Genomic DNA, 115,343 nt, shown 5'->3' on the forward strand with positions numbered 1-115,343 from the left:
TATCGAAAGTAAATTTGAAGATGTGGAAGTAGAAGTCCATAAAGGGGAGCAGCCTCTTTATTCCTACATTTTTTCAATCGAATAAGCAGGAAAGAATAGAAGGGCGATCCCCTTCTATTTCTTATGTCCAAATTCGGGTTGCAATTTTGGTGATGATTCCGTTTTCTTAAGCTGTGTTTATCTGATAAACTATGAAGGAAACACACAGCAAGCATGAGACAACAGGCTATGCATGTTCAGGGGGGAGCATATGAAATACAGAAGTGTTTTTGATATAATCGGACCGATTATGATTGGTCCTTCAAGTTCCCATACAGCAGGGGCTGCAAGAATCGGGAGAGTAGCAAGAAGCTTATTTGGAAGAGAACCTAAATGGGCAGCCATTTCATTCTATGGGTCATTTGCAAAAACCTATAAGGGCCATGGAACGGATGTAGCCATCATCGGCGGCCTGCTTGATTTTGACACATTTGATGAGCGGATTAAAACGTCGCTTGACATTGCATCTGATAAAGGGATGAAAGTGACATTTACCGAAGAAGAAGCGATTACAGATCATCCAAATACAGCCCGTGTGATTATTGGAGATGACCACGGCCAGCTTGAGCTTGTCGGCATTTCCATCGGCGGAGGGAAGATTGAAATTACAGAGCTGAACGGTTTTGAGCTGAAGCTCTCAGGCAACCATCCTGCCATTCTTGTGGTTCATAATGACCGTTTTGGTGCGATTGCAGCTGTAGCGAATGTGCTTGCAAAATACGCGATTAATATCGGACATATGAATGTTGCCCGCAAGGAAAAAGGGAAGCTTGCGCTAATGACCATTGAAGTTGACCAGAATATTGACAAATCAGTGCTTGATGAGCTGAAAACACTGCCGAATATTCTTCAGGTGACAAAAATAGCAGATTAACCGTGATGCGATTGGGGGTAAAAAAATGTTTCGCAATGTAGCAGAACTAGTCGAACTTGCAGAAAGCAAAGGCGTTAAAATAGCGGAAATTATGATTCAGCAGGAAATGGAGATGACCGGAAGATCCCGGGAGCAGATCCTTCAAATGATGGACCAGAACTTGACGGTCATGGAACAGGCGGTTGAAAAGGGGCTCGCAGGAGTCAAATCCCATTCAGGACTTACGGGCGGCGATGCTGTTCTAATGAAGGCATACATCGAGAAAGGAAATTTTCTCTCAGGGGAATACATTCTTGATGCTGTCAGCAAGGCGGTCGCAACGAACGAGGTCAATGCAGCAATGGGAACGATATGCGCCACGCCTACAGCAGGATCTGCCGGTGTTGTTCCGGGGACTCTTTTTGCTGTAAAAAATAAATTAAACCCGAGCAGGCAGGAAATGATTGAATTCCTGTTTACATCAGGTGCTTTTGGATTCGTTGTGGCAAACAATGCATCCATTTCAGGTGCAGCAGGAGGATGCCAGGCAGAGGTTGGCTCAGCTTCAGGCATGGCCGCTGCTGCGATAACTGAGCTCGCCGGAGGGACTCCAAGCCAGGCTGCAGAAGCAATGGCTATTACCCTCAAAAATATGCTCGGGCTTGTGTGTGATCCTGTTGCGGGACTGGTTGAAGTCCCTTGCGTAAAACGAAATGCAATGGGTGCTGCCAATGCCATGATTGCCGCCGATATGGCGCTTGCAGGCATTACAAGCCGTATACCTTGCGATGAAGTCATCGACGCGATGTTCAGAATCGGACAATCCATGCCGACAGCTCTTAAAGAAACTGCACAGGGAGGTCTTGCCGCTACGCCGACAGGACGGGAGCTTGAAGCAAAAATCTTTGGGATATCACTTGATGAACGCAGTTAATCCGCTGCTGCAGCCTGTCAGTGCAGTCAAAGGAGTAGGTCCTGAATCTGCAGAGGTTCTGGGCAGCATGGGCATTCTGACGGTCATGGATCTAATTGAATATTTGCCATATCGTTATGAAGATTATCGCCTGAAAGACTTAGCGGACGTACAGCATGATGAGCGGGTGACAGTCGAAGGGAAGGTTCACAGCGAACCTTCTCTTGCCTTTTTCAGCAAAAAGAAATCACGGCTTACTGTAAGAATTCTAGTCGGAAATTACCTGATCAGCGCTGTCTTTTTTAACCAGCCTTATTATAAAAAGAAGCTTGAACTCGGTTCTGTCGTCACGGTTACAGGAAAATGGGACAAACACCGCCAGACGATTACGGCCAACCAAATCGTCTTTGGCCCTCATGCAAAAGAACATGAGATCGAGCCGGTTTACTCCGTGAAAGAAAATATAACGGTAAAAACCATGAGGAAACTGATTAATCACGCCCTCACCCAATACGGCCCGGAGATTCGCAATGTCATTCCTGAACAGCTGATGGAGGCATACAGGCTTCCCGCAAAAAAAGAAGCCATCCTGACCATGCATCACCCTCTTAAACATGAAGATCTGAAACATGCAAGGCGGTATTTTGTGTATGAAGAGTTTCTCTTGTTTCAGCTGAAAATGCAGGCTCTGAGAAAATTTCAGCGTGAACAGTCAAAGGGAGTTTCCCACGAAATTCACAGGGAAAGACTGGAAGAATTTATCGGGTCTCTTCCGTTTCCTTTGACGAATGCACAGGAGCGGGTAATCGGCGAAATTCTGACGGATATGAAATCTGCTTACAGAATGAACCGTCTTCTCCAGGGAGATGTAGGTTCAGGCAAAACCGTCGTTGCGGCGATTGCGATGTATGCTGCCTATTTATCCGGCTATCAGGCAGCCCTCATGGTTCCGACCGAGATTCTTGCCGAACAGCATGCCGAATCATTAACCGCGATTTTTGCAGGCTTCCCCGTTACGGCAGCCCTTCTTACAAGCTCTGTAAAAGGTAAAAAAAGACGGGAATTGCTTGCACGGGTGGAGTCAGGAGAAATACAGTTTCTTGTAGGTACGCACGCTCTGATCCAGGAGGATGTTCACTTTTCAAAGCTTGGTCTTGTGATAACAGATGAACAGCACCGGTTTGGGGTCGGCCAGCGGAAGGTGCTCCGCGAAAAAGGCGAAAATCCGGACGTGCTCTTTATGACGGCCACACCGATTCCAAGGACGCTGGCGATTACGGCCTTTGGCGAAATGGATGTATCTGTCATTGATGAACTTCCTGCAGGACGTAAAAAAATTGAAACTTACTGGGTCAAGCATGAGATGCTTGACCGTATCCTTAAGTTTATTGATAAAGAGCTCATGGAAGGCAGGCAAGCTTATGTAATCTGTCCGCTTATTGAAGAATCGGATAAGCTTGATGTGCAGAATGCCATAGATGTCCATAGCACACTTGTACACTATTACGGAGACAGGTGGAAGCTAGGGCTTATGCACGGAAGACTTTCAAGTGCAGAAAAAGATGAAGTGATGAGAGAATTCAGTGAGAATGCGGTTCAAATTCTCGTCTCCACAACAGTAGTTGAAGTTGGCGTAAACGTGCCAAATGCAACCGTGATGGTCATTTATGATGCAGAACGTTTTGGCCTGTCCCAGCTTCACCAGCTGAGAGGCCGGGTTGGCCGCGGAAGCGCCCAGTCCTATTGCATCCTGCTAGCAGATCCGAAATCTGAAACCGGCAAAGAAAGAATGCGGGTCATGACAGAAACAGCGGACGGCTTTGAACTGTCTGAAAAGGACCTTGAACTGAGAGGCCCCGGCGACTTTTTCGGAAGAAAACAAAGCGGAATGCCGGAATTTAAAGTGGCGGACATGGTCCATGATTACAGGGCTTTAGAAACGGCGAGAAACGATGCGGCTAAGCTTGTGCAGTCAGAAGCCTTCTGGAAATCTGATGACTACAGGGAGCTTCGTGACTATGTATACGCATCAGGCATCATAAGCGGCGGAAAATTAGATTAAGAGATTTTGAGACAGAAGCAGATTGCAATCAGTCCTTGCAATCTGCTTTATTTGCTTATATACTACTATTAGTACCTAGTCTTAAGAGTGCGGACGGTGTTAGTGCAATGAGAAAATCCAAAAAAGAACGGCAGTCTCTGCTGAAGCAGACAATAAATGACACACCCTTTATTACCGACGAGGAACTGGCTGATAAATTCCAGGTCAGTATCCAGACGGTCAGGCTTGACCGCCTTGAACTCTCCATTCCTGAGCTAAGAGAACGGATAAAGCATGTGGCAGTAAAGCAGCTCGATGATGAAGTGAAATCTCTGCCCTTAGAAGAAGTGATCGGGGAGATTATTGATCTAGAGCTTGATTCTTCTGCGATATCGATTTTCGAAGTGAAAAAAGAGCATGTTTTCAGCCGCAATCAGATTGCCCGCGGGCATCACTTATTCGCCCAGGCCAATTCGCTTGCAGTGGCGGTCATTGATGACGAGCTTGCTCTTACAGCAAAGGCAAATATCCGTTTCACAAGGCAAGTAAAGGAAAAAGAAAGAGTTGTCGCAAAGGCAAAAGTCATCCATACAGATGAAGAAAAAGGCAGAACGACGGTAGAAGTCACAAGCTATGTAGGCAGTGAGCTTGTCTTTTCAGGAGAATTTGACATGTACCGTTCAAAAACAACAAAAAAGGCAGGTTTCAGCAATGAAGATCGCAATTGATGCAATGGGAGGAGACAACGCTCCTAAAGCAATCGTAGAAGGCGCAATGAAAGCTGTCACACTTTTCAGCGATATTGAAATAACACTTTACGGCAAAGAGCCTTTAATAAAAGAATATCTGACAAATCAAGAACGAATTTCGATCGTACATACAGATACGGTAATCGAAGCAACGGATGAGCCTGTAAGAGCCGTCCGCAGAAAGAAAGATGCCTCAATGGTGCTGATGGCGAACGCGGTCAAAGAAGGGGAGGCGGATGCATGCATTTCCGCCGGAAACACCGGCGCTCTAATGACTGCCGGGCTCTTCGTTGTAGGACGGATTGAGGGGATTGAAAGGCCTGCACTTGCTCCGACGCTGCCAACCATTGAAGGAAACGGGTTTTTAATGCTTGATGTCGGTGCCAACGCTGATGCCAAACCTGAGCAGCTTTTGCAATATGCCATGATGGGTTCCATTTATGCAAACAAAGTAAGAGGAATTGAAAAGCCGCGTGTCGGCCTGCTGAATGTCGGCACGGAAGAAAAGAAAGGAAATGAGTTAACGAAAGCAGCATACCAGCTGCTGAAAGGCTCAGATCTGCATTTCATCGGCAATGTGGAGGCAAGGGATTTGCTTGACGGCATCGCGGATGTTGTAGTCACAGACGGTTTCACCGGAAATGTTGCCCTTAAAACCATTGAGGGGACGGCACTTTCTGTGTTCAAAATGCTGAAAACAGCTCTGACAAGCAATCTTCAGTCAAAGCTTGCCGCAGCTGTTCTGAAACCAAAGCTTAAAGTCATTAAAGGGAAATTGGATTATTCCGAATATGGCGGTGCGGGGCTGTTCGGTTTAAAAGCGCCGGTCATCAAAGCACACGGCTCATCAGATCCGAACGCCGTCTATAACGCCATCCGCCAGGCGCGGGAAATGGTCAGCAATGAAGTAACAGGCACGATTAGACGTTCAGTTGAGAAATCGGCCGATAACTAAATGCATGAGGGGAGATTATCATGAGTAAATTGGCGTTTATTTTTCCCGGTCAGGGTTCGCAGTCAGTCGGTATGGGGAAAGATGTGCATGATCAGTCAGAAACGGCACGGTCCATTTTTGAAGCGGCAGATGAAAAACTCGGCATGAAACTTTCAGAGATTATGTTTGAAGGGCCGCAGGAAACACTGACACTCACTTACAATGCTCAGCCGGCACTTCTGACGGCAAGTACAGCGATTCTCTCGAAATTCAGAGAAAACGGTATTTCGCCTGATTATGCAGCCGGGCACAGTCTCGGAGAGTATTCAGCTTTGGTTGCAAGCGGCGTGCTGTCCTTTGAGGATGCCGTTTACGCTGTAAGAAAGCGCGGAGAGTATATGAATGAAGCCGTGCCTGCAGGCATAGGAGCTATGGCTGCAATCATGGGCATGGATGCGGATGCATTGAAAAGCGTAACAGAAGAGGTAACAGCATCAGGATTTTCTGTCCAGCTTGCGAATTTAAACTGCCCGGGCCAGATTGTGATCTCCGGGACAGCAGAAGGCGTTGAAAAGGCATCGGCACTTGCAAAAGAAAAAGGTGCCAAACGCGCTATTGCGCTTGATGTAAGCGGTCCGTTTCATTCGGAACTGATGAAGCCTGCTGCTGAAAAATTTGCAGCGGTCCTGGAGGAACTTGAGGTAAACGATGCGGCCATTCCTGCTGTTGCCAATGTAACCGCCAAGCCTGTTGCAGATAAAAATGAGATTAAGCGTTTATTAGTTGAACAATTATATTCACCTGTAAGATGGGAAGAATCAGTGAGAGAAATGATTGATCAGGGTGTAACAGTATTTGTTGAAATCGGCCCTGGAAAGGTTCTTTCCGGACTTGTGAAAAAAATTGACCGGAGTGCAGAAGTGATAGCTGTTTCAGATATGGCATCATTTGAAGCAGCTGTTCAAAAACTGAAGGAGGTTCAGTTATGACAGAGAGTAAAACAGCGCTCGTTACCGGTGCATCAAGAGGCATCGGCCGGGCCATCGCACTTGAACTTGCACGGAATGGGATAAATGTAGCGGTCAACTATGCCGGAAGCGAAGCTAAGGCAAATGAGGTCGTTGACGAAATTAAAGCTCTTGGAAGAGAAGCGTTTGCTGTACAGGCAGATGTCAGTGACAGTGAATCAGTATCAGCGATGGTAAAAGAAACGGTTGAGCGTTTCGGCAGACTGGATATTTTAATCAATAATGCCGGCATCACAAAAGATAACCTTCTGATGAGAATGAAAGACTCCGAGTGGGATGATGTCATCAACATTAATCTAAAAGGGGTTTTCCTCACAACAAAAGCCGTTACCCGTCAAATGATGAAACAGCGTTACGGCAGAATCATCAACATCGCTTCAATTGTCGGCGTCAGCGGAAATCCGGGTCAGGCAAACTACGTAGCAGCAAAAGCTGGTGTAATCGGTCTTACAAAAACGGCTGCTAAAGAGCTGTCATCACGAAATATTACTGTGAATGCGATTGCTCCCGGGTTTATTACGACTGATATGACGGATAAACTGACAGAAGATGTGAAAAATGAAATGCTGAAACAGATCCCTCTTGCAAGATTCGGCGAAGCTTCAGACATCGCGCACACTGCCGTGTTTCTTGCTTCTGAAAAAAGCAGCTACATTACGGGGCAGACCATTCATGTAGACGGCGGCATGGTCATGTAAAAAAACATGTTCCACATGCTCTGCAATCATTGATTTCGGCTAGTTTTTTAAAAGGATATACACTATAATACTTTGAGGGGAGGTGAAATGTTATGGCAGAAGTACTTGAACGCGTAACGAAAATTATCGTTGACCGTCTTGGTGTTGATGAAGCAGAAGTGAAAATGGAAGCTTCTTTCAAGGACGATCTTGGCGCTGATTCCCTTGATGTTGTAGAACTTGTTATGGAACTTGAAGATGAGTTCGACATGGAAATTTCTGATGAAGATGCAGAAAAGATTGCAACGGTGGGCGACGCTGTGAACTACATACAAAGTCAACAGTAATGTTGCAAATAAAGCCCCGTTATAAGGCGGGGCTTTATCCCTTTTGAAAGATTACGTTAGATGCTGTTGTTTAAGTGATGGAGGTTATTATGCCGAAGATGAATTACAGAGAGAGAAGATCGTTTGTCAAAAAAGCAGAATTCAAACAATTTCAGGAGCAAATTGGCCATACGTTTCAAAATGAAAAATTATTGTACCAAGCCTTCACACATTCATCCTATGTGAATGAGCATCGCAAAAAGCCGTATGAAGACAATGAACGGCTGGAGTTTTTAGGAGACGCTGTACTTGAACTGACGATTTCCCAGTTCCTATTCAAGAAATATCCGACAATGAGCGAAGGAGACCTCACAAAGGTCAGAGCTGCAATCGTCTGTGAACCGTCCCTTGTCGCGTTTGCAAACGAGCTTTCATTCGGTAAGCTGGTGCTTCTTGGAAAAGGGGAAGAAATGACAGGCGGAAGAGCAAGACCTGCACTTCTTGCAGATGTTTTTGAAGCCTTTATCGGTGCACTGTATCTGGATTCAGGCCTTGAACCTGTGGTCCATTTCCTCGAAAAATGCGTTTTCCCTAAAATAAATGATGGTGCTTTTTCTCATGTGATGGATTTTAAAAGCCAGCTGCAGGAATTTGTCCAGCGGGACAGCAAAGGATCCCTTGAGTACAAAATTCTTCAGGAAAAAGGACCTGCCCACAACAGAGAGTTCGTTGCAACGGTTTCGTTAAACGGCGAGATCCTCGGAACAGGCAGCGGAAAATCAAAAAAAGCGGCCGAGCAGCACGCGGCACAGGAAGCCTTAACAAAACTGAAGCCGCTTTAATGGATAAACCCCCGAATACAAGGGGGTTCTCTTTATGTACAGCGATTTTCTGCCGGGCAAGTCCTTTTGCATATGTTTTTAAACCTGCCGGGCAGAAATTATGATAGAATATGGATGATTTTATAGAATAGTAGGGAGGATCCATAATGTTCCTCAAACGTTTGGATATTGTAGGATTTAAGTCATTCGCTGAACGTGTGAATGTCGATTTTGTAAAAGGTGTTACAGCTGTTGTCGGACCAAACGGCAGCGGGAAAAGCAATATCACGGATGCCATCAGATGGGTGCTTGGAGAACAGTCGGCCAAATCTCTCCGCGGAACGAAAATGGAAGATATCATTTTTGCCGGAAGCGACTCAAGAAAAGGCGTCAACATGGCGGAAGTCACACTGACTCTTGATAACGGGGATCAGTTTTTGCCGATCGACTATCACGAGGTTTCTGTTACGAGAAGAGTGTACAGATCCGGTGAAAGTGAGTTTTCAATAAACAATCAGACTTGCCGTCTGAAGGATATTGTCGACCTTTTTATGGATTCCGGGCTCGGAAAAGAAGCTTTTTCAATCATAAGCCAGGGAAAAGTAGAAGAAATTTTAAGCAGCAAAGCAGAAGAGCGCCGCAGCATCTTTGAAGAAGCAGCAGGCGTACTTAAATATAAAACGAGAAAGAAAAAAGCCGAATACAAATTGGCTGAAACGCAGGAAAACCTGAACCGCGTCCAGGATATTCTCCATGAGCTTGAAGGACAGGTAGAGCCTCTTAAAATCCAGGCTTCTATCGCGAAAGACTATTTGGAGAAAAAAGAGGAACTCGAGCAGTTTGAAGTAGCTTTGACCGTCTATGAAATTGAGGAACTTCATCAAAAATGGGAAGCTCTTTCAAAAGCAGTAGAAGACGGGAAATTGAAAGAAAGCAGTCTCTATGCCGCTGTTCAGAAAAAAGAAGCGGATATTGAACAGGTGAGAGACCGGACTCACGCGCTTGATGAATCCATCAATGATCTTCAGCAGGTGCTCCTTCTTGCAAGTGAAGACCTTGAAAAGCTGGAAGGCAGAAAAGAAGTTCTCAAAGAACGGAAAAAAAATGCAAGCCAGAACAAATCCCAGCTCCAGCATGCGGTAAAAGAAGCATCAGAACGCATCCATGCGCTCGAAAAGGAAAAAGAAGAACAGTCGCGAACACTTAAAGCTCTGCAGTCTGAAGTGGCAGACCTTAAAGAACAGCTTCAGCAGAAACAGTCTCTTCTGTCCTCCTTTGATCAGAACATGGAAGAAAAGATTGAATCGCTTAAAAGCGAATACTTTGATCTATTAAATGCAGAAGCCCAGGCGAAAAATGAAATCACATACATAAATGAGCAGATTGAGCAGCAGGCAAGAAAGACCGGCCGCCTGAAAGAAGCCAATCAAAAGTATTTGAGCGAGAGAAGCGAAACGGAAGAGAAAAAACGAAAGCTTGAGGCGAGACTTTCCCTTCTTGAAGCAGACCTGGATGAGCAAATTAAGACGTTCAGAACCGCCCAGACAAGCCTTGAGCATAAAAAAGCAGCCTACCAAAAGAGGGAAACAGCTCTTTACCAGGCTTATCAATATCTGCAGCAGACGAAATCGCGCAAGGAAATGCTCGAATCGATGCAGGAAGATTATGCAGGGTTCTTCCAGGGAGTAAAGGAGATCCTGAAACGCAGGAATGACCTTGAAGGAATTCACGGGGCCATTGCGGAGCTTATCTCAACGGATAAACTCTATGAAACGGCCATTGAAATTGCTCTCGGCGGGGCAGCCCAGCATGTTGTCGTAGAGAACGAACAGGCGGCAAGAACCGCTATCGCGTACTTAAAGAAGCATGCATTTGGACGGGCAACATTTCTTCCGCTCACTGTTATGAAGGAAAGGACCGTATCTGCTCAGGATCTGCAGACACTGCGCAGCCATCCGGCATTTAAAGGGATTGCCTCTGATTTGACTGAGTATGATCCTGTTTACCGGAAAGCTGTTTTAAATCTCCTTGGAACGGTCATTGTGACAGAAGATCTCAAGGGGGCAAATGAACTGGCGCGTCTTTTAAACTACCGTTTCAGGTTTGTGACCCTCGGCGGAGATGTTGTTAATCCTGGCGGATCGATGACAGGCGGCGCAGTAAAGCAAAAGAACAATTCTCTTCTCAGCAGAAGCCGCGAACTGGAAACGATCGACAAACAGTTCAGCGAAATGTCCGATAAGACAAATCAGCTTGAACAAGAGGTCAAATCACTGAAATTGTCGATCTCAGAGGGTGAAAAGAGCCTTGAATCTCTCAGGGAAAAAGGAGAACAGCTCCGTATGGATACAGGGGCTGTCAGGTCAGACCTGAAAGAACTTGAAATGATGGAGAAGAATGTGAACAGCCATCTTTCTCTTTATGATGCCGAAAAAGAATCATATCAGGAAGAAAAGGCCAGAATGGTAAAGCGCAAAGAAGAACTGACCGAGAGACTTGAAAAGGATGACAGCAAAAAAAGAGAGCTCGATCAGCTTATTGCTGAATTGAGCGCTAAAAAATCCAGTCAGCAAATGTCCAAGGAAGAAGTTCAGTCAGACATAACAGACGTAAAGGTCGTACTTGCCGGCAAAAAACAGGCGCTTGAAAATCAGCGCGGCCTTGCTGAACGGACAGAGCATGAATGGCTCGCGCAGCAGAAAAAATACCGCGAGGCAAAGGAAGACTTGGAATTTCTTCAGGATGAAATGAATTCTGATTTCTCCGGGGAAGAAAAACTCGAGCAAACAGCACAAGAGAAGCGGGAAGATAAAAATAAAACGATTGAACTGATCTCTGTGAGAAGAAGTCAGCGCCTGAAGCTTCAGGATCAGCTTGAAACAGCAGAAAAAGAAGTTAAAGAACTGAACAGGCAGTACAAACAGCTTTCAGAGCTGCAGAAGGATGAGGAAGTTAAGCTGAACCGTTACGATGTGGAGCTTGATAACAGGCTCAATCATCTTCGCGAAGAGTATCTTCTTTCGTTTGAAGCGGCAAAAGAAAAGTATGAGCTTCAGACAGATGCTGCAGAAGCGAGAAAACGAGTGAAGCTTATCAAGCTTGCGATTGAAGAACTGGGCACTGTCAACCTTGGCGCCATCGATGAATACGAGAGAGTGTCCGAACGCTATCATTTCCTGACAGACCAGCGCAACGATCTTCAGGAGGCCAAAGATACACTCCATCAGGTAATCGGTGAGATGGATGAAGAAATGAAGAAGAGATTCCACACGACCTTTACTCAAATCAGGTCACACTTTGAATCTGTTTTTCAGGCACTTTTTGGAGGGGGCCGGGCGGAGCTCAGGCTCACAAATCCGGACGATCTGCTGAACACCGGTGTGGATATTGTCGCTCAGCCTCCCGGCAAAAAGCTGCAGAACCTGGGCCTTCTGTCTGGCGGAGAGCGGGCTCTTACAGCCATCGCCCTTCTGTTCTCCATTTTAAAAGTGAGGCCGGTTCCATTCTGTGTGCTCGATGAAGTCGAAGCGGCCCTTGATGAGGCCAATGTGCACAGATTTTCGCAGTATCTTAAAAAATTCAGCCAGGATACACAGTTTATTGTTATTACACACAGAAAAGGCACTATGGAAGATGCAGATGTACTCTACGGCGTAACGATGCAGGAATCAGGCGTATCCAAGATGGTTTCAGTCCGCCTGGAGGAAACGAAAGAATTTGCCGAATCAAGATGAGAGGATGAAGCTTAAGTGAGTTTCTTTAAAAAGTTAAAAGATAAATTTACACAGCAGCAGGAGCCTGATGCTTCACCGGAAAAGTATAAAGAGGGGCTTGCGAAAACGAGAGTATCATTTTCTGAACGCGTCAATAATCTCGTTGCCCGCTACCGCAAAGTAGATGAAGAGTTTTTTGAAGAGCTTGAGGAAGTACTGATTGGCGCGGATGTAGGCGTAGCAACAGTGATGGACCTGATAGATGAGCTGAAGATGGAAGTAAAGCGGCGGAATATTCAGGACTCAAAAGATGTAAGATCAGTGATTTCCGAGAAGCTTGTTGAGATTTATGAAGGAGAAGATGAAGAGTCTCCAAAGCTTAACATTCGGGAAGGGCGCCTAAATGTGATTCTTTTTGTCGGCGTAAACGGAGTCGGCAAAACAACATCCATCGGCAAGCTTGCCCACAGGCTGAAGCAGGAAGGCAAATCAGTCCTCCTTGCAGCAGGAGATACTTTCCGTGCAGGCGCAATTGAGCAGCTGGAAGTCTGGGGAGAGCGTGCGGGAGTGGATGTAATTAAGCAGTCCGCAGGCTCAGACCCTGCAGCCGTCATGTTTGATGCAGTTCAGGCAGCAAAAGCAAGAAAAACGGACGTGCTGATCTGCGATACAGCAGGACGCCTGCAAAACAAGGTCAATCTCATGAACGAACTCGAAAAGGTAAAACGGGTCATCGAGCGCGAAATCCCGGGTGCTCCGCATGAGGTCCTTCTGGCTCTCGACGCGACCACGGGCCAGAACGCCATGGTGCAGGCAAAGCAGTTTTCCCAGGCGACAAATGTCACAGGCATCGTGCTTACAAAGCTTGACGGAACGGCAAAAGGCGGCATCGTCCTCGCCATCCGCAATGAACTGAGCATCCCTGTAAAACTTGTCGGCTTAGGCGAAAAAATGGACGACCTCCAGGAATTTGACGCAGAACAGTACGTCTACGGCTTGTTTGCGGATCTTGTAGAAGAAGCATAGGATAAATGAAAGCCGTTCCCTTTGTGAAAGAGGGGCGGTTTTTTTATGGAACAATGAAGATGACTGTTTTGGAAGGAAACTGGGAAATTTCAAGTTAACAGGGGATTTTGGCAAGTAAAGTGGCTGGTTTTTCAAGTGAAAAAGGAAGTTATTCAAGTATTCATTAAATAATGGCAAATAAATAAGAGTTTAGCGAACTAGGACGAAGCTGCAGAGCTGCACAGGTTGAATCAGATGCCCAAAAGCAAGTAGAGGGACAATAATTGGCAGGAATGCCGTATTCCTCACTTCTAAATTAGGAGGTAGCCGGGAAATTTCAAGTAAACACGGGATTTAAGCAAGTAATGGATCTGGATTTTCAAGTAAAGTAAGAAGAAATTCAAGTGTTTCTTCTAAAATGGCAAGTAAAATAAAATTCCGGTGCTCAGTTTAGAGACATGTTGGGGCGATTCAAGCTTTTCGCATTGTCCAGCTCCATCAGCCAGCTCCTCCGCCAGAACAAAATCCCCCAAAAAGTCAAACCCGGACTTTTCGGGGGATTTCTTTTTTGTCTGTCGGAGCTAAACGGCTGATTCCGCTTTTCTGGCAGTCAAGAAAAAAACTTGACATACATGTGACGAAAATGTAAACTAATGCTTGTAAAGGCAATTCCCTTAACAAAGGAGAGAAGCTTAGTGATGCTTGAAAAGACAACGAGAGTGAATTACTTGTTTGATTTTTATCAATCGTTGTTAACACCAAAGCAAAAGAGCTATATGTCGCTTTATTATCTGGATGATTACTCCTTGGGTGAAATTGCTGAAGAGTATGACATCAGCCGCCAGGCCGTCTATGATAATATTAAACGGACTGAGGCGATGCTCGAACAATATGAAGAAAAATTATTGCTTTTTGAAAAATTTCAAAAGCGGCAGCAGCTGATACAACAGCTGAAAACAGCAGTGGCGGATCTGGACGGGAACGGACAGGTTTTATCGCTTGTTGAATCGCTTGAGAAATTAGATTAGGAGGCGGCATGTATGGCATTTGAAGGATTAGCCGACCGACTGCAGAATACAATCGCAAAAATCCGCGGCAAAGGCAAAGTGTCGGAGTCTGATGTTAAAGAAATGATGCGCGAAGTGCGTCTTGCATTGCTTGAAGCGGACGTTAACTTCAAAGTCGTAAAAGATTTTGTTAAAAAAGTAAGCGAACGGTCTGTCGGGCAGGAAGTCATGACAAGCCTTACGCCCGGCCAGCAGGTCATTAAAGTTGTTAAAGAAGAACTGACTGCATTAATGGGCGGGGAGCAGAGCAAGATTGCTGTTGCTAACCGGCCGCCGACTGTCATTATGATGGTAGGTCTGCAGGGGGCAGGTAAAACGACGACAACCGGAAAGCTTGCCAACCTTCTGCGCAAAAAGCATAACCGCAAGCCATTGCTTGTTGCAGCGGATATTTACCGTCCTGCAGCAATCAAGCAGCTTGAAACGCTTGGGAAACAGCTGAGTATGCCTGTTTTCTCACTTGGGGATCAGGTAAGTCCTGTTGAGATTGCCAAACAGGCAATTGAACACGCCAAAAAAGAGCATCATGATTATGTTCTGATTGATACGGCGGGACGCCTGCACATTGACGAGACCTTAATGGACGAGCTTAAGCAGGTAAAAGAATTATCAAAACCTGATGAGATCTTCCTTGTGGTAGATGCCATGACAGGTCAGGATGCTGTCAATGTTGCCCAAAGCTTCAACGAGCAGCTTGGACTTACGGGTGTTGTTCTGACGAAGCTTGACGGCGATACGCGGGGCGGAGCGGCGCTTTCCATCCGTTCTGTCACTCAGACGCCAATCAAGTTTGTCGGTCTTGGAGAGAAGCTGGATGCGATCGAGGCATTTCATCCGGAGCGCATGGCTTCCCGTATTCTCGGTATGGGTGATGTGCTGACTCTTATTGAAAAGGCTCAGGCAAACGTAGATGAAACGAAAGCGAAAGAACTCGAGCAGAAAATGAGAACCGCTTCGTTTACATTTGACGATTTCCTTGAACAGCTTGGCCAGGTCCGCAGCATGGGACCGCTTGATGAGCTCCTCGGCATGCTTCCGGGAGCAAATAAAATCAAAGGCCTGAAAAATGCCCAAGTCGATGAAAAGCAGATCGGCTCTGTTGAGGCCATCATCCGTTCGATGACGAAGGAAGAAAAGCAGCATCCTGAAATCATCAACTCAGGCAGACGCAAGCGTATTGCCAAAGGAAGCGGGACAACCGTGCCTGAAGTAAACCGCCTGCTTAAGCAGTTTGAGGACATGAAAAAGATGATGAAGCAGATGACAAGCATGTCAAAAGGCAAGAAAAAAGGCGGAATGAAGTTTCCGTTCATGTAACAATTTTTAGGTGTTAAGAAAAAACACTTTACAAAGTGGTTTTTCACTGATATCATACTATCTTGTTGAAATATTTTCGGAGGTGCTATTTAAAATGGCAGTAAAAATTCGTTTAAAACGCATGGGAGCTAATAAATCTCCTTTCTATCGTATCGTAGTTGCAGACTCTCGTTCTCCTCGTGACGGACGTTTCATCGAAACAGTTGGAACGTACAACCCGGTTGCAAACCCTGCAATCGTTGAGATCAACGAAGAGCTTGCTCTTAAGTGGATGCAAAATGGTGCAAAACCATCTGACACAGTCCGCAACTTGTTCTCAAACCAAGGCATTATGGAAAAATTCCATAACGCTAAGCACAGCAAATAAGGGCTGCTACAATGATAGAGTTAATCGAGTCGATCGTTAAGCCGCTTGTTGACCATCCTGAAGATGTGTCTGTTGTAGAAAATGAACGTGAACATCAAATTGTCTACGAATTAACCTTACATCAAGATGATATCGGCAAGGTAATCGGAAAGCACGGACGGATAGCGAAAGCGATTCGGACTGTTGTTTATGCAGCAGGATCCAGCTCTAAAAAGAGAGTTCAGCTTGAAATTAATGATTAAGAAAAAAAGGGAGGATCAGCCTTCCTTTTTTTTGTACAATAAAAGAGAAGAATGGCTCAACAAAAGCTGACGGAGGAATGAAGATGGAGATCTTCCAGACGGTAACGGTCAAACAGATCCTGACAGCAGCAAGCAAAGAGCAGCTCATGAAAACATTCAAACAAACGAAACAGCAGCTTGAAAGGGAGATTGATCAGCTTTCCTTTCAATTAAAGAAAAAAGAAAAAACCATTCAGACAGAAGAGATGAGAAAACAGTATCAGCGCGAAATCTCAAGGAGGATGGACAAAATAAAAATAGCTGATTTTCAGCTGCAGCAGCTTGAAACTCTCCCGCTCGGAAGCGAAATGAAAGAAAAAGAAATGAACGCACTTGTCGATATTAACGTCGGCGACCGCTGGGATGAGCTTATGAAAGAAAGAACCATCGTGATAAAAGACGGCATTGTCGTCGAAATACGCTAGAGGTGAACATATGGCAGAGAAATGGTTTAATGTAGGAAAAATCGTCAATACTCATGGAGTAAAGGGAGAGGTCAGGGTACTCTCGACAACTGATTTCCCGGAAGAACGCTATAAGGCGGGAAATGTTCTCTACTTATTTAAAGAAGGTCAAACAGCGCCTGATGAGGTAACAGTCAAATCTCACCGGTTCCATAAAACGTTCAATTTGCTTACGTTTGAAGATCATCCCTCCATTAATGATGTCGAGAAATATAAAAATTCCGTCATCAAAGTGCCGGAAAGCCAGCTTGCAGATCTAGAAGAAGGCGAATATTATTTCCACGAGATTATCGGCTGCACCGTTTTAACGGATGAAGGTGCGGAAATAGGGACCGTTAAAGAAATTCTTGAAACAGGTGCAAATGATGTTTGGATCATCAAGCGGAAAGGAAAGAAGGATGCGCTGATCCCGTTTATTGATGATGTGGTTAAAGAAATTAATCCTGAAGAAAAGCGCATTGTGATTTCATTGATGGAAGGACTTATTGAAGAATGAAAATAGACTTTTTAACGCTTTTTCCTGAAATGTTCCACGGAGTCATAGGAAACTCCATTTTAAAAAAAGCGGAAGAAAAAGGCGCCGTCCAGTTTAATGTGACAAATTTCAGAGAGTACTCAGATCACAAGCATGCAACCGTTGATGATTATCCGTATGGCGGAGGTGCGGGCATGGTTTTAAAGCCGCAGCCGATTTTTGATGCGGTTGAAGCGATTAAACAGGAAAGCTCCGCCCCTAAAGTAATCCTTGTATGTCCGCAGGGTGAAACCTACTCCCAGAAGAAAGCAGAAGAGCTTGCAAAGGAAGATCATCTTGTCTTCATCTGCGGACATTATGAAGGCTATGACGAGCGGATAAGAGAACACCTTGTAACAGATGAAATCTCAATTGGAGATTTTATTCTGACGGGCGGGGAACTTGCTTCCATGGTGATCGCTGACAGTGTCGTCAGGCTTCTTCCTGACGTGCTTGGGAATGAAGACTCTCCAGTCCTTGATTCGTTCAGCACAGGCCTGCTTGAGCATCCTCACTACACGAGGCCTTCTGACTTCAGGGGACTGAAGGTGCCAGATGTGCTGATATCAGGCAATCATGCCAAAATTGAAGATTGGCGGGAAAAAGAATCCCTCCGAAGAACGTATGAGAGAAGACCGGATCTTCTTGAAACATACACTTTGTCAGATAAGCAGAAAAAGTGGATAGATGAATTTAAAAAACAATAATTGAAGTATTGCATGCGTCCGGGCAATATGATATGATGTTTCTTGTGATTTGGTTGCCTATAAAGGTTTTTTCCTTGATAGGTGCCGCGCACTAAAACGGTGTTCCGCTGCATGAAATGGTTTGTAATGAACATCTGTTGGAAGGAGTTGAAAACGATGCAAAAACTAATTGAAGATATCACTAAAGAACAATTAAGATCTGATCTTCCTGCGTTCCGTCCTGGAGACACTGTCCGTGTACACGTGAAAGTTGTTGAGGGAACTCGCGAGCGTATTCAGATTTTTGAAGGTGTTGTCATTAAGCGTCGTGGTGGCGGAATCAGCGAAACTTTCACAGTTCGCAAGATTTCTTACGGAGTAGGCGTTGAGCGTACATTCCCTGTTCACACACCGAAAATCGCACAGTTAGAAGTAATCCGTCGCGGTAAAGTACGCCGTGCGAAACTTTACTACCTGCGCGAACTACGCGGTAAAGCGGCTCGTATTAAAGAAATTCGATAATTGCACCAGAAAGGGCTTGTTTACTATGAACAAGCCCTTTTTTCATCATTAAAAAAATAATATGACTGCAAATAAAGCTGTCATCCTATACTATAAACAAACAAGCAGCCTACAATAAAGTGTATGAGAAGGTGAATTCAAAGCATGACTCGAAAAAAAAGCGAGTTGTTTGAATGGATTAAAGCACTTGCTATCGCCGTAATACTCGCAGCCGTTATCCGTTATTTCCTGTTTGCCCCGATTGTCGTTGACGGACTTTCCATGATGCCTACTCTTCATGATCAGGACCGGATGATCGTCAACAAAATCGGCTACAAAATTGGTGATCCAGAGCGGTTTGACATCGTTGTCTTTCACGCAACAGAAGAGAAGGATTACATCAAGAGAGTCATAGGACTTCCCGGTGACCGGATTGAATACAAAGATGATACACTTTATATTAATGGAAGGGCCTACGAAGAGCCTTACCTTGAAGAATACAAGAACACACTGATAGACGGACCGCTTACAGAGCCATTTACAGTGGAAAAGGTCCCTGAAGGACAGCTTTTTGTTATGGGCGATAACCGCCGCTACAGCAAAGACAGCCGACATATCGGACCGGTTTCAAAAGACGAGGTAATGGGTCAGACAAGCCTGATTTACTGGCCTCTGAACGATATCCGTTTTGTCAAGTAAGGAATAAGAGCAGGTGGTAAGAATGAACATACAATGGTTTCCCGGCCATATGGCCAAAGCAAGAAGACAGGTTACCGAAAAACTAAAATTAATCGATATTGTGTTTGAGCTTGTCGATGCAAGAATTCCGGTTTCATCAAGAAATCCGATGATTGATGAAATCATCTCGGCCAAACCACGGATTGTTCTGCTGAATAAAGCAGATATGGCAGATCCAAAAGCAACGCAGGAATGGCTTGCCTATTTTAAAGAGCAGGGCATTCACGCCCTCCCGATTGATGCCAAAACAGGGACAGGCATCAAGCAGATTGTCACGATGTCAAAAGAAGTGCTAAAGGAGAAGTTTGATAAACTCGCTGCAAAAGGCGTGAGGCCAAGAGCCATAAGAGCCCTGATCATCGGCATTCCGAATGTCGGAAAATCGACCCTCATCAACCGGCTGGCAAAAAAGAATATGGCTAAAACCGGAGACAGACCCGGTGTTACAACTGCACAGCAGTGGGTAAAAGTCGGAAAAGAACTGGAGCTGCTTGATACTCCGGGAATTCTCTGGCCTAAGTTTGAAGATCAGCTGGTGGGATTAAAGCTTGCAACGACGGGTGCGATTAAAGATGCCATTCTCAACTTGCAGGAAGTAGCTCTTTTTGCCCTCGAGTTTTTAAGCGCCCATTACCCGCACCGTCTTAAGGAAAGATTCGCCCTAGATGTGATCCCTGAAGACCGGATCGAGCTGTTTGATGCCGTCGCAAAGAAACGCGGATGCATGATGTCCGGAGGCTTTGTGGATTACGATAAAGCTGCAGAACTCATCGTCAGGGAAATACGTCAGGAAAAGCTTGGCAGGCTGAGCTTTGAAACAACTGAAGACATACACCAGGAAGACACGCTGCAATAGCGCGTCTTTATTTTGTTTGCCTGTTTAATGCTGCTTCAGAATGTATGATCATAAGACACCAGTGGACTGAAGCGGAAGGCACTTGACTCCTGCGGGATGAAGAGAACATGGGAGACCCCGCAAGCGAAGCGAGGAGGCTCCCGGGGCTCCCCGCGGAAAGCAAGTGACTGGAGCGCAAGGGAACGGGTATCAGAGAAAAACTTGCAACAACAATCATTCAATTTAAGAATACATAGAGAAATGGCAGTGAAACTATGAAAAAGCTGACAACGGAAGAAATCCGCTTAAAGCTTGCTGCGATAAGCAGCCCTGATGATCCGTTTTTAAACCAGTGCAGAAACGATGAGCGAAAAAGCGTGATAAAGCTTGCTGACAAGTGGGCGAGAGACTATGAACAGCAGCTTAAGAAAAAGCAGCAATTTGAAGAAATGATGATTTTCGAGAAGAAAGCAAGAGGAGAAGGCTATCACCTTCTTTGCGGGATCGATGAAGTTGGCCGAGGACCACTGGCAGGCCCGGTTGTCGCAGCTGCCGTTATCCTGCCGGAATCCTTTTACCTTCCCGGCCTGACAGATTCAAAAAAACTGACGGCCGCCAAAAGAGAATCCTTTTACGAATTTATCGTCAAGGAAGCGATTGCTTTCGGAATCGGAATCGTATCACCTGCTGACATCGACAGGCTGAATATCTACCAGGCAACAAAGGCGGCAATGGTGCAGGCCGTGAAAGAGCTCCCAGCGGCCCCTGAGTACCTTCTCATTGATGCGATGGAGCTTTCCCTTCCCATTCCCCAGGAATCGCTCATTAAGGGAGACGCACGCAGTGTGAGCATTGCAGCGGCATCTGTCCTGGCGAAAGTAACCAGGGACAGGATGATGATGCAGCTTGCCTCCGAGTATCCGCAATACGGGTTTGAGCAGAATATGGGGTATGGAACAAAGCAGCACCTTGAAGCTCTGAATTTGTACGGCGTGACAGAATGCCACAGAAGAAGTTTCTCTCCTGTGAAAGAGATGGCTGCAGAAGAAACGGTCAGCTGAAAGGACAAAGTCCGGCCTGCTCTCAAGGAATGAGTGGACGGACTTTTCAGGTTGATCACAAAATTTTATATTACTAGAAAAATAATTTTAGAGAAAAAATCAGAAAAAAATGAAGGATTCGACGAATTTCTGCAGAATAGTAGACAAGGAATCAACTATTTTATAAAATGAAAGCGCAGTCTATTTTTTTCGTACATAAGTTAGGAGGATGGGAAATGAATATCCATGAGTATCAAGGAAAAGAAATCCTTAGAAAATATGGAGTAGAAGTACCAAACGGCAAAGTGGCGTTTACAGTTGAAGAAGCTGTGGAAGCAGCAAAAGAACTGGGTACTGAAGTAACAGTAGTTAAAGCACAGATTCATGCAGGCGGCCGCGGCAAAGCAGGCGGGGTAAAAGTTGCAAAGAATATTGGCGAAGTAGAAACTTATGCGAAAGAAATTCTCGGAAAGACACTGGTGACACACCAGACAGGTCCTGAAGGAAAAGAAGTAAAACGCTTACTTATTGAAGAGGGCTGCGATATTAAGAAAGAATATTATATCGGCCTTGTTCTTGACCGCGCTACATCTCGCGTTGTCCTTATGGCATCTGAAGAAGGCGGCACAGAAATCGAGGAAGTGGCAGAAGCGACTCCTGAGAAAATTTTCAAAGAAGTGATTGATCCTGCTGTAGGACTGCAGGCATACCAGGCCCGCAGAATTGCTTTTAATATTAATATTCAAAAAGAATTAGTCGGACAGGCTGTTAAATTTATGATGAGCCTGTACAACGCATTTGTTGAGAAAGACTGCTCTATTGCTGAAATCAATCCGCTTGTAGTGACAGGGGACGGCAAAGTAATGGCGCTTGATGCAAAATTGAACTTTGATTCAAATGCTCTTTACCGCAGAAAAGATATCCTTGAATACCGCGATCTTGACGAAGAAGATGCAAAAGAAATCGAAGCATCCAAATATGACTTGAGCTATATTTCCCTTGATGGAAATATCGGCTGTATGGTAAACGGCGCCGGCCTTGCTATGGCAACTATGGATATTATTAAATATTACGGCGGCGAACCGGCGAACTTCCTGGATGTTGGGGGCGGCGCGACAGCTGAAAAAGTAACAGAAGCATTTAAAATTATCCTTTCCGATCAAAATGTAAAAGGAATTTTCGTCAACATTTTCGGCGGAATTATGAAATGCGACATCATTGCACAGGGTGTAGTTGAAGCGACGAAACAGGTCGGCCTGCAAATTCCATTGGTTGTCCGTTTGGAAGGAACAAATGTAGAAATCGGCAAGCAAATCTTGAATGAATCCGGTTTGAATATCACTTCTGCTGAATCTATGGCAGACGGCGCACAAAAAATCGTATCTTTAGTAGGGTAAGAAAGGCGGGGGACTGAAATGAGCGTATTTATTAACAAAGATACTAAGGTAATTGTACAGGGGATTACAGGATCTACGGCATTATTTCATACAAAGCAAATGCTTGAATACGGTACGAATATTGTAGGCGGGGTTACACCTGGCAAAGGAAACACTGAAGCTGAAGGAGTTCCTGTTTTTAACACCGTGGAAGATGCGGTAAAAGCAACAGGCGCAACGGCTTCTGTTATCTACGTGCCGGCACCGTTTGCTGCAGATGCCATCATGGAGGCGGTTGATGCTGAACTTGATCTTGCTATCTGCATCACTGAACATATTCCAGTTCTTGACATGGTGAAAGTTAAACGGTACATGGAAGGGAAGAAAACCCGTCTTGTCGGACCAAACTGCCCTGGTGTAATTACGCCTGATGAGTGTAAAATCGGCATTATGCCAGGCTACATTCATACAAAAGGCCACGTTGGCGTTGTATCCCGTTCAGGAACATTAACGTATGAAGCAGTACATCAGCTTACACAGGCAGGAATCGGCCAATCTACAGCGGTCGGCATCGGCGGAGACCCGGTAAACGGCACAAACTTCATCGATGTTTTGAAAGCATTCAATGAAGATGAAGACACATATGCTGTGATTATGATCGGCGAAATCGGAGGAACAGCAGAAGAGGAAGCTGCCCTCTGGATCAAAGAAAACATGACAAAGCCTGTAGTGGGCTTTATCGGCGGACAAACTGCACCTCCTGGCAAACGCATGGGACATGCCGGTGCCATCATTTCAGGCGGAAAAGGCACAGCCGCTGAAAAAATCAAAACAATGAATGAGTGCGGCATCAAAGTTGCTGATACACCTTCTGTTATGGGTGAAACACTTATTGAAGCTCTTAAAGAAAACAACTTGCTTGAAAAGTGCAAAACACATTAATAAATCTGTTGGGAACGGCGTTCATGCTGTTCCCTTCTTTAACATGTACCCCCGTTGCTTCTCCCACTCCTCCATTCGTCAAATCATGACAAAAACATTCATCATTAAAACTATATATAATAGTAGAAAGGGAACTAAAATGCACAAAAAAGAGAAAGAAGTTCTCCATTTATCCCACTGCAGAGGCATCACCCATATGGCGCTCTTGAAGTGGCTGAAACTTGACCCTCCTCTATCTGTCTACTCTCTTAACAGCACCGACCTGCAGCGGGTTTTCAGGCTGTCAGATGCTCTTATGCCGCATTTTCTCAATGACTTTTATTCTTTTGATCCGGATGCCGCCTTTTCGCGCTTGAAAGCGAGTAACATTAAAGCCATATCACTTTGCAATGAAAGCTACCCGCACCTTCTGAAGGAAATCCATGATCCCCCTCCCATTCTCTTCTGCAAAGGAAACACAGCCCTGCTTTCTTCCGGAAAAATGATCAGCATTGTCGGAACAAGAAACCCCACAAATTACGGCACCCATTCTATAAAACGAGTGACAGATCCCCTTATTTCTGCAGGGTGGACTGTCGTCAGCGGCCTCGCAAAAGGAATAGATGCTCTGGCCCACCAGAGAGCGATCGAGAGGCAGGCTCCAACGATAGGTGTAATTGGAGGGGGACTTCATCATTTCTATCCGAAAGAAAATCTGCCTCTTTTTAAAGAGATGGCTGAAAATCAATTAGTTCTCTCAGAGCATCCTCCGGACACCAAACCGCAAAAATGGCACTTTCCCATGCGCAACCGCATTATCAGCGGGCTGAGTCTTGGAACGGTTGTGATACAGGCGAAATCCAAAAGCGGATCACTCATAACAGCGGGCACCGCACTCGATCAGGGCAGGCAGGTGTTTGCTGTGCCGGGATCCATTTTTGATGCAGCATCTGCTGGCGCGAATCAGCTTATTAAGCAGGGAGCGTACCTGGCAGAAGACGGACTGGATGTCCTGAATGACCTCTCCGTCCAGGTTGCATGCGCTGAAAATTAAGCCATCAATCCAAATACTGTTTGACAAACCGCATCACTATATTTAATAATAGTGGAGATTTAACCTGTTTAAGCAAGATTTTGATTATGGCCGGTATAAGCGCAGGCTCTTTTGGGCAGAATCGTCCCTTGAACATATAAAATGACAATAGCGAAAAAAACCTTGATGATGAAACATGAAAATAAAGAGAGAGAATACCTCTTTTAGGAGGATGATGTATGTCGGATTTTTTAGTGATTGTTGAATCGCCTGCAAAAGCGAAGACAATCGAACGATATCTAGGGAAAAAATATAAGGTGAAGGCTTCAATGGGGCATGTCCGCGATCTGCCGAGAAGTCAGATCGGCGTTGACACTGAAGGGAATTTCGAACCGAAGTACATTACAATAAGGGGTAAAGGCCCGGTTTTGAAAGAACTTAAAACAGCAGCGAAAAAAGCAAAAAAAGTTTATCTCGCAGCTGACCCCGACCGTGAAGGGGAAGCCATTGCGTGGCACCTCGCACACAGTCTGGACGTGGATGTTCTTTCAGACTGCAGGGTTGTCTTTAATGAAATTACAAAAGATGCCATCAAGGAATCTTTTAAGCATCCCCGCCCGATTAACATGGATCTCGTAGATGCACAGCAGGCAAGAAGGATACTTGACCGCCTTGTCGGCTATAAAATCAGCCCTATTCTTTGGAAGAAAGTGAAAAAAGGACTGAGCGCAGGAAGAGTTCAATCTGTTGCAGTCCGTCTGATCATAGACCGCGAAAAAGAAATCAAAGCATTTATTCCGGAAGAGTACTGGACGATCGGCAGTCATTTCCTCAAAGGAAAAGACGAGTTCGAGGGAGCTTTTTACGGAATAAACGGCAAAAAGACAGAGCTGAATACTGAAGATGATGTAAAAGAAATTCAGAAAAAATTAAAGGGGAACGAATTCTCTGTCACAAATGTGACTAAGAAGGAGAGAAAGCGCAATCCAGCGGTACCGTTTACAACTTCCACTCTTCAGCAGGAAGCAGCACGCAAACTGAATTTCAGAGCTAAGAAGACGATGATGATCGCCCAGCAGCTTTATGAAGGAATGGACCTTGGAAAAGAAGGAACAGTCGGTCTGATTACATATATGCGTACAGATTCAACCCGCATATCTGAAACAGCCCAGCAGGAAGCCATGTCATACATTGAGCAAAAGTACGGCCCCGAGTACAACAATCCTGCAAAAAAAGCCGCTAAGAAAAAGGCAAACACGCAGGATGCACATGAAGCGATCCGTCCGACTTCAACGCTTAAAGATCCCGCATCCCTTAAAGAATTTTTAAGCCGCGATCAGCTCCGGTTATACAAACTCATCTGGGAGCGCTTTGTTTCAAGCCAGATGGCACCGGCTGTTCTTGATACGATGAGCGTGGATCTTACAAACAATGACGTCACGTTCAGAGCAAACGGAAGCAAAGTAAAGTTTCCCGGATTCATGAAGGTGTATGTGGAAGGAAATGATGACGGAGTCGAGGAGAAAGACCGCATGCTTCCTGATCTTCAAACAGGAGATACGGTTTATTCAAAAGATATCGAACCGGCTCAGCATTTCACTCAGCCGCCTCCAAGGTACACAGAAGCCCGGCTTGTTAAAACGCTTGAAGAACTGGGAATAGGTCGACCGTCGACCTATGCGCCGACGCTAGATACCATTCAAAAACGCGGATATGTAGCGCTGGATAACAAACGGTTTATACCGACTGAGCTCGGTGAAATCGTGCTTGAACTGATCATGGAGTTTTTCCCTGAAATCATTAATGTCGAGTTTACGGCCAAGATGGAGAACAGCCTGGATGAAATAGAAGACGGCCAGGTGCAATGGGTTAACATCATCGACGATTTTTATAAAGACTTTGCCAAACGGATCGAAGTCGCAGAAAACGAAATGGAAGAAATCGAAATTAAGGATGAGCCTGCAGGAATTGACTGTGAGGAATGCGGCAGTCCAATGGTCTTCAAAATGGGACGGTACGGTAAATTCATGGCATGTTCGAATTTCCCGGATTGCCGGAACACAAAGCCGATTGTGAAAGAGATTGGTGTTCCTTGTCCGAAATGCGAGAAAGGAAACATTGTGGAAAGAAAGTCAAAGAAACGCCGCATTTTCTTCGGCTGCGACCAGTTTCCTGAATGTGATTTCCTTTCATGGGATAAACCGATTGCAAGATCGTGTCCAAAGTGTGATAATATGCTAGTTGAGAAAAAACTCAAAAAAGGCATACAGGTACAATGTGTGCATTGTGATTATAAAGAAGAGCAGCAAAAGTAAAGGTGAGTGATCCTGCTCACCTTCTTTATTTGCTTAAAGCTGGAGGGTTCAAAATGAATGAAAAAACAGTAAACGTCATTGGAGCAGGCCTTGCCGGAAGTGAAGCGGCCTGGCAGCTTGCGAGCCGCGGAATTTCCGTCAATCTTTATGAAATGAGACCTGTGAAGCAGACGCCTGCCCATCATACAGATAAATTCGCCGAGCTTGTCTGCAGCAATTCACTGCGGGCAAACGGGCTGACAAATGCAGTTGGTGTACTGAAAGAAGAAATGAGAATGTTTGATTCTGTGATTATTAAATCTGCAGACGACTGCGCAGTGCCTGCAGGGGGCGCTCTTGCTGTAGACAGACATGAATTTGCCGGTCTTGTAACAGAGAGGGTAAAAGGACACCCGAACGTAACAGTCATTACGGATGAAATGACGGAAATTCCTGAAGGTCCTACAATCATTGCAACAGGGCCGCTGACATCAAAAGCACTTTCTGAGCAGCTGAAGCAGCTGACAGGCGAAGAATATCTGTATTTCTACGATGCAGCAGCTCCAATCCTTGAAAAAGACAGCATCGATATGGACAAAGTCTACCTGAAATCACGGTATGACAAAGGAGAGGCAGCCTACCTCAATTGTCCGATGACAGAAGAGGAGTTTGACCGTTTCTACGATGCACTAGTCGAGGCGGAAACAGTTCCGCTGAAAGAATTCGAGAAAGAGATTTTCTTTGAAGGCTGCATGCCGATTGAGGTCATGGCAAAGCGCGGCAAAAAAACGATGCTATTCGGACCAATGAAGCCGGTGGGCCTTGAAGATCCGAAAACAGGCAAGCGTCCATATGCCGTTGTTCAGCTGAGACAGGATGATGCTGCGGGCACTCTTTACAATATTGTTGGTTTTCAGACACATTTAAAATGGGGTCCTCAAAAAGAAGTGCTTAAATTGATCCCTGGACTTGAAAATGCAGAGATTGTCAGATACGGCGTTATGCACCGCAACACATTCATCAACTCTCCAAAAATGCTGAAGCCGACGTATCAGTATAAAGAGCGCGAGGATCTGTTTTTTGCAGGGCAGATGACAGGTGTAGAGGGATATGTTGAATCCGCTGCATCAGGACTTTTAGCAGGCATCAATGCCGCTAAATACGTACTTGGAGAAGAACTGCTCGTGCTTCCTCATGAAACAGCAATGGGAAGCATGGCGCGCTATATTACAACGGCAAATCCGGATAATTTCCAGCCTATGAATGCAAACTTCGGCATATTTGCAGAGCTTCCGGAACGCATCCGCAACAAGAAAGAGCGCTACGAAAAGTATGCAAATAGAGCGCTTGAAACAATTCAAAAAATTTCGAAAAAATAAGAGAAATAATTTGCAAGGGCTGCTGAATGTGTGATACCATTTAGTAGCCCTTGTGAGGTGTTATGGATGGAAAATGTTAAGAATTCTTTAAAGTTGTTCGTAGAATATTTACAGATTGAGAAAAACTATTCACAATATACAATTGTGAATTATGTTTCCGATATAGAAGATTTTTTTGTCTTTATGCAGGAGCAGTCACTAACTGATCTCCGTCTTATTACATATTCCGATACACGATTGTACTTAACTCAGCTTCATCAAAAAAATTTTGCCAGAAAAACGATTTCACGTAAGATTTCATCTCTCAGAAGCTTTTACAGATTTTTAAACCGCGAAAAGCTCACTGATGAAAATCCTTTTTCAAGCGTTTCTCTGCCTAAAAAAGAGCACAGGCTGCCGCAATATCTCTTCGAGGAAGAGCTTCAGCTTCTCTTTGAACATTCAGACCTTTCAGCTCCTGCAGGCCAAAGAAACCAGGCGCTTCTCGAAATGCTCTACGGAACGGGCATAAGGGTAAGCGAGCTCTGCATGATAAAATTGTCTGACCTTGATCTCCATATCGGCACCGTGCTTGTAAATGGAAAAGGCGGCAAGCAGAGGTATGTTCCATTTGGAAGCTTTGCACAGGATGCCGTAGAATTGTACATAAGTTCAGGCAGGAAAACACTGATGGAAAAAAGAAAACAGTCAGAGAACCACGAGCTTCTGTTTGTCAACCAGCGGGGAGGTCCGCTTACGGCGACCGGCGTGAGGCATATTTTGAACGAGCTGATTCATAAAACCTCTCTGACGATGAAAATCACTCCTCATATGTTCAGGCACACGTTTGCCACTCATCTGTTAAATCAGGGAGCCGATATGCGGAGTGTTCAGGAGCTTTTGGGTCATGCGCATCTGTCCTCAACACAAGTTTATACGCATGTGTCGAAAGATCATCTGCGCAAGATCTACATGAATCATCATCCGCGCGCTTAAAGCTTGATGCCGGAAAGTGCAGTACATAAAATTGATGTTGGAGGTGGCAGGATGTCTCAATTTCACGCAACAACGATCTTTGCTGTTCAGCATAACGGCAAGTGTGCAATGGCAGGCGACGGCCAGGTGACGTTTGGAAATGCGGTCGTTATGAAGCATACAGCCAAAAAAGTAAGAAAGCTTTTCAACGGCAAGGTCATTGCCGGCTTTGCAGGATCTGTAGCAGATGCCTTTACCTTGTTTGAAATGTTTGAAGGCAAGCTTGAGGAATACAACGGAAATCTGCAGCGTGCAGCTGTTGAACTTGCGAAAGAATGGAGAAGCGATAAAGTCCTCAGAAAACTTGAAGCTATGCTGATTGTCATGAATGAGGAAGATTTGCTTCTCATTTCCGGAACAGGTGAGGTTATTGAGCCTGATGACGGCATTCTTGCCATCGGTTCCGGAGGGAATTATGCCCTCTCGGCAGGAAGAGCGCTCAAACGCTACTCCGGGGAAACACTCACAGCAAAAGAAATCGCCCAGGCTGCCCTGCAAATGGCAGGCGAAATCTGTGTTTATACAAACCTGAATATCATAGTCGAAGAACTATAAAGAGGGGAGTCCTGATCAATGAAAGAATTAACGCCAAGACAAACGGTTGAAAAACTGGATCAGTATATCGTTGGACAAAAGGACGCTAAAAAAGCTGTAGCAGTCGCACTGAGAAACCGCTACCGCAGAAGCAGACTGTCTGAAAATCTCCGCGATGAAGTTGTTCCGAAAAATATTCTGATGATTGGGCCGACGGGTGTCGGAAAAACCGAGATCGCAAGAAGAATTGCCAAACTTACTGGTGCTCCGTTCATTAAAGTGGAAGCGACGAAATTCACTGAAGTCGGATACGTAGGGCGTGATGTCGAATCAATGGTCCGTGACCTCGCCGAAACATCTGTGAGACTCGTAAAAGAAGAGAAAATGAATGAAGTTAAAGCACTTGCAGAAGAAAATGCCAACAAACGGCTTGTCGAGCTTCTTGTTCCGGGAAAAAAGAAGCAGACTTCATATAAGAACCCTCTTGAAATGCTTTTCGGCGGCGCTCAAGGACAGACCCAGGAGCAGGATGACTATTCATCTGAAGAGCAGTCAACAGAAGAGAAAAGACGTAAAATGGCTCACCAGCTTGCACTTGGGGAGCTTGAAGATCATCACGTGACGGTTGAAGTTGAAGAGCAGCATGCGTCCATGTTTGATATGCTTCAGGGTTCGGGTATGGAACAAATGGGTATGAACATGCAGGATGCATTAAGCAGCTTTATGCCTAAAAAGAAGAAAAAGCGCAGGCTGACTGTCCGGGAAGCAAGAAAAGTGCTGACGGCTGAAGAAGCACAGAAACTGATTGACATGGATGACGTTACGCAGGAAGCTGTGATGCGTGCCGAGCAGATGGGCATTATTTTCATTGATGAAATCGACAAAATTGCCAAAAAGAATCAGGGCGGAGGATCGGCAGATGTCTCACGTGAAGGTGTACAGCGCGACATCCTTCCAATCGTCGAAGGTTCTACTGTTGTGACGAAGTACGGCTCTGTGAAAACAGATCATGTCCTATTCATTGCAGCAGGTGCATTCCATATAGCAAAACCGTCTGACCTTATACCTGAGCTTCAGGGCAGATTTCCAATCCGCGTCGAGCTGACAAAGCTGACTGTTGAAGATTTCGTCCGTATTCTGACAGAACCGGATAACGCACTTCTTAAGCAATACACAGCATTATTGGAAACGGAAGGTATACAACTTGAATTTTCTGACGATGCTATTCGTAAGATTGCAGAAGTGGCATTTCAGGTTAACCAGGACACGGATAACATTGGTGCCAGAAGACTTCACACAATTCTTGAGAGGCTCCTTGAAGATCTTTCATTTGAAGCGCCTGATATTACAATGGACAAAATTACAATTACCCCTCAATACGTTGAGGATAAACTGAGCAAAATCGCTAAAAACAAAGATTTAAGTCAATTCATCTTATAATTACATATTTCCAGGAGGAACAAACAAATGGCTTTATTGCAAAAAACAAGAAAAATTAACGCGATGCTTCAAAAGGCAGCCGGAAAACCGGTTAACTTTAAAGAAATGTCGGAAACACTGAGCGACGTTATTGAAGCAAACATTTTCGTGGTCAGCCGCCGCGGTAAACTTTTAGGGTTTGCCATCAATCAGCAGATTGAAAATGAGCGTATGATTCAAATGCTTGAGGACCGTCAATTCCCTGAAGAATACACAAAAAATCTTTTCAACATCAGCGAAACATCATCAAACCTTGATGTTTTCAGTGAATACACTGCTTTCCCTGTTGAAAACCGTGAATTGTTCAAGAATGGCTTAACGACTATTGTTCCGATTATCGGCGGAGGAGAGCGTCTTGGCACGCTTATTCTTGCAAGACTTCAGGAACAGTTTGAAGATGATGACCTGATCCTTGCCGAATACGGCGCAACCGTTGTTGGTATGGAAATTCTTCGCGAGAAAGCGGAGGAAATTGAGGACGAAGCAAGAAGCAAAGCGGTTGTACAAATGGCGATCAGCTCATTGTCATACAGTGAGCTTGAAGCAATCGAACATATCTTTGAAGAACTGAACGGTAACGAAGGACTGCTGGTTGCAAGTAAAATTGCTGACAGAGTCGGAATCACAAGATCTGTTATTGTAAATGCACTGCGCAAACTTGAAAGTGCAGGGGTTATTGAATCCCGTTCCCTTGGAATGAAGGGAACTTACATTAAAGTTCTTAATGACAAGTTCCTGCTTGAACTTGAAAAACTAAAAACGAATTAACAAATTCTTTACAAAAAAGCACTTCTCAGCGAAGTGCTTTTTTGTTTTGGAAAAAAATATAAATTTACGTGTGAACATAATCCTAATACGAAGAGCCTTCTCTGTTAAATAGTGTTAATTAACTAGGTATAATTACCCTATTTTAAAATAGATACAAAATCCGACCTTTTTTTACATAACCTTCATAGACTTTAAGCCTATTATTTCTTACAATTGCAGTATGCATTTAACATAATTCGACAATATACCATTCGAAAGGTATGAGTCTTTTGTGAGGGGACAAAATGAATTTTTTTTCTGGAACGATTCATTCTCTGGAACAGGCAGTCAATCGGACAGCTCTCCAGCAAAAAATGATCAGTCACAATATAGCCAATACCGATACTCCTGGTTATAAAGCGAAGGGAATCAGCTTTAAGGAGACATTAGATTCAGAACAGACAAAGTTTGAGGCGATCAGGACAGATGCGCGCCACCTTTCTTTTGGCAGGGGTCATGAAGCCTATAATGTGATACAAAAAACCGGATCTGCCTATCAGGCGAACGGAAACAATGTCGACATAGATAAAGAAATGTCAGAACTTGCTGAAAATCAAATCTATTACAATGCGGTTATTGAACGTCTTGGAAGCAAGTTCAACTCTCTTAAAACCGTCATTAAAGGAGGCAACGGATAATGAGTATATTCAGTCAGCTCAATACAACAGCATCTGCCTTGACGGCTCAGAGACTCAGAATGGATGTGATTTCATCCAATATGGCTAATATAGATACTGCCAGGGCAGAGCTGGTGGATGGAAAATGGCAGCCGTACCGCAGAAAAACAGTTGCTATGCAGCAGGACGGAAGTTCTTTTCTCGCTCACCTTCATCAGGCGCAGGGGAAAACCCATTCACTGAACGGAGTTAAAGTTTCAGGAATCAGAGAAGATCAAAGTCCGTTTAAACTGGTTTTTGATCCGGAACATCCAGATGCAAACGATCAGGGCTATGTACAGATGCCAAATGTGGACCCGCTTAAGGAAATGGTCGACCTGATCAGCAGCACCCGGTCATATGAAGCAAACGTCACAGTCTTTAATGCATCTAAAGAGATGCTGATGAAAACACTCCAGCTAGGAAAGTAGGATAACGAATGATACAGGCCATTACGTCACTTCAGCCGCTTCAAACAGCTTCACCTGCAGCTCAGCTGCAGCAGTCGCAGGGAACCGGCTTTTCTGAAATGCTTAAGCAGTCAATCAATCAGGTGAATGAGATGCAGGTGAAATCAGACGGAATGACAGCAGCACTTGCAGAGGGCAAAAATGTGCAGCTGCAGGATGTCATGATAACAGCCGAAAAAGCAAGCGTCGCCATGCTGACAGCCATTGAAATCAGAAACAAAGCTGTTGAAGCCTATCAGGAAGCAATGAGAATGCAAATCTAATCATACATAACCAGCAATGTAGCCGGTCTGCTGCACGCAAGCTGTCTTTATCGGGGGATTTCAACGAATGAATCAAAAAGTAACAGAATTCAGAATGAAAACCAGACAATTTTGGAATGAAAGGTCAAAAGCGCAAAAAGGATTTATGATTGGCGGTGCGGCAGCTTTGCTGCTTTTTGCTGTGATTGCAGGCTATATGGCAGCAAATCCGCGGCTGGTGCCGCTTTACAGGGACTTATCACCCAATGAGACAGGCCAGATCAAAGAAACGCTTGACTCGCAGGGCATACAATCAAAAATTACGGATAATGGCTCAACGATCATGGTGCCTGCCGAAATGACCGACACGCTGAAAGTGGAGCTCGCAGCAGAAGGCATACCAAACAGCGGGGTCATTGATTATTCCTTTTTCGGACAGAACATTGGATTTGGGATGACCGATAATGAATTTGATGTTTTAAAATTGAAGGCAACTCAGACAGAGCTTTCGAATCTGATGAAGGGGATTGAGGGGGTTGATGATGCAAAGGTCATGATCAACCTTCCGAAAGAATCAGTTTTTGTCAGTGAGGACAACGGTACAGCTACTGCATCTATTGTGCTTAACACTAAACCTGGTGTTCAGCTCGATCAGGCTAACGTGAATGCTTTGTACCATTTAGTATCAAAGAGTGTTCCGGGATTATCCACTGATAATATCGTCATCATGGACCAGAACTTTGAGTATTTTGATTTGAAAAGTGATGAAAATATGCCGCTTGCCGAAAACATCAGTTCTCAGCACGATCTGAAGTCGAAGATTGAAAAAGACATACAGCGGCAAGTTCAAAAAATGCTCGGAACGATGATGGGCCAGGATAAAGTTGTCGTTTCGGTCACTGCAGATCTTGATTTCACTCAGGAAAAACGGGAAGAAAATCTTGTCGAAGCTGCTGATGAAGAGAACAATGAAGGTTTGGCCGTGAGCGTTGAACGGATTACAGAAACCTACAGCGGAGAGGGTGCCGGTGCAGGCGGAGTAACCGGAACAGGAGAAGATGATGTTCCCGGATATGAAGCCGTTCAGGGCGAAGGTTCAGGAGATTATGAAAAAGTAGAAGAACGAATAAACAATGAAGTCAATCGTGTAAAAAGAGAAATTACAGAAAGTCCATACAGAGTCAGGGATCTGGGCATACAGGTCATGGTTGAACCGCCTGCTGCAGATGACCCAGCCTCTCTATCTGCACAAAGCATCGCAGATATACAGCAGCTTCTCGGCTCCATCGTCCGGACTTCCATCGATAAGGATCCTCAGGCAGAGCCGTTAACTGCTGAACAAGTAGAGGAAAAGATTTCTGTATCTGTTCAGCCGTTTGCCGGAAAACAGGCAATGGATGCTGAAACGGTCCGTTCTATCCCGTTATGGCTATACATTGCAGGAGGCGCAATGCTCCTCGTCATTGCGATTCTTCTGATTTTGCTGTTTAGAAGAAATAAAAAAGAACAAGCTGAACCGGAAGAAGAGGAAATATTCTATCAGGAGAAGATTATCCTTCCAGATGTAAATTATGCACCCGAAAGCGAAGGGGATGTCCGCAGAAAGCAGCTCGAAAAAATGGCGCGGGATAAACCGGAGGACTTTGCCAAATTGCTCAGATCATGGCTGACGGAAGAATAGGAGGTTACTCATAAATGGTTAAACGAGCAAACAAACTGACAGGCAAGCAAAAAGCCGCCCTCCTTCTGATTTCTTTAGGTCCTGACGCAGCCGCATCGGTTTACAAGCATCTTTCTGAAGAAGAAATAGAAAAGCTTACATTAGAGATTTCGAGTGTAAGAAATGTAGATTCCCAGAATAAAGAAGGAATAATCGAAGAGTTTCATCAAATCGCGATGGCGCAGGAATTCATTTCCCAGGGCGGTATCTCATATGCGAAACAAATTCTTGAAAAAGCGCTTGGAGAAGAGCGGGCTTCTAGCATTATCCACCGGCTCACATCTTCCTTGCAGGTAAAGCCGTTTGATTTTGCGAGAAAAGCTGATCCGGCTCAAATCTTTAATTTTATTCAGGGAGAGCACCCGCAAACGATTGCGCTCATTCTCTCCTACCTTGATCCGGTTCAGTCAGGACAGATCCTGTCTGGTCTGCCGCATCAGCAGCAGGCAGATATTGCCATAAGGATTGCCAAAATGGACAGGACGTCACCGGAAATTATCAATGAAGTTGAACAGGTTCTTGAGAGAAAGCTGTCTTCCGCTGTCACACAGGATTATACGCAGACAGGCGGAGTGGAAGCGGTTGTAGAGGTGCTGAACGGTGTAGACCGCAGTACAGAAAAGACCATCCTTGATTCTCTTGAAATTCAGGATCCTGAGCTTGCAGAAGAAATCAAAAAACGGATGTTTGTTTTTGAGGATATTGTCACACTCGACAGCAGGGCCATTCAGCGCGTCATCAGAGATGTTGAAAACGAAGACCTGATGCTGTCACTTAAAGTGGCAAGCGAAGAAGTGAAGGAAATTGTGTTTCAGAACATGTCCAAGAGAATGGCAGACACATTTAAAGAAGAAATGGAGTTTATGGGTCCAGTCAGACTTCGGGATGTAGAAGAAGCACAATCACGAATTGTCTCTGTTATCCGCAGACTTGAGGATGCAGGAGAAATCGTCATTGCCCGCGGCGGGGGGGATGATATCATTGTCTAATTTGATTAAATCAGTCCGTGCAGCAGAACAGGGCAAGAAAGCAATTATCTTAAGAACGATTTTGTCCGCACCAGCTGAGACAATGAACCCCGAGATGATTATGCATCAGGCAAAAACAGACGCTGACCAGCTGCTGGAACATGCCAGAGTTCAGGCAGACAGAATTCTAATGCAGGCGAAAGACGAGCAGGAAAAATGGATCAGTGAAAAAAAGCAGCAAGAACTAAAGGCGAGAGAAGAGGGGTTTCAAGCCGGTTTTGAGACAGGCAGACAGGAAGCCCTGCAGCAATACAGTTCTTTTCTCTCAGAGGCAAAAACCATTGTGGATCAGGCAAAAGAGGATTACATAGAAAAAGTGTCCCAATCAGAAGAGACCATCATTAATCTGGCTGTGAAGCTTTCTGAAAAAATCATGTTCATCAAGCTTGAAGAGCATCCTGCCTGCTTTGCCGATCTAGTTAAAAAAGCTTTGTATGAAGTCAGAGAACATCCGGAAATAAAAGTGTTCGTAAACCCGCTTTATTACAGCAGGCTCCTCAAGCAAAAAAGCGAGCTTGAAGATGTGCTGCTTTCTAAGGCTGATCTGTTCATTTATCCTGACGAAAGTCTTCAGGAAGGAAGCTGTGTGGTTGAATCTCCTTCCGGCACAATGGATGCAGGCGTAGATGCCCAGCTGAATCAGCTGAAGAAAAGCATGCTTCAGCTAATTGGGGAGGGTTGACGGTTTTGAAAGCAGCAGACTTGCTTCAAAAAATAGATTCATTTGATTCATTTAAAAGATATGGAAAAGTAAGCAAGGTAATCGGTCTGATGATTGAATCCAAAGGTCCGGAAAGCTCAATTGGCGACCTTTGCTACATTCATGCGGGTTCTTCTAAAGAAATGAAAATTGCTGCAGAAGTAGTGGGTTTCAGAGATGAATATGTCCTGTTGATGCCTTTTGAGCATGTGAACCAGATCTCACCAGGAAGCTTGGTTGAAGCAACTAACGAGCCTTTGAAGATCAAAGCGGGAATGGGGCTGATCGGCCAGACAATTGATGCATTCGGCCTTCCGTTTAATCAATCGCCGCTTCCAAAAGGCCTGACCCCCATATCAGCTGAACAAAATCCTCCAAACCCTATGAGCCGTCCGCCAATCAATGAAACGATGGAAGTTGGGGTCAGAGTCATTGACAGTCTTTTGACAGTTGGAAAAGGACAGCGTGTCGGCATTTTTGCAGGAAGCGGTGTAGGAAAAAGTACGCTTCTCGGTATGATTGCAAGAAACACAAAAGCAGACCTGAATGTCATTGCCCTCATTGGAGAGCGCGGACGGGAAGTTCGTGAATTCATTGAAAAAGATCTTGGTGAGGAAGGGCTGAAAAGGTCCATTATTGTGGCGGCTACATCTGATCAGCCTGCCCTGATGAGACTGAAGGCTTCTTACACAGCTACTGCAATCGCAGAATATTTCAGGGATAAAGGGTTAAATGTGATGCTGATGATGGATTCTGTCACCCGTGTTGCCATGGCGCAAAGGGAAATTGGTCTTGCAGCAGGAGAGCCTCCGACCACAAAAGGATACACCCCGAGTGTCTTTGCCGTCCTCCCGAAGCTGCTTGAACGGACCGGAACAAATGAACATGGTTCCATTACTGCTTTTTATACAGTACTGGTTGATGGGGATGATCTGAATGAGCCGATTTCAGACACGGTGAGAGGGATTCTTGACGGCCACATCGTTCTTGACAGAAATCTGGCAAATAAAGGGCAATTTCCTGCAGTCAACGTGCTCAAAAGCATCAGCCGTGTGATGAGTCAGATTGTCCCTGCTGAACAAAAGAAAAGCGTTTCAAAGCTCAGGGATCTGCTTGCTGTCTATTTGAACTCTGAGGACTTAATTAATATAGGCGCATACAAGCGCGGAACCAGCAGAGAAATTGACGAAGCGATCAGGTATTATCCGAAGATCCTTTCTTTTCTAAAGCAGGATGTGCACGAAAAAATCTCATTTGAACAAAGTGCCGAGTACCTGCAATCACTGATTGAAATAGGAGATAACACGTGAAATATGCTTACAGGTTTCAAAAAATTCTTGAACTTAAAGAAATGGAAAAAGATCAGTCTCTTGAAGCTTATCAGTTATCGGTAGCAGACTTTGAGCAGGCTGCCGAAAAGCTGTACACATGCCTTAAGAAAAAAGAAATGCTTGAAGAAAAAACGCTCTTTCAGCTGAATTCGGGCATGCCGGTTCAGGAAATCCGGCACTTTCAGCAGTTTGTATCAAATCTTGAAAAAACAATTTCACACTATCAACATCTCACAGCATCAGCAAGAGAGAGAATGAATGAAAAGCAGCAAGTTCTCACAGAAAAAAATATAGAAGTAAAAAAGTATGAAAAAATGAGAGAAAAACACCGCGAAGTCTATGTGCGCTGGGTGAAAGACACTGAAATCAAGAGTATGGACGATCTTTCTGTCCAGTCTTATGCCGTGCGGGGGAATTAGGTGAAAAGCGAAAGTGAAAAACGATGAAAAAGAAACTGGAAAATTCCAATGGCTGCTCTTTGTTGTCATCATCCCTTTCTTTTTTACGGTAACCTTCATTGCGGTCATTTTAACTGTTGCAGGAATTGACGTAACCGGAAAACTTAAAGAAACTGCCGCGCTGCTGCCGGGGATTTCGGCAGAACAGAAAGCATCCGGTCACGCAAAGTCTTCTGCAGAAAAAGAACTCAAGGATGAAAATGAGCTTCAAAAGTCAGAAATAAAACGACAGCAGCAGGATATAGCTGCCCTTGAAAATGACAGGGACTTAAAAGAGAAAGAGATTCAGCGTCTGAGCCAGGAATTAAGATCCATGGAAGAACAGCTGAAAGCGGCAGCAGCCGAAGGGGAAAACGGACGGGACGTCGCCAAACTTTACGATAAAATGACAAGCAAAAAAGCCGCAGCAATCATTCCGCTGCTTTCTGATGAAGAAGCATTAAAGATTCTGAAAGCTATTGGTGATGATCAAGTTATTTCTGTTCTGGAGAAAATGAGTCCGGAAGACGCCGCTAAATACACAAATATGCTTTCAGATTCCTAGTTTGCAAGAGACAAAGGGGGATGCAGGTTGAAAATTACGTTTCCGGCTGGCCCGGTTTCGCTCATGAACAATGACGGAAAGGCGGGTTCAGGGGTACAGGTTTCCTTTTTATCCTTACTTCTTGGCAGTGCCGATGCGGCAGGCAGTACTGAGACAGAAGGGCAAAGTGACATTTTTGATGAGAAAACGGAAAACGCTGATCCTGAATTAGAAGCTGCATTCAAAGAGCTGATCAAGGAGCTGGGGATAAATGAAGCCGTGATGACTGAAGCAACTCCATATGGCATGCAGCCGCCTGCGGACAAGATGATTCCTGCTCAGATAGTAACACGGTTAGGCAGGTTTTTGAAAAATGAAACAGAACCTGCTGATGAGCATAGGGATCCAATTGGAGCAAATGAAATCACCGGTCCTGAAATCAAGGCAGGTTTTGCAGGAGGAGATGCTCCAAAACGTCAAGCTGAAACCGGCGGAATATCACATATGACCAATGCTCATGACGTTCCAGAAGCTCCCGAAGCAGAATTCCAGCGGGCGAAAAAAACAGCGAACGACGACACCGGGATGACTGAAACGGTGGGGATGAGTCAGTATTCAGAAGATATCCCCGTTTTACCAAAGGGGAGTTTTGATCCGATTCGGGCTGAAGCAAAAGCAATAACAGAAGAAATCGAGCAGCAGATGGAAAAAACGGTTGAAGTAAACATGCCGCAAAAGGCAGAAGAAAATAAAGCGGCCGAAGAAAAGGCTTTTCTATTCACAGGCAGACATGCCGCTCCTAAAGCTTCCGGATATGCCAGACAAATTTCAGGACAGGAAACATCCATTGTCCAGGATCAGCCATCTGAAAAGGAACTTTTCGCTGTACAAACAATAGGTGAAAACAGTGAGCCTCTGGCTGACTTGCTGAAAGATTCACAGCATGCAGGGAGCATTACCCGTCATGACGGTATAGTGAACTCGTTTAGGGGACATGCACAGCAAACATTGTTTGCAGGAAATCCATTATTCAGTACACCTTCTAATGATGAAACCATTGGGGGACATATTTTAACTGCCATTAAGCAAGCGGTAAGTAATGTTTTGGAATTGGGGCATTCAGATAGAACTAGTCAGATTAAAGAGAACATGGAACTTAATAATCAGCCGGAGAGAACCGGTGTAAGCATGAATGCGATTGATAAACTTGCGGCCATTTTAAAGCCGCTTCACCGTATTTTTTCTGCAGGCGGAGAACAGGGTCTTGCCCGTCTTATTGAAGAGATAAGCGCTGCAGTCAGTACAGACTTGGATAGAACGATTTCTTCACTGAAAAATCTGCAGTCACAACTAGAAGGGAATCAGATCCTTCAGAGCCTTCAAAAAGGCAGTTATACAGAAAAGCCTGACATCGGCCGCCTTCCGCTGAAAAAAGAAATAGAACCAGGCGGGGGAAAACAGGAGGCTGTCCATCAGCTTCTGAGTAAAGGCTATTTCAGACCGGCTGCAGCTGAATCCAGCAATGGAAACAGGCCGCAGGTTCCTGAATCCATAGGTAATTTTCAGGCAGACCTCAAACAATTGGAGGTAAATGTGACGGAGAATCACATGCGCAGTCCAGGCTTGCCGGAAATGAAGAATGAATGGCAGCAATTGTTCAACAAGGACGGGAACAGTACTGTGCATCAGCCTTCACCGGGACTTACAGAGGTAAAGCTGAATGCTTTCCCTGAATTAAAGGAGAATCAGGATGAGCCGGTTAAACGGGAATTTTCAGCCCAGATTACAGAGGTGTTTAAAAGAGCAAAACCTGCTTTTGCTTTAAACGGATTTTCCCAAATGACAATCCGACTTGCGCCTGAGCATCTTGGCCTCCTGACAGTAAAGCTTCAGAGGCTGAACGGGGAAACGACTGCAAAAATTATTACCTCAACCTCGTCTGCAAAAGAGCTTGTGGAACAAAGTATTCAGCATCTCAAAGCAGCTCTTCCCGCGTTTCAAATTGCTGTAGACAGATTTGACGTATACGGGGAGCAGCCGGACTCTTTCCGCGAACGCCATCAGGACGAAAGGCAGCCGGAAAAAGAACAGGGTGAGGAAAAAGACCGCGCTGAAGAGCCAGATTCATTCAAGGATCATCTGAACATGCTGACATAAAAGGAGATAAATAATGGCTCAAAATACGATTGACTCTGGACTTTTCCTTTCTTCAACTGAAGCAGTCAGAACTGGAGGGAAATCAAGTCTCGGAAAAGATGATTTCCTGAAAATTCTTATTGCACAGCTGCAAAACCAGGATCCTCTTAATCCTATGGAAGACAAAGAATTTATTTCTCAGATGGCAAGCTTTTCATCACTGGAGCAGATGACAAATTTGAATTCACAGATGAGCAGTTTCATACAGGTTCAGGTAAATGACGGCATCTTGAAATACTCTGAGATGATAGGGAAGCAGATTGACTGGAAAACAGAAGATGGTGAAGCTAAAACGGGAATTGTAAAATCCATCAAACAATCCGGTCCGGATATCATTCTCGAAATGCAGAACGGAGATGAAGTGCCAAGTGCTTTCGTCACAAAAGTAACGGAAGCATCCGCTTCCTAAAGCTTGCAGATAACCCAAAAAATAAAGAAACAGGGAGAGATTTTATATGTTGCGTTCATTGTACTCAGGAGTAAGCGGAATGAAGAACTTTCAAACAAAGCTTGATGTCATCGGAAATAACATTGCAAACGTTAATACATACGGATTCAAAAAAGGCCGTGTGACATACAAGGATCTCATGAGCCAGCAGCTTACTGCTGCAAGTGCTGCAACTAATATTACAAGTGGGATGAACGCAAAGCAGGTAGGCCTTGGCTCTGCACTAAGCTCAATAGATACTATTCACACTGGGGGTTCTAATCAGACAACGGGCCGGACACTTGACCTTGCCCTTGCAGGAGACGGATTTTTTGTAGTTGGGACGATAAAAGATTCTACTAAAGTGAAAATTGATACAAAAACAGGAGTATCAAATGATAACACTATTACAGAACCAATCGATTCAGCGATGGATGTAAGTTATACTCGTGCGGGTAATTTCTACTTGGACGATATGGGCTACTTAGTGACCTCCGATGGATACTACCTTGTAGGTGAAGCAGGAGATAAAACTGGTGGAAATCAACCAAGTTGGGGAAATCAAAATTCGAACTTAGCCGGTCTCATCCAAATTCCACCAACTGCTAAAAGCTTTAATATTGGACCGGACGGCAGTGTCAGTTTCGTTGATGAAGACAGCCAGCTAAGAAATGCAGGAAAAATCCGCGTTGCCAATTTCGCAAATGAAGGCGGTCTGGAAAAGGTTGGCGGTAATCTTTTTAAAGAATCAAGCAACTCAGGAAAAATAGATACAGATGGAATTCAAGGAATTCAGCTTACAGAATTATCAGTACCTGGAGAAAATGGCTCAGCAACAATCATGACCGGATTCCTCGAAATGTCCAACGTAGATCTCGCAGATGAATTTACAGACATGATCGTCGCACAGAGAGGTTTCCAGTCCAACACCAAAATCATCACCACTTCAGATGAAATCCTTCAGGAACTGATGAACTTAAAACGATAGGTTAGGGGGCAGGGGGCTGTACCCCGAATAAATTGATTTTACTGACAAGATTAAACGGCAAACCGTTTAGACTGAATGCCATTTATATGGAACAGATAGAGTCCTTTCCCGATACAACCATCACACTGACAAATGGAAAGAAATTTGTAGTGAAGGAATCTGAAGCAGAGGTTGCTGAGAGAATCAAGAAGTTTTACCAGGAGATTCATATCATGCATGCAGCTGCTTCTGCGGAGGTGAAGGAAGATGAATAAAAAACTAATGACGATCATGCTTGTCATTATTACGTCGATCACGCTTGTAGGGGTGACAGCACTTGTTATCGTAACAAATTTCATGGGTACTGCTGAAGCAAAAGAAAAAGGACCATCCATTGATGATGTTATTGCTCAATCCTATGATCTTCCCGAAATCACGACAAATCTCTCAAGCGATAATATTGTCCGGCTTTCCTTCAAGCTTGAAACGGACAGCAAAAAAGCGAAGGAAGAGCTTGAAAAAAGAGAATTTCAAGTAAGAGATATCATTATTTCTGAGCTTTCAAGCATAACGGCCGAAGAACTTGACGGAAAAGAAGGCATGAATGCATTTAAAAAGACCGTGCAAAAACAAGTGAATGAATTACTGCAAAAGGGCGAAATCAAGAAGGTATACACAACCTCCTATATTATCCAGTAATCTTGCAAAAATTCTGTGCGCAGGAGGTGTGAATGATGTCAAGCGAGATACTGTCCCAGAGTGAAATAGATGCCCTGCTGTCTGCAATCTCTTCAGGAGAGATGGATGCAGATGAACTGAAAAAGGAAGAAACGGAAAAGAAAGTAAAGGTTTACGATTTTAAGAGAGCGCTGCGCTTTTCAAAAGACCAAATCAGAAGCTTAACTAGAATTCATGAAAATTTTGCAAGGCTATTGACGACGTATTTTTCCGCTCAGCTCCGCACGTACGTTCAAATTACAGCCGGAGCTGTTGACCAGCTTCCATATGAGGAATTTATCCGTTCAATTCCAAAGATGACCGTATTAAACGTATTTGAAGCAAGACCGCTGAATGGCAGAGTCCTTATGGAAGTAAACCGTAACATCGCCTATGCCATGATGGACAGGCTGATGGGAGGTCATGGTACAGGAATTAGCCACTCGACTTCATTGACTGAGATTGAGACGAAAATTATGACAAACCTGTTTGAAAAATCTCTCGATAATTACAGAGAGGCCTGGGGATCTGTGTATGATATTGAACCTGCGGATATGAAGCTTGAGGTGAATCCGCAGTTTCTCCAACTGGTATCGCCAAATGAAACCGTCGTTGTCATTTCATTAAACACGCAAATCGGCGATACCAGCGGGATGATAAACATATGCATACCGCATGTCGTTCTTGAGCCGATCATGCCTAGGCTGAGCGTTCATTTTTGGATGCAGTCCGAGCGAAAAGAGCCAAAAGAAGCTGAAGTGAACGCTCTTGAAAAGAAAATTCATGGTGCAGAACTTGAGGTAACAGCGGAGCTTGGATATTCAGAAATTACCGTACAGGAGTTTTTGGATATTTCAGCAGGAGATGTCATCCAGCTTGAAACGTCAATAGATCAGCCTTTGATCATTAAAATTGGAGACCAGCCAAAATTCACCGGGCAGCCCGGAAAAATCAGGCGGAAATCGGCTGTGCAAGTGTTGGGACAATACCAAGGGGGGCAAAAAGAAAGTGAGTAACGGGATGTTATCTCAGGATGAAATCGATGCCCTGCTGAATGGCAGCGGGAGCAGCGACTATGATTCTGATAATTTAATAGAAGATTACCTTACATTAATGGAGCAGGACACAATCGGTGAAATCGGAAATATTTCATTTGGAAGTTCTGCAACAGCGCTGTCGACTCTTCTTCAGCAAAAAGTGGACATCACAACTCCGACAGTGTCAGTCATTCAAAGGCAAAAGCTTGCAGATGAATTTCCGCATCCATATGTCGCGATCGAAGTGAATTATACTGAAGGGTTTACAGGAAGCAACCTGCTTGTGATTAAACAGAGTGATGCAGCGATCATCGCGGACTTAATGATCGGCGGCAACGGTGAAATAACAGATACAGAGCTGAATGACATTATGATCAGCGCCGTGCAGGAAGCTATGAATCAAATGATGGGTTCTGCTGCTACATCTATGTCGACGATCTTCAATAAAAAAGTCGATATTTCTCCTCCATCTATAGAACTTCTTGATTTAAAAGGCGGAGAAGGGACAGAGGCGCTACCGCAGGATGATCCTTTTTTGAAGGTTGCATTCAGAATCAAAGTAGGAACTCTGATCGATTCAGAAATCATGCAGCTGCTTCCCCTCCATTTTGCAAAGGGTCTTGTTGATGAACTGATGAATCCGCCAGAACCGGCAGCTGCAATTGAGACAATGCCTAATAAAGCCTATCAGCAGCAGGCGCCGCCTCAAATACCGGTTCAGGAGGAAGAAGTCCACTACAAACCTAGTCCGGTTGAAGTGAAACCGGCAGAATTTTCTTCATTTGACCAGGTGACAGTACCTAAAAGCGACATGAAAAATCTTGATATGCTGCTTGATATTCCGCTTAAAGTAACGGTTGAACTTGGCAGAACGAAGCGTTCAGTGAAAGAGATTCTTGAACTGTCCGCGGGATCCATTATTGAACTTGATAAACTTGCAGGAGAGCCTGTTGATATACTGATCAACAATAAAATTGTTGCTCAGGGAGAAGTCGTAGTCATCGAGGAAAACTTCGGTGTGCGGGTGACAGATATCCTGAGCCAGTCCGAACGCTTAAACAGAATTAAGTAATTTTTAGGGAGAGACGAACATGGCACATAAAATTATGATTGTGGATGACGCAGCTTTTATGAGAATGATGATCAAAGATATTTTGACAAAGAACGGGTTTGATGTAGTTGCAGAGGCTGCTGACGGGGCGCAGGCTGTAGAAAAATACAAAGAACACCATCCTGATCTTGTCACAATGGATATCACAATGCCTGAGATGGACGGAATAACGGCTTTAAAGGAAATTAAAAAAATGAATCCTCATGCACGGGTTATCATGTGTTCGGCCATGGGTCAGCAGGCAATGGTCATTGATGCGATTCAGGCTGGCGCGAAGGATTTTATCGTGAAGCCGTTTCAGGCAGACCGGGTGCTTGAAGCAATCAACAAAACATTAAGCTAAAGGGAGAATATCAGCACGTGAATACAAAATGGCTATGGTTTTTGCTGTCCTTCTGTTTCTGTCTGCTTGTTAATGAGCCCGTTCAAGTTTTTGCCGGACAGGAATCAGGCACCGTTTCTGACTGGGTGAAAAACGACCGGCCTTCAAGTCCTGAAGACCAGAAGGAAGTCGCGGCTGCTCCCGGGGTATCAGCATGGGATTTTATTAAAATGATTCTTGCTACTGGTTTTGTCCTTTTCTTAATTTATATGCTTATAAAGGTTACAGCGGGAAGAAACAGGCTGAACGCTTCATCCAAATACATAGAAAATCTCGGCGGAACAAATGTTGGGCAGAACAGAAGTGTACAGCTGGTGAAAGTCGGCGGCAGTATTCTTGTCGTCGGGGTGTCAGAGAGTGTTCAGCTGCTGAAGGAAATAGATGACGAAGAAGAATGCAAAGAAATTGTCAGGCTCCATGAAGAAAAGTTTATGCAGCACAAGGTTCAGCCGGATTGGGTTAAAAATCTGTCCGGACTAACCGGGGCATCCGGTTCCCGGGAAGAAAAACCTTTGGCTTCATTTAAAGACCAGCTTCTTCGCTTGAGAAATGACCGGCATTCCGCATTTGAAGAAATAAAGAGAAAGGACAGCAAAGAATGAACGAATTTATAGAAATATTCAGCTCAAGCGATGCTGCGAATGTAAGCACATCTGTCAAGCTGCTGCTTTTGCTGACTGTCCTTTCTCTCGCTCCAAGCATTCTGATTTTAATGACATGTTTCACGAGAATCATCATCGTGCTTTCATTTGTCAGGACGTCTCTTGCCACTCAGCAGATGCCGCCTAATCAGATCCTGATCGGAATTGCTTTGTTTTTAACTTTTTTTATCATGGCCCCGGTTTTTTCTGATATCAATCAGCAGGCGCTGACACCTCTATTCAATGAAGAAATCGGTCTTGAGGAGGCATATGATAAGGCATCGCTTCCGCTCAAGGAATTTATGAGCAAACATACAAGGCAGAAAGACCTTGCGCTGTTTCTTCAATATGCCAATCTTGAAAAGCCCAAGTCAGTTGAAGATATCCCTTTGACTGCACTTGTTCCTGCGTTTGCAATAAGTGAGATCAAGACAGCCTTTCAAATTGGATTTATGATTTTCATTCCTTTTTTGGTCATTGATATGGTTGTAGCGAGTATTTTGATGTCTATGGGGATGATGATGCTCCCTCCCGTGATGATTTCTCTGCCATTTAAAATCCTTCTGTTCGTTCTTGTGGATGGGTGGTACCTGGTTGTGAAATCATTGCTTCAAAGCTTTTGAACAGGAGATAAAAGATGAGTTCTGAATTTGTAATTTCTATAGCAGAAAAAGCGATTTATACTACGCTGATTATTTGCGGGCCGCTGCTTGCCATTGCACTGATCATTGGACTTGCAGTAAGTATCTTTCAGGCCACAACTCAAATACAGGAACAAACGCTTGCGTTTGTTCCGAAAATTGTCGGGGTTCTTGTCGGGCTGATTTTTTTCGGTCCATGGATGCTGTCTACGATCATTTCGTACGCACAGGACATTTTGGGCAACCTTGACCGGTTTGTAGGATAAGAGAATGAATGTCATTGAGTATTTTCCGGCATTTTTGCTTATTTTTGCAAGAATGAGCGCTTTTTTTGTTACAATGCCGCTGTTTTCATACAGAACGATTCCACAGCAGCACAAAATTGGTTTTTCATTCTTTTTATCAGTCATTGTTTTTTCATCTGTTCAGCCAGAACCTATAGAAATAGGCGGAGAATTTGTTCTTCTGGTGCTGAAAGAAGTGCTAATTGGCCTCATGATCGGGTTTTCTGCTTACTTGATGCTCGCTGCTGTCCAAATCGCCGGAAGTTTAATTGATTTTCAGACGGGCTTTGCTATTGCAAATATTATCGATCCCCAGACAGGCTCTCAAAGTCCGCTGATCGGGCAGTTTCTGAATGTCTTGGCGCTTTTGTTCATGCTGAGCATAAATGCGCATCATCTGCTTTTGGACGGTGTGTTTTACAGCTATCAATTTATTCCTCTTAGAGGAGAATTGTTTCCTCTTGGTGATGGAAGTGCAGCACTATTAATCACGAAAGCATTCAGCGCAATGTTTCTGATCGCGTTCCAAATGTCCTTTCCTGTCGCTGCTTCTCTCTTTTTGGTGGACCTTGCCCTTGGAATCACCGCGCGGACTGTTCCGCAGCTGAATATTTTCGTCGTAGGTCTGCCTCTTAAGATCGGAGTCAGCTTTGTGATGCTTATTCTTGTTATGGGCTCTATTTTTATGCTCATTCAGCATGTGATGGAAATGATGATTGAAACGATGAGAAATTTGATGCAACTTTTTGCCGGAGGCTGACATGGAATTTATAAAACTGGACCTTCAGTTCTTTTCAGGAGAAAAAACAGAAAAAGCCACCCCGAGAAAACGCGAAGACGTCAGAAAAAAGGGGCAGGTTGCAAAGAGTGCAGATGTAAATACAGCCATCGGCCTTCTCACGGTATTCCTTGCCTTTCTGTTTATTGGACCATTTATGATGAAGCAGCTTCTTGCATTGATGAAATCTTCGCTGCAGGAGACCTTGCTGCTTCAATTGTCGGAGAAAAATGTCCATGAATTAATGATGCAGATTGCTGTTCAGTCTGCTTATATGGTCGGACCGATCATGGGTGTTGCCCTGATTGCAGGGATCGCGGGGAATTACTTGCAGGTCGGGTTTTTATTTTCGACTGAAGCGGTGCAGATGAAACTGGAAAAAATCAATCCAATTCAGGGATTTAAGCGGATTTATTCGCTCAGAGCTGTTGTTGAACTGCTGAAATCCATTCTGAAAATTTCGTTTGTCGGGGCTGTCACATTTTCCGTTATCTGGTTTCAGATGGACGGGATTCTGTCGCTTTCAAAGCTGTCGGTCGAAAAAGCGTTTCTATTTGTTTCAAAGCTTGCCTTTCAAATGGGGCTGTTCGCATCCATTGCCCTGCTTTTCCTCTCGCTTCTCGATTATTTTTATCAAAAATATGATTTCGAGAAAAATATCCGGATGTCAAAACAGGATTTAAAAGACGAGTTTAAAAAGTCCGAGGGAGATCCGCTGATCAAGTCGAGAATAAAGCAAAAGCAACGGGAAATGGCAACACGCAGAATGATGCAGGATGTACCGGGGGCTGATGTAGTGATTACAAATCCGACTCATTACGCAATTGCCCTTAAATATGACGAAGATAAAATGGATGCACCGTTCGTTGTTGCTAAAGGAGTCGATTTTGTCGCTCAGAAAATCAAAGAAACGGCGAAAACAAACAATGTGACGATGATTGAAAATCGTCCTTTAGCCAGAGCGTTATACGATCAGGTTGATATAGGCAGGGCTGTGCCGGAAGAGTTTTTTAAAGCGATAGCTGAAATTCTGGCTTACGTGTATCAGCTGAAAAATAAGGGATAAGAACCTGCCATGCCTGCGTTTTCACAGAAAGAGAGGTACCCCATGCAAGCAAAAGATCTGACTGTATTGCTTAGTGTTATTTTAATTGTTGCGATGCTCATTATTCCGTTTCCTACATGGCTGTTAAGCCTGATGATCATGCTTAATATTACGCTTGCTCTTCTAGTGCTGCTTACATCCATGAACATGAAGGAGCCGCTGGATTTTGCCATATTCCCATCCCTGCTTTTGCTGCTGACCCTCTTCAGGCTTGGGCTGAATGTTTCCACTACCCGTTCCATTCTCTCTAAAGGGGAGGCGGGCGGAGTTGTTGAAACGTTCGGAACCTTCGTTGTCGGAGGAAATGTCCTGGTCGGGTTTGTCGTGTTTTTAATCCTGATCATCATCCAGTTTGTTGTGATCACAAAGGGCTCTGAGCGTGTCTCAGAGGTAGCTGCCCGCTTTACGCTAGATGCGATGCCGGGAAAGCAGATGAGTATAGATGCAGATCTCAACGCTGGTGTCATCTCTGAACAGCAGGCAAGATCACGACGCGAGAAAGTATCCAGAGAAGCTGATTTCTACGGGGCAATGGACGGTGCAAGCAAGTTCGTAAAGGGAGATGCGATTGCAGGCATCATCATTGTCATCATCAATATGATTTTCGGAATCATTATCGGCATGATGCAGCTTGGCATGGGATTTGGCGACGCTGCATCCCACTTTACAATGCTCACAGTCGGAGACGGAATTGTCAGCCAGATTCCTGCGCTGCTTATCTCCACTGCAACGGGTATTGTCGTAACAAGAGCAGCTTCAGACGGAAATCTGGGATCGGATATTACAAGTCAGCTTTTCGCCTATCCGAAAATGATGTATGTAGCTGCAGGAACGATTTTGCTTCTTGGACTGTTTACGCCAATCGGATTGTTTGTCACAGTGCCGATTGCTGCCGCTTTTGGAGCAGGAGGTTACTTGATATCCAAAAAAGAGAAACTTCCTGAAATAGAAGAAGCCGCTGAGGAAGAGATTGAACTGGATGAAATGAAATCACCGGAAAGTGTCGTGCAGCTGCTGAATGTGGATCCGATAGAGTTTGAATTCGGCTATGGCCTTATACCGCTTGCAGATGCAAATCAAGGCGGAGACCTGCTTGACCGGATTGTCATGATCAGAAGGCAGCTTGCCATTGAACTGGGCCTTGTTATTCCTGTTGTCCGCATCCGTGACAACATTCAGCTTCAGCCGAATGAATACAGACTTAAGCTGAAAGGGACCGAGGTCGCGAAAGGTGAAATTCTTCTCGATCATTTCCTCGCAATGGCTCCAGGTATTGAAGATGATTCTATTGAAGGAATCGATACAATTGAACCCTCCTTCGGGCTGCCTGCAAAATGGATCACGGAAGAAAACAAAGATGCGGCGGAAATGTTCGGTTATACAGTTGTTGATCCTCCGTCCGTTGTATCGACTCATATGACAGAAACGATTAAAAGACATGCGCACGAGCTGCTTGGAAGACAGGAAACGAAACAGCTGCTTGATCATCTGCGGGAAACGTATCCTATTCTTGCTGAAGAGGTTACGCCTTCCCCGCTTGCCATTGGAGACATTCAGAAGGTGCTTTCCAAGCTTTTAAAAGAAAAAGTATCCATCCGCAATCTGCCGGTTATCTTTGAAGCACTTGCGGACTACGGGAAATTGACATCAGATCCTGATCTGCTCTGCGAGTATACGAGACAGGCACTTGCAAAGCAAATTACGGGACAGTATACAGCCGGAGATACTTTAAAAGTAGTCACTCTGTCAGGGAAAGTCGAAAAAGCAGTAGCTGACGGTGTTCAGCAGACCGAGCACGGGAATTATCTGGCGATGGATCCGGATCTTTCTCAGGCCATTATTGAATCTATTGCTAAAGAAGTAGAACAGCTTTCCCTGCAGGAGCAAACACCGATTCTGCTTTGTTCTCCTGCAGTAAGGATGTATGTAAGGCAGCTGATTGACCGTTACTTTCCTCAGCTTCCTGTGCTTTCTTACAATGAGCTTGAGGCAAATGTTGAAGTTCAGAGCGTTGGGTTGGTGAATATTGCATGAAGGTAAAAAAATTTCTTGCAGCAAATATGCAGGAAGCCATGCAGCAAATTAAAAATGATCTTGGCAAGGATGCTGTTATCTTAAGCTCCAAGCATGTTTATAAAGGAGGAATACTCGGTTTCTTTGCCCAAAAAAAGGTTGAAGTCATCGCAGGGCATGATCCGGATCCTGTCTTCAGAACAATGCCGGCACCTAAGAAGGAGCGGGCGCAGGAAATCCTTTCAGAAACCTCACTGCTGAGTGAAATGAGAGAAGTGAAGAGCCTTGTAAAATCGCTTCGTGAACAAGAAGAAGCGGACAATCTGCCTCAAGAGCTGAAAGAGCTTGAACGGTTTCTCGCTGAAAAGGAAGTGCAGGGAAGAGCAGACATTCTCTCTGAATTAAGAGAATTGGAGGGGGAACGTTCCCTGAAGGACTTGGTGCTGAAAGCATCTGAAATCATGGCCGAAAAACTGGCGGCTTTCCCCTTTAATGGGATCTCTCATGAGAAAAAATATATTTTGGCCGCGGGTCCTACCGGAGTGGGGAAAACAACCACTCTCGCAAAGCTTGCAGCTGAAAGCATGTTAAAAGAAAAGAAAAAAATTGCCTTTATCACAACTGATACATACAGAATTGCAGCGATTGACCAGATCAGAACGTATGCAGGTATTTTAAATGCTCCGCTCAAAGTCTGCTATACCGCTGAAGATGTGAAAGAAGCAAAAGAAAGCTTTGCTGAAATGGATGCCGTATTTATTGATACAGCCGGAAGAAACTACAGGAACAAAGAGTTCGTTCAGGAATTAAAGGATCTGCTTGGAGCAAATGATGACACAGAAACCTTTCTTGTGCTCTCGGCTGCTTCCAAGTACAGCGACATGCAGGAGATCTACCTGAATTTCAGTGCAATGAATCCGGAAAAGCTGATCTTTACAAAAATAGATGAAACAGCCGCTAAAGGTTCCCTGTATGATTTCGTTCAGTTTGCCGGGCTTGGCGTTTCATACATTTCTAATGGCCAGAACGTTCCTGATGACATTATGCCGGCTTCCGCAAAAATGATGGCAGAGGAGATTATGAGGTAGAAATGGATCAGGCAGAGCAGTTAAGAAGACAGATCTTTAAGACAGAAAACAAAACCGCCAAGGCGATTGCCGTGCTGAGCGGAAAAGGAGGAGTCGGAAAATCGGGCTTCACCGTAAATCTTGCAGCACAGCTTTCCGTACGGGGAAAACGGGCGCTTATTTTAGATCTTGATATTGGCTACGGAAATATCGATCTCTTAATCGGGGAATCCAGCAGACATTCCATGATTGATTTTTTTCAGGGAGAAAAGAGGCTGAATGAGATCATCTGCAGAAGCAGTGCCGGTTTTGACTACATTTCAGGAGGTACAGGACTTTCGCATGTAGTTTCCCTAAATGAAAACCAGCTTTCGGCCTTCTCGCAAGAACTTGACCAGGCATTTTGCACATACGATTATCTGCTGCTTGATCTTGGTGCAGGAATGACATCTGACAGCTTAAAGTTTGCCATGAGTGCTGATGAGCTGGCAGTTGTAACGACACCTGAACCGACTTCGATAACAGATGCTTACTCAGCGATTAAGGTCATAAGCTTCCATGAAAAATCCATACCTGTTTCCATTGTTGTCAATAAAGCCGATGACGAAAAAACAGCCCGATTAACATTTGCCAGAATGCAGTCGGCTGTCATCCGTTTTATTGAAAGAGAGGTATCTTTTGCAGGCTGGATGCCCCAGGATCCACTCGTATCAGAAGCCGTAAAAAGGCAGGTGCCATTCAGCATATTGTTTCCTAAATGCCCGGCTTCGCGCGGAATTTGCAGGATTGCTGACAGCATGGTTTCTGCACCCTCTTCAGAGGCACCGAAGCAAAAAACATCATTTTTTTCCAGAGTGTCAAAGCTCTTCAGGGGAGGCGGAGAATAAATGAATAAAACGTCTGTTCTAGTTGTGGATGATTCTGCATTTATGCGGAAACTGATTGCCGGTTTCCTGAATGAAAGCGGTACGTGCTATGCTGCCGGCACAGCAAGAAACGGAGAGGATGCACTCGAAAAAGTGAAGGCGCTGAATCCGGATGTAGTGACGCTGGATATAGAAATGCCTGGTATGGACGGACTTCAGACACTGAAGAGAATCATGGAGGGAACGCCAAAGCCGGTTATCATGTTTTCAGGCATGACGCAGCGGGGAGCGGATCTCACGATTCAATCTCTTCAAATGGGAGCGGTTGATTTTATACCGAAACCTTCCGGGGCAATCTCGCTTGATCTGCATAAAGTGAAGGACGACCTGATCCGAAAGGTTGAAATGGCTGGCCAGCTGAAAATGAAGTCCATCACTGTTAACGAAAGAAACAGGCCTTTTAACGAAAGGAAAACATCCAGACTGAACAGCAGCATGAAAGTCATCTGCATTGGCACATCAACAGGAGGACCAAGAGCGCTGCAGCAGGTACTGCCAAAGCTTCCGGCCGATTTGAACGCACCGGTTTTCGTTGTGCAGCATATGCCAGAAGGCTTTACCGCATCGCTTGCAGCGCGGCTTGACGCGCTATCGCATCTTACTGTTAAAGAGGCAGAAGACGGGGAACTTGTTAAAAAGGCTACAGCCTACATTGCACCGGGCGGAACTCACATGAAAGTGGAAGAATCAAAGTCCGGGCTTGTGATAAGACTCAGCAGGGAGAGCCTCAACACGGCTCACAGACCTTCTGTTGATGTATTGTTTGAATCGCTCAGCCTGATCAAAAATGTGCACAAAATTGCTGTGATCATGACAGGCATGGGTTCAGACGGATCGGAAGGACTGAAAAAATTAAAGAAGTCCGGATCTCTTCATGCCATCTCAGAATCCGAAAAGACATCCGTTGTATTCGGAATGCCCAAAATGGCAGTTGAGACAAATGCTGTTGATGCAGTTGAACATCTGGAGGATATTGCTGATGCGATTCTTAAATCAGTTCAATTATAAGCCGGAAATATTTGCAGTCTAAGGGGAGTAATTCAAAATGGATATGAATCAATATTTAGATGTCTTTATTGAAGAAAGCAAAGAGCATCTGCAGTCCTGCAGCCAAAAGCTCCTGGAACTTGAGAAAAACCCTGAAGATTCAGCGATTGTAAATGAAATCTTCAGGTCGGCTCACACGTTAAAAGGCATGAGTGCAACGATGGGATATACGGACCTTGCAAATCTGACTCACCATATGGAAAACGTGCTTGATGCAATTCGTCATGGAAAGCTGACTGTTAAGCCTGCTGTCCTTGATGCCGCATTTGAAGCTGTTGATCTTCTTGAAGAGATGGTTCTTTCCATTGCAGGCGGAGGAAACGGAAAAAAAGACGTGCTCCAAATTATTGAAAAGTTTAAAAAGCTTGAAGGCACTGAAGAACAGGCTGTGCTTCTTGTTCCGACCGAACCGATGATCCTTGATGATTTTGAACGCACAGTCATCCAGCAGGGGGCAGAGCAGGGGTATCAGCCTTACGAGATTAATGTTTTTCTGAGAGAGGACTGTCTTCTAAAAGCAGCAAGGGTTTTCATGATTTTTGAGCTTGGTGAAAAACTTGGCGAGATCATTAAATCTGTTCCGGCAGCGGACATGCTTGAGGAGGAAAAGTTCGATTCAGCCTTCAGTTTGATTTTCGTTTCAAAAGAGCAGCCGGAAGACATTCAGTCGCAGATGATGAAAGTTTCTGAGGTTGAGAGAGTCGAAATCAGCCCGCTTGCACTTGATCAGTCCGTCTTTATTGAAAAGGACGCAGAGAAGCTTGCAGCAGAGTCTGAGGCAGAAGCTGAGACGGCAGCTGCAAGGGTTTCAGGAAGTTCAAAGACGATCCGTGTGAACATTGAGAGACTCGACAGCCTGATGAACCTGTTTGAAGAGCTTGTCATTGACAGGGGACGCCTTGAACAAATTTCAAAAGATCTGAAAAACAGCGAACTCAATGAAACAGTAGAACATATGAGTCGCATATCCGGAGATCTGCAGACCATTATTTTAAACATGAGAATGGTGCCTGTTGAAACAGTATTTAATCGTTTTCCGAGGATGGTTCGCCAGCTGGCGAAGGATCTGAACAAAAAAATTCATTTGTCTGTTACTGGAGCTGAAACAGAACTTGACAGAACAGTCATTGATGAAATTGGCGATCCTCTCGTCCATTTATTGAGAAATGCGCTTGATCATGGGATTGAAACACCTGAACAGCGGAGGATGAACGGTAAACCTGAAGAAGGAAACGTCGCCTTAAAAGCCTACCACAGCGGCAATTATGTCTTTATTGACATAGAAGATGACGGGGCCGGCATAAGCAGGCAGAGGATCTTGAAAAAGGCATTAGAGCGCGGGCTTGTCACTGAAAGAGAGGCCGCCGACTTGTCTGATGAACAGGTTTATGACTTCATGTTTGCATCAGGATTTTCTACGGCAAGCACCATTTCAGATGTTTCAGGCAGAGGCGTGGGTCTTGATGTAGTCAAAAATACGATTGAATCACTTGGAGGCAGCATAACCATTCAGTCAAGGGAAGGATTTGGCTCACTGTTTTCCATCCAGCTTCCGCTGACTTTATCCATTATCTCAGTGCTTCTTGTGAAGCTTGCAAGTGAAACATTTGCGATTCCGATTTCTTCTATTATTGAAACAGCGGTCATCAGAAGAGATGAAATCTTGAGCGCGCACAATCAAAAAGTCATCGATTACAGAGGGAAAATTGTTCCGCTCGTTTCACTGAAGGAAATTCTAGAGGTCCCTTGCGACCAGTATGATGACTCGCACATGGCGATCGTCATCGTCAAAAAAGGCGACCGGCTTGCGGCCCTGATGGTGGATTCTTTTATTGGCCAGCAGGAAATTGTGCTCAAACCCCTCGGAAACTACTTGAATTCTGTTTTTGCTGTTTCAGGAGCTACGATTTTAGGAGACGGACAAGTAGCCCTTATTATCGACTGCAACGCCCTGATTAAATAGCCGGAAGGGAGAGAAGAAACGTGAATGATACGCTTGAGAAAATGATTGTTTTTCAGCTTAATAACAAAGAATACGGCATTGCTGTCGGAAAAGTGAGATCTATTGAAAAAATGCAGACGATCACGCGAGTGCCCGGAACAGATTCTTTTGTAAAAGGGGTCATGAACTTGAGGGGGATCGTTACTCCTGTGATCGATCTGAGAACGAGATTTGGGCTTTTGCAGGAAGAATTGTCTGAAAGCAGCCGGATTATTGTCGCGGCTCTTGATTCATATGAAGTCGGTTTTATCGTTGATTCAGCAAATGATGTCATTGATCTGGCGCCTGAGGAACGTGAGCCTGCACCAGAAGTTGCAGGGGCAGAAGAGGCGGAATACATTGTCGGGGTTGCAAAATCCGGCAAACGCCTGATCATTCTTTTGGATCTGAATAAGGTTTTAGCAGGCACATCACATTCCCCTGCAAGCAGCAAACGGAATGTTCAGCATGCATAATCCGCGATGGAAGCCTTTGGAATGGACAGACAGGAGCGAATGATCAAGGTTGGAATTGCTGAAAAAAACATCGTTTCACAGCCATATTTAATAAGAACTTCCGGACTTGGCTCATGCGTGGGACTTGTTCTGTACGATGAGGAAAAAAAAACAGCCGGCCTCGTACACATCATGCTGCCTGATTCCTCCTTGTCCCGCACAGGAGAATACAGTCCTTGCAGATATGCGGATACAGCTGTAAAGGACCTGGCTGAAAAATTAGCAGAAAGAGGGTGCAGAAAGGGTGCTTTGAAAGCAAAGCTTGCAGGCGGAGCGCAAATGTTCCCTTTTCAGCCTTCGGGGATGCTCAACATCGGGGCAAGGAATGTGGCCGCCGTTTTAGAGCAGCTGGATACAATGAAAATTCCTGTAATCAGCATGGATACCGGGGGAAGCAGCGGGAGAACGATCGAGTTTAATCCCGCAACAGGAAAGCTTTCTATTTTCACAGTCAATCAATCTGCAAAAACGATCTGACAGACACCGGAAATATCACAGCAGAAGGGGAGAAAAATGGAACAAGCTGCAAAACTCGAAGAACAAGAATATTGGAATAAATGGATTCACTGCCGTGACCATGAAGCTTGCAATGCGCTGATTCACCGCTATTTGCCCCTTGTCAGCTATCATGTACAGCGAATTTCAGTCAGTCTGCCCAAATCAGTCAACAAAGAAGATTTAAAAAGCATAGGCATGGTCGGTCTCTACGATGCTCTTGAAAAGTTTGACTATACACGTGACCTGAAATTTGAAACGTATGCTTCTTTCAGAATCAGAGGGGCGATCCTTGACGGACTTAGAAAAGAAGATTGGCTGCCCCGCAGCTCAAGAGAAAAAGCAAAAAAAGTGGATGCCGCCATTGAACGGCTTGAACAAAAGTATTTGAGGAATGTTCAACCAAAAGAAGTGGCCGCAGACCTTGAAATGTCGGAAAATGAAGTTATCTCGATCATGAATGAAGGTTTCTTTGCCAATGTTCTTTCCATTGATGATCAAAATCATGAGCATGATGAACAGGACCATCAGAAATTTGTCATCCGGGATGAAAAAGCAGAAATGCCTGAAGAGAAAATGGTAAAGGATGAACTGATCGGTCAGCTTGCAGAAGTCATTGTCAATCTGACAGAAAAAGAGCAGCAGGTCATCAGCTTATTTTATAAAGAGGAACTGACCCTGACTGAAATCGGGCAGGTCTTAAGTCTTTCTACATCACGTATTTCGCAGATTCATTCGAAAGCTCTGTTTAAGCTGAAGCATCTTCTTGAAAAAATTAATTCTTGACGGTCAAGCTTTTGTAAACAGGCGATATAAAAAGGTCAGGTGAAACGGTATATGACAGCAGCACTCCTGGCATTAAGCCTTATTCTGCACGCTGCATCACTTTATTTGATTGCACTTTTATTTTTACGTTATAAAAATGTGCTGCAGGCTGAAGAGAGACAGGCGGCCATGCTCCATGAAACAGAACAGGCGCTTGCTGCCTGCATGCTTGAGATGAGAGAAGAGAATGAAAAGCTTCTGGCTGCACTAGACCGTTCTTTTATAACGGACGAAAGTTCCGCAGAAGCTGATGAAGGGGAAGGGGTTCAGCAAAAAGAGCTTTCGAATGGGGAAGCTCCTGCAGATGAAACCCCTCATGAAATAGACCAGGCGGATCAATTCCGTCTGGATGTATTAAATCTTTATCAAAATGGCTATACAATAGAAGAAATTGCAAAAAAGCTTGATAAAGGAAAAACAGAAATCTCCCTTATGCTGAAATTCCGCCAATTCTAGTCGAATTTTGCTTGCGAATGATTTTTCATTGTGATATATTAATTCTTGGTGTTAATACACACGCCATAGATTCAGGCATTGGTGCTGTTTAGACAGTTTTGCCTGAAGATGATATGTGCGGAGGAGAAAAAACCATTAGGAGGAAATACCATGTCAGTCATTTCAATGAAACAACTACTTGAAGCAGGTGTTCATTTCGGCCATCAAACACGCCGCTGGAACCCTAAGATGAAGCGTTACATCTTCACTGAGCGTAACGGCATCTACATCATCGACCTGCAAAAAACAGTTAAGAAGGTTGAAGAAGCTTACCAGTTCACGAAAGAACTAGCTGCAAACGGCGGCACAATTCTTTTCGTAGGAACTAAAAAGCAAGCTCAGGATTCAGTTAAAGAAGAAGCTGAGCGTTCAGGAATGTACTTCGTTAACCAACGCTGGTTGGGCGGAACGCTTACAAACTTTGAAACGATTCAAAAGCGCATCAAACGTCTGAAAGACATCGAAAAAATGCAAGAAGACGGCACTTTCGAAGTTCTTCCAAAGAAAGAAGTTGTTCAGCTTAACAAAGAGCTTGAGCGTCTTGAAAAATTCTTGGGCGGAATCAAAGACATGAAAGGTCTTCCTGATGCACTATTCATCATTGACCCTCGCAAAGAGCGCATTGCCGTTGCTGAAGCACGCAAATTGAACATCCCAATCGTTGGTATCGTTGATACAAACTGCGATCCGGATGAAATTGATTACGTAATTCCTGCAAATGATGATGCAATCCGTGCAGTTAAGCTTTTAACTTCTAAAATTGCTGATGCAATTCTTGAAACAAAACAAGGTGAAGAAACAACTGCTTAATCAAGTAAAGGTGATAAGAGGGGAATGCCTTTTATCACCTTTTTTAAAGAGGCTTTTTCCAGATGGGAAAAGCCCCCTTTAACAAAACGAAAAACATTCTGATTCAGAATGAAACCAATACATAATGGCGGAACCGCCGAAAATTAAGGAGGAAAACTCTCATGGCAATTACAGCTCAAATGGTAAAAGAATTACGCGAAAAAACTGGTGCAGGCATGATGGACTGCAAAAAAGCACTAACTGCAACAGAAGGCGATATGGAAAAAGCGATTGATTTCCTTCGCGAAAAAGGAATTGCATCTGCATCTAAAAAAGCAGACCGCGTTGCTGCTGAAGGTCTTGCTCTTGTTAAAGCGGAAGGCAACGAAGCAGTTATCCTTGAAGTAAACTCTGAAACGGACTTTGTTGCTAAAAACGAAGGCTTCAAAGAGCTTCTTGAAACACTTGCTTCACATCTTCTTGCTAAAAAGCCTGCTGATCTTGAAGCGGCTCTTGCTTCAGAAATGGACAACGGCACAACTGTAAATGACTACATCAACTCTGCAATCGCTAAAATCGGCGAAAAGATCACTCTTCGCCGCTTTGATATCGTATCAAAAACAGACAGCGATGCATTCGGTTCTTACCTTCACATGGGCGGACGAATTGCCGTTCTTACTGTTCTTGAAGGAACAACTGACGAAGAGACAGCTAAAGACGTTGCTATGCACGTAGCGGCAGTCAACCCAAAATACATCGGCCGTGACGCTGTAAGCGAAGAAGAAGTAACGCGCGAGCGCGAAGTTCTTTCTCAGCAGGCTCTAAACGAAGGCAAGCCAGCTAACATCGTTGAAAAAATGGTTGAAGGCCGCCTTGGCAAATTCTTCGAAGAAATCTGCCTTCTTGAGCAGAACTTCGTTAAAAACCCGGATCTTAAAGTAAAACAATTTGTTGAGTCTAAAGGCGCAACAGTAAGAAGCTTTACTCGCTTTGAAGTAGGCGAAGGCATTGAAAAACGCCAGGATAACTTTGCTGAAGAAGTTATGAACCAAGTCAAAAAATAATTCAGTCCGACATAAGGGAAAACAGCTGTTTTCCTTAATGAAGACGAGTAAATGAAAGACAGGGAACACACTTCTGTGTTCCCTCTTTTTGAAAAAGCCTGTTTCCCCGCTGGGTGAATACAGCTTGAATCATTTACATGCAGCGATTTACCTGAAAAGACTTGGAGGTCATTATGAGCAAACCTAAATATAATCGTATCGTACTTAAATTGAGCGGAGAAGCGTTAGCTGGAACCGACAGCTTCGGCATTAAGCCTGCTGTCATTCAGTCCATTGCCAAACAAGTAAAAGAAATTGCAGAGCTTGGTGTTGAGGTGGCTGTAGTTGTAGGCGGCGGCAATATCTGGCGCGGCAAAATCGGCAGTGAAATGGGAATGGACCGTGCAACTGCTGACTATATGGGAATGCTTGCTACGGTGATGAATTCACTTGCTCTGCAGGACAGCCTTGAAACGTTCGGCATCCAGACCCGCGTTCAGACTTCCATTGAAATGAGACAGGTTGCAGAACCGTATATCAGAAGAAAAGCAATCAGACACCTTGAGAAAAAGCGAGTTGTCATTTTTGCTGCAGGTACGGGAAACCCTTACTTCTCCACTGATACAACAGCGGCGCTCCGGGCAGCAGAAATCGAAGCAGATGTGATTCTGATGGCTAAAAACAACGTTGACGGCGTCTACACAGCAGATCCAAAGAAAGATGCATCCGCTGTGAAATACGAAACACTGTCTTACCTTGATGTATTGAAAGAAGGTCTGGAAGTGATGGATTCTACTGCTTCATCACTTTGCATGGACAATGATATCCCGCTGATTGTTTTCTCTGTTATGGAAGAAGGCAACATTAAACGTGCAGTACTCGGCGAAAATATCGGAACAATTGTAAGGGGGAAATAATGATGGCAAAACAAGTTCTTGCACAAGCAAAAGATAAAATGGAAAAAGCGGTATCTGCCTATAACAGAGAGCTTTCAACCGTTCGCGCAGGCCGTGCAAATGCATCTCTTCTTGATAAAATTGTCGTAGATTACTACGGTGCGCCTACACCGGTCAACCAGCTTGCTTCTATTAACACACCTGAAGCAAGACTGCTTGTGATCCAGCCTTACGACAAAACAGTACTCGGCGAAATCGAAAAAGCTATCCTGAAATCTGATCTTGGATTAAATCCTACAAACGACGGTTCTTTAATCCGGCTTGCTATTCCGGCCCTTACTGAAGAGCGCCGCAAAGAGCTTGCTAAACTTGTAAAGAAGTATGCTGAAGAAGCAAAAGTTGCCGTCCGCAATGTGCGCCGGGATGCAAACGACGATTTGAAAAAGCTTGAGAAAAATGGCGAAATCACAGAAGATGAGCTTCGCACAAACAATGATCAAGTTCAAAAAACGACGGATGAGTTCATCAGCAAAATTGACGCTATTGCAAAAGATAAAGAAAAAGAAATCATGGAAGTTTAAGTTAAAAATCTGTACAATGGAATTGTGCTCAAAAGACCCTCTTATGTTTACAGGGGGTTTTTTTGTTAATACTGTTAACACCGCTGCAGTATATGAGACCGCAGAATGTTACGGGTGATGGAGGAATCACATGCTGGGCAAACTGAAAAATTGGAGAAATCCTAACCGGGAACTGTCTGTTACCTCAAAAGATGACTTGATCAAACGGGGAATACCTGAACATATTGCCATTATTATGGACGGAAATGGGAGATGGGCCAAAAAACGCGCACTTCCAAGGATTGCCGGACACCATGAAGGCATGAAGACAGTAAGAAAAATCACAAAGCTTTCCAATGAGCTCGGTGTAAAGGCTCTTACTCTATATGCTTTTTCAACGGAAAACTGGAAACGCCCAAAGTCTGAAGTCGATTACCTGATGAAGCTTCCTGAAGAGTTTCTCGGAACTTTTTTGCCTGAGCTGATTGAGGAAAATGTTCAGGTCAGAATTATTGGCGACGAATCCAAAATACCGGCGCATACGCTGCGCGCTGTGCAAAAAGCAAAAGAGGAAACAGGATCCAATAACGGACTTATTTTAAATTTTGCCTTGAATTACGGAAGCCGGGCGGAGATGATTCATGCTGTCCGCGGCATGGTTGAAGATGCAGAAAACGGCGAATTAAAGATTGAAGACATAAGTGAAGAGCTGTTTTCAAGTTATTTAATGACAAGCGGAATGAAGGATCCTGATTTACTGATCCGGACAAGCGGGGAAATCAGGCTGAGCAACTTCATGCTATGGCAGCTTGCCTACTCGGAATTCGTCTTTACAGATGTTCTCTGGCCTGATTTCAGCGAAGATCACCTTATTTCAGCCATTGATGAATATCAGCACAGAGGCAGAAGGTTTGGTGGATTGTAAAGATCATCCCTGGTTTATCATCCAGGGATTATACATAATTTGAGAGGTGCAGGCGCACGTTATTTGCACAATCCAGATATACAGAGATCTGCAGCAGAGGAATGGGGAGTGACATGGTGAAGAGAATCAGTTTATTGGGGGCAACGGGCTCGATCGGACAGCAGACACTTGATGTCATTAAAGCTCATCCGGAACAATTTCAGCTAGTTTCCATGTCTTTTGGAAGCAACCTTACTTTAGGCAGAAAAGCAATTATTGAGTTTTCGCCCCGTTTAGTAAATGTAAATGACTTTGATGCATATACACAGCTGAAAAGTGAATTTCCGGATGTGTCCTTTGCTTTTGGCGAAGAAGGCCTGATTGAAGCTGCCGTTTTGCCTGAAGCAGACATCCTGGTCAATGCTGTTATGGGGAGCGTCGGTCTTCTGCCGACATTAAAAGCAATTGAATGCAAAAAAACAATCGCCATTGCCAATAAAGAAACACTTGTAACGGCGGGCCATCTTGTAACGGCTCATGCAAAAACATACAATGTGGAGCTCTTGCCTGTAGACAGCGAGCATTCAGCTATTTTTCAGTGTCTTCAGGGAGAGAATCCAAAATCTTTGGAGCGGCTTATTATTACTGCTTCTGGAGGGAGCTTCCGCGACAGGAAGCGGGAGGACCTTGAAAATGTCACTGTGGAAGAAGCCCTAAACCATCCGAACTGGTCGATGGGAGCTAAAATCACGATTGACTCTGCAACAATGATGAACAAAGGTCTTGAAGTCATTGAGGCGCACTGGCTGTTTGACCTGCCGTATGAAAAGATCGATGTGCTGCTGCACAAAGAAAGCATTATCCATTCCATGGCTGAATTCCATGACCGGAGCGTCATTGCCCAGCTTGGAACACCTGATATGAGAGTGCCGATTCAATATGCCCTGTCTTATCCTGAACGATTGCCGATGCCGGATACGAAACAGCTGAATTTATGGGAGGCGGGCAAGCTTCACTTTGAAAAAGCCGATTTTGAACGGTACCGCTGCTTACAATTCGCTTATGATTCAGGTAAAATTGGAGGAACAATGCCGACTGTCCTGAACGCAGCAAATGAAGAAGCTGTGGCCGCTTTTCTGAAAGGGAAAATTAAGTTTCTTCAAATTGAAGACCTGATTGAGAGGGCACTTTCAAAACATTGTGTGATAACAGACCCGAATCTGCATATCATTCAAGAAGTGGACAAAGAGACAAGAGAATTTGTTCAATCATTCTATTCATAAAGGTGGTCATGAAACGTGAATACCGTTTTGGCGTTTGTTGTTATTTTTGGGGCGCTCGTTTTCTTTCACGAGCTGGGACATCTCGTTTTAGCTAAACGTGCGGGTATTCTTTGCCGTGAGTTTGCGATTGGATTCGGCCCGAAAATCTTTTCTTTTACAAAAAATGAGACGGTCTATACGATCAGACTTCTTCCTTTAGGCGGATTTGTCCGGATGGCCGGCGAAGACCCTGAAATGATAGAGGTTAAGCCCGGCTATAACGTCGGACTTCTCTTTAACAAACAGGATCAAGTTGAAAAAATCATTCTCAATAATAAAGAGAAATACCCCCGTGCAAGAGTCATAGAAGTCGAACAGGCAGACCTTGAGCACAAAATGTTCATCTCAGGGTATGAACAGGGCGAAGAAGATGAAGTGCTCAAGCATTTCGATGTCAGTGAGCGTTCATTTTTTATCGTAGATGGATCAGAAGTTCAAATTGCACCGTATAACCGCCAGTTCGGTTCGAAAACACTCGGCCAGAGAACGGCTGCGATTATTGCAGGCCCGCTGATGAACTTTATCCTTGCATTTGTCCTGCTTTTCTCTCTGGGTTTCATTCAGGGGGCTCCAATAGACGAGCCGATCCTTGGAAAATTGACAGAGGACGGCTCTGCCGCTGAGTCAGGTTTAAAAGAGGGAGATGAGATCACAGCCATTGAGGGCAAAGTGATGTCTTCCTGGAAGCAGGTAGTATCTGTTATTCAGTCAAATCCTGAACAGGAGCTTACCTTCAGCGTAAACCGCGGCGGGCAGGACCTTGAAATCGAGGTCATACCTGAAGCGAGCAAAATCGGTGAGGAAACCATCGGCAGAATCGGAGCCTACAATCCGGTTGAAAAATCGTTTATCGGTTCACTGACTTACGGTGTCACAGAAACATTTAACTGGACAAAAGAAATTGTCCTCGGTCTTGGCAAGCTGATCACAGGCCAGTTTTCCATTGATATGCTTTCAGGTCCTGTCGGCATTTATGACATGACAGATCAAGTAGCAAAAACAGGCGTCATTAATTTGATGAGCTGGGCTGCGATCCTGAGCATTAATCTCGGTATCGTCAACCTTCTTCCAATTCCGGCACTTGACGGCGGAAGACTGCTCTTTTTCCTTGTTGAAGCGCTTAGAGGGAAACCGATTGACCGCCAGAAAGAGGGCGTTGTCCATTTTATCGGGTTTGCGCTGCTTATGCTCCTGATGCTCGTCGTAACGTGGAATGACATTCAGCGATTCTTTTTATAAAACCGGCTGCAGCCAGCTGAAAAAAGCGAGTTTTGAATACTTAAATAGAGGTGCTTTAGATGAAACAGAGTATGACGTTTATTCCTACTTTAAGAGAAGTGCCTGCAGATGCGGATATTAAAAGCCACCAGCTTTTGCTCCGCGCAGGCTACATGCGGCAAAATGCGAGCGGAATCTACAGTTATTTGCCGCTTGCCTCTATTGTTCTGAAAAAAATTGAGCAGATTGTACGCGAAGAGATGAATCGTGCAGGCTCAGCCGAACTGCTTATGCCTGCACTCCAGCAATCAGAACTTTGGCAGGAATCCGGCAGATGGTACACATACGGCCCTGAGCTTATGAGAATGAAAGACAGGCACAGCCGTGAATTTGCGCTTGGCGCCACACATGAAGAGGTTATTACATCTCTTGTGCGCGACGAAGTTAAGTCCTATAAAAGACTTCCTTTGAATCTGTATCAGATTCAGTCAAAATTCAGGGATGAAAAGCGTCCACGCTTCGGACTTCTGCGCGGACGGGAGTTCATTATGAAAGATGCCTATTCTTTCCATGCCTCATTTGAAAGTCTTGATGAAGTGTATGAAAAGATGTTTCAGGCATACAGCAATGTGTTTTCACGCTGCGGCTTAAACTACCGGGCAGTTATTGCTGATTCAGGCGCCATGGGCGGAAAGGACACCCATGAGTTCATGGTTTTATCTGACGTCGGCGAAGATACCATTGCCTATTCAGACACATCGTCCTATGCTGCCAATGTCGAGATGGCTCCTGTTATTACTCAATACGAGAAAAGCAGTGAAGAACAGCAGGAACTTGTCAAAACAGAAACACCGGATCAAAGAACGATTGATGATGTAGCGCAGTACCTGAACGTTGAAAAAGAGAAGCTGATTAAATCTCTTGTGTTTAAAGTGGACGAGAAATTTGTGATGGTGCTTGCACGCGGCGATCACGAAATCAATGATATTAAAATCAAAAACCTTTACGGGGCCTCAGTTGTTGAACTTGCGACACCTGAAGAAACGAAGCAGGCGGCAGGAGTTCTGCCAGGCTTTGTCGGCCCGGTGGGAGCAGATTCGAAAATTGAGATTATTGCCGATCATGCGGTGCAGTCCGTTGTAAACGGAGTTTGTGGCGCCGGTGAAGAGAATTATCACTATACAGGCGTTAATCTCGACCGTGATGCAACTGTCAGCCAGTATGCTGACCTTCGTTTCATTGAAGAGGGAGACGCTTCACCGGACGGAGAAGGAACGATCCAGTTTGCCAAAGGAATTGAAGTGGGACATGTATTCAAACTTGGAACCCGCTACAGTGAAGCAATGAATGCGACGTTCCTTGATGAAAACGGCAGAGCGCAGCCGATGATTATGGGCTGTTACGGCATTGGAGTTTCAAGAACACTCGCTGCTATTGTTGAGCAGTATAATGACGATAAGGGGATTGTCTGGCCGGCTGCTGTTGCGCCGTTCCAAGTCCACCTGATCACAGCAAATGCAAAACAGGATGCGCAGTCTTCACTCGGCGAAAAACTGTATGCGGAGCTTTTGGAGGCTGGATTTGAAGTTCTTTATGATGACAGAATCGAACGCGCAGGGGTTAAATTTGCCGACTCTGACCTTATAGGCATTCCTGTCAGAATCGTAGTTGGAAAACAGGCCGAAGACGGCATCGTGGAAGTAAAAGAGCGGAAAACAGGAGAGGGTATGGACGTATCTCTCGCAGATCTGCATGAAACAATTTCACGGCTGCTTCAGAAGTAAAACCTGTGATGCCAATAGTTCATCTATGGTATGATAGAGTAAGTGAATAACAAATTGACAAGGTACCCCGCTTCGTGCGAGGTACCTTCAATTATGATGGAAAAAGTTTCAAGGAGGGAAAAATCAGACATGCAAGAAGAGCGTCTCAAGGCTCAAAAAGAACGATTTCACCTTCTGCTTCAGCAAATCGGGCTGACAGAAGATACGGTTTACCCGTTTTTCTCTGAAGGTGCCATTACAAAACTGACTGTTTTAAAGCAGCAGAAAAAATGGGAGTTTCAGTTTTCCTTTCAAAAAATCCTCCCATTTGATGCATACCGCCTTTTTCAGGCAAAGCTGACAAAAGCATTTTCTCATATTGCAGATGTAACCTTTCAGCTGACGGTAAAGGATCAGTCGTTCAATGAAAAACTCGTTGCAGACTACTGGTCGGTTTGTGTTCAGGAGCTTGAGGGAATCTCTCCTCCCATGCTGTCTCTTTTAAATGAACAGACTCCTGAAGTGCAGGGGGTCAAACTGATCATTAAAACGAAAAATGAAACAGAAGCAATGGCCATTAAGAAAAAATATACACCGCTGCTTCAGGACAGCTTTTCGCAGTACGGGTTTCCGTCCCTGCAATTCGATACGAAAACGACTATTTCGAAAGAAGAAATCGCACAGTTCCAGGAAAAGAAAAAACTCGAGGATCAGGAAAAAGTCATGCTCGCCATCACCGAAATGGAGAAGAAAGACAAAGAGCAGGATGAAGCTCCGCAAGGTCCGCTGATGATCGGATATGCGATAAAAAATGACGAAGAAATTAAGCAGATTGATACAATCGAAGATGAAGAGCGCCGCATCACCGTACAAGGATATGTGTTTGATGCAGAAACAAGAGAATTGAGGAGCGGCAGAACGCTCAGCACCTTTAAAATAACAGACTACACAAACTCCATCCTCGTGAAAATGTTTGCCCGTGATAAAGAAGATGCGGCACTCCTTCAAACATTGAAAAAGGGCATGTGGGTGAAAGTGCGCGGAAGCATCCAAAACGATACGTTTGTAAGAGATCTTGTCATGATTGCAAATGATATCAACGAGATCAAACCGGAAGTCAGACAGGATACTTCGGAAGAAAAGCGGATCGAACTTCATCTTCACAGTCCGATGAGCCAGATGGATGCTGTATCATCAGTAGGCTCGCTTGTCGGACAAGCTAAAAAGTGGGGCCATCCCGCAATTGCGATTACAGATCATGCAGTGGCGCAGTCTTTCCCTGAAGCCTATTCGGCAGGAAAGAAAAACGGCATCAAGATTCTGTACGGCGTGGAAATCAATCTGGTGGATGACGGAGTTCCGATTGCCTACAACCCGCAGGACCGCTTTTTGCCTGAAGCAACCTATGTTGTTTTTGACGTTGAGACGACAGGTCTTTCCGCTGTTTATGACACAATTATTGAACTCGCTGCGGTCAAAATCAAAAACGGCGAGATCATTGACCGGTTTGAGTCATTCGCCAATCCCCATCACCGGCTGTCGGCTACTACGATTGATTTGACGGGGATCACTGATGATATGGTGGCAAACGCCCCGAATGTGGATGAAGTGCTTCGCCGGTTTAAAGAGTGGACCGGGGACGACATCCTCGTTGCGCACAATGCAAGCTTTGATATGGGCTTTTTGAATGTAGGCTATAAAAAGCTGCTTGGCACCGGGAAGGCTGCAAATCCGGTCATAGATACGCTTGAGCTTGGACGCTTCCTTTATCCCGAGATGAAAAGCCACAGGCTGAACACACTTGCCAAGAAATTTGACATTGAGCTTACCCAGCATCACCGTGCCATTTATGATGCTGAAGCAACTGGATATCTGCTATTGCGCATGCTCAAGGATGCAGCTGAAAAGGGAATTGAGAATCACCTTCAGCTTAATGACAATATGGGCCAGGGCAATGCTTACCAGCGGGCGCGTCCGTATCATGCCATCCTTCTTGCCCAGAATGAAACGGGACTGAAAAACCTGTTTAAACTCGTTTCCATGTCGCATATAGATTACTTCTACAGAGTTGCGCGCATCCCGAGATCTCAGCTTGTCAAACACCGGGAAGGGATTATTGTCGGATCGGCGTGCGACCGCGGTGAAGTATTTGAAGGCATGATGCAAAAATCGCCTGAAGAAGTGGAAGACATTGCAGCATTTTATGACTACATTGAAGTTCAGCCGCCAGAGGTATACCGTCATTTAATCCAAATGGAATATATAAGGGATGAAATGGCGCTGAAAGAGATCATCTCAAACCTTGTCAGCCTTGGCGAAAAGCTTGAAAAGCCTGTTGTTGCAACAGGAAACGTACATTATCTTCAGCCGGAGGATAAGATTTACCGGAAAATCCTCGTAAGTTCGCAGGGCGGGGCAAATCCGCTTAACCGTCATGAGCTTCCGAATGTGCATTTCCGTTCAACGAACGAGATGCTTGACTGCTTTGATTTTCTCGGAAAAGAAAAAGCGCGTGAAATTGTCATTGACAACACTCATAAAGTATCAGCTATGGTCGATGACATTAAACCGATCAAGGACGACCTGTATACGCCGAAAATTGAAGGGGCAGACCAGGAAATCCGCGATATGAGCTACGGCATGGCGAGAAGCATCTATGGAGACGATCTCCCGGAAATTGTGGAAGCAAGACTTGAAAAAGAATTAAAGAGCATCATCGGCCATGGGTTCGCGGTTATTTACCTCATTTCCCATAAGCTTGTTAAAAAATCGCTTGATGACGGCTATCTAGTAGGATCCAGGGGTTCCGTCGGATCGTCGCTCGTTGCAACGATGACGGAAATAACCGAAGTGAATCCTCTGCCGCCGCATTATGTCTGCCCTGACTGCAAGCACTCGGAATTTTTCAACGACGGATCTGTCGGATCGGGTTTTGACCTTCCGAACAAGGATTGTCCGGAATGCGGGGCAAAATATCATAAAGACGGCCATGACATCCCGTTTGAAACGTTCCTTGGATTTAAAGGAGATAAAGTTCCTGATATCGATTTGAACTTTTCAGGAGAATACCAGCCAAGAGCCCACAACTACACAAAAGAGCTGTTTGGCGAAGATAATGTATACCGTGCAGGAACAATCGGCACCGTGGCCGAGAAAACGGCTTACGGCTATGTCAAGGGATATGCGGGTGATAACAACCTCATGCTCCGGAATGCAGAAGTTGACCGTCTCGTGCAGGGCTGCACAGGCGTAAAACGGAGCACAGGGCAGCATCCGGGCGGTATTATCGTAGTTCCTGACTATATGGACATTTACGATTTTTCACCGATTCAGTTTCCGGCAGATGCCACCGGTGCGGAATGGAAAACAACTCACTTTGACTTCCATTCCATTCACGACAATCTTCTGAAGCTTGATATCCTCGGACACGATGATCCGACGGTCATCAGGATGCTTCAGGACCTGAGCGGGATAGATCCAAAAACCATTCCGACAGACGACAAAGAAGTCATGAAGATCTTCAGCGGGACAGAATCACTCGGCGTAACGGAAGAGCAGATCATGTGTAAAACCGGCACCCTTGGCATTCCCGAATTCGGAACAAGGTTTGTCCGCCAGATGCTTGAAGATACGAAACCGACAACCTTTTCAGAGCTTGTCCAAATATCGGGCCTTTCTCATGGAACAGATGTATGGCTTGGCAATGCGCAGGAGCTTATTCATGACAACACATGCACCCTGAGCGAAGTAATCGGTTGCCGCGATGACATTATGGTTTACTTGATTTATCAGGGGCTTGATCCATCGTTTGCTTTTAAAATCATGGAATCTGTCCGAAAAGGAAAAGGACTGACGCCTGAGATGGTTGAAGAGATGAAAAAAAACAATGTGCCTGACTGGTATATTGGCTCCTGCCTGAAAATCAAATATATGTTCCCTAAGGCCCACGCAGCTGCCTATGTATTAATGGCAGTCCGAATCGCTTATTTTAAAGTCCATCATGCGCTTCTTTATTATTCTGCTTATTTTACAGTCCGTGCAGATGATTTTGATGTAGAAAGCATGGCAAAGGGCTCTGCTGCAATCAGAGCGAGAATTGAGGAGATCAACCAGAAAGGGCTTGAAGCATCTCCTAAGGAAAAAAGTTTGCTGACTGTCCTTGAACTGGCTCTTGAAATGTGCGAACGGGGGTACTCCTTCCAGAAGGTCGATCTTTACCGCTCAAGTGCAACAGATTTTCTGATCGACGGCAATTCGCTCATCCCGCCTTTTAATTCCATTCCGGGACTTGGGACAAATGCCGCCATCAACATTGTAAAAGCAAGAGAAGAAGGGGAGTTCCTTTCAAAAGAAGACCTTCAGCAGCGGGGAAAAGTATCCAAGACGATCATCGAGTACCTGACCAACCAGGGATGTCTTGAGTCGCTCCCTGACCAGAATCAGCTTTCGCTGTTTTAATGACGAGCCTGAAACAGGAGAAAATTACCGGTGACGTACCAGCGTTTTTTTCTTGCAATTTGGCTCAGAACCTTGAACGGTCTATGATTTTAATTTGCAATAAATGGCCGGTTATGTTATATTCTTTATGGAAATGCTAACGATAGTTAGAGGCAGAGAGTGGGGAAACCCACTCTTTCGTATTGAGTAGAGATATTTTGTGTCTCTTCATTCGGATCGCGTGTTTAGTACATACATTCCCTGCTCAATATGAAGCAGGGTTTTTCAGCAGCTAAAAGCTATATTTGCTTCTATTTCACAAGGAGGAACGGGATGAGCAAAAAAGTTACTGAAATCGTTGCCGAACTAGTGACGCCGATTTTAGATGAATTAACATTGGAATTAGTGGATATTGAATTTGTTAAAGAAGGAAAAGAATGGTTTCTTCGCGTATTCATAGACTCAAGCGATGGAATTGATATTGAGCATTGTGCGATTGTCAGCGAAAAGCTCAGCGAAAAGCTGGATGAAACAGATCCGATCGAACAAAATTATTTCCTCGAAGTTTCATCTCCCGGTGCTGAACGCCCGCTAAAAAAAGAAGCTGACTTCGAAAAATCGATTGGGAAAAATGTGTACATCAAAACATATGAACCTTTCGAAGGCTCAAAAGTTTTTGAAGGCGAGCTGACTGGATTTGACGGAGAACACGTCGTTGTAACAGTCACAATTAAGACCCGGAAAAAACAAATTCAGATTCCATACGAAAAGGTTGCCAGCGCAAGACTCGCTGTCACCTTCAATTAACTTGTTTTTATGAAATGAAAAGCAGGATGCAAGTATTTCTGCTATATGGATAAGGGGGAAACCGTTAAAATGAGTAATGAATTACTGGATGCCTTAACCATCCTTGAAAAAGAAAAGGGCATCAGCAAAGAAGTGATCATTGAAGCAATTGAAGCTGCTTTGATCTCTGCTTATAAACGAAATTTCAATCAGGCGCAGAATGTGCGCGTGGATCTTAACCGCGACACAGGAACAATGAGAGTCTTTGCAAGAAAAGATGTCGTGGATGAAGTGTATGATCCAAGACTTGAAGTTTCTGTTGAAGAAGCCCAAAGCGTCAATCCGAGCTTTCAGGTAAATGATGTGATGGAAATGGAAGTAACACCGAAGGATTTCGGCCGCATAGCAGCCCAAACAGCGAAGCAGGTCGTCACTCAGCGCGTGCGCGAAGCAGAACGCGGAGTCATTTACTCTGAATTCGTTGACCGCGAAGAAGATATTATGACAGGAATCGTGCAGCGCATCGATTCTAAGTTCATCTACGTCAGCCTGGGCAAAATCGAAGCGCTCCTTCCTGTCAGCGAACAGATGCCGAACGAAAAATACAAGCCTCATGACCGCATTAAAGTTTTTATCACGAAAGTGGAAAAAACAACGAAGGGTCCCCAAATTTTCGTTTCGCGCACACATCCGGGCCTGCTGAAGCGCTTATTTGAAATTGAAGTTCCGGAGATCTATGACGGAACCGTTGAAATTAAATCTGTAGCCCGTGAAGCAGGCGACCGTTCGAAAATCTCTGTTTACTCCGAGAATTCCGAAGTTGATCCAGTCGGCTCATGTGTCGGACCTAAAGGCCAGCGTGTTCAGGCGATTGTAAACGAGCTGAAGGGTGAAAAAATCGACATCGTCAACTGGTCGAATGATCCGGTCGAATTTGTTGCCAATGCCCTAAGCCCTTCCAAAGTTCTTGACGTCAATGTAAACGAGGAAGAAAAGGCGACAACAGTTGTTGTGCCTGATTATCAGCTTTCCCTTGCAATTGGCAAAAGAGGCCAGAATGCCCGTCTTGCAGCCAAACTGACAAACTGGAAAATTGATATTAAGAGTGAATCAGATGCTGTTCAAATGGGTATCTACCCTCGTGCCGGAGCAAATGTTCCGCTTGAAGACAGCGAAGATGACGAGCCGCTTTTTTCCTTCAGTGATGACGAACTAGACAAGTAAGAGGTGAGGCAATGTGAACAATCAAAGAAAAGTTCCGCTCCGCAAATGCGTGGCAACTGGAGAAATGAAACCTAAAAAAGAACTTGTTCGTATTGTCCGTTCAAAAGAAGGCGAAGTCTCCGTCGATCCCACCGGGAAGAAAAACGGGCGGGGAGCATACCTCTCTCTTGATAAAGACGCTATTTTGCAGGCGAAGAAGAAAAATGTCCTCGCAAACCACCTGCAAGTGAAAATTGAAGACAGCATCTATGAAGAATTGCTTCAGCTGGCTGAAAAGGAGAACCATTAATGTCAAAACAGCAATGGATGTCCTTACTGGGCCTTGCAAATCGGGCAAGAAAAATTGTTTCGGGGGAAGAGCTTGTCATTAAAGAAGTGCGGCAGTCCCGCGCGAAACTCGTTCTTCTCTCTCTGGATGCATCAGATAATACGGCCAAAAAGGTACATGACAAATGCAGCTATTATCGTATTCCTGTTGTTTCGGTCCCGGACCGGCATATGCTTGGCCAGGCGATTGGCAAAGATGCCCGGGTCGTTGTGGCAATCGTCGATTCAGGCTTTGCCTCTAAAATGAAAACCTTGCTCGATTAATTTCCTGGGGGTGACCATGTGACGAAAATGAGAGTATACGAATATGCAAAAAAACAGAACATCTCTAGCAAGGATGTCATAACAGCCCTGCAGAGCATGAATGTAGAAGTCAGCAACCACATGTCAACGATTGACGATCATGTTATTGTTAAACTGGACGGAAAATACAAGGCAGATAAAAAAGAACCATCTAAATCAATTTCTGTCAAACAAAGGGAAGATCACAAAACGCCTATGCAAAAACAAGAGAATACTAACAACAAACCAGCTAATACAAATAAACCAGCAAACAAAGGCGGCAACAAGCCTTTCAATAAAGGAAAAACGAACAATCAAGCAAAAAAACCCGGCGGCAACAAGCGCGGAGGCAATCAGCGCAGACCTCAGGGAGCAGCTCCGGTTCAGCCTAAAAAAGAACTGCCGAGCAAAATTACGTTTACAGGCAGCCTTACAGTAGGCGAACTTGCTTCAAAGCTTTATAAGGAGCCTTCAGAAATCATTAAAAAGCTCTTTATGCTTGGAGTAATGGCCACAATCAACCAGGATCTTGACAAAGATTCAATTGAGCTGATTGCGGGTGAATACGGTGTAGAAGTCGAAGAAATCATCGTTTTTGACGTAACAGAATTTGAAGGCTATGAAACGGAAGATCAGGAAGAACAGCTTCAAATCCGTCCTCCTGTTGTAACAATCATGGGTCACGTTGACCACGGTAAAACAACGCTTCTTGACTCGATCCGCAACACAAAGGTAACAGCAGGCGAGGCTGGCGGAATCACGCAGCATATCGGTGCATACCAGGTTGTTGTCAACGATAAGAAGATTACCTTCCTTGATACACCGGGACATGCGGCGTTTACAACGATGCGTGCACGCGGAGCTCAAGTAACGGACATCACTATTCTTGTTGTTGCAGCTGATGACGGTGTTATGCCTCAGACAGTTGAAGCAATCAGCCATGCAAAAGCAGCTGAAGTGCCGATCATCGTAGCAGTAAATAAAATGGATAAAGAAGCAGCAAATCCTGACCGCGTGATGCAGGAGCTGACTGAATACGGTCTGGTTTCTGAAGCATGGGGCGGAGATACGATTTTTGTTCCGCTTTCAGCACTGTCCGGTGACGGTATCGAAGAACTGCTTGAGATGATTCTTCTTGTAAGTGAAGTAGAAGAATGGAAAGCAAATCCAAACCGTTCTGCAACGGGTACAGTTATTGAAGCGCAGCTTGATAAAGGCCGCGGTTCTGTTGCCACTCTGCTTGTACAGAACGGCACACTCCGCGTTGGGGACTCCATTGTAGTCGGCAACACATACGGACGCGTCCGTGCGATGGTCAATGATCTTGGAAGACGCGTGAAGGAAGTCGGACCATCGACTCCTGTTGAAATTACCGGCTTGAACGATGTGCCTCAGGCTGGCGACCAGTTCATGGTATTTGCAGATGAGAAAAAAGCGCGCCAGGTCGGTGAAGCCCGTGCCAGCAAACAAATTGACGAGCAGCGCAGAGAAGGCGCAAAACTAAGCCTTGACGACTTGTTTGAGCAAATCAAGCAGGGAGATATTAAAGATATCAACCTGATCGTTAAAGCTGACGTACAAGGTTCTGCCGAAGCACTTGCAGCATCTCTTAATAAAATTGATGTTGAAGGCGTAAAAGTGAAAATCATCATGACCGGAGTAGGTGCGATCACAGAATCCGATGTGATCCTTGCATCGGCATCAAATGCCATCATCATCGGATTTAATGTCCGCCCTGATGGAAATGCTAAGAGAACGGCCGATGCCGAAAATGTTGACATTCGCCTTCACCGCATTATTTATAAAGTCATCGAAGAAATTGAAGCTGCCATGAAAGGTATGCTTGATCCGGAATTCGAAGAAAAAGTAATCGGCCAGGTTGAAGTCCGCCAGACGATTAAAGTTTCTAAAATCGGCACCATCGCCGGTTCATATGTAACGGACGGCAAAATCACACGTGACAGCAGCATCCGCGTAATCCGCGATGGCATCGTCGTATTTGAAGGCGAAGTGGATGCCCTGAAACGCTTCAAAGATGATGTGAAAGAAGTAGCACAGAACTACGAGTGCGGTATTACCATTAAAAACTTCAATGACATTAAAGAAGGAGACGTCATTGAAGCTTACGTAATGGAAGAGATTGAACGCAAGTGATTGGATATGCGGAGTGCGAATGCATCATTTATGACGCACGATCGCTGAAAGACAAACGGGCCGTTTTACAGCGTGTTTTAATGAGGCTGAAGCAGAGACTGAATGTCTCTGTTTCAGAAATTGATTTTCAGGATACATGGCAGAGGACAAAGATTGGCATAGCTGCCGTGACATCAAGTAAAGTTCAGACGGAAAAAGAAATTCAGAAGGCTCTTGCCATGATTGATTCGTTTCCGGAAATTGAGCGCACTGTAACCTCGTTTGATTGGTTTTAACGGTGAGGTGAAAGAAAGCATGAGTTTAAGAGCAAACAGAGTCGGCGAGCAAATGAAAAAAGAGCTTGGTGAGATCATCAGCCGCAAAATCAAGGACCCGCGCATCGGTTTCGTCACTGTAACAGATGTAAGAGTTTCGGGAGACCTTCAAATTGCAAAAGTCTATATTTCAGTTCTTGGGGACGCGGAAAAGAGAGAAAACACTCTTAAAGGCCTCGCAAAAGCCAAAGGATTTATCCGTTCTGAAATCGGACAGCGCATCAGGCTCAGAAAGACACCTGAGATTCTTTTTGAATTTGATGAATCGGTTGACTACGGCAACCGGATCGAAACGCTGATACACGAAATCAACCAGGAAAACAAGCAGGAAGACTAAAAGAAAGGATAGACATCTGTCTATCCTTTTCGTTTAGCCTGCAGACAGAAAGGCGGAACATGTTCCATGGAAGGTGTTTTATTAATACATAAGCCTGCAGGAATGACATCCCACGACTGTGTCGCGAAAATGAGAAGAATTGCTAAAACGAAAAAGGTGGGTCACACCGGCACGCTTGACCCGGATGTAACGGGTGTTTTGCCTGTGTGTCTTGGCCGTGCAACAAAGATCGTCGAGTATTTAACGGCAGAGTCAAAAACCTATGAGGCAGAAGTGACCATCGGCATATCAACCGAAACAGAGGATGCGTCCGGTGAAATAGTCGAGAAAAAAGCCGTCATTGAAACGATTACAGATGAAATGGCCCTTGATGCACTCAGCAGCCTGACGGGTGAGATTGATCAAGTGCCGCCTATGTACTCTGCTGTCAAAATCGGAGGCAAAAAGCTGTATGAATACGCACGCGCAGGACAGACAATTGAGCGCCCTTCAAGAAAGATCACCGTTCATGAGATGACATTGCTGTCCAGTGTGCAGTCAGGCGGGGAAACAGCCTCTTTCCGCTTCAAAGTTTCATGCTCTAAAGGAACGTATGTGAGGACCCTTGCTGTCATGATCGGCGAACACCTCGGCTATCCGGCCCACATGTCCCATCTCGTGCGGACAGGCTCAGGCTCATTTACCATTGACCAGTGCCATACCTTTGAAGAAATTGAAAAGGTGGCAGAAGAAAACCGTCTGCAGGAGCTTTTGATCCCGATTGGAACAGCTTTAAATCATTTGCCGAAACTTTCAATAAATGATACATTAGCAAAGAAAGTGAAAAACGGCACACTGCTTGAGGTTCCGGCAGGTTTAAACCCCGGCGCGGAATCCATTGCTGTGTACGGAGAAGACGGGACATGTCTTGCTATATACAGGCAGCATCCTGAAAAGCCTCACTTCCTAAAACCTTCCAAAGTCCTTGCAATTGACTGATGTGAAGAATGCTGATACAGAAAAGGTGAACCAGGCGTGAAGACGATTAAACTGACACATCCGCACTCTTTAAACAGTACTGAACTTCCTCCGCTTGCGATGGCCCTTGGCTATTTCGACGGGGTGCACCGCGGGCATCAGGAAGTCATCACCGCTGCCAGAAAACTGGCTGAAGAAAAAGGATTGAAAAGTGCGGTCATGACGTTTGATCCCCATCCTTCGGTGGTGCTTAGAAAAAATACGCAGCATGTAGAAGCCATTACGGCAGTTTCGGACAAAATCGAACTGATCGAGGATCTGCAGATCGACTATCTTTTTATCGTGAATTTTTCAGAAGCTTTTGCCGCTCTATTGCCGCAGGAGTTTATTGACCAGTATATTATCAATCTGAATGTGAAACATGTGGTAGCGGGCTTTGATTACTCCTACGGGAGACTCGGAAAAGGCACAATGGAAACAATGCCGTTCCACTCGCGCAGCGCTTTTGACCAGACAGTGATCAGCAAGCAGACAGACCGCGACCGCAAAATCAGTTCCACCCTCATCAGGGAAGTTCTGAGAAACGGAGACGTTGAATATGCCTGCACGCTTCTGAATAGGCCGCACAGGGTAAAAGGAACGGTTATTCACGGGGATAAGCGCGGAAGAACAATCGGCTTCCCGACAGCCAATATCGAGCTTGACAATGCCTATATCATTCCCCCGACAGGCGTGTACGCTGTTCAATTCGAACTCGACGGGGAACGCTATAACGGAGTCTGCAACATTGGCTACAAGCCAACATTTTATGATGATAAAAAACTCAAGCCCAGCATAGAAGTTCATATTTTCGAGTTTAATAAATCGATATATGGGAAGAATGTAGCTATATTCTGGTATAAACGGATCAGGAGCGAGCAGAAATTCGGTTCTATTGACGAGCTGATCACGCAGATCGGAAAAGATAAAGCTTCCGCTGAGCAATTTTTTCAGAAACTGCAAGATTAATGCTTGCCTTCTGGCCCGAATAATAGTATTCTAATACTTGTAACTTTTATAACCATTGCTTGGCAAAACGATTCACCAACGTTTGCTCGGTAATTGGGGTTTTTAAATGAAGGAGGTGAATAGGATGGCAATCACTCAAGAACGTAAGAATGAAATTATCGCTGAGTACAGAACGCATGATACGGACACTGGTTCTCCAGAGGTTCAAATCGCTATCCTAACTGAGGATATTAACAATCTTAACGGACATTTGCGTGTTCACAAGAAAGACCACCACTCACGTCGCGGTCTTTTGAAAATGGTAGGTAAACGCCGTAATCTTTTGACGTACCTGCGCAATAATGACGTAACTCGTTATCGTGACCTGATCAACAAGCTTGGTCTACGCCGATAATCTTTTGAAAAAGCGGGAGAAATTCCCGCTTTTTTAGTGTACGAAAATAAAAATACCAGGATTTGCACGTGACCTATTTACATACCGGAATAACATTGATATGTTGAATTTAAATCGTTCATAATAATACATACCAGTATGTTGTGACATATGATGAGAGGAGTTCATTTTTATATGGGACAAGATAAACAAGTGTTCTCCATTGACTGGGCAGGCAGAGAACTGACTGTTGAAGTCGGCCAGCTTGCAAAGCAGGCAAATGGAGCGGCCATGATCCGCTACGGAGATACTGCCGTACTGAGCACGGCAACTGCATCAAAAGAACCTAAGACTGTCGACTTTTTCCCGCTGACTGTCAACTACGAGGAGCGTCTTTACGCTGTCGGTAAAATTCCGGGGGGCTTTATTAAAAGAGAAGGACGTCCGAGCGAGAAAGCAATTCTTGCAAGCCGCCTGATTGACCGTCCCCTTCGTCCTCTGTTTGCAGAAGGATTCCGCAATGAAGTTCAGGTTGTCAGCATCGTCATGAGTGTGGACCAGGACTGCTCATCTGAAATGGCAGCCATGTTCGGATCTTCTCTGGCACTGACGGTTTCAGACATTCCGTTTGAAGGCCCGATTGCCGGCGTCGTTGTCGGCCGTGTAGACAGCCAGTTTGTGATCAATCCAACGGTTGAACAAATGGATAAAAGCGATATCCACCTTGTTGTTGCCGGAACGAAGGATGCAATCAACATGGTTGAAGCAGGTGCGGATGAAGTGCCTGAAGAAATCATGCTTGAAGCGATCATGTTCGGCCATAATGAGATTAAGCGCCTCATTGCTTTCCAGGAAGAAATCGCTGCAGCTGTAGGAAAAGAAAAATCGGAAGTAAAGCTTTACACACTAGATGCAGAGCTTGAAAAAGGCATTCGTGAAATGGCTGAGAAAGATCTGCTTTCAGCTATTCAGGTGCAGGAGAAGCATGCCCGCGAAGAAGCAATCAATGAAGTCAAAAAAACAGTGGTTGCACACTTCGAAGCGCAGGAAGCTGAAGCTGACACTTTAAAACAGGTAAAAGAAATTCTTTCTAAATTAGTGAAGCAGGAAGTCCGCCGCCTGATCACAGAAGACAAAGTGCGCCCGGATGGCCGTAAGGTTGATGAAATCCGTCCTCTTTCTTCTGAAGTCGGCATGCTATCCCGGACACACGGTTCCGGCCTGTTTACACGCGGACAGACGCAGGCTCTCAGCATTTGTACTTTAGGTGCACTTGGAGACGTTCAAATTCTTGACGGTCTTGGCCTTGAAGAGACGAAGCGTTTTATGCACCATTACAACTTCCCTCTGTTCAGCGTAGGGGAAACCGGATTTATGCGCGGTCCCGGACGCAGGGAAATCGGACATGGAGCACTTGGCGAAAGAGCCCTTGAACCTGTTATTCCGTCAGAAAAGGACTTCCCTTATACAGTCCGTCTCGTATCAGAGGTTCTGGAATCAAACGGTTCTACTTCACAGGCAAGCATCTGTGCAAGCACGCTTGCCATGATGGATGCCGGTGTGCCTTTGAAAGCCCCTGTAGCAGGTATTGCGATGGGTCTTGTTAAATCAGGAGATCATTATTCGGTTCTGACTGATATTCAGGGCATGGAAGATCACTTGGGCGACATGGACTTTAAAGTGGCCGGAACTGCAAAAGGGGTTACCGCTCTTCAAATGGATATTAAAATCGACGGACTTTCCCGCGAAATTCTTGAAGAAGCGCTTCTGCAGGCGAAAAAAGGACGCATGGAGATTCTTGAGTCAATGCTTGCAACAATAAAGGAGCCGCGTACAGAGCTTTCGCCATATGCACCAAAAATTCTGATGATGGCCATCAATCCTGATAAAATCCGTGATGTCATTGGACCAAGCGGAAAACAAATCAATAAAATCATCGAAGAAACTGGCGTGAAAATTGACATTGAACAAGACGGAACAGTCTTCATCTCTTCAACAAACGAAGAAATGAACCAAAAAGCGAAACAGATTATTGAAGACATTGTCCGCGAAGTAGTCGTAGGACAGCTGTACTTGGGTAAAGTAAAACGCGTTGAAAAATTTGGTGCGTTCGTTGAAATTTTCAATGGCAAAGACGGTTTAGTACACATTTCTGAACTTGCAGAAGAGCGCGTCGGAAAAGTTGAAGATGTTGTTAAAATCGGTGATGAGTTGCTTGTCAAAGTAACTGAAATTGATAAACAGGGTCGCGTCAACCTTTCAAGAAAAGCCGTTCTCCGCGAACAGAAAGAAAAAGAAAAGCAAAATTCTTAACGTGTAGAAGCCAGAATATCCAGTCTGGCTTCTTTTTGCTTTTTGGCTTCAATGAACGAAAAAGGCGATTCCGCTTTTCTGGTCTACCTCGTCCCCTCCATACATACTTTCTAGTAAAAAGGGGGAAGACATACATGAAGAGGTTCCGTTTGGTTGGCATAATCATGCTGATGCTGCTGACAGCAGCTGTCATACAGAATCCGTTTACGTCTGCCTATGTGACGACGATGAAACAGGAAAACGTCGCTGCTGTTAAGCAGCAGGATGAATTGTATGAAACGATTGCAGCCAAAATGAAAGACTATGAAAAGCCTGCCCAGGATGCCGTCATACATACCGTCTGGAAAGCTACACCAGGCTATAACGGGCTGTCTGTAGATGCAGAAGCCTCGTACCGGAAAATGAAAAAAAATGGCGTCTTTGATGAAAAGCTTCTTGTTTTTAAACAAGTCAGCCCCCGGGTTCACTTGAACGATCTGCCTCCTGCGCCAATTTACAGAGGCCATCCGGAAAAGCCGATGGTTGCTTTTCTGATTAACGTCGCATGGGGAAATGAATACTTGCCGGACATGCTGCGGGTTTTAAAAAAGCATGGGGTAAAAGCTTCTTTTTTCCTTGAAGGAAGATGGGCTGAACAGAATCCTGACCTCGTCGCGCAACTTTCAGACGGAGGCCATGATATCGGCAATCATTCCTATTCCCATCCTGACATGGCCAGACTGACTTCAGACGAAACGAAGAGGCAGATAACTAGGACTAATGAAATCATCAAAGGGCAGACAGGAAAACAGCCTGTCTGGTTTGCACCGCCAAGCGGAAGCTTCAGGCAGGAAACCATTGCAGCTGCCGCAGAATATAACATGAAAACCGTCCTTTGGACCGTAGATACGATTGACTGGCAAAAGCCTGCGCCGAATGTTTTAGTTGAACGTGTCATGAAAAAAGTCCATAATGGGGCTATGATTCTCATGCACCCGACAGAATCTTCTTCGAAAAGCCTGGAAACGCTGATTACATCCATTAAGCAGAAGGGCTACAGCTTTGGAAATGTAACGATGCTGATGGACGAAAAGCGGATGCCGGCACCTGAATGATGACAGAGGAGTGCATAATGCGGATCCTTGGAAGCATTGATAGGAGGAACAAGCTTGATAAAAAAATATACATGCCAAAACGGCGTAAGAGTTGTGCTCGAAAATATTCCCCATGTGAGATCAGTTGCAATCGGGGTATGGATCGGCACGGGATCAAGAAATGAAAATGAAAAAAACAACGGCATTTCACACTTTTTGGAGCACATGTTCTTTAAAGGGACAAAAACAAGATCAGCACGGGAAATTGCTGAATCTTTTGACAGCATCGGCGGGCAAGTAAACGCTTTTACTTCTAAAGAATACACCTGCTATTACGCCAAAGTGCTTGATGAGCATTCTGATTTCGCGCTAGAAGTGCTTTCTGACATGTTTTTCAACTCCACTTTTGATGAGATTGAACTTAAGAAAGAGAAAAACGTCGTTTATGAAGAAATTAAAATGTATGAAGATACGCCTGATGATATCGTTCACGACCTTCTCAGCAGAGCAACCTACGGCAATCATCCCCTGGGATATCCGATTCTCGGAACGGAAGAAACCCTTGCTAAGTTTGAGAGCGACACATTAAGAGACTATATGGAACAATACTACACTCCTGAAAATGTGGTCATTTCTGTTGCCGGAAATATTTCTGAGAGCTTCATTAAAGAAGTTGAAAAACAGTTCGGGTCATTTGAAACATCCAAAAAAGGAACCGAAATTTCAGCTCCTGCTTTTATGACCGAGAAACTCGCACGGAAAAAAGATACAGAGCAGGCTCACCTTTGCATTGGTTTTGACGGCCTTCAGGTCGGACATGAAAAGATTTATGACCTGATCGTACTGAACAACGTTCTTGGAGGCAGCATGAGCTCAAGACTTTTCCAGGATGTAAGAGAGCAAAAAGGCCTCGCATACTCCGTGTTCTCATACCATTCATCCTATCAGGATAATGGTATGCTGACGATTTATGGAGGAACGGGCCGGGCGCAGCTTGATGTCCTGTTTGAAACCATTCAGGAAACACTTGAGGTCCTTAAAAGAGACGGCATTACGCAAAAAGAGCTGACAAACAGCGTTGAGCAAATGAAGGGCAACCTCATGCTCAGTCTTGAAAGCACAAACAGCCGCATGAGCCGAAACGGCAAAAATGAGCTCCTTCTTGGACGCCACAGAAGCTTGGATGAAATGATTGAAAAAATTAATGAAGTAACAGCTGATAACGTAAATGCTCTTGCAAAACAGCTGTTTACAGATGAGTATTCCGTTGCGCTTATAAGCCCTGATGGAAAGCTTCCTTCTTCTCTTCGTTAACTTCCCGGACCTGCCTTCAAAGCAGGTCTTTTTTTTGTGTGCGGGGATATATATGTTAAAAAGGAGGCTTCCTGAACATGAGACTGAGCGAGCTTAGCGGAAAAGAAATCGTCGATGTTAAGAGAGCGGAAAGACTCGGCATTCTGGGGCAGACCGATCTTGAAATCAATGAAAAAACCGGCCAAATAACCGCCCTAGTGATTCCGTCCGTTAAATGGTTTGGATTCAGAAAGCAAGGTGACGAAATTAGGGTTCCGTGGACCCACATTAAAAAGATTGGCTCAGATATGATCATTCTGGACATAGAAGATCATCAGATCAAGCTTCTTGAGTAAAAGCGATTGGCGTGCCAATCGCTTTTTTTTATGCGTTTTAATGCTTCAAAGACTATCACCCTGCATGGCGTTTTGACATAAGATGCTTAAGTAAGTTCACTATGAGTTTATTTATTTGAATATAGACATCGCGAAAAAGTAGGTGAAAGGGTCGTATGTTAACAGGACTTAATATAGCAGTCATTGGGGGAGATGCCCGGCAGCTTGAGGTGATCAGAAAGCTTACAGAACTGGATGCAAAACTGTTTTTAATCGGTTTTGATCAGCTGGACCATGGCTTTACCGGTGCCGCAAAGCTTAAGCTTGCCGAACTGCGGTTTGAAGAAATAGATGTGATCATTTTGCCTGTTCCCGGAACAAACCTTGAAGGCCATGTCGATACCATTTTCTCTAATGAAGAAGTCGTGCTGACGGAGGAGCTTATTGCAAGGACGCCTCCTCACTGCGTCATTTATTCCGGCATCAGCAATTCATACTTAAACGGAATAATCCAGGAAACGAAAAGAGAGCTGGTTCAGCTGTTCGAACGTGATGATGTGGCCATTTATAATTCCATTCCCACCGTAGAAGGAACCATCATGATGGCCATTCAGCACACGGATTTTACCATTCACGGTTCGAAAATTGCGGTCCTCGGACTCGGACGCGTAGGCATGAGTGTAGCACGGACATTTTCAGCTTTGGGGGCTAAAGTAAAGGTCGGGGCAAGAAAATCGTCGCATATTGCACGGATTATTGAAATGGGGCTGCAGTCCTTTAAACTTGAGGATTTGGAGAAGGAAGTAACAGATGCCGATATTTGCATCAATACGATTCCCCATCAGATTGTTACGGCAAAAGTAATTTCAAAGATGCCTCCACACACGCTGATTATCGACCTTGCTTCAAAGCCGGGCGGAACGGATTTTAAATATGCTGAGAAAAGAGGCATTAAAGCACTGCTTGCACCGGGACTTCCGGGGATTGTTGCCCCAAAAACAGCCGGTCAGATTGTTGCCAACGTCCTCTCATCATTGCTTTTGGAGGAGTTTTCTAAACGAAAGGGGCCATCATCATGAAAGTACAAGGCAAACGGATCGGATTCGGCCTGACTGGTTCACACTGCACCTATGACGCTGTTTTCCCGCAGATAAAACGGCTGATTGACGAGGGAGCGGATGTGATGCCGGTCGTCACAAACACAGTGAAAATGACAAATACGAGATTCGGCGAAGGAGCCGAGTGGATCAAAAAAATCGAGGAGCTTACTGGCCACAAAGCCATTGATTCTATTGTAGGGGCTGAGCCGCTTGGCCCGAAGATTCCTCTGGACTGTATGGTTGTCGCACCGCTTACAGGCAATTCCATGAGCAAACTCGCAAACGCAATGACAGAATCTCCTGTCCTTATGGCAGCAAAAGCAACTCTCAGAAACCATAAACCGGTTGTTCTCGGCATTTCAACAAATGACGGTCTTGGACTGAACGGTGCGAATTTAATGCAGCTGATGGCTGCCAAAAATATTTATTTTATACCGTTCGGCCAGGATGCGCCATTTCAAAAGCCGAATTCGCTTGTTGCTAAAATGGATCTGCTTTTGGAAACAGTAGAGGCAGCACTTGAGCATACACAGTTTCAGCCGGTCATTATTGAAAAATTCCGGGATGACGAATAAGCCTCTTCCTGCTAGAATAGAAGGCAAGAAAAATCATGGTTGTATAATGTATACACCTGGTCTATGATAAACTAATACACAATATGACATGAAGTTATTCCGGAAACCGCCGGATATTCGCGGAAGGGGCTATGATTGATGAGTACAAATGGTTATCACGTTGCTGTCCTCGGTGCAACAGGGGCTGTAGGCCAGCAAATGCTAAAAACGCTTGAAGAACGGAACTTTCCGGTATCAAAGCTGACGCTGCTGTCGTCAGAACGGTCTGCAGGCAAAAAAGTCCTCTTTAGAGGAGAAGAACATATTGTTCAGGCTGCATCTCCCGAAAAATTTGAAGGAGTTCAAATTGCTCTTTTCAGCGCTGGCGGAAGCATTTCCAAAATCTTTGCTCCAGAGGCTGTGAAGCATGGTGCGATCGTTGTGGACAATACGAGTGCATTCCGCATGGCTCAAGATGTTCCTCTTGTTGTGCCTGAAGTAAACGAAGAAGACCTTAAATTACACAAAGGCATTATTGCTAATCCGAACTGCTCAACGATTCAAATGGTTGCTGCGCTTGAGCCGCTGAGAAAAGCCCACGGATTAAACAAAGTAATCGTATCAACTTACCAGGCTGTTTCAGGATCAGGCGCTGCTGCGATTGAAGAGCTGAAAACACAGTCAGAGGCGATTCTTTCCGGAAAGGATTTCACACCGGAAATCCTTCCTGTTAAAGGCGATAAAAAACATTTTCAGATTGCGTTTAATGCGATTCCGCAAATCGATAAATTTGAAGACAACGGATTTACGTTTGAAGAAATGAAAATGATGAACGAAACAAAGAAAATCATGCATATGCCGGAGCTTGAAATTGCTGCAACTTGTGTGAGAATTCCGGTTGAAACAGGACACTCTGAATCTGTCTATATTGAACTTGATTCAGATACTGTTGGAGTGTCTGACATCCGTGAGCTTTTAAAAGAAGCTCCGGGAGTAACGCTTCAGGATGACCCAAGTGCACAGCTGTATCCGATGCCAGCTGATTGTGTCGGCAAAAATGATGTGTTTGTAGGGCGCATCCGCAAAGATCCGGACCGTGCAAACGGCTTCCATTTATGGATTGTGTCTGATAATCTTTTAAAAGGCGCTGCATGGAATTCTGTGCAAATTGCAGAAAGCCTTGTTCAGCTGAAGTTAGTATAAGAAGGTTCAGGAGAGAGCAAGGGTACATAATGCCTGCTCTCTTCTCTTACGTATAGAGTCGGGGTGTTAGGATGAAATTGATCGTACAAAAATTCGGCGGGACGTCAGTAAAAGACGATCACGGCCGAAAAATGGCTTTGAATCATATAAGAGAAGCGTTAAAAGAGCAGTATAAAGTGGTCGTTGTCGTCTCGGCAATGGGCAGAAACGGTGATCCGTATGCAACGGATTCCCTTTTAAATCTGCTTTACGGAGGCAGTGCATCGATTTCAAAGCGCGAACAGGATATGCTCCTATCATGCGGGGAAACGATTTCTTCCGTGGTATTTACGAGCATGCTGAAATCAGAAGGCATTGCAGCTGCCGCTTTAAGCGGGGCACAGGCAGGCTTTTTAACAAATGAAGACTTTACGAATGCAAAAATTCTCGACATGAAGTGCGAACGTCTGAGAAGAGAGCTTGACCGTCACGATGTGGTTGTCGTTGCAGGTTTTCAGGGAGCGGCAAAATCCGGTGACATCACAACCATCGGCAGAGGCGGAAGCGACACATCTGCAGCTGCACTTGGAGCAGCCTTGGATGCGGATTTCATCGATATTTTTACAGATGTAGAAGGGGTTATGACGGCTGATCCTAGAATTGTTGAATCAGCAAAGCCGCTGACCACAGTCACATATACGGAAATCTGCAATCTTGCTTATCAGGGTGCTAAGGTCATCCATCCAAGAGCGGTGGAGATTGCCATGCAGGCGAAAGTACCAATCAGAATCCGTTCCACGTACTCATCCGGTCAGGGAACACTCGTGACCTCCCATCATTCTGAAAAGCTCGGCAGTGATCTTCAAGAGAGGTTGATTACCGGCATTGCCCACGTTCCGAATGTGACGCAGCTGAACGTTACGGCAAAAGATGGACAGTATGAGGTGCAGACAGAAGTATTCAAAGCAATGGCACGCGCAGGCATCAGCGTTGACTTCTTCAACATCACACCAAGTGCAGTCATCTATACGGTTTCTGAGGACGTAACGGATGACGCAGTAAGAATACTGAAAAGCATGGGATATGACCCTGCTGTTAAACGCCACTGTGCGAAAGTTTCCACAGTTGGAGCAGGCATCGCAGGAGTACCGGGAGTAACAGCGAAAATTGTGACGGCCCTGTCGGAAGAAGGTATTCAAATTCTCCAGTCGGCAGATAGTCATACTACAATTTGGGTATTAGTAAAAGAGGAAGATATGATCAGCGCCGTCAATGCTCTGCATAGCGCATTTGATCTCTCTGAATAAAAGACAGAAACTTAGAAAGAAGAAGAGGAGTGGCACAATGATTGACTTTGGCAGTATTTCAACAGCCATGGCAACACCATTTGACAAAAACGGCAACATTGATTTTCAAAAGACTACCCAGCTAGTTGATTACCTGATCAATAATGGGTCAGATTCACTTGTTGTGGCAGGAACGACAGGAGAATCTCCTACTCTGACATCTGAGGAAAAAATGGCACTGCTTAAGCATGTCGTTCAGGCTGCCGGCGGAAGAGTTCCTGTTATAGCGGGAACAGGAAGCAATAACACCAAGGATTCCATTGATCTGACCAAAAAAGCGGAAGCAGCAGGCGCCGACGCCATTATGCTTGTCGCACCATATTATAATAAACCAAGCCAGGAAGGGATGTATCAGCATTTCAAAACGATTGCAGCATCCACAAAACTTCCTGTCATGATCTATAACGTCCCCGGCAGAACAGTTGTCAGCATTTCACCTGCAGTGATCGCAAGACTTGCTGAACTTCCAAATGTCGTTGCAGTAAAAGAAGCAAGCGGGGATCTTGAAGCAATGGCAGAAATCATTTCATCAACGCCTGAAGATTTTGCTGTATATTCAGGAGATGACGGTTTAACGCTTCCGGCACTTGCAATTGGAGGCAGAGGGGTCGTATCTGTTGCGTCCCACATTATCGGAAATGAAATGCAGGAGATGATCTCTGCATTCAGAAGCGGTGAAACAGTACGTTCAGGAGCTATTCACAGAAAACTGCTGCCGGTTATGCAGCAGCTGTTCAAAGCGCCTAGCCCTGCTCCTGTAAAAACGGCTCTTCAGCTAAGAGGCCTTGACGTCGGCCCCGTCAGACTTCCGCTTTTGGCGCTGACTGAAAGTGAAAGAAACGAACTTATTGCCGTGCTGTCTAAATTAAAGTAAGCATGAGAAGATCGAGTCTATAACAAGGACTCGGTCTTTTTTTGGTTCTTTTCGCAGTTTTCGTCAGCGCGTCAGATTATTTCCTTGTATTCCAATTCTTTCTTCAGTTATAATAGGCATTAGTTGTATTGGACGGGTTCAGGGAGGATTACCAATTGAATATACAGACAGAAAACATCAAGATCATTGCCCTAGGCGGAGTTGGAGAAATAGGCAAGAACTTGTATGTCATTGAAATCGATCATAACATCTTCATTGTCGACGCTGGATTGATGTATCCAGAAGCCGGGATGCTGGGGATTGATATGGTCATTCCTGACATTACATACTTGCGGGAAAATGCAGATCGGGTAAAGGGCATCTTTTTAACCCACGGTCACGACGAGAATATTGGCGGAGTTTTCTATGTTCTCAGACATTTGTCCATACCGGTCTACGGAACGAAACTGACTCTTGCACTGGTTTCCCAGAAAGTAAAAGAACTTAACCCTAAGCAAAAAGCAGAATATGTCGAAGTTGATTCATCAACTGTTCTGGATTTTGAAGGAGTAAAGGTTTCTTTCTTCAGAACCATACACAGCATTCCTGACTCTGTCGGTGTTTGCTTCCATACTTCACTTGGAGCGATCGTGCACACAGGTGACTTTAAATTTGATACAACTCCTGTTTTGAATGCACGCACTGATTTAGGGAAAATGGCCATGATCGGCGAAGAAGGCGTACTTTGTCTTCTTTCAGACAGCACAAATGCAGAAAGACCCGGATTCACAGCCTCTGAAACAGGTGTCGGACAAGAGATATCTGATGCGATGTACAGTGCAAAAGGCAGAACGATTGTTGCCATCTACGCATCGAACATCAACCGGATTGTTCAAGTCATTCATGCAGCCGCTGAAAATAACAGAAAGCTTGTCCTGCTTGGAAACTCAATTAAAAATGTTTATGAAATGGCAGAAAAATTAGGATACATCACCGAAAGTGAGAATATCATCATACCCGTCCAAGAGATCGATACCTATCCTAAGCATGAGGTTGCCGTCCTTACAACAGGTCATCAGGGAGAGCCGTTAACGGTTCTTAACCGCATGGCAAAAGGCGCCCATAAACAAATAAAGATTGAAGCAGATGATACAGTTATTATTTCTGCTACACCAGTACCAGGTAATGAGCTTCATTTTTCAAAAACAGTCGACCTGCTTTACCGGGCAGGCGCAAGCGTAGTATTCGGCCAAAAACAGATTCATGTATCAGGACATGGAAGCCAGGAAGAGCTGAAACTTATGCTGAACATCATGAAGCCGAAGTATTTCATGCCTGTTAATGGCGAGTTTAAAATGCAGAAAGCTCATGCAAAGCTTGCCGTATCTGCAGGGATTGATGAAGAAAACATCTTTCTTGTTGAAAAAGGCGATGTAGTTGAATTCAGTGAACATAAAGCGAAATCTGTTTCGAAGGTTCCTGCAGGGAACGTTCTGATTGACGGCTTAGGTGTCGGAGACATTGGAAACATCGTTCTCAGAGACCGGAGACTTCTTTCACAGGACGGCATCCTGATTGTCGTCGTTACGCTGGACAGAAGCAAAAAAACGATGATATCAGGACCTGAGATCATCTCAAGAGGCTTCGTCTACGTAAGAGAATCAGAAGAGCTGATCCAAAAAGCATCAGGCATGGTAACGGAAATCGTTGAAAAAAGCATGCAGGGCACAGGCATCGAATGGTCAGCCCTCAAGCTCAACATCCGCGAATCACTGAACCGCTTCCTCTTCGAACAAACGAAGCGCAGACCGATGATTTTGCCGATTATTATGGAAGTTTAATAAAGAAGAGGCTGAAATTTAAGTGTTTCAGCACTTTAAAGATCCGAACTGGGGATTAACTAGTTCGGATTTTTTCTGTGTTAAAGACTTTTCACCTGAAATATTCGGTTATTTAATGCTTTTATTAGTAATGTCATGGACCTATGTGTGATGCAGCTTCCTAGAAAGCAACCACTTCTATTTAAAATGGTTCATCATTTGTTGGTCTTTCCCCATAGAACCGAGTTTTCTGGATAAGTGCCTTCAACTTGATAATTCTTCTGTTTGATGGTTTAAATCATTCGGATAAGTGCCCTCAACCTGAGAATCCTTCAGTTTGATGGTTCTAGACTTCCTGATAAGTGCCCTCAACCTGAGAATCCTTCAGTTTGATGGTTCTAGACTTCCTGATAAGTGCCCTCAACCTGAAATCCTTCAGTTTGATGGTTCTAAACTTCCTGATAAGTGCCCTCAACGAAGAAAACTCCAGTGGACTGAAGCGGAAGGCACTTGACTCCTGCGGGATGAAGAGCGCACGGAAGATCCCGCAAGCGCAGCGAGGAAGCTTCCGGCGCTCCCCGCGGAAAGCAAGTGACTGGAGCGCAAGGGAACGGGTACGATTTGAAATTTCTTTCACCCTGGTGCCGAAAGAAACGGGTATTAACGATAAATCACCTTTCACAAGATAAAACTATAAACATTCAAAACACCGCTTCCGCTTTACCGAAGAATGTTTTTCCCTCTTCCTGCTCATAATAAAAGCATTCATAACAGGAAGGAAGAATGCAGATGAACCGCTACATACAGGAAAATTCCGAACAAAATCCGGATAAACAGGACGGAAAAGAACCAAGCCTTGTCGAAAAAATCCAGCAGCTCGGATCAACAAATGTTCCTCAGCTCTCACAGGACTCAAGAATACACTGCCTCACCATTATCGGACAGATTGAAGGCCACATTCAGCTGCCGCCGCAAAACAAAACAACTAAATATGAGCACGTTATTCCGCAAATCGTTGCAATCGAGCAAAACCCTAAAATCGAAGGCCTCCTGATTGTGCTGAATACGGTTGGAGGGGATGTTGAAGCCGGCCTTGCAATCGCTGAGATGCTTGCTTCCCTGTCAAAACCTACTGTATCCATCGTCCTTGGCGGAGGCCATTCCATCGGCGTACCAATTGCCGTTTCCTGCGATTATTCGTTTATAGCAGAAACCGCAACGATGACCATTCATCCCGTTAGGCTCACAGGCCTTGTCATCGGTGTGCCGCAGACGTTTGAGTACCTTGATAAAATGCAGGACAGGGTCGTGAATTTTGTAACAAAGCATTCAAATATCACTGAAGAGAAATTTAAAGAGCTCATGTTTTCTAAAGGCAATTTAACCCGTGACATCGGAACGAATGTAGTCGGCAACGACGCGGTTCAGTACGGGCTGATCGACGGAGTGGGCGGAGTCGGCCAGGCGATCATGAAGCTGAATGAACTGATTGGTAAGGATAAAGGCAAGGAAGAGGAGAAGATGCTGCAATGATCCTATATACTTCTATGCCGGAGGAGCTGATTTTCCCGGCAGAGGCAAAAGAGTACAGCGCATTTTCCTTTGTTGAGTGCAACGGCGTGCAAATGCAGGTGAGACAGACAGAAGGAAATGAATATGAAGTAGTCCGTATCCTCAGCACCAATCCGGAAGACTATTTAAATGAACAGTACTCTCCCGGACAAAAAATTACGATGTCATTCTCGTTTTCTCCATAATATGCTATACTTAAGCTACACAAACATGTCCGCAGCCCTCAGTTGGCTGCTTTCTTTGTTTGCAAGAGGGCGAATGCCTTCGGCAAATTTTCTGCACAGGTGATAATGAAATGGCCAAACAAAAAAGAAGACAAAAGAAAAAAAATGACAACTGGCGCGAAACACTGAAATTTGAGCTGATTGGCCTTGGTATCCTTGCGATAGCGCTGATTGCCATATCAAGCCTGGGATTTGTAGGCAAGACAGTGGTCTATGTGTTCAGGTTTTTCATCGGAGAATGGTTTATGGCAGCTTTAATCGGCATGCTGATCCTGGCGGGCTTTATCATGTGGAACAGAAGATGGCCGCATTTGGTTTCAAGGCAGATGGTCGGACTTTACTGTCTGCTTGCAGCCATCCTGCTTCTCAGCCATGTCACGCTGTTTCAAATGCTCACCAAAAAGGGAGCACTTACTTCTCCCAGTGTCATAACAAACACATGGGAACTGTTTTTCATGGAAGTAAACGGACAGATCCGAACGCCGGACCTTGGAGGGGGCATGATTGGAGCCATCCTTTTTGCAGCTTCCTTTTACTTATTTGCAGCAGCAGGTTCAAAGATCATTTCGTTCATACTGATTCTTGTCGGAATTGTCCTGATTACAGGAAGATCGCTTGGAACTACGCTCGGAAAAATAGCCGTGCCATTTTTCCGCTTTATGAAAAATCAGGCCATTGCTTTTATGGAGGACATGAAGAACCTTCCGCAATCAATAAAAAATGCAAGACAGCAAGAAGAAGCAAAACCGAAGAAAGCCAAAAAGCAGCGCAGGCATGAGGAAGAAGACGATGCTGAGGAAGAAGAAGCAGAAATCGTGCATGTAGAACCCATCATCTCAAGTTTCGCAGACAAAGATGAACGCGAGCCTGAGCCGGCAGTACATTTTCAGGAGGAAGCAAAGCCTGAACAGACGAGAACACCTAAAAAGAAGCCGGATGCAGAGTCTGCAGAAGAATTGTCAGGACCTCCAATTACCTTCACGGAGGTAGAAAACAAATCGTACGCACTTCCTTCCCTTGACCTGCTTTCGCAGCCGAAGGTGAACAGCCAGCAAACCGATAAGAAAAACATCTATGAAAATGCGCGTAAGCTGGAAAAAACCTTTCAAAGCTTCGGGGTAAAAGCCAAAGTAACGCAGGTTCATCTCGGACCGGCAGTAACGAAGTACGAAGTCTATCCTGATGTTGGCGTAAAGGTAAGCAAAATTGTGAACCTGAGTGATGACCTTGCTCTTGCGCTTGCAGCGAAAGATATCCGCATAGAGGCGCCGATTCCAGGCAAATCCGCCATCGGGATAGAGGTCCCCAATTCAGAAATTGCGATGGTATCCCTGCGCGAGGTGCTTGAATCAAAAGCGAACGACCGCCCGGATGCCAAGCTTCTCATGGGTCTTGGCCGCGATATTTCAGGAGATGCTGTACTTGCTGAAATGAACAAAATGCCTCATCTGCTCGTTGCCGGATCAACCGGAAGCGGAAAGAGTGTCTGTATAAACGGCATCATTACAAGCATTCTGATGAGAGCGAAACCGCATGAAGTAAAAATGATGATGATTGATCCGAAAATGGTCGAGCTTAACGTTTACAATGGTATTCCTCACCTGCTCGCACCAGTGGTGACAGACCCGAAAAAGGCATCACAGGCACTCAAAAAGGTCGTAAACGAAATGGAAAGAAGATATGAGCTGTTCTCTCATACAGGCACGAGAAACATTGAAGGATATAACGAATATATCCGCCGGTCAAACCTTGAAGAAGGGACGAAAAATCCGGAATTCCCTTATATTGTTGTCATCGTTGACGAGCTTGCGGATTTGATGATGGTTGCCTCATCTGATGTGGAGGACAGCATTACCCGCCTGTCGCAAATGGCGCGTGCTGCAGGCATTCACCTGATTATCGCCACGCAGCGGCCGTCAGTGGATGTCATCACCGGTGTCATTAAAGCAAATATTCCTTCAAGGATTGCCTTCAGCGTATCTTCTCAGACCGATTCACGCACAATACTCGACATGGGAGGCGCTGAAAAGCTTCTTGGCCGGGGGGACATGCTCTTCCTTCCGGTTGGTGCATCCAAGCCTGTAAGGGTACAGGGTGCTTTTCTGTCCGATGAAGAAGTGGAGAAAGTCGTTTCGTACGTGATTTCCCAGCAGAGAGCACAATACCAGGAAGAAATGATGCCGTCTGAGACACCGGAAGTAAAAGAAGAAGTGAACGATGATCTGTATGACGATGCTGTTCAGCTCGTTCTTGAAATGCAGACGGCTTCTGTATCCATGCTGCAAAGACGGTTCCGTGTCGGCTATACCAGAGCGGCAAGACTGATTGATGCAATGGAAGACAGAGGCGTTGTCGGACCATACGAGGGCAGCAAGCCGAGAGAGGTCCTGATCTCTAAAGATCACTATGATGAAGTAAGCTCGTAAAGAAAGGCAGCCAGTGCCTTTCTTTTTTTGTGCTCTCATCATCGTAATGTAACTGCCGTTAATGGAAACGGAAAAGCGCGTTTTGAAAGCCGGAAAACAGCATTCTCTTCATAAATAGGAAATAACGAACAGAAAATAACGAATCTTATTTGTGAGCATTTCTCTATAAATGTTATACAGCTAGTGAGAAAGTGCTATCTCTTTTTCGACAAATTTATCAATTTTCTATTTATTTATTTTAAAATACATGGTATATTATTTTCGATTAGAGAAAGGGTATAACATCAGATGTCTGATCTCTTAATTGGAACGATTGGACGGAGGCTAAGTATGACTATTAAAACAGATAACCGTCATTTATATTTGCAGGTCATAGATCGCATTAAAGAAGATATTGAAAATGGAACATACGTAGAAAAAGAAAAGCTTCCTTCTGAATTTGAGCTTTCCAAAAAGCTTGGAGTAAGCCGCGCGACCCTCAGAGAAGCGCTCCGCATACTCGAAGAAGAAAACGTCATTATCCGCCGCCATGGTGTAGGGACCTTCATAAACTCCAAACCTCTCTTTACTTCAGGCATAGAACAATTAAACAGTGTGACTCAAATGATTGAACAGGCCAATATGCAGCCTGGCACCATTTTTCTTTCATCACAAGTCAACAGTCCGTCAGAGGACGATGTTAAGCGGTTTAAATGCCGTGCAAGCGATGACATTTTTCTTCTCGAGCGGGTTAGAACGGCAAATGGAAAACCGGTCGTTTATTGCCTGGATAAAATTCCGAGGCATATCCTTCCGGCGTCTTTTGTACATGAACAGGAATCATTGTTTGAACTGCTTGATGAAGAAGCAGGACGCTACATTTCTTATGCGGTCACACACATTGAACCGATCGGTTACCACGAAAAGATTTCCCCAATCCTTGAATGTGATCCTGAAACCGCACTGCTTTGCCTGAAACAAATGCATTTCGATGAAAACGATCAGCCCGTGCTGTATTCACTTAATTATTTCCGCGCAGACCAATTCAGCTTTCATGTTGTAAGAAAGCGCTTGTAAAAACGTTTGCAGCTATAAGGAGGTGGTTCCAAGGTCGAAGGTGTTTCAAAGTTCTTATAGCAAATGATTTTAAATGAATAATAGGGGGAAGAAAACGTGAAAAAACGCTTTGGTTTAACAATGTCACTTGTCCTTGCTGCCGGTACTCTTCTAAGTGCATGCGGATCATCTGGAGAAAAAGACAATGCAGGTGAAGACAAAAAAGAAGGCTTCTCGGTTGCGATGGTAACGGATACAGGCGGTGTTGATGATAAGTCATTCAACCAGTCGGCATGGGAAGGCATTCAGTCATACGGCGAGGACAACGGGCTTAAAAAGGGACAAGGCGGCTTTGACTATGCACAGTCTCAGAGTGACGCAGATTATGAAACGAACTTAAATAAGCTTGTCAGACAAAAATTTGATCTTGTTTATGGAATCGGATATTTGATGACTGACGCGGTTACAAAAATTGCGGATCAGCAAAAAGACGCTAAATTTGCAATCGTTGACAGTGTAGTGGACAAGCCGAACGTGGCAAGCATCACATTCAAAGAACATGAAGGCTCATACCTTGTAGGTGTAGCTGCCGGACTTTCAACAAAATCAAACAAAGTCGGATTTGTCGGCGGTATGGAAGGCTCACTGATCAAGAAGTTTGAAGTTGGTTTTGTTGAAGGCGTAAAAGCAGCTAATCCTGATGCAGAAGTAATTGTACAGTATGCAGGTACATTCAGCGATGCGGCAAAAGGACAGCAGGTTGCTGAAATTATGTACGGCCAGGGCGCTGACGTAATCTACCATGCAGCGGGCGGAGCAGGAAACGGCGTCTTCACTGCAGCTGTTGACTTGAAAACGAAAAGCCCTGATAAAGATGTATGGGTAATCGGTGTTGACCGCGACCAGCATGAGCTTGGAGAAGGCGACGGCTTCAACGTAACACTTACATCAATGGTTAAAGGCGTAGATGTTGCTGTTAAAGACCTTGCTGAAAAAGCTAAAGGCGGAGACTTCCCAGGCGGAGAAATCATTGAATACGGCCTGAAAGAAAATGGCGTAGGAATTGCTCCGACACAGGACAACCTTTCTGAAGATGTCATTGCTAAAGTAGATGAGTACAAGCAAAAAATCATCGACGGTGAAATTACTGTACCATTCGAATAAACTGTAACCAATAACTCTGATAAAAAGGCTAGGCATATTCTAGCCTTTTTATTAGCCTGTAAAGTCGCCTGACTAAAAGTCTATAAGCTGAATGAGAGATTTATAGATTTTTAGTTGGTGATTTTCTAAAGCAATAAAAGGAGTCAATGAATAGAGAGAAAACATAAATTCCTGACATCAATCATCACAATCATCAATGAGCTTCATGGGAAAAGGAGTGATCATGTTGGAATATGTCATTGAAATGCTCGGAATCCGCAAAGAATTTCCGGGAATCGTTGCGAACGATAACATTAATCTTCAAGTGAAAAAGGGCGAAATCCATGCGCTGCTCGGCGAAAACGGCGCTGGTAAATCTACACTGATGAACGTACTGTTCGGTTTGTATCAGCCTGAAAAAGGCGAAATTCGCGTAAAAGGCAAACCAGTCAGCATTACTAACCCAAATATCGCGAATGATCTGGGAATAGGTATGGTACACCAACATTTTATGCTTGTCAATAATTTTTCTGTTACAGAAAATATTATTCTTGGAAATGAGCCGACTCAATCTGGAAAAATAAATTTAAAAGATGCTGAGAAGCAAGTGAAAGACATTTCTGAGAAATACGGGCTCGCTGTTAACCCTTCTGCTAAAATCAGCGATATCTCTGTCGGCATGCAGCAGCGTGTCGAAATTCTGAAAACGCTTTACAGGGGTGCGGAAATCCTTATTTTTGATGAACCGACGGCTGTTTTGACGCCTCAGGAAATCAAAGAACTGATCAGCATTATGAAAACGCTGATAAAAGAAGGCAAATCCATCATTCTGATTACACACAAGCTGAAAGAGATTATGGAAGTGTGTGACCGCGTGACTGTCATAAGAAAAGGCGAAGGAATCGGCACTGTCAATGTAAGTGAGACAAATCCGAACGAGCTTGCATCTCTAATGGTCGGACGCGAAGTTCTTTTTACGACTGAAAAGACGGAACCGAAACCTGCCGCTGAAGTTCTGAAAATAGAAAATCTGACAGTGAAAGACAGCCGGAATGTCACGGTTATAGATTCTCTTAATCTGTCTGTAAGAGCAGGGGAAATTGTCGGCATTGCTGGAGTCGACGGAAACGGCCAGTCTGAATTAATCGAATCCATCACCGGGCTTATGAGTTCTGAATCAGGCTCCATTCTGCTGAACGGAAAAGAAATCCGAAATCAGCGGCCGAGAAAAATTACAGAAGCCGGGGTTGGTCATATTCCGCAGGACAGGCACAAACACGGGCTGGTTCTTGATTTCCCTGTCGGTGAGAACATGGTGCTGCAAACGTATTATCAAAAGCCTTTCTCTAAAAGAGGTGTTCTGAATTTCAAGGCCATTTACGAAAAAGCTGAGAAGCTGATTAAGGAATTTGATGTACGTACACCCGGAAGTTCAACACTTGCACGTTCACTTTCTGGCGGTAATCAGCAAAAGGCGATTATTGGACGCGAAATTGACAGAGATCCGGATCTTCTGATCGCTGCACAGCCGACTCGGGGACTTGATGTCGGAGCCATTGAATTTATCCACAGACGCTTGATCGAGCAGCGGGATAAAGGAAAAGCGGTCCTCCTCATTTCATTTGAGCTTGAAGAAATCATGAACGTCAGTGACAAGATTGCCGTTATTTATGAAGGGAAAATCGTTGCGATTGTGAATCCGAAAGAGACAACTGAACAGGAACTTGGATTGCTCATGGCAGGAAGCAGTCGCAGGGAAGCAGGTGCTACAACATGAATTTAACACGCTATTTCAACATCATTGTACCCGCCATTGCGGTTTTGCTTGGTTTAATTTGCGGTGCAGTCATTATGCTTATTACCGGATATGATCCGGTTGCAGGGTACGCAGCTTTATGGAACGGTATTTTCGGCGAAACGTATTACATCGGCGAAACAATCCGCCAGTTGACCCCTTATATTCTGGCAGGTCTTGCCGTTGCTTTTGCTTTCCGTACAGGTCTTTTCAATATCGGAGTAGAAGGACAGCTGATTGTAGGCTGGTTTGCAGCTGTATGGGTCGGGGTGGCATTTGAGCTGCCGAAGATCATCCACCTGCCGCTTGCAATACTCGCTGCGGCTCTTGCAGGGGCGCTTTGGGGATTCATTCCGGGTCTGTTAAAAGCCCGGTTCAAAGTGCATGAGGTTATTGTAACGATTATGATGAACTACATTGCGCTTTATTTAACGAATCATTTGATTCAGTATGTTCTATCAGATAAAGGGGATAAGTCGGAGACCATCTTCGCGTCTGCTTCACTCAGCTCGCCTTTATTCCAGGAACTAACGGATTACTCAAGAATGCATTACGGGATATTCCTTGCATTAATTGGTGCTCTTGTTATGTGGTTCCTGCTTGAGAAAACGACGAAGGGCTATGAGCTTAGATCTGTGGGCTTTAACCAGGATGCTGCACAGTATGCAGGAATGAACGTCAGCCGAAACATTATTCTTTCCATGGTTATTTCCGGTGCATTTGCAGGGATAGCCGGAGCGATGGAAGGACTTGGAACGTTCCAGTATGTATCTGTGAAAAATGGATTTACAGGAGTAGGGTTTGACGGAATCGCTGTTGCGCTTCTTGGAGGAAATACAGCGATCGGCATCATTTTCGCTGCTGCGCTATTCGGGGGACTGAAAGTCGGTGCGCTGAATATGCCGTCTGAAGCAGGAGTTCCATATGAACTTGTTGAGATCGTCATCGCTCTGATCATCCTGTTTGTTGCATCAAGCTACTTTATCCGCTGGATATTGCTGCGTTTCAAAAAGGAGGGGAAATAAGTGAGCATACTTCACATGTTAGAACTCATCATCCCAACGGCTTTATTTGTTGCCGCTCCGCTTATTTTCACTGCACTTGGAGGCATGTTCAGTGAACGTTCAGGCGTTGTTAACATTGGTCTTGAAGGATTAATGGTCATCGGCGCATTTGTCGCCATCGTATTCAATTTGACATTTGCCGATCAGTTCGGGGATGCAACACCGTGGCTTTCTATTCTTGCAGCGCTTGCAGCGGGTGCTTTGCTGTCTGTGCTTCATGCAGTAGCATCCATCACATTCCGGGCAGACCAGGTAGTAAGCGGAGTTGCCATTAACTTCCTTGCTATCGGACTATCTCTTTTCTTAGTCAAGCTTTTTTACGATAAAGGCCAGACAGACCGGATTACGGAAAGCTTCAGTAAAATCGACATCCCTGTTTTAAGTGATATCCCGGTTATCGGACCTCTATTCTTCTCAAACGGCTATATAACAACGTATATTGCCATCCTGACGGCTTTTGCTGTTTGGTTTGTTATGTACAAAACGCCGTTTGGACTGCGGCTGCGTGCTGTCGGGGAGCATCCGATGGCGGCAGACACAATGGGAATTAACGTGACGAAAATGCGCTATATCGGAGTTATTCTGAGCGGTGCGTTCGCAGGTGTAGGCGGAGCCGTTTATGCAACGATTATTGCCCGCGACTTCAGTCACGCAACAATCAGCGGCCAGGGCTTTATGGCTCTTGCTGCCCTGATCTTCGGAAAGTGGCATCCGCTTGGCGCCATGGGAGCGGCCATCTTCTTCGGACTGGCACAGGGTTTGAGCGTTATCGGCGGACAGCTGCCTCTTCTTGAGGACATTCCGACCATGTATCTCCTGATTACACCTTATGTGCTCACTATTCTTGCGCTCACAGGATTTATCGGACGCGCAGATGCACCGAAGGCACTCGGAACACCTTATGAAAAGGGTAAAAGGTAAGAACAAAAGCGGTCCCGCCATATGGCGGGGCCGTTTTTGCATGAATGCATATCGTGGACAGCGGCAAACTAATGGTATATGGCGGGTTATCATTTCCTTAATTATCCTAAAGTTGATATAATTACTAGAATGGTTCCATACGCTAATGTAGAAAACAGGTAAAAATAAAAGAGAATCTGCTTGTTAGGAGGGTCATAATGAGTTATTTAAAAGAAGAAATTGAAACAATCAACGGCTTGACGCTTCATACCGTTCAAACGGATAAATTTAAGACAAATTCACTTGTATTCAAAATGCTTGCACCGCTCAATGAAGAAGACGTGACATTCCGAGCGCTCCTGCCTTACGTACTTCAAAGGGGGACAAAAACGTTTCCGACAAGCACAGAACTCAGAAAGCACCTGGATGAACTTTACGGTGCAACACTTTTTGTGGACCTGTCGAAAAAAGGCGACCATCATATTATTTCCATCCGCATCGAGGTTGCCAACGAACGCTTTTTGTCAGATCAGACTCCGCTTCTTGAAAAAGCGATGAAGCTTCTGTCTGAGATTGTTCTTTCTCCTGTTGTAAAAAATTCCTCTTTTCCTGATGAGATCATTAATCAGGAAAAACGGACGCTTAAGCAGAGAATCCAAGCGGTTTATGACGATAAAATGAGATATTCCAATCTGAGGCTTGTGCAGGAAATGTGCAAAGATGAGCCATACCGCCTGCATGTGAACGGAGAGATTGACCATCTTGACCGCATTACATCTGAGAGCCTTTATGAGTACTATAAAAAAGCATTAAAAGAAGACAAAATGGACCTCTACGTAACAGGTGACGTCTCGAAGGAAGAGGTAAGCAAATATACAAAGCAGTTTTTTGTGTTTGGTGAAAACGCACACAAATCAGCTGAGAAATCCATCACCGAAAAAAGACAGTCTGAGCCAAATGAAGTAATTGAAAAGCAGGACGTGAAGCAGGGCAAGCTGAATATCGGCTACCGCACCCATTGTACTTACGGGGATAAAGAGTATTATGCGCTTCAAGTTTTCAACGGAATTTTTGGAGGGTTTTCCCATTCAAAGCTGTTTATCAATGTCCGCGAAAAAGAAAGTCTCGCTTATTATGCCGCTTCAAGAGTTGAAAGCCACAAAGGACTTCTGATGGTCATGTCCGGCATTGAATTTGCAAACTTTGAACGGGCTGTAACCATTATAAAAGAACAAATGGAAGCGATGAAAAACGGTGATTTTGAAGAAAAGGAAATTGATCAGACGAAAGCGGTTATTAAAAATCAGCTTCTTGAAACCATTGATACGTCATACGGAGCTGTAGAAGTGCTGTATCACAACGTCATTTCGAACATTGACGAGCCTTTTGACAAGTACCTGGATGGAATTGAGCATGTAACAAAAGAAGAAATTGTTGCAGCTGCAGGGAAAATTGAACTGGATACGGTGTACTTCTTAACGGGAAAGGAGGAGGCTTAAATGGCAAAATCCATAAAGTTTGATCAGCTGCAGGAAGAGCTGTTCTATGAAAAGATGGAGAATGGCCTGAACGTGTATGTTCTCCCTAAAAAAGGATTCAATAAAACCTATGCGACGTTCACTACGAAATACGGTTCGATTGACAATGAATTTGTGCCCCTTGATCAAAAAAACATGATTTCTGTTCCGGACGGAATTGCTCATTTTCTTGAGCATAAGCTTTTTGAAAAAGAAGATGGAGATGTGTTTCAGGATTTCAGCAAGCAGGGAGCCTCTTCAAATGCTTTTACATCGTTTACAAGGACAGCTTATTTATTTTCAAGTACTTCGAATGTCGAGAAAAACCTTGAAACTCTTGTAGATTTTGTTCAGGATCCCTACTTCACGGAAAAATCTGTCGAGAAGGAAAAAGGCATTATCGGCCAGGAAATCAACATGTATGACGATAATCCCGACTGGCGTCTTTATTTCGGGCTCATTCAGAACATGTTCCACAAGCATCCGGTTGGCATTGACATTGCCGGGACAGTGGAGTCCATTTCCAAAATAACGAAAGACCTTCTGTATGAGTGCTATCACACGTTTTATCATCCAAGCAATATGCTGTTGTTTGTCACAGGTCCTGTTGATCCGGAGAGCATTCTGACTCAGATCCGGGATAATCAGAACAAAAAAGAATTTAAGCCTCAGGCTGAGATTAAACGGGCAGAAGTAAAAGAGCCGGATACTGTCGCCAAAGCTTCGGAAAAGCTGAAAATGAATGTGCAGTCTTCAAAATGCCTTGTCGGACTGAAAGCAAAGCAGGCTGACCGTTCAGGGCAAGAGCTGATGAAGCACGAGCTGTCAATGAACCTCATTTTGGATATGGTGTTTGGAAAAAGCTCTGAGAAGTATACGGAACTGTATGAAAATGGACTGATTGATGATACATTCAGCTATGATTATACAGAAGAAAGCGGGTTTGGTTTTGCCATGATCGGCGGCGATACAGACCGTCCGGATGAGCTTGCAGACGAAATTAAGCAGACGCTGCTCAAGGCTAAAAGCGAAGGTATACCCGCAGAGCGCCTTGAAAATGCCAAAAAGAAAAAAATCGGTTCTTTTCTTAGAGCGATTAACTCACCGGAGTACATCGCAAACCAGTTTACGCGCTATTCATTCAACGAAATGAATCTGTTTGATGTTGTGCCTGTTCTTGAGCAATTGACAAACGATGATATTCATTCTACGCTGAATGAAGTGGTTGAAGAAGAACTGTTTTCAGTCTGCCAGGTTGTACCGAAATAAACATCCTTTTTGAGGGTGTTTTTTTCTCGTCAAGATCATAGGAAAGAGGAGAAAGATGAAAAAAACGGCATTCATTACGGGAGCAAGCGGAGGAATCGGTCTCGCAACTGCACGAAAGCTTGCTTCTGAAGGATATGATTTAATCCTGCATTATCACCGGAACAAAGAACCGCTTGAGAGGCTTAAACAGGAACTTCCTGTACAATGCAGGATTGTACAGGCCGATCTCTCAATCCCCTCAGGTCCGGACACGCTTATGGAGCAGGGAATCGCTGCTGACCTTCTTATATTGAACAGCGGAAAGAGCAAGTTTGGTCTTATGACTGATTTAAATGATGATGAAATTGGAGAACTCGTTCAGCTTCATATCACAAGCCCCTATAAAATTGCACAGAAGGCAATTCCTTCTATGGTGCGGAAAAAGAGCGGAAATATAGTAGTGATCACGTCAATTTGGGGAGAGGTCGGCGCCTCATGCGAAGTGCTCTACAGTATGGTGAAGGGCGGGCAAAACTCGTTTGTAAAAGCCCTGGCAAAAGAGCTTGCACCTTCAGGAATCAGAGTGAATGCGGTATCTCCCGGTGCAGTTAAAACAAAGATGCTCGATGGATTTACAAAAGAAGAGCTGGATGATTTAAAAGAAGAAATACCGCTTGGACGGCTTGGGCGTCCGGAAGAAATTGCGGATGCTGTATCTTTCGCTGCGTCAGAACGGGCAAGCTACATAACCGGTCAGATTCTTTCGGTTAATGGGGGCTGGCACGTGTAAATTTTTCATTCCGTTTCCGCATAAATTCATGAAGCAAAGACAAACTAACACTGTATTCCATTTAATTAGGAGGGGTTAGAATGTCTGTTTTAGATAACTGGGATCAGTGGAAAAACTTCCTCGGTGACCGTCTGCACCACGCTGAGGGCGACGGAATGAAACAAGAAGCTGTAGGCGACCTTGCTTATGAAATCGGCGATTACCTCGCAAAACAGGTAGACCCGAAAAATGATCAGGAAAAAGTTCTTGCAGATCTTTGGAGCGTTGCTTCTAAAGACGAGCAGCATGCCATTGCGAACATGATGGTAAAACTTGTCCAAAATAACGGCACAAGATAAGAGGGGGCGCAGGTCCTCTCTTTTTTTTTGCATATAATTCTGATGCTTGTAGGTCTCTGTACCCTTTTTTTATTGTCAAGGAATTATTCTTTCCTCTTTTGGCAAAATGCTTTATGATATGGATATAGGTGAGACAGACCTTGTTTTGAAGGGGGTCCATAATTGGATATGCAGGAATGGTATTTAGAATATGAAATTCAGAAAAACCGTCCCGGTCTCCTCGGTGACATATCATCGCTTCTCGGGATGCTTTCCATTAATATCGTGACGATAAACGGCGTGGATGACAGCCGGAGGGGACTGCTGCTTAAATGCACAAATAACGAGCAGATCCAGCGGCTTGAATCCATTTTAAATACGATGGACCATATTAGAGTGACTAAATTAAGAAAACCTAAACTGAGGGATACACTTGCTGTCCGTCACGGAAGATACATACAAAGAGATGCGGATGACAAAAAGACGTTCAGGTTTGTCAGAGATGAACTTGGGCTCCTTGTTGATTTCCTTGCAGAGCTGTACAAGCAGGAAGGGCATAAGCTGATTGGAATCAGGGGCATGCCGAGAGTAGGGAAAACCGAATCCATTGTGGCATCAAGCGTGTGTGCGAATAAGAGATGGCTTTTTGTGTCGTCTACATTGCTCAAGCAAACGATCCGCAGCCAGCTGATTGCGGATGAATACAGTGTGGATAATGTGTTTATCATCGACGGGATTGTATCGACCCGCAGAGGTTCGGAGAAGCATTTGCAGCTTGTCAGGGAAATTATGCGGCTTTCAGCAACAAAAGTAGTGGAACACCCTGATATGTTTGTGCAAAATACAGAGTATACACTAGATGATTTTGACTATATAATTGAACTTCGGAATGACCCGGATGAAAAGATTACATATGAGGAAGCAACAGGGCCTCAAATGTTCGATGAATCGAGTTTTTCCGGGTTTGATTTTTAGAAGATATGGAAGGTGTTATGGTTGAGTGAATTAGGAAATCGACTGAAACAGGCGAGAGAAGAGCGGAAACTAAGTCTTGACGATCTCCAGGCAATAACAAAAATTCAGAAGCGCTATCTGCTCGGCATAGAAGAGGGAAACTACGGCATGATGCCGGGAAACTTTTATGTGCGTGCCTTTATTAAGCAGTATGCAGAAGCAGTCGGTCTTGATCCGGAGAAACTTTTTGATGAATACAAAAATGAAATTCCAATTGTTCACACAGAGGAGACGATTGAGCTCTCCCGCGTGAAAACACATAAAGAGCTGCCGAAATCAGCATCAAAAGTTCTTGAATTCCTGCCGCGCATTCTTATTATAGCGGTCGTCATTCTTGCAGCGGTCATCATCTGGATTACTGTTCAAAACAAGCCGGACTCATCAGGACAGGCAGATCAGCCAAAGCAGACATCAAGCGGCGAAAATGAATACGATGCCATTGAAAGCCCTGAAGAGCCCGAGCCGAAAGAAACAGATGCAGGCAGCGCCCCTGCTGAGGAAGATAAGCCTGCTGAAGAAAAACCCGCCGAACCGGCTTCAGAAGTCGTATTTAAGGAAACAGCCGGCCGGAAAGCTGTTTACGAGTTAACAAAAGCCGAGCAGTTCAAGCTTGATGTAACCTCATCCGGGACAACCTGGATTGAGATTCGCAACGCATCCGGCAAAAAGTTTTTCAGCGGCATGCTGAATAAAGGCAAGACCGAGTCCCATGACTTTACAAATGAAACGGAAGCGTTCATTGTCATCGGAAATGCATCCGCTGCACAGATCAAAGTAAACGGCAAACCCGTTGAATACAAGATTGATCCGAAAAAAACTGTGAGACAAGATATGCAAATCGTATATACTAAGGAATAAAGTCATCTTTAAGATGGCTTTCTTTCATTCTTTTTTGTCTTGCTGTACATACATTAACATTTTGGAGGAAAACACATGAACTTGCCAAATAAGATAACCATTTCAAGAATTCTTTTAATCCCGGTATTTATGGTGATTATGCTTGCGCCTTTTGACTGGGGAACATTGTACGCTGGAGAGACTTCAATCCCTGTCACTCATTTAGCGGGGGCGATCCTGTTTATTATTGCTTCAACAACAGACTGGATTGACGGCTACTATGCCCGGAAGCTTAACATGGTCACAAACCTCGGCAAATTCCTTGATCCGCTCGCTGATAAGCTTCTTGTATCAGCCGCACTGATTATTTTAGTGGAACTTGGCCTTGCGCCTTCATGGATTGTCATTATAATCATCAGCCGTGAATTTGCCGTGACCGGTCTTCGTCTTGTGCTTGCAGGAGAAGGGGAAGTCGTTGCTGCGAATATGCTCGGTAAAATAAAAACATGGGCACAGATTATTGCCATCTCTGCTTTGCTGCTGCACAATATCCCGTTTTCCTATCTGTCTTTTCCTTTTGCAGATCTTGCATTATGGGTTGCATTATTTTTCACTGTTTATTCCGGTTGGGACTATTTCGCCAAAAACAAGGCTGCCCTTCTTTCTTCAAAGTAAAACACGCAGAGGAGAATGCACATGGCTACAAAAACAGAGATCATTGCGGTTGGATCTGAATTGCTGCTCGGGCAAATCGTCAATTCAAATGCCCAGTTCATCTCTCAGCAGCTTGCAGAGAACGGGATTAACGTCTATTACCATACAGTTGTGGGAGATAATCCGGTCAGGCTTAAGCAGGCAGTGAAAACAGCACAGGAACGTTCAAACATCATTGTGTTTACTGGCGGTCTCGGTCCGACGAAGGACGACCTCACAAAAGAAACCATCGCAAGCATGCTCGGGCGAAAACTCACAACAGACGAGGAAGCGCTGCGCAGCATCGAAGATTATTTTGTGAAAGTAAACCGCCACATGTCAGAAAACAATAAAAAGCAGGCCCTTGTCATTGAGGGCTCTGATATTCTTAAAAATGAACATGGCATGGCGCCGGGGATGGCCATTCAGGAAAATGGCATCATCTATATGCTTCTTCCCGGGCCTCCAAGTGAAATGAAGCCGATGTTTCTTAAATTCGGACTTCCTTTTTTCAGAAAAGCACTTGGCAGAAACGACAAGATCATCTCAAGAGTTCTCCGTTATTTTGGAATAGGGGAATCCCAGCTTGAAACGGATATTCAGGATCTGATTGACGGACAATACAACCCTACCATTGCTCCTCTTGCGGGTGACGGGGAAGTGACCTTACGACTGACAGCAAGGCACCAGTTTGAAGCTGAAGCTGTCAAACTGATTAACGATGCTGAAAAGGCGATAAATGAAAGAGTCGGCGCGTTTTTCTACGGATATGATCAGACGACACTTGCAGAAGAGCTGTTAAGGCACCTGAGGCAGCGGGGAATGACCATTTCTGCAGCTGAAAGCCTGACAGGAGGGCTGTTCTCAGATCAGCTTACAGCCGTTAAAGGCACGTCGGACGTTTTTAAAGGAACGATTGTGTGCTATACAAATGAAGTGAAGGAAGCCATGCTCGGAGTATCGAAAGAAACGCTTGATGTTCATGGAGCCGTCAGCGAACAATGTGCACAAGAGATGGCAGAGCAGATCAGAAAGCTGACAGGGAGCGATATCGGAATAAGCTTCACAGGCATAGCAGGCGAAGAGCCTGTTGAAGGAAAGAAACCCGGCACTGTTTATATAGGTCTTGCCGTAAAGGGCAGGCAGACAGTAACGCATCAGCTCCTGCTTGCAGGAAGCAGGAACGGCATACGCAAGCGAACAGTTAAATACGGCTGCCATCTTGCGGTAAAAGCTTTAACAGAAAATACAGCGGAATAAGCTGTATTTTTCTTTTTGTCCATTTTCTAATTCGCATCGAGTGCATGGGAGGCTGCGCAAATCCCCTTCAGAAATGTAAAATAGAATTTTAGGTGATTAAAAGAATTCAAATTTCTCATTTCAATAAGGAGAAAAATGAATTTTTCCATCCATTTCAATGTGCAAAAAAACGAATAAATGTTCGCTTTTTGCTTGTCAAACAGATAAAATAAAGGTATATTATTAATAGGTTAATAACTAAAGGAGGAAACTCAGTGAGCGATCGTCAGGCTGCCTTAGATATGGCACTTAAACAAATAGAAAAACAATTTGGTAAAGGTTCAATTATGAAACTCGGTGAACAGACCGACCGTAAAATCTCTACATCCCCAAGCGGTTCGCTTGCGCTGGATGCGGCTCTTGGAGTCGGCGGCTATCCGCGCGGAAGAATTGTTGAAATTTACGGACCTGAAAGTTCAGGTAAAACAACTGTTGCCCTTCATGCAATCGCTGAAGTACAGGCTGCAGGTGGACAGGCTGCATTTATTGATGCTGAGCATGCCCTTGATCCTGTATATGCCCAGAAGCTTGGCGTCAACATTGATGAGCTTCTTCTTTCCCAGCCGGATACAGGCGAGCAGGCCCTTGAAATTGCCGAAGCTCTTGTCCGAAGCGGAGCTGTAGACATTCTGGTTGTCGATTCAGTGGCTGCCCTTGTTCCTAAAGCAGAAATAGAAGGAGAAATGGGAGATGCACACGTAGGTCTGCAGGCGCGTCTTATGTCGCAGGCGCTCCGCAAACTCTCCGGCGCGATCAGCAAGTCGAAGACTATTGCCATTTTCATCAACCAGATCCGTGAAAAAGTCGGTGTCATGTTCGGAAACCCTGAAACGACGCCAGGCGGACGCGCTCTTAAATTCTACTCTTCTGTCCGTCTTGAAGTGCGCCGTGCAGAAACACTAAAACAGGGAAATGAAATGGTCGGAAACAAAACGAAAGTAAAAGTCGTCAAGAACAAGGTTGCTCCTCCATTCCGTGTTGCAGAAGTTGACATCATGTACGGAGAAGGCATTTCCAAAGAGGGAGAGATCATCGACCTTGGAACGGAAAGCGATATTGTTCAAAAGAGCGGCTCATGGTATTCATATAATGATGAGCGCCTGGGACAGGGAAGAGAAAACGCAAAGATCTTCCTTAAGGAAAACCCGGCCATTCGCCTTGAGCTTCAGGAGAAAATCCGCAGCCACTACGGATTAGACGGTGACGCTGCTGTACCTGAAGAACAAGATGAACTGAATTTGCTCGAAGACTAAAAAAAGAGGCGTCCGCGCCTCTTTTTTGTATATTTTTGAATAAATGTTGGCAGAATGGTTGAAGTAAATGGGCGGAACTCCTGACTTTTCCTGTTTAAGAAATGTCAGGCAATGCCTGAAAATTCATAATTGCACTGAAAACCCCTGAATGACAGGCTTGACAAGAAAAATTCACACATTTACAATTGAGAAGTAATACTATTTTGTTAGAACTTTTTGCGAGGCACTATGAAAGCAGATGTTGACCTGCAGAACGGATTGCTGCAAGGTCTCCATGAAACCCTTAAGCTTTGTGCTGTATATTGAAGAATGTATGCAATGTACATGCCGACACTTAAATCTAGCAAGAAACAAGTTCATAGCAAGAGGAGGTGAAATGATGGATCCCATTACAATGATCATCTCCATTTTGCTTGGCCTAATCGTCGGTGCAGTTGTTGGCTATTTTGTTCGTAAATCCATTGCAGAAGCGAAGATTGCAGGTGCTAAAGGCACAGCTGAGCAGATTCTTGAAGATGCAAGGCGTGATGCAGAAGCAACGAAAAAAGAAGCGCTTCTTGAAGCAAAGGATGATATTCACAAGCTTCGCACAGAAGCCGAGCAGGAAATTCGTGAGCGACGAAATGAGCTGCAAAAACAAGAAAATCGCCTGTTACAAAAAGAAGAGAATCTTGACCGCAAGGATGAATCTTTAGACAAGCGCGAAAACATGCTTGAGAAAAAGGAAGATTCTCTGAATGAAAGACAACAGCATATTGAAGAGATGGAAAGCAAAGTGGACGAGATGGTGCGGAAACAGCAAGCTGAGCTTGAGCGCATTTCCAGCTTAACCCGTGAAGAGGCTAAGCAGATCATTCTTGAAAAGGTTGAAAATGAGCTTTCTCATGATATCGCCGTAACCGTTAAAGAAAGCGAAAATCGTGCGAAAGAAGAAGCGGATAAACGAGCGAAAGAAATCCTTTCCCTTGCTATCCAGCGTTGTGCAGCCGATCATGTGGCTGAAACAACGGTATCCGTCGTTAACCTGCCAAATGATGAAATGAAGGGACGCATCATTGGCCGTGAAGGACGAAATATTCGAACACTTGAAACCCTGACAGGTATCGACCTGATTATTGATGATACTCCGGAAGCCGTTATTCTTTCCGGATTTGACCCAATTCGCAGGGAAACAGCAAGAATCGCATTGGACAAACTTGTGCAGGATGGACGCATTCATCCGGCACGAATTGAAGAAATGGTTGAAAAATCCCGCCGCGAAGTGGATGAGTACATCCGCGAAGTAGGTGAACAGACAACCTTTGAAGTTGGCGTTCACGGACTTCACCCTGACTTGATCAAGATTATGGGCCGTCTGAAGTTCAGAACGAGCTACGGTCAGAATGTCCTGAAGCACTCAATGGAAGTTGCCTACCTTTCCGGCCTTATGGCTGCAGAGCTTGGCGAAGATGTAACATTGGCAAAACGTGCAGGCTTGCTGCATGACATCGGTAAAGCAATTGACCATGAGGTTGAAGGAAGCCATGTTGAAATCGGTGTGGAACTTGCTACTAAGTACAAGGAACATCCGGTTGTCATCAACAGTATTGCTTCTCACCATGGCGATCAGGAACCGACTTCCGTTATTGCGGTTCTGGTTGCGGCAGCAGATGCTTTATCTGCGGCTCGTCCGGGCGCAAGAAGCGAAACGCTTGAAAATTATATCCGCCGACTTGAAAAACTTGAAGAGATTTCTGAATCGTACGAAGGTGTTGAAAAATCCTTCGCCATTCAGGCAGGCCGTGAAGTTCGCATCATGGTTAAGCCGGATACGATCGATGATCTTCAGGCTCACCGTCTGGCACGTGATATCCGCAAGCGTATTGAAGAAGAGCTGGATTACCCAGGTCACATTAAAGTAACAGTCATTCGTGAAACAAGGGCTGTTGAATATGCAAAATAAAGCGATGCCTCCCGCATCGCTTTATTTTTTGCCCGCAACTGAAAGACAGGGGCCTATTTTCAGCAGATCTAAGCCAAACTAAAGAAAAAGACATATTTGCAGAGAGAAGGTTTTACAGCATGAAACTATTATTTGTCGGAGATGTCGTCGGCTCACCGGGCCGGGACATGATTAAAGAATACTTGCCAAAGCTTAAAAAGAAGTTCAGACCATCCTTGACGATCGTAAATGGAGAGAACGCTGCTCATGGAAAAGGGCTCACGCAGAAAATCTATCATGAGCTGATTCAGGCGGGAGCACAAGTCATTACGATGGGGAATCACACGTGGGATAAACGGGAGATTTTTGAATTCATCGAGGAGGTTCCTCATTTGATCCGTCCTGCCAATTTTCCTGAAGGGACACCAGGAGAAGGCATTACCTATATTAAAGCGGACGGCAAAGAAGTGGCTGTGATTAATCTTCAAGGCCGGACCTTTCTTGCTCCGATTGACTGTCCGTTTAAAAAAGCAGATGAGCTGATTGAGGAAGCGCGAAAACGCACACCTATTATCTTTGTGGATTTCCATGCGGAAGCTACAAGTGAAAAGCAGGCAATGGGCTGGTATCTGGACGGAAAGGCATCAGCTGTTGTCGGAACCCATACACATGTTCAGACGGCAGATGAACGGATTCTTGATCACGGGACTGCTTTTATTACAGATGTCGGCATGACAGGACCGTATGACGGCATACTCGGAGTTGAGCGGGAAGCTGTCATCAAACGCTTTTTAACAAGTCTGCCGGTCCGGTTTGAAGTAACAGAAGGAAAGGCGCAGCTGAGTGCAGTTGTGGTCGATATCAATGATAAAACAGGTAACGCATCAAAGATTGAACGGATTTTAATAAATAATGATCACATGTTTTTTGAATAGATCATTTATTTTGAAATTTTAGAAAAAATAAATGAACAAGCAGGAATACTCGTTCCCTCTAGTGAATATAGTATCAATGGAATGACTGTATAAGAGGTTCAGAAGGCTCATAAAGGGGATGAGCCCTCCGAACAGATCCGGTAATACACGATCCAATGTACATTCACGATCTATTGAAAACAAGGGGGATTCTAGAAATGGAAATATTAAAAGTTTCAGCAAAGTCCAATCCTAACTCCGTAGCGGGGGCTCTTGCAGGCGTTCTGCGGGAAAGAGGAGCAGCCGAGATACAGGCCATTGGCGCAGGCGCCCTTAATCAGGCCGTAAAAGCTGTCGCCATTGCCAGGGGATTTGTTGCTCCAAGCGGCGTAGACCTGATCTGCATACCCGCCTTTACGGATATTCTCATTGATGGTGAAGAGCGTACGGCGATAAAATTAATTATTGAGCCTCGTTAAATAGAGAAGAGTACAGCCTGTTTGCGGGATACGCAAGCAGGCTTGTTTTTTCATAAATAAGGCATTGCCGGAGAAGAGTTGATTTCTTGTGCGTATCTTTGATGCTCATTGTGATCTGCTGTACCAGCTTTGGAAAGATCCTGAGAAGAGCGAATGGAACGATTTGAATCTTCACGTAACCATTGAAAAGCTCTTCAGATTTGGAGCGAGGATTCAGTGCTTCGCTATTTTTGTGCCAGTAGAGGCAGTTAATAAAAAAGAATGCGCGATTGCACAGGCTGCCATTTTTCACGAGCGCATTCTTGAACGCTATGAAAAAATCAGGCTGATCAAAACGAAGCAGGATGCAGCCTGTCTGAAAGAAGATGAAATCGGGGCCATCCTGACGCTTGAAGGATTGGAGCCGATCGGCCATGATCTTCAAATGCTGTCTGTTTTTTATCATTTGGGTGTAAGGGCAGCCGGGCTGACCTGGAATTTTGCCAACCTGCTTGCAGACGGTGCGCTCGAAACAAGGAATGCGGGACTTACCTTTTTTGGCAGGCATGCTGTTTCAAAACTGAATGCGTATAACATGTGGACGGACGTTTCCCATTTGTCCGAGAGAAGTTTCTGGGATGTCATTGAACTGGCAGACTATCCGGTGGCAAGCCATTCCAATTCCTACGCTCTCTGTCCGCACCCGAGGAATTTAAAAGAAGATCAGCTGAAGGCGGTCGCTGATAAAAAGGGAATCATCGGGATTACCTTTGTTCCGCAGTTTACGGCGTCCCATGCACAAGCCGGCATGAAGCACATCTTGAATCATCTTGATTATATTCTTGGTATTGTCGGGGAAGATGCGGTAGGATTCGGTTCGGATTTTGACGGCATTGACGAAACCGTAGAGGGACTTGAAGGGTATGAGCAATATCCTTATCTCGTAAACACGCTTCTCAGGCACTATTCGGAAAGACAGGCGGAAAAATTTCTATGCCTCAATTTTATCAATGCCATTCCATTCTGACACAATAGATGAAAGATTTGAAAAAATCAAATAAATTCAGGGCGAAAACAGGTTTATTTGCCTGAAACGCTTGTTTTTTTCTCTTTATCGTTCTACAATTGTAACGTTTAGTACATAATCTGACGCAGTGTATCAGCTCTAATTAGAGCAAAAAATATATGAGTGTTTCTTAAGAAGGGGTGTAAGGCACATGATCAGTCAACTTTCATGGAAAGTTGGAGGACAGCAGGGCGAAGGTATTGAAAGTACAGGTGAAGTCTTTTCAATTGCTTTAAATAGAATGGGATATTATTTGTATGGGTACCGCCATTTTTCATCCCGAATTAAGGGCGGCCACACGAACAATAAAATTCGCGTAAGCACAACCCAAGTCCGAGCTATATCCGATGACCTTGATATATTAGTAGCTTTTGATCAGGAAACGATTGATGTGAACGTGTATGAGCTTCGCAAAGGCGGGCTTGTGATTGCAGATTCAAAATTTAATCCGTCTATTCCGGATGACTGCAGCGCTGTACTTTATTCTGTTCCTTTTACAGAGATCGCAACAGAGCTTGGAACGTCTCTGATGAAAAACATGGTAGCCATCGGAGCAACAAGTGCAGTTCTTGACCTTGGAACAGAACAGTTTCAGAATGTGGTTCAGGAGATCTACGGAAGAAAAGGCCAGCAGATTGTCGAGAAGAACCTTGAGGCCATTTCAAAAGGCTCAAGCTACATGAAACAGGAGCTCCAGTTTGACCGCGATGATCTGTTCCTTGAAAAAGCAGACGGAAACAAGCGCATGTTCATGATTGGAAATGATGCCA

The 115,343-nt window shown here is 44.7% G+C and carries 114 protein-coding genes (2 of these 114 running past the window's edge); all 114 read left to right on the forward strand.

The features are described from left to right. Positions 1–85, forward strand: partial view of a DAK2 domain-containing protein gene (locus tag AZ46_RS04640; protein WP_029281410.1) — the end only. Its footprint begins 1,583 nt before the window's first position; only the last 85 of its 1,668 coding nucleotides appear in the window; its start codon lies beyond the left edge, outside the window; it ends in the stop codon at positions 83–85. A 165-nt stretch (positions 86–250) separates the two neighbouring features. Continuing rightward, entirely contained in the window at positions 251–913 is a 663-nt protein-coding gene (sdaAB, locus tag AZ46_RS04645; RefSeq protein ID WP_029281409.1) for an L-serine ammonia-lyase, iron-sulfur-dependent subunit beta, read from the forward strand. Between the two features lie 25 nt (positions 914–938). Then, the gene (sdaAA, locus tag AZ46_RS22305) at positions 939–1,826 is read left to right on the forward strand and encodes an L-serine ammonia-lyase, iron-sulfur-dependent, subunit alpha (protein ID WP_029281407.1); all 888 of its coding nucleotides are present in this window, start codon (positions 939–941) and stop codon (positions 1,824–1,826) included. Then, positions 1,813–3,867, forward strand: a complete 2,055-nt coding sequence (gene recG, locus AZ46_RS04655; RefSeq protein ID WP_029281405.1) for an ATP-dependent DNA helicase RecG — start codon at positions 1,813–1,815, stop codon at positions 3,865–3,867. Before sdaAA ends, recG begins: the two co-directional genes overlap by 14 nt. A gap of 107 nt (positions 3,868–3,974) precedes the next feature. Further along, positions 3,975–4,574 (forward strand): transcription factor FapR, encoded by a 600-nt coding sequence (fapR, locus tag AZ46_RS04660; RefSeq protein WP_029281403.1) that lies wholly within the window; start codon positions 3,975–3,977, stop codon positions 4,572–4,574. Next, entirely contained in the window at positions 4,558–5,550 is a 993-nt protein-coding gene (gene plsX, locus AZ46_RS04665; RefSeq protein WP_029281400.1) for a phosphate acyltransferase PlsX, read from the forward strand. Before fapR ends, plsX begins: the two co-directional genes overlap by 17 nt. Before the next feature lie 20 nt (positions 5,551–5,570). Then, complete coding sequence (fabD, locus tag AZ46_RS04670; RefSeq protein WP_029281398.1) at positions 5,571–6,518, forward strand: ACP S-malonyltransferase; 948 nt, start codon at positions 5,571–5,573, stop codon at positions 6,516–6,518. Beyond that, the gene (gene fabG, locus AZ46_RS04675) at positions 6,515–7,255 is read left to right on the forward strand and encodes a 3-oxoacyl-[acyl-carrier-protein] reductase (protein WP_029281397.1); all 741 of its coding nucleotides are present in this window, start codon (positions 6,515–6,517) and stop codon (positions 7,253–7,255) included. Before fabD ends, fabG begins: the two co-directional genes overlap by 4 nt. Before the next feature lie 92 nt (positions 7,256–7,347). After that, positions 7,348–7,581, forward strand: a complete 234-nt coding sequence (acpP, locus tag AZ46_RS04680) for an acyl carrier protein (protein ID WP_029281395.1) — start codon at positions 7,348–7,350, stop codon at positions 7,579–7,581. An 89-nt stretch (positions 7,582–7,670) separates the two neighbouring features. Next, entirely contained in the window at positions 7,671–8,402 is a 732-nt protein-coding gene (rnc, locus tag AZ46_RS04685; RefSeq protein WP_029281393.1) for a ribonuclease III, read from the forward strand. Positions 8,403–8,548: 146 nt separating this feature from the next. After that, on the forward strand, positions 8,549–12,115 hold the full coding sequence (smc, locus tag AZ46_RS04690) for a chromosome segregation protein SMC (protein WP_029281391.1): 3,567 nt from the start codon (positions 8,549–8,551) through the stop codon (positions 12,113–12,115). Between the two features lie 15 nt (positions 12,116–12,130). After that, positions 12,131–13,120 (forward strand): signal recognition particle-docking protein FtsY, encoded by a 990-nt coding sequence (ftsY, locus tag AZ46_RS04695; protein ID WP_029281389.1) that lies wholly within the window; start codon positions 12,131–12,133, stop codon positions 13,118–13,120. A gap of 674 nt (positions 13,121–13,794) precedes the next feature. Then, complete coding sequence (locus AZ46_RS04700; protein WP_029281388.1) at positions 13,795–14,127, forward strand: putative DNA-binding protein; 333 nt, start codon at positions 13,795–13,797, stop codon at positions 14,125–14,127. 12 nt (positions 14,128–14,139) lie between these two features. Continuing rightward, complete coding sequence (gene ffh, locus AZ46_RS04705; protein WP_029281386.1) at positions 14,140–15,483, forward strand: signal recognition particle protein; 1,344 nt, start codon at positions 14,140–14,142, stop codon at positions 15,481–15,483. A gap of 94 nt (positions 15,484–15,577) precedes the next feature. Further along, positions 15,578–15,850 (forward strand): 30S ribosomal protein S16, encoded by a 273-nt coding sequence (gene rpsP, locus AZ46_RS04710; RefSeq protein WP_029281384.1) that lies wholly within the window; start codon positions 15,578–15,580, stop codon positions 15,848–15,850. Between the two features lie 11 nt (positions 15,851–15,861). Beyond that, a complete protein-coding gene (locus tag AZ46_RS04715; protein WP_029281383.1) occupies positions 15,862–16,092 on the forward strand; it encodes a KH domain-containing protein in 231 nt (76 codons plus the stop codon). Positions 16,093–16,175: 83 nt separating this feature from the next. Beyond that, the gene (locus tag AZ46_RS04720) at positions 16,176–16,556 is read left to right on the forward strand and encodes a YlqD family protein (RefSeq protein WP_029281381.1); all 381 of its coding nucleotides are present in this window, start codon (positions 16,176–16,178) and stop codon (positions 16,554–16,556) included. A 10-nt stretch (positions 16,557–16,566) separates the two neighbouring features. Then, positions 16,567–17,091, forward strand: coding sequence for a ribosome maturation factor RimM (gene rimM, locus AZ46_RS04725; protein ID WP_029281379.1), 525 nt, complete (start codon positions 16,567–16,569; stop codon positions 17,089–17,091). Next, complete coding sequence (gene trmD, locus AZ46_RS04730) at positions 17,088–17,816, forward strand: tRNA (guanosine(37)-N1)-methyltransferase TrmD (RefSeq protein WP_029281377.1); 729 nt, start codon at positions 17,088–17,090, stop codon at positions 17,814–17,816. The genes rimM and trmD overlap by 4 nt, the downstream gene beginning before the upstream one ends. 156 nt (positions 17,817–17,972) lie before the next feature. After that, positions 17,973–18,317: a 50S ribosomal protein L19 gene (gene rplS, locus AZ46_RS04735; RefSeq protein WP_029281375.1), complete on the forward strand. Its 345-nt coding sequence runs from the start codon at positions 17,973–17,975 to the stop codon at positions 18,315–18,317. A 144-nt stretch (positions 18,318–18,461) separates the two neighbouring features. Then, positions 18,462–18,995 carry a signal peptidase I gene (gene lepB, locus AZ46_RS04740; protein ID WP_029281373.1) on the forward strand — a complete coding sequence of 178 codons (534 nt, stop codon included), beginning with the start codon at positions 18,462–18,464 and terminating at the stop codon, positions 18,993–18,995. 22 nt (positions 18,996–19,017) lie between these two features. Continuing rightward, a complete protein-coding gene (ylqF, locus tag AZ46_RS04745) occupies positions 19,018–19,890 on the forward strand; it encodes a ribosome biogenesis GTPase YlqF (RefSeq protein ID WP_029281371.1) in 873 nt (290 codons plus the stop codon). Between the two features lie 254 nt (positions 19,891–20,144). Beyond that, positions 20,145–20,930, forward strand: a complete 786-nt coding sequence (locus tag AZ46_RS04750) for a ribonuclease HII (protein WP_029281369.1) — start codon at positions 20,145–20,147, stop codon at positions 20,928–20,930. A gap of 215 nt (positions 20,931–21,145) precedes the next feature. Further along, the gene (sucC, locus tag AZ46_RS04755; RefSeq protein ID WP_029281367.1) at positions 21,146–22,306 is read left to right on the forward strand and encodes an ADP-forming succinate--CoA ligase subunit beta; all 1,161 of its coding nucleotides are present in this window, start codon (positions 21,146–21,148) and stop codon (positions 22,304–22,306) included. A gap of 18 nt (positions 22,307–22,324) precedes the next feature. Further along, positions 22,325–23,227: a succinate--CoA ligase subunit alpha gene (sucD, locus tag AZ46_RS04760; protein WP_029281365.1), complete on the forward strand. Its 903-nt coding sequence runs from the start codon at positions 22,325–22,327 to the stop codon at positions 23,225–23,227. Positions 23,228–23,366: 139 nt separating this feature from the next. After that, positions 23,367–24,260, forward strand: coding sequence for a DNA-processing protein DprA (gene dprA, locus AZ46_RS04765; RefSeq protein WP_029281363.1), 894 nt, complete (start codon positions 23,367–23,369; stop codon positions 24,258–24,260). 218 nt (positions 24,261–24,478) lie between these two features. Further along, positions 24,479–26,554 carry a type I DNA topoisomerase gene (topA, locus tag AZ46_RS04770; protein WP_029281361.1) on the forward strand — a complete coding sequence of 692 codons (2,076 nt, stop codon included), beginning with the start codon at positions 24,479–24,481 and terminating at the stop codon, positions 26,552–26,554. Between the two features lie 53 nt (positions 26,555–26,607). Next, positions 26,608–27,912, forward strand: a complete 1,305-nt coding sequence (gene trmFO / locus AZ46_RS04775) for an FADH(2)-oxidizing methylenetetrahydrofolate--tRNA-(uracil(54)-C(5))-methyltransferase TrmFO (RefSeq protein ID WP_029281359.1) — start codon at positions 26,608–26,610, stop codon at positions 27,910–27,912. A 66-nt stretch (positions 27,913–27,978) separates the two neighbouring features. Then, positions 27,979–28,887 carry a tyrosine recombinase XerC gene (xerC, locus tag AZ46_RS04780; RefSeq protein ID WP_029281357.1) on the forward strand — a complete coding sequence of 303 codons (909 nt, stop codon included), beginning with the start codon at positions 27,979–27,981 and terminating at the stop codon, positions 28,885–28,887. Between the two features lie 51 nt (positions 28,888–28,938). Beyond that, on the forward strand, positions 28,939–29,481 hold the full coding sequence (gene hslV / locus AZ46_RS04785) for an ATP-dependent protease subunit HslV (protein ID WP_029281348.1): 543 nt from the start codon (positions 28,939–28,941) through the stop codon (positions 29,479–29,481). 18 nt (positions 29,482–29,499) lie between these two features. Continuing rightward, on the forward strand, positions 29,500–30,900 hold the full coding sequence (hslU, locus tag AZ46_RS04790; protein WP_029281346.1) for an HslU--HslV peptidase ATPase subunit: 1,401 nt from the start codon (positions 29,500–29,502) through the stop codon (positions 30,898–30,900). Positions 30,901–30,927: 27 nt separating this feature from the next. Next, positions 30,928–31,707 (forward strand): GTP-sensing pleiotropic transcriptional regulator CodY, encoded by a 780-nt coding sequence (gene codY, locus AZ46_RS04795; RefSeq protein WP_029281344.1) that lies wholly within the window; start codon positions 30,928–30,930, stop codon positions 31,705–31,707. Positions 31,708–31,991: 284 nt separating this feature from the next. Then, a complete protein-coding gene (flgB, locus tag AZ46_RS04800; RefSeq protein WP_029281343.1) occupies positions 31,992–32,384 on the forward strand; it encodes a flagellar basal body rod protein FlgB in 393 nt (130 codons plus the stop codon). Then, positions 32,384–32,833, forward strand: a complete 450-nt coding sequence (gene flgC, locus AZ46_RS04805; RefSeq protein WP_029281341.1) for a flagellar basal body rod protein FlgC — start codon at positions 32,384–32,386, stop codon at positions 32,831–32,833. The genes flgB and flgC overlap by 1 nt, the downstream gene beginning before the upstream one ends. Positions 32,834–32,841: 8 nt before the next feature. Continuing rightward, entirely contained in the window at positions 32,842–33,135 is a 294-nt protein-coding gene (gene fliE / locus AZ46_RS04810) for a flagellar hook-basal body complex protein FliE (RefSeq protein WP_029281339.1), read from the forward strand. Positions 33,136–33,202: 67 nt separating this feature from the next. After that, positions 33,203–34,795, forward strand: a complete 1,593-nt coding sequence (fliF, locus tag AZ46_RS04815) for a flagellar basal-body MS-ring/collar protein FliF (protein ID WP_029281337.1) — start codon at positions 33,203–33,205, stop codon at positions 34,793–34,795. A gap of 14 nt (positions 34,796–34,809) precedes the next feature. Then, entirely contained in the window at positions 34,810–35,823 is a 1,014-nt protein-coding gene (gene fliG, locus AZ46_RS04820) for a flagellar motor switch protein FliG (RefSeq protein WP_029281335.1), read from the forward strand. Beyond that, positions 35,816–36,544, forward strand: a complete 729-nt coding sequence (fliH, locus tag AZ46_RS04825; RefSeq protein ID WP_051865220.1) for a flagellar assembly protein FliH — start codon at positions 35,816–35,818, stop codon at positions 36,542–36,544. Before fliG ends, fliH begins: the two co-directional genes overlap by 8 nt. A gap of 5 nt (positions 36,545–36,549) precedes the next feature. Beyond that, positions 36,550–37,872: a flagellar protein export ATPase FliI gene (gene fliI, locus AZ46_RS04830; RefSeq protein ID WP_029281331.1), complete on the forward strand. Its 1,323-nt coding sequence runs from the start codon at positions 36,550–36,552 to the stop codon at positions 37,870–37,872. Beyond that, positions 37,869–38,312: a flagellar export protein FliJ gene (gene fliJ, locus AZ46_RS04835; RefSeq protein ID WP_029281329.1), complete on the forward strand. Its 444-nt coding sequence runs from the start codon at positions 37,869–37,871 to the stop codon at positions 38,310–38,312. Before fliI ends, fliJ begins: the two co-directional genes overlap by 4 nt. 13 nt (positions 38,313–38,325) lie before the next feature. Beyond that, complete coding sequence (locus tag AZ46_RS04840) at positions 38,326–38,895, forward strand: MotE family protein (RefSeq protein ID WP_029281327.1); 570 nt, start codon at positions 38,326–38,328, stop codon at positions 38,893–38,895. Between the two features lie 27 nt (positions 38,896–38,922). Beyond that, the gene (locus tag AZ46_RS04845; protein WP_029281325.1) at positions 38,923–41,031 is read left to right on the forward strand and encodes a flagellar hook-length control protein FliK; all 2,109 of its coding nucleotides are present in this window, start codon (positions 38,923–38,925) and stop codon (positions 41,029–41,031) included. 13 nt (positions 41,032–41,044) lie between these two features. Further along, positions 41,045–41,479 (forward strand): flagellar hook assembly protein FlgD, encoded by a 435-nt coding sequence (flgD, locus tag AZ46_RS04850; protein WP_029281324.1) that lies wholly within the window; start codon positions 41,045–41,047, stop codon positions 41,477–41,479. A 46-nt stretch (positions 41,480–41,525) separates the two neighbouring features. Further along, on the forward strand, positions 41,526–42,485 hold the full coding sequence (gene flgG / locus AZ46_RS04855) for a flagellar basal body rod protein FlgG (protein ID WP_029281322.1): 960 nt from the start codon (positions 41,526–41,528) through the stop codon (positions 42,483–42,485). A gap of 32 nt (positions 42,486–42,517) precedes the next feature. Next, positions 42,518–42,739 (forward strand): flagellar FlbD family protein, encoded by a 222-nt coding sequence (locus AZ46_RS04860; protein WP_029281320.1) that lies wholly within the window; start codon positions 42,518–42,520, stop codon positions 42,737–42,739. Continuing rightward, positions 42,732–43,163: a flagellar basal body-associated protein FliL gene (gene fliL, locus AZ46_RS04865; protein WP_029281318.1), complete on the forward strand. Its 432-nt coding sequence runs from the start codon at positions 42,732–42,734 to the stop codon at positions 43,161–43,163. Before AZ46_RS04860 ends, fliL begins: the two co-directional genes overlap by 8 nt. Before the next feature lie 35 nt (positions 43,164–43,198). Then, positions 43,199–44,197 carry a flagellar motor switch protein FliM gene (fliM, locus tag AZ46_RS04870; RefSeq protein WP_029281316.1) on the forward strand — a complete coding sequence of 333 codons (999 nt, stop codon included), beginning with the start codon at positions 43,199–43,201 and terminating at the stop codon, positions 44,195–44,197. Between the two features lie 4 nt (positions 44,198–44,201). Continuing rightward, positions 44,202–45,290, forward strand: a complete 1,089-nt coding sequence (gene fliY / locus AZ46_RS04875; RefSeq protein ID WP_035206634.1) for a flagellar motor switch phosphatase FliY — start codon at positions 44,202–44,204, stop codon at positions 45,288–45,290. Between the two features lie 19 nt (positions 45,291–45,309). Next, positions 45,310–45,672: a response regulator gene (locus AZ46_RS04880; protein WP_029281312.1), complete on the forward strand. Its 363-nt coding sequence runs from the start codon at positions 45,310–45,312 to the stop codon at positions 45,670–45,672. A gap of 17 nt (positions 45,673–45,689) precedes the next feature. Next, positions 45,690–46,313, forward strand: a complete 624-nt coding sequence (locus tag AZ46_RS04885) for a flagellar biosynthetic protein FliO (RefSeq protein ID WP_035319106.1) — start codon at positions 45,690–45,692, stop codon at positions 46,311–46,313. Continuing rightward, positions 46,310–46,975 (forward strand): flagellar type III secretion system pore protein FliP, encoded by a 666-nt coding sequence (gene fliP, locus AZ46_RS04890; protein WP_029281308.1) that lies wholly within the window; start codon positions 46,310–46,312, stop codon positions 46,973–46,975. Before AZ46_RS04885 ends, fliP begins: the two co-directional genes overlap by 4 nt. Positions 46,976–46,989: 14 nt before the next feature. After that, positions 46,990–47,259, forward strand: a complete 270-nt coding sequence (gene fliQ / locus AZ46_RS04895; RefSeq protein WP_029281306.1) for a flagellar biosynthesis protein FliQ — start codon at positions 46,990–46,992, stop codon at positions 47,257–47,259. Between the two features lie 4 nt (positions 47,260–47,263). Then, positions 47,264–48,037: a flagellar biosynthetic protein FliR gene (fliR, locus tag AZ46_RS04900; RefSeq protein ID WP_029281304.1), complete on the forward strand. Its 774-nt coding sequence runs from the start codon at positions 47,264–47,266 to the stop codon at positions 48,035–48,037. 1 nt (position 48,038) lies between these two features. Next, positions 48,039–49,121, forward strand: a complete 1,083-nt coding sequence (flhB, locus tag AZ46_RS04905) for a flagellar biosynthesis protein FlhB (RefSeq protein ID WP_029281302.1) — start codon at positions 48,039–48,041, stop codon at positions 49,119–49,121. A gap of 42 nt (positions 49,122–49,163) precedes the next feature. Next, positions 49,164–51,194, forward strand: a complete 2,031-nt coding sequence (gene flhA, locus AZ46_RS04910) for a flagellar biosynthesis protein FlhA (protein ID WP_029281300.1) — start codon at positions 49,164–49,166, stop codon at positions 51,192–51,194. Beyond that, entirely contained in the window at positions 51,191–52,261 is a 1,071-nt protein-coding gene (gene flhF, locus AZ46_RS04915) for a flagellar biosynthesis protein FlhF (protein ID WP_029281298.1), read from the forward strand. Before flhA ends, flhF begins: the two co-directional genes overlap by 4 nt. A gap of 2 nt (positions 52,262–52,263) precedes the next feature. Continuing rightward, entirely contained in the window at positions 52,264–53,127 is an 864-nt protein-coding gene (locus AZ46_RS04920) for a MinD/ParA family protein (RefSeq protein WP_029281296.1), read from the forward strand. Continuing rightward, positions 53,128–54,174, forward strand: coding sequence for a protein-glutamate methylesterase/protein-glutamine glutaminase (locus AZ46_RS04925; RefSeq protein ID WP_029281294.1), 1,047 nt, complete (start codon positions 53,128–53,130; stop codon positions 54,172–54,174). It abuts the gene before it with no gap. Positions 54,175–54,211: 37 nt separating this feature from the next. Continuing rightward, on the forward strand, positions 54,212–56,176 hold the full coding sequence (locus tag AZ46_RS04930; RefSeq protein ID WP_029281292.1) for a chemotaxis protein CheA: 1,965 nt from the start codon (positions 54,212–54,214) through the stop codon (positions 56,174–56,176). A gap of 41 nt (positions 56,177–56,217) precedes the next feature. Further along, on the forward strand, positions 56,218–56,670 hold the full coding sequence (locus AZ46_RS04935; RefSeq protein ID WP_029281290.1) for a chemotaxis protein CheW: 453 nt from the start codon (positions 56,218–56,220) through the stop codon (positions 56,668–56,670). A gap of 21 nt (positions 56,671–56,691) precedes the next feature. Continuing rightward, positions 56,692–57,186 (forward strand): chemotaxis protein CheD, encoded by a 495-nt coding sequence (locus tag AZ46_RS04940; RefSeq protein WP_029281288.1) that lies wholly within the window; start codon positions 56,692–56,694, stop codon positions 57,184–57,186. Between the two features lie 36 nt (positions 57,187–57,222). Further along, a complete protein-coding gene (locus tag AZ46_RS04945) occupies positions 57,223–57,990 on the forward strand; it encodes a FliA/WhiG family RNA polymerase sigma factor (RefSeq protein ID WP_029281286.1) in 768 nt (255 codons plus the stop codon). Between the two features lie 51 nt (positions 57,991–58,041). Then, complete coding sequence (locus tag AZ46_RS04950; RefSeq protein ID WP_029281284.1) at positions 58,042–58,485, forward strand: DUF6115 domain-containing protein; 444 nt, start codon at positions 58,042–58,044, stop codon at positions 58,483–58,485. Positions 58,486–58,635: 150 nt separating this feature from the next. After that, positions 58,636–59,334: a 30S ribosomal protein S2 gene (rpsB, locus tag AZ46_RS04955; RefSeq protein WP_029281282.1), complete on the forward strand. Its 699-nt coding sequence runs from the start codon at positions 58,636–58,638 to the stop codon at positions 59,332–59,334. 161 nt (positions 59,335–59,495) lie between these two features. Further along, a complete protein-coding gene (gene tsf / locus AZ46_RS04960) occupies positions 59,496–60,377 on the forward strand; it encodes a translation elongation factor Ts (RefSeq protein WP_029281280.1) in 882 nt (293 codons plus the stop codon). Between the two features lie 173 nt (positions 60,378–60,550). Further along, positions 60,551–61,273: a UMP kinase gene (gene pyrH / locus AZ46_RS04965; RefSeq protein ID WP_029281278.1), complete on the forward strand. Its 723-nt coding sequence runs from the start codon at positions 60,551–60,553 to the stop codon at positions 61,271–61,273. Positions 61,274–61,275: 2 nt separating this feature from the next. Further along, positions 61,276–61,833 carry a ribosome recycling factor gene (gene frr, locus AZ46_RS04970; RefSeq protein ID WP_029281276.1) on the forward strand — a complete coding sequence of 186 codons (558 nt, stop codon included), beginning with the start codon at positions 61,276–61,278 and terminating at the stop codon, positions 61,831–61,833. A gap of 130 nt (positions 61,834–61,963) precedes the next feature. Beyond that, entirely contained in the window at positions 61,964–62,737 is a 774-nt protein-coding gene (locus tag AZ46_RS04975) for an isoprenyl transferase (protein ID WP_029281274.1), read from the forward strand. Positions 62,738–62,853: 116 nt separating this feature from the next. Further along, positions 62,854–63,999: a 1-deoxy-D-xylulose-5-phosphate reductoisomerase gene (gene dxr / locus AZ46_RS04980; protein WP_029281272.1), complete on the forward strand. Its 1,146-nt coding sequence runs from the start codon at positions 62,854–62,856 to the stop codon at positions 63,997–63,999. 15 nt (positions 64,000–64,014) lie between these two features. Then, the gene (rseP, locus tag AZ46_RS04985) at positions 64,015–65,277 is read left to right on the forward strand and encodes an RIP metalloprotease RseP (RefSeq protein WP_029281269.1); all 1,263 of its coding nucleotides are present in this window, start codon (positions 64,015–64,017) and stop codon (positions 65,275–65,277) included. Positions 65,278–65,336: 59 nt separating this feature from the next. After that, a complete protein-coding gene (locus tag AZ46_RS04990) occupies positions 65,337–67,040 on the forward strand; it encodes a proline--tRNA ligase (protein ID WP_029281267.1) in 1,704 nt (567 codons plus the stop codon). A gap of 129 nt (positions 67,041–67,169) precedes the next feature. After that, on the forward strand, positions 67,170–71,477 hold the full coding sequence (locus AZ46_RS04995) for a PolC-type DNA polymerase III (RefSeq protein ID WP_029281265.1): 4,308 nt from the start codon (positions 67,170–67,172) through the stop codon (positions 71,475–71,477). A gap of 312 nt (positions 71,478–71,789) precedes the next feature. Then, the gene (rimP, locus tag AZ46_RS05000) at positions 71,790–72,263 is read left to right on the forward strand and encodes a ribosome maturation factor RimP (RefSeq protein WP_029281263.1); all 474 of its coding nucleotides are present in this window, start codon (positions 71,790–71,792) and stop codon (positions 72,261–72,263) included. A gap of 69 nt (positions 72,264–72,332) precedes the next feature. After that, complete coding sequence (nusA, locus tag AZ46_RS05005; protein WP_029281261.1) at positions 72,333–73,466, forward strand: transcription termination factor NusA; 1,134 nt, start codon at positions 72,333–72,335, stop codon at positions 73,464–73,466. Between the two features lie 13 nt (positions 73,467–73,479). Beyond that, positions 73,480–73,755: an RNase P modulator RnpM gene (gene rnpM / locus AZ46_RS05010; RefSeq protein ID WP_029281259.1), complete on the forward strand. Its 276-nt coding sequence runs from the start codon at positions 73,480–73,482 to the stop codon at positions 73,753–73,755. Further along, the gene (locus tag AZ46_RS05015; protein WP_029281257.1) at positions 73,755–74,057 is read left to right on the forward strand and encodes a YlxQ family RNA-binding protein; all 303 of its coding nucleotides are present in this window, start codon (positions 73,755–73,757) and stop codon (positions 74,055–74,057) included. The genes rnpM and AZ46_RS05015 overlap by 1 nt, the downstream gene beginning before the upstream one ends. Positions 74,058–74,075: 18 nt before the next feature. Continuing rightward, a complete protein-coding gene (infB, locus tag AZ46_RS05020; protein WP_029281255.1) occupies positions 74,076–76,229 on the forward strand; it encodes a translation initiation factor IF-2 in 2,154 nt (717 codons plus the stop codon). Continuing rightward, the gene (locus AZ46_RS05025) at positions 76,226–76,504 is read left to right on the forward strand and encodes a DUF503 domain-containing protein (protein ID WP_029281253.1); all 279 of its coding nucleotides are present in this window, start codon (positions 76,226–76,228) and stop codon (positions 76,502–76,504) included. The genes infB and AZ46_RS05025 overlap by 4 nt, the downstream gene beginning before the upstream one ends. 19 nt (positions 76,505–76,523) lie before the next feature. After that, positions 76,524–76,880, forward strand: coding sequence for a 30S ribosome-binding factor RbfA (rbfA, locus tag AZ46_RS05030; protein ID WP_029281251.1), 357 nt, complete (start codon positions 76,524–76,526; stop codon positions 76,878–76,880). 66 nt (positions 76,881–76,946) lie between these two features. Continuing rightward, the gene (truB, locus tag AZ46_RS05035) at positions 76,947–77,858 is read left to right on the forward strand and encodes a tRNA pseudouridine(55) synthase TruB (protein WP_029281249.1); all 912 of its coding nucleotides are present in this window, start codon (positions 76,947–76,949) and stop codon (positions 77,856–77,858) included. Between the two features lie 36 nt (positions 77,859–77,894). Further along, positions 77,895–78,845 (forward strand): bifunctional riboflavin kinase/FAD synthetase, encoded by a 951-nt coding sequence (gene ribF, locus AZ46_RS05040; protein WP_029281247.1) that lies wholly within the window; start codon positions 77,895–77,897, stop codon positions 78,843–78,845. A gap of 124 nt (positions 78,846–78,969) precedes the next feature. Then, a complete protein-coding gene (gene rpsO, locus AZ46_RS05045; RefSeq protein ID WP_029281245.1) occupies positions 78,970–79,239 on the forward strand; it encodes a 30S ribosomal protein S15 in 270 nt (89 codons plus the stop codon). Positions 79,240–79,413: 174 nt separating this feature from the next. Further along, entirely contained in the window at positions 79,414–81,531 is a 2,118-nt protein-coding gene (pnp, locus tag AZ46_RS05050; protein ID WP_029281243.1) for a polyribonucleotide nucleotidyltransferase, read from the forward strand. 134 nt (positions 81,532–81,665) lie between these two features. Further along, positions 81,666–82,625 (forward strand): polysaccharide deacetylase family protein, encoded by a 960-nt coding sequence (locus AZ46_RS05055; protein ID WP_029281241.1) that lies wholly within the window; start codon positions 81,666–81,668, stop codon positions 82,623–82,625. Positions 82,626–82,679: 54 nt separating this feature from the next. Further along, positions 82,680–83,918, forward strand: a complete 1,239-nt coding sequence (locus AZ46_RS05060) for a M16 family metallopeptidase (protein ID WP_029281240.1) — start codon at positions 82,680–82,682, stop codon at positions 83,916–83,918. A gap of 77 nt (positions 83,919–83,995) precedes the next feature. Beyond that, entirely contained in the window at positions 83,996–84,253 is a 258-nt protein-coding gene (locus AZ46_RS05065) for a YlmC/YmxH family sporulation protein (RefSeq protein WP_029281238.1), read from the forward strand. A 155-nt stretch (positions 84,254–84,408) separates the two neighbouring features. Beyond that, positions 84,409–85,311 carry a dipicolinic acid synthetase subunit A gene (gene dpaA, locus AZ46_RS05070; RefSeq protein WP_029281236.1) on the forward strand — a complete coding sequence of 301 codons (903 nt, stop codon included), beginning with the start codon at positions 84,409–84,411 and terminating at the stop codon, positions 85,309–85,311. Further along, positions 85,308–85,907: a dipicolinate synthase subunit B gene (gene dpaB / locus AZ46_RS05075; RefSeq protein WP_029281234.1), complete on the forward strand. Its 600-nt coding sequence runs from the start codon at positions 85,308–85,310 to the stop codon at positions 85,905–85,907. The genes dpaA and dpaB overlap by 4 nt, the downstream gene beginning before the upstream one ends. 138 nt (positions 85,908–86,045) lie before the next feature. Next, on the forward strand, positions 86,046–87,089 hold the full coding sequence (gene asd / locus AZ46_RS05080; RefSeq protein ID WP_029281232.1) for an aspartate-semialdehyde dehydrogenase: 1,044 nt from the start codon (positions 86,046–86,048) through the stop codon (positions 87,087–87,089). Positions 87,090–87,160: 71 nt separating this feature from the next. After that, positions 87,161–88,375, forward strand: coding sequence for an aspartate kinase (gene dapG, locus AZ46_RS05085; protein ID WP_029281231.1), 1,215 nt, complete (start codon positions 87,161–87,163; stop codon positions 88,373–88,375). A gap of 40 nt (positions 88,376–88,415) precedes the next feature. Continuing rightward, positions 88,416–89,288 carry a 4-hydroxy-tetrahydrodipicolinate synthase gene (dapA, locus tag AZ46_RS05090; RefSeq protein WP_029281228.1) on the forward strand — a complete coding sequence of 291 codons (873 nt, stop codon included), beginning with the start codon at positions 88,416–88,418 and terminating at the stop codon, positions 89,286–89,288. A 155-nt stretch (positions 89,289–89,443) separates the two neighbouring features. Continuing rightward, positions 89,444–91,108: a ribonuclease J gene (locus AZ46_RS05095; RefSeq protein WP_029281226.1), complete on the forward strand. Its 1,665-nt coding sequence runs from the start codon at positions 89,444–89,446 to the stop codon at positions 91,106–91,108. Between the two features lie 768 nt (positions 91,109–91,876). Next, complete coding sequence (locus AZ46_RS05105; protein ID WP_029281224.1) at positions 91,877–92,620, forward strand: ClpP family protease; 744 nt, start codon at positions 91,877–91,879, stop codon at positions 92,618–92,620. Further along, positions 92,617–92,844 (forward strand): YlzJ-like family protein, encoded by a 228-nt coding sequence (locus AZ46_RS05110; protein WP_029281222.1) that lies wholly within the window; start codon positions 92,617–92,619, stop codon positions 92,842–92,844. The genes AZ46_RS05105 and AZ46_RS05110 overlap by 4 nt, the downstream gene beginning before the upstream one ends. 110 nt (positions 92,845–92,954) lie before the next feature. Beyond that, on the forward strand, positions 92,955–95,309 hold the full coding sequence (locus AZ46_RS05115; RefSeq protein ID WP_029281220.1) for a DNA translocase FtsK: 2,355 nt from the start codon (positions 92,955–92,957) through the stop codon (positions 95,307–95,309). 330 nt (positions 95,310–95,639) lie between these two features. Then, complete coding sequence (locus AZ46_RS05120; RefSeq protein ID WP_029281218.1) at positions 95,640–96,365, forward strand: GntR family transcriptional regulator; 726 nt, start codon at positions 95,640–95,642, stop codon at positions 96,363–96,365. Positions 96,366–96,461: 96 nt separating this feature from the next. Then, positions 96,462–97,508 (forward strand): BMP family lipoprotein, encoded by a 1,047-nt coding sequence (locus AZ46_RS05125; RefSeq protein WP_051827088.1) that lies wholly within the window; start codon positions 96,462–96,464, stop codon positions 97,506–97,508. 226 nt (positions 97,509–97,734) lie between these two features. Beyond that, entirely contained in the window at positions 97,735–99,264 is a 1,530-nt protein-coding gene (locus tag AZ46_RS05130; protein ID WP_029281215.1) for an ABC transporter ATP-binding protein, read from the forward strand. Further along, positions 99,261–100,307 carry an ABC transporter permease gene (locus AZ46_RS05135; RefSeq protein WP_029281213.1) on the forward strand — a complete coding sequence of 349 codons (1,047 nt, stop codon included), beginning with the start codon at positions 99,261–99,263 and terminating at the stop codon, positions 100,305–100,307. Before AZ46_RS05130 ends, AZ46_RS05135 begins: the two co-directional genes overlap by 4 nt. A gap of 15 nt (positions 100,308–100,322) precedes the next feature. Further along, positions 100,323–101,267 (forward strand): ABC transporter permease, encoded by a 945-nt coding sequence (locus tag AZ46_RS05140; protein ID WP_406817977.1) that lies wholly within the window; start codon positions 100,323–100,325, stop codon positions 101,265–101,267. Between the two features lie 197 nt (positions 101,268–101,464). Further along, positions 101,465–102,745 (forward strand): EF-P 5-aminopentanol modification-associated protein YfmF, encoded by a 1,281-nt coding sequence (yfmF, locus tag AZ46_RS05145; RefSeq protein ID WP_029281209.1) that lies wholly within the window; start codon positions 101,465–101,467, stop codon positions 102,743–102,745. Further along, the gene (yfmH, locus tag AZ46_RS05150; protein WP_029281207.1) at positions 102,746–104,032 is read left to right on the forward strand and encodes an EF-P 5-aminopentanol modification-associated protein YfmH; all 1,287 of its coding nucleotides are present in this window, start codon (positions 102,746–102,748) and stop codon (positions 104,030–104,032) included. Between the two features lie 55 nt (positions 104,033–104,087). Next, the gene (ymfI, locus tag AZ46_RS05155; protein ID WP_029281205.1) at positions 104,088–104,801 is read left to right on the forward strand and encodes an elongation factor P 5-aminopentanone reductase; all 714 of its coding nucleotides are present in this window, start codon (positions 104,088–104,090) and stop codon (positions 104,799–104,801) included. An 80-nt stretch (positions 104,802–104,881) separates the two neighbouring features. Then, on the forward strand, positions 104,882–105,139 hold the full coding sequence (locus tag AZ46_RS05160) for a DUF3243 domain-containing protein (RefSeq protein WP_029281204.1): 258 nt from the start codon (positions 104,882–104,884) through the stop codon (positions 105,137–105,139). Positions 105,140–105,307: 168 nt separating this feature from the next. Then, positions 105,308–106,093: a YmfK family protein gene (locus tag AZ46_RS05165; protein WP_029281202.1), complete on the forward strand. Its 786-nt coding sequence runs from the start codon at positions 105,308–105,310 to the stop codon at positions 106,091–106,093. 21 nt (positions 106,094–106,114) lie between these two features. Continuing rightward, positions 106,115–106,990, forward strand: a complete 876-nt coding sequence (locus AZ46_RS05170; RefSeq protein WP_029281200.1) for a helix-turn-helix domain-containing protein — start codon at positions 106,115–106,117, stop codon at positions 106,988–106,990. Between the two features lie 75 nt (positions 106,991–107,065). After that, positions 107,066–107,644 carry a CDP-diacylglycerol--glycerol-3-phosphate 3-phosphatidyltransferase gene (gene pgsA, locus AZ46_RS05175; protein WP_029281198.1) on the forward strand — a complete coding sequence of 193 codons (579 nt, stop codon included), beginning with the start codon at positions 107,066–107,068 and terminating at the stop codon, positions 107,642–107,644. Between the two features lie 15 nt (positions 107,645–107,659). Further along, positions 107,660–108,922 (forward strand): competence/damage-inducible protein A, encoded by a 1,263-nt coding sequence (locus AZ46_RS05180; RefSeq protein WP_029281196.1) that lies wholly within the window; start codon positions 107,660–107,662, stop codon positions 108,920–108,922. Between the two features lie 254 nt (positions 108,923–109,176). Then, on the forward strand, positions 109,177–110,214 hold the full coding sequence (gene recA / locus AZ46_RS05185) for a recombinase RecA (protein WP_029281194.1): 1,038 nt from the start codon (positions 109,177–109,179) through the stop codon (positions 110,212–110,214). A 379-nt stretch (positions 110,215–110,593) separates the two neighbouring features. Then, entirely contained in the window at positions 110,594–112,156 is a 1,563-nt protein-coding gene (rny, locus tag AZ46_RS05190; RefSeq protein WP_029281192.1) for a ribonuclease Y, read from the forward strand. A 119-nt stretch (positions 112,157–112,275) separates the two neighbouring features. Then, a complete protein-coding gene (locus AZ46_RS05195; RefSeq protein ID WP_029281190.1) occupies positions 112,276–113,070 on the forward strand; it encodes a TIGR00282 family metallophosphoesterase in 795 nt (264 codons plus the stop codon). A 197-nt stretch (positions 113,071–113,267) separates the two neighbouring features. Further along, entirely contained in the window at positions 113,268–113,528 is a 261-nt protein-coding gene (gene spoVS, locus AZ46_RS05200) for a stage V sporulation protein SpoVS (RefSeq protein WP_029281188.1), read from the forward strand. 88 nt (positions 113,529–113,616) lie between these two features. After that, a complete protein-coding gene (locus tag AZ46_RS05205) occupies positions 113,617–114,534 on the forward strand; it encodes a dipeptidase (protein ID WP_029281186.1) in 918 nt (305 codons plus the stop codon). 190 nt (positions 114,535–114,724) lie between these two features. Further along, positions 114,725–115,343, forward strand: partial view of a 2-oxoacid:acceptor oxidoreductase subunit alpha gene (locus tag AZ46_RS05210; RefSeq protein WP_035319118.1) — the 5' portion only. It continues 1,118 nt past the right edge of the window; the window shows 619 of its 1,737 coding nt (coding positions 1–619); the start codon lies at positions 114,725–114,727; its stop codon lies off the right edge, out of view.

It is taken from the genome of Metabacillus indicus LMG 22858, assembly GCF_000708755.2.
GTDB classification, from domain to species: domain Bacteria; phylum Bacillota; class Bacilli; order Bacillales; family Bacillaceae; genus Bacillus_P; species Bacillus_P indicus.

Excerpts from the sequence above, each read along its gene's own strand:
- sdaAB (WP_029281409.1), top strand. The coding sequence starts at position 251 with ATGAAATACAGAAGTGTTTTTGATATAATCGGACCGATTATGATTGGT.
- sdaAA (WP_029281407.1), top strand. The coding sequence starts at position 939 with ATGTTTCGCAATGTAGCAGAACTAGTCGAACTTGCAGAAAGCAAAGGC.
- recG (WP_029281405.1), top strand. The coding sequence starts at position 1,813 with ATGAACGCAGTTAATCCGCTGCTGCAGCCTGTCAGTGCAGTCAAAGGA.
- fapR (WP_029281403.1), top strand. The coding sequence starts at position 3,975 with ATGAGAAAATCCAAAAAAGAACGGCAGTCTCTGCTGAAGCAGACAATA.
- plsX (WP_029281400.1), top strand. The coding sequence starts at position 4,558 with ATGAAGATCGCAATTGATGCAATGGGAGGAGACAACGCTCCTAAAGCA.
- fabD (WP_029281398.1), top strand. The coding sequence starts at position 5,571 with ATGAGTAAATTGGCGTTTATTTTTCCCGGTCAGGGTTCGCAGTCAGTC.
- fabG (WP_029281397.1), top strand. The coding sequence starts at position 6,515 with ATGACAGAGAGTAAAACAGCGCTCGTTACCGGTGCATCAAGAGGCATC.
- acpP (WP_029281395.1), top strand. The coding sequence starts at position 7,348 with ATGGCAGAAGTACTTGAACGCGTAACGAAAATTATCGTTGACCGTCTT.
- rnc (WP_029281393.1), top strand. The coding sequence starts at position 7,671 with ATGCCGAAGATGAATTACAGAGAGAGAAGATCGTTTGTCAAAAAAGCA.
- smc (WP_029281391.1), top strand. The coding sequence starts at position 8,549 with ATGTTCCTCAAACGTTTGGATATTGTAGGATTTAAGTCATTCGCTGAA.
- ffh (WP_029281386.1), top strand. The coding sequence starts at position 14,140 with ATGGCATTTGAAGGATTAGCCGACCGACTGCAGAATACAATCGCAAAA.
- rpsP (WP_029281384.1), top strand. The coding sequence starts at position 15,578 with ATGGCAGTAAAAATTCGTTTAAAACGCATGGGAGCTAATAAATCTCCT.
- AZ46_RS04715 (WP_029281383.1), top strand. The coding sequence starts at position 15,862 with ATGATAGAGTTAATCGAGTCGATCGTTAAGCCGCTTGTTGACCATCCT.
- AZ46_RS04720 (WP_029281381.1), top strand. The coding sequence starts at position 16,176 with ATGGAGATCTTCCAGACGGTAACGGTCAAACAGATCCTGACAGCAGCA.
- rimM (WP_029281379.1), top strand. The coding sequence starts at position 16,567 with ATGGCAGAGAAATGGTTTAATGTAGGAAAAATCGTCAATACTCATGGA.
- trmD (WP_029281377.1), top strand. The coding sequence starts at position 17,088 with ATGAAAATAGACTTTTTAACGCTTTTTCCTGAAATGTTCCACGGAGTC.
- rplS (WP_029281375.1), top strand. The coding sequence starts at position 17,973 with ATGCAAAAACTAATTGAAGATATCACTAAAGAACAATTAAGATCTGAT.
- lepB (WP_029281373.1), top strand. The coding sequence starts at position 18,462 with ATGACTCGAAAAAAAAGCGAGTTGTTTGAATGGATTAAAGCACTTGCT.
- ylqF (WP_029281371.1), top strand. The coding sequence starts at position 19,018 with ATGAACATACAATGGTTTCCCGGCCATATGGCCAAAGCAAGAAGACAG.
- AZ46_RS04750 (WP_029281369.1), top strand. The coding sequence starts at position 20,145 with ATGAAAAAGCTGACAACGGAAGAAATCCGCTTAAAGCTTGCTGCGATA.
- sucC (WP_029281367.1), top strand. The coding sequence starts at position 21,146 with ATGAATATCCATGAGTATCAAGGAAAAGAAATCCTTAGAAAATATGGA.
- sucD (WP_029281365.1), top strand. The coding sequence starts at position 22,325 with ATGAGCGTATTTATTAACAAAGATACTAAGGTAATTGTACAGGGGATT.
- dprA (WP_029281363.1), top strand. The coding sequence starts at position 23,367 with ATGCACAAAAAAGAGAAAGAAGTTCTCCATTTATCCCACTGCAGAGGC.
- topA (WP_029281361.1), top strand. The coding sequence starts at position 24,479 with ATGTCGGATTTTTTAGTGATTGTTGAATCGCCTGCAAAAGCGAAGACA.
- trmFO (WP_029281359.1), top strand. The coding sequence starts at position 26,608 with ATGAATGAAAAAACAGTAAACGTCATTGGAGCAGGCCTTGCCGGAAGT.
- xerC (WP_029281357.1), top strand. The coding sequence starts at position 27,979 with ATGGAAAATGTTAAGAATTCTTTAAAGTTGTTCGTAGAATATTTACAG.
- hslV (WP_029281348.1), top strand. The coding sequence starts at position 28,939 with ATGTCTCAATTTCACGCAACAACGATCTTTGCTGTTCAGCATAACGGC.
- hslU (WP_029281346.1), top strand. The coding sequence starts at position 29,500 with ATGAAAGAATTAACGCCAAGACAAACGGTTGAAAAACTGGATCAGTAT.
- codY (WP_029281344.1), top strand. The coding sequence starts at position 30,928 with ATGGCTTTATTGCAAAAAACAAGAAAAATTAACGCGATGCTTCAAAAG.
- flgB (WP_029281343.1), top strand. The coding sequence starts at position 31,992 with ATGAATTTTTTTTCTGGAACGATTCATTCTCTGGAACAGGCAGTCAAT.
- flgC (WP_029281341.1), top strand. The coding sequence starts at position 32,384 with ATGAGTATATTCAGTCAGCTCAATACAACAGCATCTGCCTTGACGGCT.
- fliE (WP_029281339.1), top strand. The coding sequence starts at position 32,842 with ATGATACAGGCCATTACGTCACTTCAGCCGCTTCAAACAGCTTCACCT.
- fliF (WP_029281337.1), top strand. The coding sequence starts at position 33,203 with ATGAATCAAAAAGTAACAGAATTCAGAATGAAAACCAGACAATTTTGG.
- fliG (WP_029281335.1), top strand. The coding sequence starts at position 34,810 with ATGGTTAAACGAGCAAACAAACTGACAGGCAAGCAAAAAGCCGCCCTC.
- flgD (WP_029281324.1), top strand. The coding sequence starts at position 41,045 with ATGGCTCAAAATACGATTGACTCTGGACTTTTCCTTTCTTCAACTGAA.
- flgG (WP_029281322.1), top strand. The coding sequence starts at position 41,526 with ATGTTGCGTTCATTGTACTCAGGAGTAAGCGGAATGAAGAACTTTCAA.
- fliL (WP_029281318.1), top strand. The coding sequence starts at position 42,732 with ATGAATAAAAAACTAATGACGATCATGCTTGTCATTATTACGTCGATC.
- fliM (WP_029281316.1), top strand. The coding sequence starts at position 43,199 with ATGTCAAGCGAGATACTGTCCCAGAGTGAAATAGATGCCCTGCTGTCT.
- fliY (WP_035206634.1), top strand. The coding sequence starts at position 44,202 with ATGTTATCTCAGGATGAAATCGATGCCCTGCTGAATGGCAGCGGGAGC.
- AZ46_RS04880 (WP_029281312.1), top strand. The coding sequence starts at position 45,310 with ATGGCACATAAAATTATGATTGTGGATGACGCAGCTTTTATGAGAATG.
- fliP (WP_029281308.1), top strand. The coding sequence starts at position 46,310 with ATGAACGAATTTATAGAAATATTCAGCTCAAGCGATGCTGCGAATGTA.
- fliQ (WP_029281306.1), top strand. The coding sequence starts at position 46,990 with ATGAGTTCTGAATTTGTAATTTCTATAGCAGAAAAAGCGATTTATACT.
- fliR (WP_029281304.1), top strand. The coding sequence starts at position 47,264 with ATGAATGTCATTGAGTATTTTCCGGCATTTTTGCTTATTTTTGCAAGA.
- flhB (WP_029281302.1), top strand. The coding sequence starts at position 48,039 with ATGGAATTTATAAAACTGGACCTTCAGTTCTTTTCAGGAGAAAAAACA.
- flhA (WP_029281300.1), top strand. The coding sequence starts at position 49,164 with ATGCAAGCAAAAGATCTGACTGTATTGCTTAGTGTTATTTTAATTGTT.
- flhF (WP_029281298.1), top strand. The coding sequence starts at position 51,191 with ATGAAGGTAAAAAAATTTCTTGCAGCAAATATGCAGGAAGCCATGCAG.
- AZ46_RS04920 (WP_029281296.1), top strand. The coding sequence starts at position 52,264 with ATGGATCAGGCAGAGCAGTTAAGAAGACAGATCTTTAAGACAGAAAAC.
- AZ46_RS04925 (WP_029281294.1), top strand. The coding sequence starts at position 53,128 with ATGAATAAAACGTCTGTTCTAGTTGTGGATGATTCTGCATTTATGCGG.
- AZ46_RS04930 (WP_029281292.1), top strand. The coding sequence starts at position 54,212 with ATGGATATGAATCAATATTTAGATGTCTTTATTGAAGAAAGCAAAGAG.
- AZ46_RS04935 (WP_029281290.1), top strand. The coding sequence starts at position 56,218 with ATGATTGTTTTTCAGCTTAATAACAAAGAATACGGCATTGCTGTCGGA.
- AZ46_RS04940 (WP_029281288.1), top strand. The coding sequence starts at position 56,692 with ATGGACAGACAGGAGCGAATGATCAAGGTTGGAATTGCTGAAAAAAAC.
- AZ46_RS04945 (WP_029281286.1), top strand. The coding sequence starts at position 57,223 with ATGGAACAAGCTGCAAAACTCGAAGAACAAGAATATTGGAATAAATGG.
- AZ46_RS04950 (WP_029281284.1), top strand. The coding sequence starts at position 58,042 with ATGACAGCAGCACTCCTGGCATTAAGCCTTATTCTGCACGCTGCATCA.
- rpsB (WP_029281282.1), top strand. The coding sequence starts at position 58,636 with ATGTCAGTCATTTCAATGAAACAACTACTTGAAGCAGGTGTTCATTTC.
- tsf (WP_029281280.1), top strand. The coding sequence starts at position 59,496 with ATGGCAATTACAGCTCAAATGGTAAAAGAATTACGCGAAAAAACTGGT.
- pyrH (WP_029281278.1), top strand. The coding sequence starts at position 60,551 with ATGAGCAAACCTAAATATAATCGTATCGTACTTAAATTGAGCGGAGAA.
- frr (WP_029281276.1), top strand. The coding sequence starts at position 61,276 with ATGGCAAAACAAGTTCTTGCACAAGCAAAAGATAAAATGGAAAAAGCG.
- AZ46_RS04975 (WP_029281274.1), top strand. The coding sequence starts at position 61,964 with ATGCTGGGCAAACTGAAAAATTGGAGAAATCCTAACCGGGAACTGTCT.
- AZ46_RS04990 (WP_029281267.1), top strand. The coding sequence starts at position 65,337 with ATGAAACAGAGTATGACGTTTATTCCTACTTTAAGAGAAGTGCCTGCA.
- AZ46_RS04995 (WP_029281265.1), top strand. The coding sequence starts at position 67,170 with ATGCAAGAAGAGCGTCTCAAGGCTCAAAAAGAACGATTTCACCTTCTG.
- rimP (WP_029281263.1), top strand. The coding sequence starts at position 71,790 with ATGAGCAAAAAAGTTACTGAAATCGTTGCCGAACTAGTGACGCCGATT.
- nusA (WP_029281261.1), top strand. The coding sequence starts at position 72,333 with ATGAGTAATGAATTACTGGATGCCTTAACCATCCTTGAAAAAGAAAAG.
- AZ46_RS05015 (WP_029281257.1), top strand. The coding sequence starts at position 73,755 with ATGTCAAAACAGCAATGGATGTCCTTACTGGGCCTTGCAAATCGGGCA.
- rbfA (WP_029281251.1), top strand. The coding sequence starts at position 76,524 with ATGAGTTTAAGAGCAAACAGAGTCGGCGAGCAAATGAAAAAAGAGCTT.
- truB (WP_029281249.1), top strand. The coding sequence starts at position 76,947 with ATGGAAGGTGTTTTATTAATACATAAGCCTGCAGGAATGACATCCCAC.
- rpsO (WP_029281245.1), top strand. The coding sequence starts at position 78,970 with ATGGCAATCACTCAAGAACGTAAGAATGAAATTATCGCTGAGTACAGA.
- pnp (WP_029281243.1), top strand. The coding sequence starts at position 79,414 with ATGGGACAAGATAAACAAGTGTTCTCCATTGACTGGGCAGGCAGAGAA.
- AZ46_RS05055 (WP_029281241.1), top strand. The coding sequence starts at position 81,666 with ATGAAGAGGTTCCGTTTGGTTGGCATAATCATGCTGATGCTGCTGACA.
- AZ46_RS05065 (WP_029281238.1), top strand. The coding sequence starts at position 83,996 with ATGAGACTGAGCGAGCTTAGCGGAAAAGAAATCGTCGATGTTAAGAGA.
- dpaA (WP_029281236.1), top strand. The coding sequence starts at position 84,409 with ATGTTAACAGGACTTAATATAGCAGTCATTGGGGGAGATGCCCGGCAG.
- dpaB (WP_029281234.1), top strand. The coding sequence starts at position 85,308 with ATGAAAGTACAAGGCAAACGGATCGGATTCGGCCTGACTGGTTCACAC.
- asd (WP_029281232.1), top strand. The coding sequence starts at position 86,046 with ATGAGTACAAATGGTTATCACGTTGCTGTCCTCGGTGCAACAGGGGCT.
- dapG (WP_029281231.1), top strand. The coding sequence starts at position 87,161 with ATGAAATTGATCGTACAAAAATTCGGCGGGACGTCAGTAAAAGACGAT.
- AZ46_RS05105 (WP_029281224.1), top strand. The coding sequence starts at position 91,877 with ATGAACCGCTACATACAGGAAAATTCCGAACAAAATCCGGATAAACAG.
- AZ46_RS05110 (WP_029281222.1), top strand. The coding sequence starts at position 92,617 with ATGATCCTATATACTTCTATGCCGGAGGAGCTGATTTTCCCGGCAGAG.
- AZ46_RS05115 (WP_029281220.1), top strand. The coding sequence starts at position 92,955 with ATGGCCAAACAAAAAAGAAGACAAAAGAAAAAAAATGACAACTGGCGC.
- AZ46_RS05120 (WP_029281218.1), top strand. The coding sequence starts at position 95,640 with ATGACTATTAAAACAGATAACCGTCATTTATATTTGCAGGTCATAGAT.
- AZ46_RS05135 (WP_029281213.1), top strand. The coding sequence starts at position 99,261 with ATGAATTTAACACGCTATTTCAACATCATTGTACCCGCCATTGCGGTT.
- AZ46_RS05140 (WP_406817977.1), top strand. The coding sequence starts at position 100,323 with ATGTTAGAACTCATCATCCCAACGGCTTTATTTGTTGCCGCTCCGCTT.
- yfmF (WP_029281209.1), top strand. The coding sequence starts at position 101,465 with ATGAGTTATTTAAAAGAAGAAATTGAAACAATCAACGGCTTGACGCTT.
- yfmH (WP_029281207.1), top strand. The coding sequence starts at position 102,746 with ATGGCAAAATCCATAAAGTTTGATCAGCTGCAGGAAGAGCTGTTCTAT.
- ymfI (WP_029281205.1), top strand. The coding sequence starts at position 104,088 with ATGAAAAAAACGGCATTCATTACGGGAGCAAGCGGAGGAATCGGTCTC.
- AZ46_RS05160 (WP_029281204.1), top strand. The coding sequence starts at position 104,882 with ATGTCTGTTTTAGATAACTGGGATCAGTGGAAAAACTTCCTCGGTGAC.
- AZ46_RS05165 (WP_029281202.1), top strand. The coding sequence starts at position 105,308 with ATGCAGGAATGGTATTTAGAATATGAAATTCAGAAAAACCGTCCCGGT.
- pgsA (WP_029281198.1), top strand. The coding sequence starts at position 107,066 with ATGAACTTGCCAAATAAGATAACCATTTCAAGAATTCTTTTAATCCCG.
- AZ46_RS05180 (WP_029281196.1), top strand. The coding sequence starts at position 107,660 with ATGCACATGGCTACAAAAACAGAGATCATTGCGGTTGGATCTGAATTG.
- rny (WP_029281192.1), top strand. The coding sequence starts at position 110,594 with ATGGATCCCATTACAATGATCATCTCCATTTTGCTTGGCCTAATCGTC.
- AZ46_RS05195 (WP_029281190.1), top strand. The coding sequence starts at position 112,276 with ATGAAACTATTATTTGTCGGAGATGTCGTCGGCTCACCGGGCCGGGAC.
- spoVS (WP_029281188.1), top strand. The coding sequence starts at position 113,268 with ATGGAAATATTAAAAGTTTCAGCAAAGTCCAATCCTAACTCCGTAGCG.